Genomic DNA, 115343 nt, shown 5'->3' with positions numbered 1-115343 from the left:
TGATGCCGTGCCGCCTTCACCAGCTTCGGCATTGCCGAAGATCAGACTGCCGTTGCGGTCAAGAATATCGCCCTCCTTGACATAGCTGCTGATTTCCTGATATGTAATCTGATTTTTAGTGGCCTTGTACGTGTCATTGACATAGGGCATCACGACATATTTGCCGCCAAATACCGCACATAGCAAAAGCGGTGTGACAACACACAGCACCTGGGCACTCTGGATGCGCCGGCGGGCATTGCTGCGATGGTTTTCATGCGTCTGTTTCATCTTCGGATTCCTCCTCTTGCTCAGACAAGTGCAGAAGGGTACCTGTAAAGCAGAATACAATCGTCTGATAGGTAAAGCCGCGGGATAAGAACGGGATCGGCAGACCGGTGAACGGGATGATGTTGCACGAGCCAAGAATCACAATCAGTCCCTGCATCACCAGCATGAAGGCAGCGCCAAAGGCAACCACCGCATCCTGGCGGTGATGTTTCAGCAGACGATTGGCAGCGGCACAGCCGCGGCTGCCGATCCGGCACAGCATGAAGATGCAGTACAAAGCAAGCACCCAGCCAAACTCGGCAACCATTGCCACAAAGGCCATATCACTTTCTGCCACCGGAATGGCATTGAAGTTGACCGTGTTGCCAAACAGACCGCCCATCCACAGTGCTTTCTTGCCCTGCAGCAGCTGATAGCCGGCACCATAGGGATCATAATAGATGTTGGCTGTGACTGAGAAGCGCTCATAGACTTTTTTGCATAACGGATACAGCAGGGTGAAGGGTGCTTTCAGCGTTCCGGCCTGATAGCTTGGATCAAGCAGCTTATACAGGCCGAACAGGGCTGCTGCACTTCCAAAGAACAGGACAAACATGATGATCAGATACATCCGCTTGCGGTGGGAATGCTTCATGAAGATGAAGATCAGTCCAAGGTGCAGAAAGAACAGGATGAAGAAGGAGCCAAGTTCACGGATGAGGATCGAACCGCCCAGGTTAATGAGAAAGAAGATGGTGGACAGCAGCAGTACTTTATCTTCTTCAAAGCGCAGCTGGGAAGAGAATAAAGAGGCATAGAACAGCAGGGCACTGACTTTGGTGAAGTCAGTCATCTGGATCGTGAAGCCGGCAATGGAAATCCATGCATTGGTGCCATAGCCATTGGGGTCATAGCCTCTGACTGCCAGAAAGAGATAGATGGCAGCGGAGACGGCCATCATGACATAGACGGTTCCCTGCTTGTTCAGCAGTTTGCGGAAATAGCTGTAAAAGATCAGGAAGATCACCGCAATGACAAGTGAGATCAGATATTTAATGACACTAAAGGTGCCAATCGGGTTATACACCTGATCAATGGTCAGCTGCAGGCCGATGCCGGCCGCTGCGAGTTTTGCCACGGCCCCAAACAGTTTCATGTCGGCATTTTTCTGGTAGGCATAATTGCCGGCCAGGCCGGTGATGACAAGCATCGGTGCCAGAATATACAGATAGTTCATACCGGCTTTGGCAGACTTGAGCCACACAAAGGCCCCCATCAGCACTTCAAACAGAATGGCATACAGGATATGGCGGTCACTGCGGTCTACCCTGACTTCTTCCTGCTCATCTGTATCTGTTGCGGGCTGGCTTTCTGTTTCCTGCCGGTCATCGTTTTCTTCATCAATCCAGATTTTCATGCATTTATCCTTGATAACAATGTAATAGAATACGGTTTTTCACATGGGAATACAAGTCTGGCTCACGATTCTTAAGGGCTCTGCGGTACAATGGAGACGGAGGAACCGTATGAAACAATCATCATTTGGAATCGATACAAAAGGGCGTGAAACAACACTGTATACACTGGAAAATGAGAAAGTTTCCATCAGTGTCTGTGACTATGGCGCCACCCTGGTGCGCTTTATTGACAAAAAGAGCGGAAAGGATATCGTCAAGGGGTTTGATGATATTCATGGCTATCAGAGTCAGACATCGTATATCGGTGCCAGCATCGGCCGCACTGCCAACCGCATTGGCAAGGGCCAGTTCTCTTTAAACGGAAAAACATACCAGCTGCCGATCAATAATAATGGCAACTGCAACCATGGCGGCATCGAGGGGTTTGACAAGAAGCTCTGGCAGGTCAAAGAAGCAGGGGATGATCACATTGTGTTTTGCTATCTCAGCAAAGATGGTGAAGAAGGCTATCCGGGAAATCTGGATGTGCGTGTGACATACACACTGCTGGACCGCGGTGTTTCCATCACGGCAGAAGGAACGGCTGATCAGGATACCCTGTTTGCCTTTACCAATCATTCCTACTTCAATCTGGAACAGAGTGAGGATATCCGCCATCATCTTCTGCAGGTCAATGCGGATGGCTATGTGCCGGATGATGAAAACGGCATGGGCATGGATGAGGTGCGGCCTGTGGCAGGCACACCGTTTGATTTCCGTACGATGAAGGAAATCGGCAAGGATCTGGATCAGGATGATCCCCAGCTGCATGTGGCAAGAGGCTATGATCACTTCTATCCAGTACAGGGTGAAAGCCTGCGCACGGTGGCAAAGCTGCAGGGCGGCGGCCTGCTGTTAACAGCGCAAACAAACCAGCCTGGCGTGCATATCTATTCGGCTAACTGGCTGGAAGGAGAAACGGGCAAATATGGCATCGTGCATAAGCCGCAGAGTGCTGTCTGTCTGGAATGTGCATGGCATCCAAATGCCATCAATTACCCGGATGTCTGCGCCAAGCCGATTGTAAAAGCAGGGCAGACAAGCGTGCAGATCATTCAGTATACAGTGGAGGACGCATGAAGAAGGACGAAAGATGCCGGCTTCTGTATGAAGCAGGTGCCATCGTTCTGCTGTTTTTCGGGGCATGGGTGATTGCCTATACGTGGCTGCCATCCGCTCTGCGCTGGCCGCTGGGCATCATCTGTATTGTGCTTGAGATTGTGCTGCAGGCAGCGCTGCGGATTCTGGATAAAGAAGGCGAATGGTCTTCGATTGTCAATGTGCGCAAACGCTCATCCTTTCTGAATATCCTTTCTTTGATCAGTTTCCGGATCATGCCCATCGTGGTCATTGTGATTCTGATCCTGATGGATCTGGGAGGTATGCTATGAGTGCACAGGCAGCAGTTTTTGATATGGATGGCACACTGCTCAATACCGTGGCGGATATGGGCGGTGCTTTGAATTACGCCATGGGTGCATGCGGGCACCGCCATGACTTTACACCGGATCAGATCCGCAGCTTCTTTGGCTCGGGCGGACAGGTGGCCATCTGCCGTGCTCTGGCTGTTGAAAAGGGATATGGTTTGGATCAGCTGGAACAGGTAGGCACAGACCATGATGCCATCTCGCCGCATCTGGATCTGGCCCTGGCGAAAAAGATTGTCGGCGTGTGGGAGCCGTACTACTTTGCCCACAATGCTGAGCAGACTTCTCCATATCCCGGCATTGTTGAGATGCTGAAAAGGCTCAGAGAAAACCGGGTGTTTACGGCGGTGGTATCCAATAAGCCGGATCCGTCTGTACAGGTACTGGCAGAAAAGTACTTTCCAGGCTGCTTTGACTATGTGGTCGGCAACAGTGCAAAGATGCGCCGCAAGCCGGCGCCGGACATGGTTGTTTCCGCATTGCAGGCAGGACGTATTTCCCCGGCCAATGCGGCCTATATCGGTGATTCTGAGATCGATATTCTAACGGGCAGAAATGCCGGTACAGCCAGTATTGCCGTGGCATGGGGATTCCGCAGTGAAGCGTTTCTGCGTGCCCATCAGCCGGATCTGATTGTGCATGATGCCGCAGAGCTGTGCAAAGCCCTGCTGGAAATGTGACAATAGTCTGTACAGTCATAGTAAAATATGCAGGAAGAGATACAAAGAAATACAAATGGAGGCAAAGCGATGAAAGTTTGGTCAAGAGAAGAACGCAGCCGTACGCTGACAGCGAAGGATTATGATGAACTGGCGCATGCCCATGAGCAGATTTCTCATTCGATCTGGCGTACCCAGTACCATGTGCAGCCGGTGACAGGCCTGCTGAATGATCCCAATGGTTTCTGCTGGTACAAGGGCAAATGGCATCTGTTTTACCAGTGGTTCCCGTTTGGACCTGTGCATGGCCAGAAGCACTGGTACCATGTGCAGTCGGATGACCTTGTCCATTTTGAAAATGTCGGTCTGGGCATGAAGCCGGATACCTGGTATGACAACCATGGCTGCTATTCCGGCAGTGCACTGGTGGAAGATGATCTTGTCTATTTTGTCTACACGGGCAATAACCGGGATGAAAACTATATCCGCCATCCGTATCAGCTGCTGGCTGGCATGAATCAGGACAACCGGATTCTGAAGTATGAGGAGCCGCTGATCCAGGAAGACAAGGAGTATACGGAGCACCAGCGCGATCCGAAGATCTTCCGGCGTCACGAAGATGAAATGTATTATATCCTGATGGGTGCGCAGAATCTGAAGAAGCAGGGAAAGTTCCTGATGTACCGTTCGAATCAGATTCATACCGGCTGGCAGAAACTCGGTGAGCTGAAAGTGCGCGGCATGGATGACTTTGGCTACATGATCGAGTGCCCGGATATTGAAAAGATCGGTGACAAGTATGTACTGATCTTCTCGCCGCAGGGTCTGCCTGCTCACAAAGACAAGTTCCAAAATAAGTTCAACAATGTCTGCCTGGTTGGTGATCTGGATCTGTATCACATGGAGTTTATTCCGGATGGTGATCTGCAGATGCTGGATGCCGGCTTTGAGTTCTATGCGGCGCAGTGTGCAAACCAGTCTCTGTACAAGGATGCAGCGATTCTGGAAGGCTGGTTTGGGTGTTCTGACTATACCTATCCGGCAACGGATGAAGAGGGCTGGGATGGCCTGATCAGTCTGCCCCGTCAATTGACAATTGAAAATGGCAAACTGATGCAGAGACCTGTCAAGGATGCGGACAGTCTGAAGAAGGATCTGATCTTTGAAGTGCGCAATGGTTCCATTGTCAAAGATCAGATGCATGCCGAAATGCCGCGTGCCTGCATCATGGAAGTTAACAATGCCGGGGATAAATCGCTGACCCTGAATCTGTTTACCTGGGGCAGGGAAAGAGGCTTTGAGATTGCCTATGACGCTGACAAGAAGAAGTTAACAATTGATCGCTCTGCGATGGCGAATCAGTTCAATACAGAGTTTGGCACGTCCCGCTCTATACATCTGGACAAAGGCTTGTCAAAGATGCAGATCTTTGTGGATCATTCCGCCATTGAAATCTTTGTCAATGATGGTGAAGCGGTGATGTCTTCCCGGATCTTCCCGGAGAAGAGTGAAAATATGATCCGGATGGCTGGCAGTGATATTGATATCAAGGTGTGGCTTGCAGGAAGGAGTGTGCAGGATGAATTCAAGCTGTAAGGAGAATGACTGGCTGCAGAATGCCGTCTTCTATGAGATTTATCCACAGTCTTTCCGCGATGCAAATGGTGATGGAATCGGTGATTTCCAGGGCATCATTGAAAAGCTGGACGAGGTCCATGACACTGGCTTTAATGCCATCTGGATCAATCCCTGCTATGATTCGCCGTTTGTGGATGCCGGCTACGATGTCAGAAACTACTACAAGACAGCTGCCCGCTATGGTACCAATGCAGACCTGGTGAAGCTGTTTGAAAAGGCCCATTCTCTGGGCATGCATGTCCTGCTGGACCTGGTGCCGGGGCATACAAGTGTTGAATGTGACTGGTTCAAACAGTCCAGTCTGCCTGTGCGCAATGCGTATACGGACCGCTATATCTGGACAGATATGGTATGGAATGCACCGCAGAATGTCGGCTCGATCACAGGCTGGCTGCGGGGCGGCTTTGACCGTGACGGAGCCTGTGCCACCAATTTCTTCACTGCCCAGCCGGCTTTGAACTATGGCTTCTACCATAAAGATGAGGGCTGTGACTGGGAACAGGGCGTCAACGATGAAGGTCCGCAGTCGACCAGAAAAGAGATCGAAAAGATCATTGCCTTCTGGTGCGGTCTTGGCTGTGACGGCTTCCGTGTTGATATGGCTGGCTCTCTGGTCAAGAATGATCCGGAAAGAAAGGGAACCATTGCACTTTGGAATGAGATCTTCTCTCATGTCAGAAAGCAGTTCCCGGATGCCCGCTTTGTCTCTGAATGGGGACAGCCGGAGCAGGCATTGCAGGCCGGCTTTGATATGGATTTTCTGCTGCACTTTGGCCCCAGCCATTATCTGGATCTGTTCAGGACAAAGACGCCATTCTTTGCCAGAGAAGGCAAGGGCTCTTTGAAGGAATTCTTCCGTCTGTACATGGCTAACCGTGATTTGACAAAAGGAAAAGGTCTCATCTGCATCCCAAGCGGCAACCATGATATGGACCGTCTTGCCACAATGCTGGATACAGCTGCCCAGAAGCTTGCCTTCCTGTTCCTGTATACGATGCCGGGTGTTCCGTTTACGTATTATGGCGATGAGATCGGCATGCGGAAGCTGAATCTGCCAAGCCATGAAGGCGGCTATTTCCGCACGGGATCCCGCACGCCGATGCAGTGGAATGCCGGCACGAATGCTGGTTTCTCAGCGGGTGATCCTGCTTCTCTGTATCTGCCGATTGATGAAGAAAAGTATCAGGAGATCAATCTGGAAACGGAAAAGAAAGATCCTGCTTCTTTGTACAGTGAAGTGAAGCGTCTGCTTGCCTTCCGCAAAGAACATTCCTGCTTCCTGGCTTCCAGCGGCTTCACGCTGGTCAGTGATGATTATCCGCTGATCTATGAACGTCATGATGACAAAGAGAAGCTGACTATTGTGATCAATCCATCCCGCGAATCCTTTGGGACAAAGCTGCAGCAGAAAGATGTCATCTACAGTACCTTTGATCAGGAAATCAAAGATGGCGTTCTGCCGGGACAGAGCGGCTTCATCCTGCAGTCAAAGTAATGAAGAAAGATCTGTTTTGACAGCAGATCTTTTTTTCCTCTTGCAAAGAGGATGAAGTTGATCTATGATACTGACACATCACGAAAAGCACAGGCGATTATGGAACAGCTTTTTATCATGGCTGTTTCAGAAAGGTAGGTGCTTTTTTATGATGAAGACGATTGTTGTGACAAGTGTAAAGAAAAATGCTGGCTGTACAGAGGTTGTCTGGCAGCTCAATGGAAGTGAGCAGGTTTCTCACTTCTACCGGCATGGGGATGGCTCCATTGGGTTTGACCCTTACTTTGTGCGCCATTCCCTGACGGTGCAGGCAGTGGTCTTTGCACTGGCAAATGATTCATCCTTTCCCAGAAAGGGAAAGAAAACGGCTGTGCTCTCGGCATGAGGCACCGCCGTTTTTTTCAGATTGCCGGAATGGCTTTGGCACGTTCTTTTGCCTTGGCCATCAGATCATCCAGATAGGTATTGTCTTTGTGGTTCTTCCTGCAGGCAAGCACAACCGGAATGGAACCTTCCGGCTGTAATGGCACTGCCGCCAGCCCCTGTGCCTTGGCAACGTTCAGGGTTGAGATCGGCAGCAATGCAACCCCATGTGTACGCCTGACGGTATCGAGAATCTTATCAATGTCGGCGGTATGCACATTTTCTGTAGAGATGTGGCTTGCGATCAGCAGCTGTCTGCAGAAAGAATAGGAACCGCTGTGGGGATTGCTGAGATAGAAAGATTCATTCTTCAATTCACGCAGGGTAATGCTTTTGCGCTTTGCGGCAGGGTGGCTGCTGCAGACAATCGCTGCTACCTCGTCGGCGGCCAGCTGCACAATTTCATAATCATTTCCCAATACCTGGCTGCGGCGGGCAACAATGGCATCAAAATAGCCGCTGTTCAGTCCTTTCAGCAGGGTGGGTACTTCGCCTTCCTCCAGATGGAGCTCACATTCAGGATGCTCATCTTCAAAGTTGCGGAAGAAGCTATTCAGGCGGTACTGGCGCAGGATGGGCAGATGGCCGACATACAGGGTGCGGCGCTCTCCAGTTTTATACGGATCCATGGCTCTGACCATGGCATGATAGCGGCGCACAAAGTCAATTGCCATCGGCAGCAGTGCTTCTCCTGCTTTGGTCAGACGGCCGGAGGCCATGCCCTGGCGGTCAAACAGCACGCAGCCAAGCTCTTTTTCAAGATGCAGGATTTCTTCGGCAGCTGATGTGCTGTAGCGGTGCACACTGCCATCCGGCGTGACATAGATTTCGCTTTCTGCCGCATTGATAAAAGCTTCCAGTTCCTGAATTGTCATAATAATATCTTCCTCTGGCTTTAGTATAGCATGCCATAAGAAAAAGGACCGTGAGGTCCTTATGCATTCTGTTTGGCCAGATTCTCTTTGGCCACTGCAAGCATCAGCTTGATGCGGTTTTCCTGATTGACCTTGGTGGCACTGGGGTCATAGTCAATCGCACTGATATTTGCCTGCGGGTATTTGGCACGGATCGTATTGATCACGCCTTTGCCCATGATGTGGTTGGGCAGACAGCCAAAGGGCTGGGCACAGATGATGTTGGGATAGCCGCCCTTGATCAAAGATACCATTTCACCGGACAGCAGCCAGCCTTCACCCATCTTGGCACCAAGATGAATAATGCCTTGGGTACCCTTGATCAAATCATAGAAGCTTTCTTCGCCATAGAAGCCGCATGCCTGCATTTCTTTTGACATCGAAACACCAATGCCATCCAGCACTTTCAAGGCAGCTTTCCAGCCAAGCTCAGTGATCTTATTGCCGCCATAGAGCTGAATATCCATCTGGAAGTTTTTCACACAGTAGTTGACATATCCCATCAGTCCCGGCATGTTTACTTCACAATCCTGCTCTTCCAGGAACTTTTTAAGTTCATTATTGCCCATCGGTGAAAACTTGACATAGATTTCGCCAACCACGCCGACCTTGACTTTCTGGATGCGGGTGATCGGTACTTTGGCCGCATCGCGGGCAATCTCTTTGAAGCAGTGCTTCATCGCCGGAATCGTATAGTTCTTGTTCGCATGCATCCAGCCTGAGATTGTATGGATCCATTTATCACTCCAGGCATCGGCTGCCCCGGGTTCATTTTCATAGGGACGGATCTGATTGCGCAGGGCATCGATCATATCGCCATACTCCGCGGCAGCCAGTACCTTCTCACCCATCTTCAGGGTAAATGGCATCTGGGATCCTTTTTCAAGACCAGTCGGATTGATCGAGGCGACCGGAATATAGCCATAGCCTGCTTTGACAAGGGCTTTGCGCAGCAGCTTGATATAGTTGGACGCACGGCAGCCGCCGCCGGACTGTGAGATCAGCAGGGCAGTGTGGTGCAGATCATACTCACCGCTGTTGAGCGCATCCAGGAACTGGCCGATGACCAGCAGGGCAGGATAGCACGTATCGTTATGCACATAGCGAAGGCCAAGCTGGGATACATTTGATCCACGGTTTTTCAATACTTCCACGTGGCATCCTTCACTGTCCAGGGCTGCCTGAATCAAAGCAAATTGAATCGGTGCCATGTTGGGGATCAGGATCGTGTAATCCTTCAGCATATCCTTGGTGAAATTCGGTGTGAGATACTGCATAGTCACTCCTTTTCTTCTTTTTCCTTCTGCTCGTCCAGGGCCGCAAACAAAGAGCGGATCCGAATATTGACGGCACCAAGATTGGTGATTTCATCAATCTTGAGCTGGGTGTACAGCTTGCCGCCTTCCTGCAGAATTTCCTTGGTTTCATCGGTTGTGATGGCATCCAGGCCGCAGCCAAACGATACCAGCTGCACAAGATCCATATCTTTCTGGGTTGTGCAGTATCTGGCCGCCGCATACAGACGGCTGTGATAGGTCCACTGGTTCAATACGGCCGTAGGGAACTTATGCACGATCCAGGAAACACTGTCTTCGGTGATGACGGCAGCGCCCTGGCGCACAATGAGCTTGTCAATGCCATGGTTGACTTCCGGATCCACATGATAGGGACGGCCGGCCAGGACGATGATACGTTTGCCCTGTTTTCTGGCTTCTTCCACAATCCACTTGCCATGGCTGCGGATATCCTGCATGTGCTTTGCATATTCTGCATAGCCGGCGTCGGCCGCCTGCTCCACAAGCTTCTTTGGAATACCATGAAAATAGCGGGCCAGATACTTCGGGGCATCATGCTTGAAGCGCGCTGGATTGTCAAGATTCAGATAATCGTAGATAAACAGCTTGTCATGCAGTTCTGGCACATTGTTGGCCAGCACTTCCGGATAATAGGCAACCATCGGGCAGTTGTAGTGATTGTCGCCAAGACCTTCATCCATGTTGTAGCTCATGCATGGATAGAAGATGGCATCCACATCCGGATCCTTTGCCAGTTCCATGATGTGGCCATGGGACAGCTTGGCCGGATAGCAGGCGGTATCACTTGGAAAGGTACCCTGACCTTCCTGATACAGCTTACGGCTGGAAACAGGGGATACCTTGACACGGAAGCCAAGGGTTGTCCAGAAGGCATGCCAGAATGGCAGCAGCTCATACATGTTCAGACATAACGGAATGCCGATCGTGCCTCTATTGCCATTGCCAGGATTTTTTGCATAGGCAAGCAGAGCATTGAGCTTATAGGCATACAGGTTCAGAGTATCATCTGATGCCTTGCCGGTGACCGGCTTCTCGCAGCGGTTGCCGGAGATCAGCCGCTTGCCATCAGAGAATGTATTGATGGTCAGCTGACAGTGATTGCCGCATCCCTGACACTGTACGGAAGTAACTTTCTGACTGAAATCTGCCAGTTCCTTCTGATTCAGGATGGCAGAATGGGCATCCTTTTTACTCTTTCGCAAGCCATACAAAGCAGCACCATAGGCACCCATCAGACCGGCAATGTCAGGGCGGATGACTTCTACGCCCATCTCTTTTTCAAAGGCACGCAGCACGGCTTCATTGTAGAAGGTGCCGCCCTGTACAACGATGCGGCGGCCAAGCTGATCAGGACTGGAAGCACGGATGACCTTGTACAGGGCATTCTTGACAACCGAGATGGAAAGACCGGCAGAGATGCAGTCAAGGGTGGCACCATCTTTCTGGGCCTGCTTGACAGAAGAATTCATAAACACGGTGCACCGGGAGCCAAGATCCACCGGATGCCTGGCAAACAGGCCCTGCATGGCAAATTCTTCCACGGTAAAGTTGAGCGCTTTGGCAAAAGTCTGCAGGAAACTGCCGCAGCCGGAAGAGCAGGCTTCATTCAGGAAGATGTCACTGATCGCACCATCCTCAATCTTGAAGCACTTCATATCCTGACCGCCGATATCAATGATGAAGTCGACATCCGGCATGAAATGCTTGGCAGCCGTGAAATGAGCCACGGTTTCTACCAGGCCATAGTCACAATGGAAAGCCTGTTTCATCAGCTGTTCGCCATAGCCGGTTGCCGTAGCGGACTGGATATACAGGTTCGGGTGCTTTTCATAGAGCTCCTGCAGGGTCTCTTTGACCATCGGGATCGGGTTGCCGTTGTTGGGCTGATAGCGGGTGAACAGCAGCTCACCTTTAGTATTGATCACGGCAATCTTGATCGTCGTGGAACCGGCATCAATGCCGATATGCACCGGTCCGCATGTTTCATCAAAGGGAACACGGGGGACAGCTGCCTTTGCATGGCGGTTATGGAAGTCCCAGTATTCTTCCCGGCTTTCAAACAGGGGAGGCAGCGAGGCATACTTTGCCTTGCCGCTGTATTCGGAAAGATTCCGGATGACATTGCGTACATCCAGTTCTTCATCCGCATAATACGCAGCACCCAGGGCGACATACAGCAGGGAGTTCTTTGGGCATGTGCCTTTGACGTGCAGTGTTTTGTCAAAACTGTCCCGCAGACATCTGGAGAAGGTCAGCGGGCCGCCCAGGTACAGGATGTTACCCTGGATGGGGCGTCCCTGGGACAGGCCGGCAATCGTCTGGTTGACAACAGCCTGATAGATGGAAGCAGCGATATCACCTGTTTTGGCACCCTGATTGATCAGCGGCTGTACATCGGACTTGGCAAAGACACCGCAGCGGCTGGCAATGGTATAGGTGCGCTCTGCCTTGCAGGCTGCTTCATCCATCTGGGACGCATCCATCTTCAGCAGGGTCGCCATCTGGTCGATGAAAGCACCCGTACCGCCGGCACAGGATCCGTTCATCCGCACTTCTGTGCCGTTGGTCAGAAACAGAATCTTGGCATCTTCACCGCCGAGCTCAATGATGCAGTCAGTGCCGGGGTTGAGCCGGTTGGCTGCCACGCGCTCTGCGAACACTTCCTGTACAAAGGGTACCTGGCACGCATCGGCCAGGCCCATGCCCGCCGAGCCGGAAATGGCCAGAATGGCTTTGCCATCCGGCAGGTATTTATTCACAATATCAGTGAGCATTTCCTCACCCTTTTCCAGGATGTGGCTGTAATGGCGCTGATAATCTGAGGCAACGATTTGATTCTGATCATCCAGAACCACGCATTTGATGGTTGTCGAACCAATATCCAGACCAACTCTCATGCAGATCCTCCTAAACATATGCAAGCAAAAACAACCTTATTTTAGTAATAAAAGGCAAACAGTCAATTTATGCGCCTGCAACAATGAACAAAGAAGGCATATTGTATGCTAGCCAAGAAAGAACAAAGCAGACAGGCTGCCATCGAAAATATTGGTATTTTGCACAAGCCATGCTATTCTATTTACGCGTGTGGAAATTCACACTAAATGGGAGGAAGAGTATGGATCAGAAACATGGTTTCAGACTTGGAACCGTCGGCCTTTTTGCCGCGGCTCTGGTTCTGGGCGCAATTCCTGGCTGTGCCAAGAGCAAGGGTGTTTCCGGTGATTTTACAGGAACAGCCAAAGGCAACGGCGGCACAGTTACAGTAACAGTGACGCTGAAAGATTCTGTGATTACAGATGTCAAGGCAGATGGACCGGATGAGACACAGGGGATTGGCTCTAAGGCCATTGACAAGCTGCCTGGTGAGATGGTATCTGGCAATACACTGAATGTGGATGCAGTCTCTGGTGCTACCATTACATCTAATGCCATCAAGGAAGCAGCTGCGGCAGCTTTGAAGTCTGCCGGCCTGAATCCGGATGACTATCAGAGTGTGGCAAGTGCTGCTGCAGCTGAGGATGTGACGGAAGACGCTGATGTGGTTGTTGTCGGTGCCGGCGGTGCTGGTATGACAGCTGCAATCGTTGCGGCCAATGAGGGTAAGTCTGTTGTCATTCTGGAAAGCCAGGATGCCGCAGGCGGAAACTCCGTACGTTCTACTGGTGGCATGAACGCTGCCAAGACATCCTATCAGGATGAAAATCAGTTCAATGAGGCTGCTGGTGTTCAGAAGACTCTGGATACAGCTGCCAGCAAGTACGCTGACAACCAGGCTATTACAGACCTGGCCAAGACGGTACAGGAACAGTGGGATGCCTATCAGGCAAATCCGACTGGCTACTTCGATTCTGTAGAGCTGTTTGAGCTGGATACACTGATCGGCGGCAAGGGCATCAATGATCCTGCCCTGGTCAAGACACTGTGCGAGAATTCTGCAGATTCCATCGAGTGGCTGTCTTCGATCGGTGCTGATCTGAAGAATGTCGGCCAGTTCGGCGGTGCTTCTGTCAAGCGTATTCACCGTCCGGTCAACGCCGAAGGCAAGACAACAGCAGTTGGTGCGTATGTTGTGCCGATTCTGGAGAAGAATGTCGAAGATCTCGGCGTCAAGGTTTACTACGATACAACTGCCAATAAGATCCTGATGAAGGATGGCAAGGCTGCTGGCGTTGAGGCTGAAGGCAAGTCCGGCAACAAGGTGACTGTCAATGCCAAGGCTGTTGTTCTGGCTACCGGCGGTTTCGGTGCGAACAACGACATGGTTGCTGAACAGAATCCGGATCTCAAGGGCTACATCACAACCAATGCACCTGGTGCACAGGGACAGGGCATTACCATGGCTACGGCTGAAGGCATTGATGCTGCTACAGTTGATATGAAGCAGATTCAGCTGCATCCGACTGTTCACGTTGATGATTCCGGCAATGCACATCTGATTACGGAAGGTCTGCGTGGCGACGGTGCGATCCTGGTCAATGCAGAAGGCAAGCGTTTCACAGATGAAGTTGGTACACGTGATGTTGTCTCTGCTGCTGAGAATTCTCAGACCGGCGGTACAGCATGGCTGATCATTGACCAGAACATGGTCGATGCTTCTGCTGTCATTCAGGGCTACATTGATTCCGGCTACACAGTACAGGGTGATACGTATGAAGACCTGGCCAAGGCTATGGGTGTTGATGAGTCCACATTTGCTGAGACCATGAATACATGGAATACAGATGTTGAAAACAAGAGCGATCCTGATTTCAACCGTACAACCTTTGCCAACAAGCTGGATAAGGCTCCGTACTATGCCATCAAGGTTCAGCCGGGCGTTCATCACACCATGGGCGGTCTGAAGATCGATACTTCTGCTGAGGTCATCAATACTTCCGACGAAGTGATCCCGGGTCTGTTCGCTGCAGGTGAAGTTACCGGCGGTGTGCATGGTGCCAACCGTCTGGGCGGCAATGCTGTTGCTGACTTCGTTGTCTTCGGCAGAATTGCTGGTCAGAGTGCTGCTGACTACGCTAAGTAATGCACGTGAAAAGCTGTCTGGAGAAATCCGGACAGTTTTTTTGTATTTGTGAAGCAGACAATCTGTGATATCATACATGAGACTTTCAGGAAGAGATGGGGAAGATGAACAAGAAAAAGCTCTCAAAAATATGGCCGGTGATTGCCATCATCGGTGTGATGGTCCTGACCATCTGGCTGATCTATCATTTTTTTGGTGACTTTTTTGCAACACTGTTCACGATCCTGCGCAATGGCGATCAGGCAGAACTGACAGCCTATCTGAATTCCCAGAATGAAGCTTCCGGCTTACTTTCCATCTTCCTGTTAACAATCCTGCAGGTTGTTTCCATCTTCTTCCCCGGCATGGTCATTCATATCGTTGCCGGTGTGATTTATGGCTGGTGGAAGGCATTCCTTGCCTGTTATGCCGGCTTTGTCGCAGGCAACGTCCTGGTCTTCATCTTTGCCCGCAAGTTCGGATCTGCTCTGCAGTCTGCTTTCAATGTTGAAAAAAGAGCAGGCTGGATCACCAGCAAGATCAACAGTACCAAGCCTGCCTTCATCTTTGCTTTGGCATGCATGATTCCTGGCATTCCCAATGGCTTCATCCCGTACTTTGCGGCAAGAACCGACATCCGTGCCGGTCAGTATGCCATGGCTGTGGCAGTCTCCAGCTGGATCCAGATCCTGTGCAACTGCTTTGCCGGACATTTCCTGATCCGCGGTGAATATTTCTACATGGTTATGGCCATCATCCTGCAGATTGTGATCATCCTGATTGCGATCTGGAAACGTGACTGGTTTCTTGGCAAAGGCAGACGCAATCCCCAGAAGGCATCCTGATGATGCCTTTTCTTATGCCTGTATACGCTTTCTGGGCTACAATACAGGCAGGAGGATTGTTATGCATACAATTACAATCGGATCACAGCAGGTATCGGTCATCGGTGCCGGCTGCATGCGTATTGCCGGCCTTTCCGAAACAGAAACAGACGCATTTGTTTCAACAGCCCTGGACAATGGCATCAACTTCTTTGATGAAGCGGATATTTACGGCGGCGGCAAGAGTGAGGAAGTGCTCGGCGGCTGGATCGCAAAACACCCCGAAAAGCGGGAGAACATGTTTATCCAGAGCAAGTGTGCCATCCATGATGGCATGTATGACTTCTCAAAGGAACATATTCTCAAAAGCGTGGATGGCATCCTGTCACGCCTGCACACAGATTATCTGGACTCTCTGCTGCTGCACAGGCCGGATATCCTGATGGAGCCATCAGAAGTTGCAGAAGCCTTTGATACGCTCGAGAAGGCTGGCAAGGTGCGCCATTTCGGCGTATCCAATGAAAACCCGGCCCAGATGTCCTATCTGCAGTCTGGCCTGGCGCAGAAACTCTGGTGCAATCAGGTCCAGCTCAGCTGTGCCCATACGGTACTGATTGATGCAGGATTAAACGTGGATATGCACAATGATGCCGGCATTGACCGCGATGGCGGGACGCTGTACTGGTGTGCACAGCATCATATGGCCATTCAGGCATGGTCTCCCTTGCAGATGGGATATTTTGAAGGTGTGTTTCTGAATGCAGAGAAGTATGCTGCCCTGAACCAGAAGCTGCAGGAGATTGGCGAGCGCTATGGTGTTGGCAAAGATACGATTGCCTATGCCTGGATTCTGCGTCTGCCATTTGATTTGCAGGTGGTGCTTGGCACCAGTAAGCCTGCCCGTTTGATCAATGGCGCCAAGGCCGCGGATATTCAGCTGACCAGAACTGAATGGTACGATATTTACAAAGCAGCAGGGCATATGCTGCCGTAAGGAGAGAAACATGAACAAGAAAATTGTCTTTCTGGATGTGGATGGGACACTGATCAACTACCATGCCGAGCTGCCTGAAAGTGCAGCAAGGGCAGTGGAAGAGGCACGTGCCAATGGCCACCGTGTGTATATCTGCACGGGCTGCTCCAAAGCGGAGATTGAACAGCGCCATCTGTGTGAGCTGGATGGCATGATCGGCGGCAATGGTGCCTATGTGGAAGATCATGGCCATGTGGTCATGCACCAGGGATTGAGCAAAGAAGAGACAAAGCACATTGTCGACTGGTGCTGTGAACGCCATCTTGGCTTCTATCTGGAAGCCAATTCCGGCATGTACTGCAATGATGACATGCTTGTGCAGGGGCCCGCCGTCATGACCCGCTATGCACTGGGCAAGGGTGCGGATCTCACCGATGCCCGGAAGGGTGCAGATTCCTTTGTGAATTCGTTTATTCATCTGCCGCAGGAACAGCTGTACCGTGATGACATCAACAAGGTTTCCTTCATCCTGTCTTCCTACCAGGACCATCTTGACAGCAAAAAGGAATTCCCTGAACTGGAGGCCAATACATGGGGCGGTAAGGGTGAAGAAGCCCTGTTTGGGGATCTTGGTCCCAAAGGCATCACGAAAAAGCATGCCATTGATGTGCTGCTGAAATACCTGCATGCGGATCAGAAGGATACGATCTCCTTTGGTGATGCCAAGATTGATCTGTCTATGTTTGAGCTGTGCGCGTACAATGTTGCTATGGGCAACGGCGGCGATGAGATCAAGGCTGCTGCTGATTATGTGACCGATGATGTGGACAATGACGGCCTGTACAAGGCATTTGTGCATATCGGCCTGATAGAAGGAGACAAGTAATGAGCAAAGAAGAAATGCTGCAGAAGTATCATGACTGGATCTTTGCCATCTCGGCATACCGGATGGCACTGAATACGATTGAAATCGACAAGCAGACCGTTGCGCCAGCGGGCGGCAATGCGTACCGTGACAAGCGTTCTGCTTATCTTGCCGGCCAGCTGTTTTCTCTTGAAACAGATCCGGAAATGTATGAGATTCTGAGCGCATTGAACAAGGATGAAACACTGGATGGTGATGACAAGAGAGCTGTGCAGCTGTATCTGAAGGAAGCTGACAACAACCGCTGCATTCCGCATGATGAGTTTGTGGCATACCGCAATCTGATTGATACATCCTGGAATGTATGGCTCAAGGCAAAGCAGACCAATGACTATGATTCTTTTGCACCGGTGCTGGCAGATGTCATTGCAGCAAAAAAGAAGCTGTATGGCTACCGTCAGAGCTATCTATCTTTGTATGACCGCATGCTGGATGACTATGAGCCGGGCATGAATCAGCAGAAGTATGATGCCTTCTTTGCAAAGGTGCAGAAGGATCTTGTGCCGCTGCTGGAAGAGGTTGAAAAAGCAAAGCAGATTGATGATGGCTTCCTGTATCAGGACTATCCGGTGGAAGGCCAGAAGAAGTTCATGACCGGCCTGCTGCAATATCTTGGCTTTGATCACAGCTGGGGCTATCAGAATGAGACCGAACATCCGTTTACATCCTGGATCTGTGAAAATGACTGCCGGACAACGACAAAGTATCTGGAACACAATGTTATCAGTGCGGTGCTGTCCACTGTGCATGAAGTTGGCCATGCCTATTATGAACATGACTGCAATCCCAAGTATGACGGCATGATTCTCTCCGAAGGTATTCCATGTGCCCTGCATGAGTCACAGTCCCGCTTCTGTGAGAATTATCTTGGCAGAACAAGAGCATTCTGGACATACAACTATCCGCGTCTGCAGGAAGTCTTCCCGCAGCAGTTGCAGAATGTGTCCCTGGATGCCTTTGTCAAAGCAATCAATGTGGCAAGACCATCTCTGGTCAGAACGGAAGCGGATGAGCTGACCTATCCGCTGCATATCCTGGTGCGCTACCAGATCGAGAAGGGACTGTTTAACGGCTCCATTTCCACGGATCATCTGGATCAGACATGGAATGATATGTACCAGAAGTATCTTGGCGTACATGCCGAAAAGGCAAGTGAAGGCATTCTGCAGGATGTGCACTGGGCAGATGGAGACTTTGGCTACTTCCCGACCTATGCCCTTGGTTCTGCCTATGCGGCTCAGTTCATGCATGCCATGAAGAAGGATCTCGACGTGGATGATGCCCTGGCCAATAACCGCTACAAGGACTGCATCAGCTGGCTGAAGACACATATTCATCAGTATGGTTTCCGCTATCCGGCAGAAGAGCTGATGGTCAAAGTAACTGGTGAGCCGTTCAATCCGGACTACTACATTCAGTATCTGAGAGATAAATACGCAGCTTTGTACCAGTTATAACTAACGCATATAGCAAAGAAGGCGCCTGTGCATACAGGCGCTTTTGTTTCTGTGCTATCATCGACGCAATATGAGTTAGAAAGAGGGATGCATATGTCAGCAGAAAGTGTCAGAACGTTCTTTGAGGAAAGGGAAATCGCGGATCGGATCCAGACGCTGCATGAGTCTACAGCTACGGTGGCTCTGGCCGCAGCAGCTCTGCATATTGAAGAAGCACAGATTGCCAAGACGATGGCATTCATGGTGGAAGATCAGCCGGTGCTGGTGGTGTGTGAAGGCACAGCCCGGATTGACAATCATAAGTTCAAGGAAACTTTTCATACCAAGGCAAAGATGATGAGTGCAGAACAGCTGATGGAATATGTCGGCCATGAACCAGGCGGTGTGTGCCCGTTTGGCTTGAAGCCAGGTGTGGATGTGTATCTGGATGAGAGTCTGAAACACTGGGACAAGGTATGGCCGGCGGCCGGTGCCCACAACAATGCCATCTGTGTTTCTCTGGAAGAACTGGAGCAGTACAGCGGTGCAAAGGGATGGGTGGATGTGACCAAGGCTGCCGCCTGAGACAAACAAAGCAGAGAAATGGTATAATACTCCTGTTTTGGAGGAGCTTTATGAAGGGACGCCATTTGATTCCGCTGCTGAGCATCATGCTGGCAGTCAGTGTTCTGCCCATACGCGCAGATGATGATTATTCCGATACAACATACTGGACAAATCTCTGCACATCGGGAAATCTGACTTCAGCGGAAAAGACTTCCTGTCAGGGCTTCGTGGACTATATGTCATCCCAGTCTGATTCACTGTCTGCATCGATTGCGGATATTGACAGCCAGAAGGAGCAGATTGCGGCCAACATTGAAGAATATGCCGCTAAGATCAGCGACTATCAGACCCAGATTGATGATCTCAATGCGCAGATCAATTCCCTGCAGACACAGATTGAGGATCAGCAGGCACAGATCAATGAACAGGAAGAAAACGAAGCTTCTCTGCGTGAGAAGGTGAACCGTCAGATTGTCAATGCCCAGCCGACGATGCGGCTGTCAACGATGGTGGATATTCTGATGGGTGCCAAATCATTTGAAGATCTGATCCGGGTGGCCAATGGTCTCAGTGATATCACATCCTACAGCCATTCGCTGTTAGTACAACTGAATAATCTGATTGCGTCCCTGAATGATGCCAAGGCACAATTGCAGGCCAGCCAGGATGAGCTGAAACAGAAGCAGGATGATGTGCTTGCAAAGCAGTATGAGGCACAGGTCATTCAGCAGGAATATGAACAGCAGCAGGCAGATTTGATGGCCCAGCGAGCTTCGATTGTGTCCAATATCGAAGACATTCAGTCACAGATGAAGAATATTTCGGATGCCCTTGGCCAGGTGACAGCCAGTGACGGCTGGACATGGCCGGTGCCCGGTGTCAAGATGACACCCGGTGCAGGCACATGGTATTACGCTTCCGGCGGCAAGCACTATGGTGAAGACTTCGGCTATGGTGTTGTCTATGGCCAGTCCTATGTCGTAGCAGCGGCCAACGGTGTTGTCCTGTATGCCCATGATGCCGGCTGCGGCTATGGCCATCTTGGCGACTACTGCCCGGTGGTCGGCGGCGGCAATGAAATCCTGCTGCTGGTCAGTGTCAATGGCTCCGCCTATGGTGTCAAATACTACCATCTGTTAACCGGATCCTTCTCAGTATCCACCGGACAGGTAGTCAATGCCGGCGACCGGCTGGCCAATGTCGGTTCCTCCGGCAACTCGACCGGCCCGCATTGCCATATCTGTGTCTATTATCTTGGCGATGCTTCCAACTTCTCGTATTATGCCGAGAACTGGAATGGCGACATGGCGATGAATACCGGCTGGAATTCCAGCACGGAAAGAATCTGTGAAAATGGCGCTTCGGCACCATGCAAGGTCCGTCCGGAGACAATCTTTGGAACAGGTTGGGAATAAGGTGCATTGAAGCACCTTTTTCTTTGGGGTATGATGTGTGCAGGAGGAATCGTATGGCAGTTTATACAATGAAAAATGAGGAAGCGGCAGTCACCATTGATGAGCACGCATCCGAGATTCACAGCTTCACACTGGCAAAGACCGGCTTTGAGTACATGTGGAATGGAGATCCCAGGTACTGGTCCGGCCGCAACCCGACCCTGTTTCCGATGGTTGGCAAGACATGGGATGATACACTCCATATCAATGGCAAAGAGTATCATACCGGCAATCATGGCTTTGCCAGACACAGTGATTTCACCTGCATTCATCATGATGACAGCAATATCGTGATGCAGCTGAAAGACAGTGAAGAAACCTTGAAACAGTATCCGTTCCATTTCACGATGACCATTTCCTATCACCTGGAAGGCGCAAAGCTGTCCATCCGCTATGAAATCACCAATGACAATGAAGAAGTGATGCCGTTCAACTTCGGCCTGCATCCGGCTTTCAACTGCCCGAGTGATCCGGCAAAGAAGTATGAAGACTATCATATTGACTTCAATGCACCGGAAACGTTCACCTGGAAGGAAACGTACCTGGCCGGGGCAAAACGGATGTCCCTGCATCCGGATGCACTGAGTCAGACGATCATCATTCATCATCCTGACAGTGATGAGGTATCACTCAACGATGGCAGCCATGGTGTAAAGGTACATTTCACCGGCTTTGAATGGCTGGCGTTCTGGAGCCCGCATGCACCGTTTGTATGCATTGAGCCGTGGTATTCCCACACCGATTTTGAACAGGTCAAAGTGCCGTTTGAAAAGCGGGAAGGCACCCAGTTCCTGCAGCCGCATGATACGTTTCATGCAGGTTATGACATTACAGTGTTCTGAGATTGACACTGGAAACCCGTCCTGATATTCTTTCTCATGTAAGGCTTTTCAGAAGGGAGAATATCATTCACTATGTTCAACATTATTGTCTGCAAGAACTATGACGAAGTCAGCGAACAGGCATTCAAGCTGATGAAGGATATCATGCGCAAGGAAAAACCAGTGCTGGGTCTGGCAACCGGCAGCTCACCAGTTGGTCTTTACAAGCTGATGATTCAGGATCACAGGGAAAACGGTACATCCTATCAGAATGCTTTGACGTTCAATCTGGATGAATATGTCGGTCTCAAGCATACCGATGAGCAGAGCTACTACTATTTCATGCATGAAAACCTCTTTGACGGCATCGACTGCCCGGAAGAGAACATCCATGTACCGGATGGCAGCACCAATGATCCTGAAAAGGCAGCTGCAGACTATGAGACAGAGCTGGCAAAGCATACCGTTGATCTGCAGGTTCTTGGCATTGGCTCCGATGGCCACATTGCCTTCAATGAACCGGGTACACCGCTTGATTCTGTGACTCATGTGACTGACCTCAAGGAACAGACAATCTCTGACAATGCCAGATTCTTCGGCGGCGACAAGTCCAAGGTTCCGACCAAGGCTATTACACAGGGACTGGCATCCATCATGCGGGCAAGAAAGATTGTGCTGATTGCCACAGGTGCCAATAAGGCTGATGCCGTCTATGGCATGATCAAGGGTGAAGTTACAACAGACTGCCCGGCAAGCATCCTGCAGCGCCATGATGATGTGACGGTTGTGCTGGATGAAGCTGCCGCAAAGCGGCTTTGAGCATTTCACTTTTCTTTCCGGAAATGATTTGGCATACTGTCCCATGTAAACGGAGGAAACAACAATGAATATTATCAAGAATACAGCGGAATATGATGAGACACTGAAGAACAACAAGAGTGTATTTGTAGACTTCTATGCAGACTGGTGCGGACCGTGCAAGATGCTGGGACCGGTCGTTGAGCAGCTGGCGGGTGAAAACAGCGATGTGACTTTTATCAAGGTCAACGTGGATGACAACCCGGAAGTTGCTGAGCGCTATGGCATCATGTCTATTCCGACCCTGATTGCATTCAAGAACGGTGAGGTTGCCGGCAGCTCTGTTGGCTTCCAGCCGAAAGAAGCAGTTCAGGAACTCATCAATAAAGCAAAGTAAGAAAGCATAAGAAAATCTGCAGCGATGACTGCAGATTTTTTCTTTTGACAAAATCTAAGCTGTCTTTCTGATCTCTGGCATGGTTCCACCGAAGGATACAAGACTGCGTGTCTTACGATGCTCTTCAGCTGAAAACTGTGAGGCAGTTGAGAGAATGCTGCAGCATGCATCATCTTTGCCTAACAGGTATCCGGGCTCATGGAACCCATTTTTTTCATGCGATGGCTGGAAAATCATGCTGGAAAGCTGTAAAGAACATGTTCATTTGAAAGCATCCTGCTGGATTTTTCTGCAGCAGGTCTTTTTCTGACCCAGAAGTTTAGAGATTGCAAACAAAAAGTATTGCATAAGTGAAGCAGTCCGGTATAATAAACAAGGTTTGTTAAAAAGTCATTTTTAGTTTAGCTAAACTAAACATGAGAGGGGGGCTTGCAAGTGATAGATATTGGCAATCGAATCAGGCAGCTGCGCATCAAGAATGAGCTGACTCTGCAGGAACTGGCCAGCCGGACAGAACTGACCAAGGGCTTTCTGAGCCAGCTGGAACGGAATCTGACCGCACCGTCTTTGGCAACGCTGGATGATATCTGTGAGGCGCTGGGTACGGATCTTTCGCATTTCTTCAAGGAGGAAGGGGAAGAGAAGATTGTGTTTACACCGCAGGATGCTTTTGTGGATGAGCAGGAGGGCAGAGTGCTGCACTGGATTGTGCCCAATGCACAGAAGAATGACATGGAACCGCTGCTGATGGAGCTGCTGCCGCATGGACGCTCCCAGGTGATTGAGCCGCATGAGGGTGAAGAGTTTGGCTATGTGCTGCAGGGCAGGATTGTCATCATGCGGGACACGGACCGTAAGGGTATTGCTGCCCGGCGCGGGGATACGTTCTATCTCAAGGGTGATACAGCCCACTATCTGGAAAATCGTACGGAAAACAAAGCTGTTGTGCTGTGGATCAGCACACCGCCTGTATTTTGAAGACAAGAGGGGATAAGAGAAAATGAAGAAACTGATCGAAATCAAGAATGTTGTAAAGGCATTTGACCGCCAGGTTGTTCTCAAGGGGATCTCACTGGACATCAATGAGAATGAGTTTGTGACGCTGCTGGGACCTTCCGGCTGCGGCAAGACAACCCTGCTGCGCATGATCGGCGGCTTTCTGGAACCGGATGAAGGCCATATCCTGATTGATGGCGAAGATCAGGCAGGCGTGCCTGCCTATAAGCGGGATGTGAACACGGTATTTCAGCACTATGCTCTGTTTCCGCATCTGAATGTCTATGACAATATTGCCTTTGGCCTGAATATCCGCAAAATGCCAAAGGATATCATCGAACAAAAGGTTTCCCGCATGATCTCGCTGGTTGGTCTGGAAGGCTTTGAAAAGCGTGATGTTACCCTGATGTCCGGCGGCCAGCAGCAGCGTGTTGCCATTGCCAGAGCGCTGGTCAATGAGCCTAAGGTACTTCTGCTGGATGAGTCTTTGAGTGCACTGGATAAGAACCTGAGAAAAGAAATGCAGATGGAACTCAAGGACATCCAGAAGGAAGTCGGCATTACCTTCATCTTTGTCACGCATGATCAGGAAGAGGCTCTGACAATGTCTGACAAGATCGTCATCATGAAAGATGGTGAGATTGAACAGATCGGCACGCCAACTGATGTGTACAATGAGCCGATCAATGAATACTGTGCCCGTTTCATCGGGGATTCCAACATCATCGATGGCACGATGAAGGCAGACCGCAGAGTAGAGTTTGATGATACGGTCTATGACTGCGTGGATTATGGCTTCCATGAGAATGAGCCGGTTGATATTGTGATCCGTCCTGAGGATATTGATATCGTGACCAGAAACAGAGGCCTGCTGAATGGTGAGGTCAAGTCTGTTCTGTTCAAGGGCGTACACTATGAGGTTATTGCTGAGACATCCTCCGGTACAAGTAAGACCGTTACGATGCATGTGACCAAGGCACAGGACGTCGTCAATGAAGAAGCCCGTGAAAAGATCAGTGCTTCTTCGTTCTACATGGATCTGGAAGACGTTGCCAGCCTGTCTGATCCTGAGGTCATTGCCCGTGCCAATGCCCAGGCATGGAATGATGATAATGAAGATGTATCTTTGACAACCGTGGAATATGATGTCAAGCCGGAAGTCGGCGTTTATCCGTGCACATTTGCCACAGATGCCGGCACTTCCATCACGATCCGCATTCATGTGGTCAAGCCGCAGGTTGTTGAAGATACGGAAAATGAAGAGAAGATCCAGGCATTTGATTTCTACCGCAATGCGGATGATATCAAGGAGTCTGTTGCCCTGGATACTGATCTGATCCGCTGGGCAGATGCCTATGCATGGGATACCGAAGATAACAGCCGCGTTGAGATCTGGGACGTGAAGTATGACTTTGATGACCAGAATATCACCGAAGGCGACTATCCGATTACGTTCAGCACACAGGGCCGCGAGCTCAAGATCGAGACAACTGACAAGCATGAAGTCGGTGAGAGAATCGGTCTGCGCTGGGATCCATCTGACATCCATGTCATGAGAAAGATGAGGTAAGCACATGAAGCAGTTTAACAAACTTGTGTATCCTTACATGATCTGGGCCTTCATCATGATCGTGCTGCCCATGGTCATGATTGTCCTGTATGCTTTCACAGTCAAAGGAAACGATGTTCTGACTTTCCAGTTCACCATTTCCAACTTTACCCGTTTCTTCTCCGATTCCATCTTTCCAAGTGTGCTGTGGCGCTCTTTAAAGATGGCATTCTTCACAACCATCATCTGCATTGCCATCGGGTATCCAACTGCCTATTTCATGGCAAGAATGAAGCCGAGAAGCCAGGGGCTGACCGTATTGTTAATCACGCTGCCAATGTGGATCAACATGCTGGTGCGCACCTATGCCTGGAAGGGCATCCTGGCCAGAACCGGATGGCCCGCTGAAGTACGTGTCTATATCGGCATGGTCTATAACTTCCTGCCGTTCATGATCCTGCAGATCTACAATGCATTAAACAAGATTGACCCTGCTTTGATCATTGCCGCCAATGACCTTGGCGCCAACAGCCGCCAGACATTCCGCAGAGTCATTCTGCCCCTGTCACTCAGCGGCGTTGTCAGCGGCATCACACTCGTCTTTCTGCCGGCGGTATCTTCCTTCTTCATCCCCAAGCTGCTGGGCGGCGGAAGATATGTTCTCATTGGCAACCTGATCGAAGACTACTTCATCAGTACCGGTGACTGGAACTTCGGCTCCGCCATCAGTATGATCATGGCCATCATTATCCTGATCTCCATGTACATCACCCGCAAACTTGACAAAGAACCAGAGGAGGCATCTGACTGATGGAAAAGAAAACAGATCTCAAAGCTAAAATCTGGCTTGCACTGATCATGGTGTTCTTCTATGCACCAATTGCCTATGTTGTCTTCTTCAGCTTCAACCGTTCCAAATCTCTGACCAGATTCACCGGTTTTTCGCTGCGCTGGTATGAAGCCATGTTCCATAACAGATCCATTCTGGAAGCCATCGGCTATACCGTACTTTGTGCGGTGCTGGCAACGGCAATCTCCACGCTGGTTGGTACCATCACTGCGATCTCTTTAAGCAAAAACAAGAAAGTTATCAGAGAAGCCGTTACCCAGGTCAATAACCTGCCAATGCTCAATCCGGAGATTGTCACGGCAATTGGCTTAATGCTGTTCTATACATCTCTGCGCATCAAGACAGGCTTCATGACAATGCTGCTGGCACACATTGCCTTCTGTATTCCCTATGTCATCCTGACCATCATGCCAAGACTCAGACGGCTGGATCCCAACATTGCCGAAGCTGCCATGGACCTTGGCTGCACACCGATGCAGGCCATGTTCAAGGTCATCATCCCGCAGATCAAAGAGGGTATTGTTGCCGCAGCACTGGTCGCATTCTCCATGTCCTTTGATGACTTTATCATCTCTATGTTCACGACCGGACCAGGCGTATCCAACATTTCCATCTATGTCTATGCCAACGTCAAGCGCGTCAATCCAACCATCAATGCACTCAGCTCGATTATCGTGCTGATCATTACGATCGTATTGATCATCGTCAACGTCGTGCCGATGATCAGAAAGGGGAAAAAGAACAATGAAGCATTTGCTGAAGACCGCATTGCTTAGTGCAACCTGTCTTTCCATGGCTGCCTGTGCCGGCGGCAGCGGCAGTTATGTGCAGCAGGTGGCAGATGCCAAAACAGAATATGGCTGCAGCGTCATCAACGTCTTCAATGCCGGTGAGTACATTGGCGAAGATGTCGTTTCCAACTTCGAGAAGATGTACAATGCCCGCGTTAACTACGATACGTTTGAATCCAACGAAATGATGTACACAAAGCTCTTGGGCGGCAGCTCGTATGATGTGCTTGTCCCGAGTGACTACATGATTGAGCAATTGATGCAGGAGAACATGCTGCAGAAGATTGACATGAGTGCCATGACCAACTACAGCCTGCTCGATCCGAATGTCATTGAGAACCAGAAGTCCTTCGATCCAACCCTGGAATATTCCATTCCGTACTTCTGGGGATCCGTCGGTCTTGTTTACAACAAGACCACTGTTCCGGAGGAAAAGATCAGGAAAGAGGGATGGAATATCCTCAAGGATCCGGAATATAAGGGCAAGATCTATTTCTACGATTCCCAGCGCGATGCCTTCATGGTTGCCTTCAAAGCACTTGGCTATTCCATGAATACAGATGATGAAGAACAGATTCAAAAAGCGTATGAATGGCTCAAGGAAATGAATGACACCATGGATCCCGCCTATGTGACGGATGAAGTCATTGATGGCATGGTTAATGCCGAAGAAGACATTGCCCTGATGTATTCCGGTGACGCGGCTTATGTCCTGTCTGAAAACATGGATATGGGCTGGATTGAACCGGATCAGGGCACCAATGTCTGGATCGATGCCATGGTCATTCCATCCAATGCCAGCTGCCCGGGCCTTGCCAATGCCTTCATCAACTACATCATCTCCGAAGATGTACAGATGGAAAACAGCAGCTACGTCGGCTATACATCCGTTGACAAGAGTGTCGCGGAATACATGAGCGGCAAAGACGGTGACTACTTTGAAAACGATGCCTACATCCCAAGAACCGGTTATGCCAAAGACGAAACATTCCACTATAATCCGGTTCTCAAGCAGAAACTCTCCGACCTCTGGAACAAAGTCAAAGTAGGCTGATATGCACAAGGTCACTGATATCTCAAGATGTCAGGAAATCGCATCGGCTTGTACAGACGCATTCCTGCATGAACCGGGAACATTTCCCGCCATGCTGGATGTGCAGGAAACCATGGCTCTGATGCAGGCGGTTATCCATATGGCAGTCTTATCCGGATCACTCTATGAAAATGAAGCACGAAGTGCCTGGATGTTTGTCTATCACAAGCACAATGGTCCCAGTATACTGGCACAGGCAAGGATGGGATGGAATGTTCTGAGACATATAAAACCAGCCCACACGATGGCAATGCAGCAGGCATTGTCATCGTGGCAGCCGGCAACGGAACGCTTCCGGAAGGAACACAATTACCTGTATGTCTATCTCTTTGCCATACGTACAGAAAGCCAGCATCAGGGCATGATGCGCGCCATGCTCAGACAGCTTCAGAAACAGGCAGCTGAAGAACAGATCCCCATCATTCTCGACACGGATTCACCGATCAAAAGACAGAAATATGAGGCCTGCGGATTCAGAACTGCAGCCAGTGCAGAACTGCCCTGCGGCATCTGCCAGTATGCTATGATCTGGCGTCCTTACTGATAGTTTTGGTTGCAATTGACCTCTACTCTTGGTATTATAAGAAAGCACGAAAAGTGAACGTGGTTCCTTAGCCAAGTGGTAAGGCAACAGACTGCAACTCTGTGAGCGCCGGTTCGACTCCGGCAGGAACCTCTTAAATAACCGTATCCAACATAGGATGCGGTTTTTTATGTTCTGTTTCTGACGAAGCTGGATTTATGTGCATGTACAAGTTTATAATATAAAAAGAATTGTCTGTGAAGTATCATGGGGACGGATTGTATTATTGAAAATATATATATGTATGCGTTTTAATGTACGCGAATATCATTTGCATGGGGGAAATATGGAAATCGAATCTGATCATCCTTCTTTAGTTAATGTGCTATGGGCAAAAAAGAGTGATAGAAGTGGAAGGTTTTCCTGGCTTCCTTTGCTGGTTCATCTCCAGGATACAATGAACGTAGCTGGATTTTTGTGGAATCATTGGCTGGCGCAGGGCCAAAGAGATGCTGTCGTTGCTCAGATGGATTCAGGCAATGAAGAAACCGGTGAAAGGCTTGTCAGGTTTCTTGGAGGTGTTCATGATATCGGCAAAGCAACACCGGCTTTCCAGACACAAAAGGGGTATTCCTGCTCGGATGACCTCGATGATATTCTGATGGAAAAACTCGAATTTTGTGGTGCAACAGGCATCAGACAATGCCGGCTTCCTTCAGCCTGTTGTACGCATCATTCTCTTGCTGGGGCTGTTATCCTAAAACAGATTGGAGTTAATGACGATATTGCTTCCATCATTTCCGGACATCATGGCATGCCTGCAGATAATGCATATGTGCTTGAGGATCAGATTGATGGCTATCAGGCAAATTACTATCAGGTTGAAGATAAAAATTCTCCCGTTTACAAATTGTGGAAAGATTCGCAGGAATGGATATGCAGGTGGGCTCTTGAGCAGAGTGGTATTCTTGAAATCAGCAATCTGCCATCACTTTCTCTGCCTGCTCAGGTTATTCTTTGTGGTCTTGTAATCATGGCTGACTGGATTGCAAGCAATGAATCTTATTTCCCTCTGATTGATATTGATCAGGATACTGTTGGTGACAGCGCGCTACGCTTTCAGAATGGAGTCCGAAAATGGTTTTGTGATCAGCCTCTTGCGGTCGGAGAGCCGGACTCTGCTGATCAATTGTTTGCGGAACGATTCCATTTTGCACCTCGTGGATTTCAGAAAACAATATTTAATACAATAGCAAATACAGAGCATCCCGGTCTTGTCATCATCGAAGCACCTACCGGATGCGGAAAGACAGAGGCCGCTCTAGCAACTGCTGAACAGCTTGCAGCAAAGACGCAAAGAAGCGGATTATTCTTTGGCCTTCCTACTCAGGCTACGGCAAACAGTATCTTTGCAAGAGTGTATCCATGGCTTGACAGCGTTGTGAAAGACTATGACAACACACAGTCTTTCCGTCTGCAGCATGGCAAGTCACTGCTGAATCCTTTGATGAACCAACTGACCAGCCACCATGATGATCAAACTAGGGCAAGCAATATCGGCACTGATGAGAATGGTGAAAATTCAGTTATTGTCAATCAGTGGTTTTCAGGGCGCAAAACAGCATCACTGGATGACTTTGTGGTTGGAACAGTCGATCAGTTCCTGCTTGTCTCACTGAAGCAGAAGCATCTGATGCTGCGGCATCTGGGCTTTGATAAAAAAGTTGTCATCATTGATGAAGTACATGCCTACGATGCCTACATGCAGCAGTATCTTGACAAAGCGCTTGAGTGGATGGGGGCATATCACGTTCCTGTTATCCTGCTGTCAGCAACTCTTCCGGCTGATAAAAGAGCTGAATTTGTGCGCTGCTATCTTCGTGGATATGGAAGCAGCACACTCAGCCTTTCGCACTCAGACACCGATCTGCAGACAGAACGTTATCCGCTGCTGACATACACAGATGGTGCATCTGTGAAGCAGAACGCTGACTTTGAGGCCATGGAACAAAGAACTGTGCATATAAAGAAAATATCGGACAATTCCCTGATTGCTAACGTTTCGTCGCTGCTTGAAAAGGGAGGTGTTATTGGCGTGATCGTCAACACCGTCAGAAGGGCGCAGGATACGGCATCTATGCTTGCTGAAAAGTACGGAAAAGAGAATGTGATGCTATTACATTCCAGCTTTATTGCAGCAGATCGCGCAAAGATAGAAGATGAGCTGCTGAAACGTATTGGCAAGGGTGGGAACAGGCCAGAACGACTGATTGTTGTTGGCACCCAGGTAATAGAGCAGTCGCTTGACATTGACTTTGATGCCGTATTTACGGATCTTTGCCCGATGGATCTTTTGATTCAGAGAATTGGCAGGCTGCAGCGCCATCAGATCAGCAGACCGTCACAATACAAAGAGGCATGCATCTATGTAATGGGAGCGGACAAACCAATGGAGTTTGAATCCGGGTCAAGACATGTCTACCAGGAATATCTTCTCGCTCGCACACAGTTCTGGCTGCCTGATGAAATCAGAATTCCGCAGGATGTCTCACCGCTTGTGCAAAAGGTATACGATTTGAACCATATAGATCCTCCATACACGGAACAGCCTGAACTACTCTACCAGCATGCAAAAGAAAAATTTAAGACATATACACATAACAAAAGCAAGAAAGCTGGTGTATTCCAGATTGACCGTCCATCATTGCGGATCAATCCTGAAAAAAGAAATTTGTTTGGGTGGCTGAATAACACAGTCGGATTGGAGAAAGAGGAAGAAGCCTGTGCGCAGGTAAGAGATACGGAAGAAACGATTGAAGTGATTGCGGTAAGACAATATGGTTCATGCTATGGTTTCTTTGCCGCCAAAACTGAGCAGGAGAGGAATCTTGGGGCTAATATTGATAAACCTGCAATTGCCAGGAAGCTTGCTGAACAGACAATCCGTCTGCCGCGTGCGGCTACTTATAAGGCTGGGGCCGGAAGAATGATCGAATGGCTTGAAGAGTATAATAAAAAGAAGCTGTCAGAGTGGCAAAGCCAGATATGGCTCAAAGGCGCTCTTGGCATCATTTTCGATGAGAAAGGTAATTTTGTAATTTCTGAATTTGGCATTTGTCTTCATTATGACAATATGCTTGGACTTGAGGTGAAGAAGGAGGAAGACAATGGGGAGTTTTAATTTGCTGGATGAGCCTTGGATTTCCGTAATGTCTATGGATGGGCAGCAACTTGATGTATCTTTGAAAGAAGTGTTTTCCCATGCTCAGGAGTATCAGTGTCTGGCTGGAGAAATGGAAACACAGAATTTTGCAGTGCTTCGTTTTCTGCTTTCAGTTGTTCAGACAGTATTTTCACGTTTTGACAGTGAGGGAAGACCATATGAGGGAATTGAACTGGATCAGCAGATGAGGCAGATTAACACTCTGGACAGTGATGACTATGAAGATGCCAGGAATACCTGCTGGGACGCATTGTGGAAGAAAGGCGCTTTTCCCGAAATTGTAAATCAGTATCTGGAAAAGTGGAGAGATCATTTCTTTCTGTATGATGACAAGTTTCCTTTCTACCAGGTTACACAGAAGGAAATGAGAGCCCTTCTTCCCACTGGCAAAAAACCTACTGAGATGAAAGGAAGGAATTTCAACCGTCTCATTTCAGAAAGCAACAACAAACTTGCGTTATTTTCACCGGTTGGTGATCATGAAGAAAAGAAATTATCCCCAAAGGATGATATGACATCTGCGCAGCTGATCAGATGGCTGATCATGCTGCAGGGATATATTGGTGTTGCTGATAAAGCAAGTCTTGTAAAGGAAGGACAGAAGCCTTCCAAGGGATGGCTGTATGATATAGGTGGACTTTATGCAGAAGGAGATAATCTCTTTGAAACATTGATGCTGAACTTTATTCCTGTGCATCCTGAAGATAAATACTCACCACAATCACCTTGCTGGGAGTATTCTGGAATAGAAAATATAAATAAGCTGATCAGAGGTGAGACCGTTGAAAACCTTGCAGATCTCTATACAAATTGGAGCAGAGCAATTGCCATTGATCCGGCGTTCCAAGAAAAAGCAGAGAAAACGCTTCAGATAGTCAAGCTTCCTGGTATTGTTCATCAGGATAATTTCATTGAGCCAATGACAATATGGCATTTTAATAAAACAGGTGAATATAAAAACCACTATACCCCTCAAAAACACAGGCCTGCTCAGTCAGTGTGGAGAAATTTTGGCTTGATCGCACTGAAGAGTTCTTCAGATGACCATCAGAAGAAACCACTTATTATCGAATCACTTGACAGGCGCAGCAGATCTATTGGAAGAAGATTTATTACGATCTGTGCCGTGAGTATGCAGGATGATGGCGGGGCAACTTCCTGGGTTCCTGTTGATGAAGTGACGGATGAATTATTTGTAAATGATATGGTCATGTCTGATGAAACTGACCGCGGATGGATTGTCAGAATTAATGAGACAGTTGATATCACGAAATTGATAGCGGACCGATATTGGAGATTTCTGACAAACATTGCCAGAATCCGGGGGATGGATCCGAAAAAAGGTGGAAAGGCATTTGCGGATGCTGGTAAAGAAGATTTTTATCAGAGTCTGAATCATCCCTTTCGTGAGTGGCTTGCTTCAATTAAGCCTGAAGATTCTAAAGACCAAAGGATCAGAGAATGGCATGAAATGCTGAAGGAAATCGCCCGTGATGAAGCTCAGAAGATTGTACAGCAGGCTACAACAAGAGATTACCTGGGAATAATAGACGATAATAATAACGCGTTAAATATTGTGACAGCATATCAGATGTTTATTGGTGGGGTTAATAAGATTCTAAAGTAGGGAGGAAACATGTCAGAGACAAATACCATCAGAAAATCTGCAGGACAAGTGACAATCCGCATCATTTCGCAGCTGGAAAATGATGCACATAAAGCTGCAAACCTGGCCAGGCTGAGAAATTCTATTGGCAAACCGCTGTCAGATGCTGGAGATGTTTGGCCGATTCTGCTTGCAAACATTCCGTCGGAATTTCTCAGCAGAAACGGAAAAGAAACAAAAGAGGAGTCTGCTGTATTTACAGCATTGCAGCTGTATGCAATGTGCATGCAGGGTTCATCTTCCGTCATTTCAGACAGTTCTTATGAGCATTCGGTCGGCGCATCGCTCCGCAGTGGAAGAAAAGCTGATGATTCAGAAGCGCTTGACCGCAGATTCAATGCGCTGATTACTGCAGATACGTATGCTGAGATGACGCATCATCTGCGACAGTTGCTTAAGATTGTAAAGAGCAAATATGTGATGACCGTGAATTTTGGACGTCTTGCAAATGATTTGTATAACTGGCAGAAAGGATACCGGCGTTCGGTATGCTTCCGTTGGGCACAGGATTACTATGCAAATATTAATGATCAGCAGGAAAATAATCTGAATAAGGAGGAAAGTACAAATGACTAATCAGAGAGTTTATCTTGACATTCATGCAATTCAGACATTACCGTCTTCCAATATCAACCGTGATGATACAGGAAGTCCAAAGACAGCGCAGTATGGAGGTGTCAGAAGGGCGAGGGTCAGTTCGCAGGCGTGGAAGCGTGCAATGCGACAGTACTTTGAAGATCATAGCGCTGCAACACTGGGCGTCCGCACGAAGCATATTGTAGAATATGTCGCCGAAGCAATACAGGAACAGGACAGCACTGTCGATAGTGCAAAAGCAATGGATCTTGCTGAAAAGGCGTTAAATGATGCCGGTATTTCAACGGATAAAAAGGCCAGAATTGCAAAGGCTTTGTTTTTCCTTGGCAAAGAGCAGGCTGAGAACCTGGCAACTGCAGCTTTGCATGGAGAAAAAGACAAAAAGGTTTTACAGGCAATACTGAAAGATAATCCGGATATTGATATTGCTCTTTTTGGAAGGATGGTTGCAGATGATCCTACGCTGAATGAAGATGCCTCAGCACAGGTTGCACATGCTATTTCCACACATGCGGTTGAAACAGAATTTGATTACTACACTGCAATGGATGATTTGTCACCCGCAGATAACGCAGGTGCAGGCATGCTTGGCACGATTGAGTATAATTCGGAGACACTGTATCGCTATGCCAATGTCGCTGTTCATGAGCTGAACAGGCAGCTTGGAAATGTGGATAACACGATCAACGCATTAAAGCTGTTTGTGGAAGCATTCTCGAATTCGATGCCGACCGGAAAGATTAATACATTTGCCAACACAACACTTCCAGAGGCAATCATGATCAATGTCAGAACGGACAGACCTGTTAACCTTGTCAGTGCTTTTGAAAAACCCGTTAAATCAACAGATGGGTATGCCGAAAAATCAGTGGAAAAAATGTTTTCTGAACTGGAAAAAACTGAAAAATACGTTTCAAAGCCTGTTCTTACTTTGTATCTGACAGATACTGATCTCAGAGAAAAACCTGAAGGAAAGGAAGAGCAGAGTCTTGCAGATTTGCTGGAAGATCTGGATCAGATCCGAACTCTGCTTTAGAAAGTGAGACTTTATGAAGACCATTTTACTGAAATTTTCAGGACCCCTGCAGTCCTGGGGGTCTTCATCTCATTTTGAAACCCGTCATACAGACTTGTATCCTTCAAAAAGTGCTGTTATTGGGATGATTGCGGCAGCTTTTGGCTATCGCAGAGATTCTGATGCAAAGATCCGCAGATTGAATCAGCTTCATTTTGCTGTACGCATAGATCAGCCTGGAGCAATGAGCAAAGATTACCAGACGGCACATAAATACAAGAATAATACAGAACCAGTGGTTCTGGACAGAACTTACGTTACCCAGAGATATTATCTGGAGGATGCGCTTTTCGTTGTAGCGGTCGGACATGAAGACGATGACTGGATTGATGAGATTGCCGAAGCTTTACAGCATCCATATTTTCCGCTCTATATGGGCAGAAGATCATATCCGGTGCCTGCTGACTTTTTCATGGGATGTATCAATACTGATGTGATTACTGCCTTGCATCAGCAGCCGTGGCAGGCTTCCTCCTGGTACCAGAGAAAGCATAGAAAAACAAAGTCAGTTTCTCTTTCTCTGCACGCAGATGCTTGCCTGATTCCAGAAAGAAAAGGAAATTACCGTAGAGATTATGTTGACTCTTTTTCCTGGGAAGGACGCAGGTATCTGCTCAGGCAGGAAAGCAAGACTTTGATCAATATTGATAACCCATCATATAAAGATGAAGAGACGGAGCATGACGTGTTTGCCTGGGTGGAGGAATGATATGTATTTATCACGTGTAGAACTTGATACGAATAATCGTCAGAAAATCAGAGATCTGACTCATGTCGGAGCATATCACAGCTGGGTCGAAGATAGCTTTCCTGATGAAGAAACACAGGGTGAAAGAACAAGGAAGCTCTGGCGTCTGGACACTCTGAACGGGCATACCTATCTGCTTGTCGTCAGTAAAACAAAACCAGATCTGGTCAGACTCGAGAAATATGGCGTGCCTGGATCCGCGCAGACAAAGAACTATGATCGATTTCTGGCAGGAATAACAACCGGGAAAAGATATCGTTTCAGAGCTGTTCTGAATCCTGTTCACTCTGTATCTGATGGCACGCACACCAGAGGAAAGGTATTTCCCGAAGTGACAGTCAGTCAGCAGCTTGCGTATTTTGCAAAAAGGGCGGAACCAAATGGATTTCTTCTGGAACCAGGACAGTATACCGTCAGGGAAAGAAAATATGTGCTTCTGAAGAAATCCGGGATGAAGACAGTTCGCCTTAGTCAGGCGGCATTTGAAGGCGTTCTGCAGGTGAAAGATGCAGAATTATTCCGGCATGCCCTGATTCAGGGAATTGGCCGCAAAAAGGCATATGGTTTTGGAATGATGACGGTGATTCCAATAGAGTGATCATACTATGGAAAAAGCAACTGATAAAATAGAGTTACAGCAGTTGCCTCAAATCCGGGACAGAGTCACCTTCATTTATGTTGAACATGCAAAGATCAACAGACAGGATGGGGCTATTACGGTACTGGACAGCAGGGGAACAGTCAGAATTCCAGCAGCTATTATTGGTGTACTTTTCCTGGGACCAGGAACCGATATCAGCCATCGTGCGGTTGAACTTCTGGGCGATACAGGAACAAGTATGATTTGGGTTGGTGAACATGGTGTTCGTCAATATGCACATGGCAGATCTCTGGCACGTACAACACGCTTTCTTGAAAAACAGGCAATGCTTGTGACAAATACCAGGTCAAGAGTAGAGATTGCCCGAAAGATGTATAAAATGCGTTTTCAAGATGAAGATGTTGATGGTCTTACCATGCAGCAGCTTCGCGCCCATGAAGGCGCCAGAATCCGGCATCTTTACCGCTCTATGTCAGATAAATATGAAGTGAGATGGGACAAGAGAGAATATGACCCTGATAACTATTCGGGCAGTGATCCTATTAATCAGGCATTATCTGCAGCGAATGTAGCTCTGTATGGGGTCGTTCACAGCGTTATCTGTGCTTTGGGATTATGTCCCGGACTTGGCTTTGTCCATACGGGTCATGACCTGTCTTTTGTGTATGATGTAGCTGATCTATATAAAGCAGAGCTGACAATTCCTATTTCTTTTGAGATTGCGTCAGAATATACCAAAGACGATGATATTGGCAGGATTGCCAGGCAAAAAGTTCGTGATGAATTTTCTGATGGAAAATTGTTGACCAGAATTGTTCATGATCTTCAGAATCTGCTTGATATTGGAGAAGATGAACAGATCACGCTCGAGCCACTTAGCCTGTGGGATGACAAAGAAGGAACTGTTCCATATGGAATCAATTACAGTGGTGACGACTGATGCCAATGACTGTAATTACTCTGAAAAAAGTGCCGGCTTCCCTGCGGGGTGACCTGACAAAATGGATGCAGGAAATTGCTACTGGAGTATATGTAGGTAACTTTAGTACGCGTGTGCGTCAATATCTGTGGGAGAGAATTTGCAACAGTGTTGGAGAAGGAGAGGCAACGCTGAGCTATGCCAGCAGGAATGAAATTGGGTATGACTTTTTGACAATTAATGCTGACAGATCAGTTGTGGACTCGGATGGTATTCCTCTGGTACTAGTGCCTTTGAAAGAAAAGCCTGATGAGGAGGAGAATGTTCTGCGGAACGGATTTAGCACTGCTTCACATATACATCATGCGAGAAATTCTTCCTTTGCCAAACGCCAAGTTAGTGATCATAGCCTACGTCAAAACAAAGGTTATGTTGTCATCGATCTTGAGACTACGGGACTGCATCCGGAACGTGATAAGATTATTGAGATTGGTGCAGTAAAATGGGATGGAATAACGGAAACGTTTTATAACGCACTTGTCAATATTCATGAAACAATTCCTCCGGTTATTAGTGGACTGACCGGCATCACCGATGATATGCTCAAAGGAGGAATGGATATTCAGTCTGCGTTACAGGAATTTTGTGACTTTATCGGTAATAATATTTTGGTTGGCTATAATTTGAGTTTTGACATGGATTTTTTAAACACTGCACTGCATAAATGCGGTATGCAAGGAATTGGCAATGATATTATAGATGTGCTTAAGACAGTAAAGAGGGAAAAACTGTTTCAAGAAAACTATAAGCTACAAACAACACTGAAATCGTATGGAATCAGTGGAACGGTACCACACAGAGCACTTGAAGATGCAAAGCTGATCTTTCAGTTATCAAACAAACTAAATGTTTTTTACAAATTTGAAAACTGAAAATGCCTATTTGAAGGGATCTTTTATCTGTACTTCCCGCGTATGCGGGGGTGATCCTCCCGCATTTTCATCCAACATTCGCCAGGAACAAGTACTTCCCGCGTATGCGGGGGTGATCCCCTACCAGATTTCATTCTGTGATCGAAAGCCAAGTACTTCCCGCGTATGCGGGGGTGATCCTATGGCATCTGGTGATGATTATCATGTCACGGTGTACTTCCCGCGTATGCGGGGGTGATCCTTACATCGGCATAATTCTGCTCGAAATCCTCGTGTACTTCCCGCGTATGCGGGGGTGATCCTCTGCTTTTCGGACGCCGGTCCCATCTCCCATCGTACTTCCCGCGTATGCGGGGGTGATCCTCAGTTCATGGGCAGCAATAATACTCTTATTCAGTACTTCCCGCGTATGCGGGGGTGATCCCATGCTGAAATCCTCTGCTTTCCAGGAAGCGAAGTACTTCCCGCGTATGCGGGGGTGATCCCTATGCATCGCAATCGCAGAAGGCAGAGAGTGGGTACTTCCCGCGTATGCGGGGGTGATCCCATGTGCCACATCATCTTTGGTCAGATAGATGGGTACTTCCCGCGTATGCGGGGGTGATCCCCTCAACAATGCTGCTGGAAATCGGAACTGGAAGTACTTCCCGCGTATGCGGGGGTGATCCCTGTTTTTATGCCGCTCGTTTTGCTGATGCTTGGTACTTCCCGCGTATGCGGGGGTGATCCCGCCTGCTCGGCTTTATTCAGAAGAATGGCAAAGTACTTCCCGCGTATGCGGGGGTGATCCCATGTGCCACATCATCTTTGGTCAGATAGATGGGTACTTCCCGCGTATGCGGGGGTGATCCCCTCAACAATGCTGCTGGAAATCGGAACTGGAAGTACTTCCCGCGTATGCGGGGGTGATCCCTGTTTTTATGCCGCTCGTTTTGCTGATGCTTGGTACTTCCCGCGTATGCGGGGGTGATCCCGCCTGCTCGGCTTTATTCAGAAGAATGGCAAAGTACTTCCCGCGTATGCGGGGGTGATCCCTATGCAGCGGCCAACTCTGATAAGGCAAAGTAGTACTTCCCGCGTATGCGGGGGTGATCCTAACCTGTCCTTTTATGACGCCACCATTAAGTAGTACTTCCCGCGTATGCGGGGGTGATCCTGCGTTTCCAGATGAACGGTGATGTGGCCGGCGGTACTTCCCGCGTATGCGGGGGTGATCCTAGTTGCCGTTAGTATCTTTGGCTTTAATATACGTACTTCCCGCGTATGCGGGGGTGATCCTTGACTGCTATGCGTGAGGTACTGAAAAAGCTGGTACTTCCCGCGTATGCGGGGGTGATCCTATAAGCCATACGTGATACATCGCTAAATGAGGGTACTTCCCGCGTATGCGGGGGTGATCCTAAGGCTACGGTCACATTCACCAAGCAGATGACGTACTTCCCGCGTATGCGGGGGTGATCCCGTTCTTGGCGGTTGACACATTATCCGTATCCAGTACTTCCCGCGTATGCGGGGGTGATCCCTAATCCCTCAAATGTCATGTCGTGTTCTTTCAGTACTTCCCGCGTATGCGGGGGTGATCCCCATGAGTTTTACCTAGTGAAACAACCTGTCATGTACTTCCCGCGTATGCGGGGGTGATCCTCCACTGCTGCCGCTGTGCGTTCCTGGCCAGAAGTACTTCCCGCGTATGCGGGGGTGATCCTGCCGGAAAGTTGTGCAGACTGCCCCTTCCTTAGTACTTCCCGCGTATGCGGGGGTGATCCCTGGCACTGAATACCGGCTGAAGGATGTTGTCCCGTACTTCCCGCGTATGCGGGGGTGATCCCAGCCTTGACCGGATGATCCAGCAGTCAGTCATGTACTTCCCGCGTATGCGGGGGTGATCCCGAGTATCAGGATAGTCTGGAGAAAGTCAACAAGTACTTCCCGCGTATGCGGGGGTGATCCCACTACAAGTACAGTTACAAAGAAGCAAAGCTCGTACTTCCCGCGTATGCGGGGGTGATCCTCTCAGTCACTGTCGGATACTCGGAAACAGCAGGTACTTCCCGCGTATGCGGGGGTGATCCTGGCGCAGCAATGCGTGAAATGGGTTTTTCTGCGTACTTCCCGCGTATGCGGGGGTGATCCTGATAGGACCGTAATATCTGCCCCAGCCTACCAGTACTTCCCGCGTATGCGGGGGTGATCCCTGCCAGCTGTGAATTACATCGGCATAATTCTGGTACTTCCCGCGTATGCGGGGGTGATCCTAAGGACAAGACACACGAGTACAGATGGTATCCGTACTTCCCGCGTATGCGGGGGTGATCCCTGCCCGACAAGCTGCCGATGGATGCACCATTGGTACTTCCCGCGTATGCGGGGGTGATCCTCAGCTAGGCAATACAGCGTCGATCACTTATCAGTACTTCCCGCGTATGCGGGGGTGATCCTAACGCACAGGCTGATGTGAACAAAACGTCAAAGTACTTCCCGCGTATGCGGGGGTGATCCTACAATTCTTGCCATCTACTGGGCCATCACAGAGTGCTTCCCGCGCATGCGGGGGTGATCCTCACAAAAATGTTGTCTATTATGAGGACTATCCGTGCTTCCCGCGCATGCGGGGGTGATCCTAACATCTTTGCTGATTCGTATGATTACACAAGGTGCTTCCCGCGCATGCGGGGGTGATCCCAGGCTTGTGGCCAAGACTCCCACTGTGGAAGCGTGCTTCCCGCGCATGCGGGGGTGATCCTGGATTTTCCGCTGATTGTGTAGTTATACATGGGTGCTTCCCGCGCATGCGGGGGTGATCCTGCAAGCCGTTTCAAGTGGATTACAGATCGTGTGTGCTTCCCGCGCATGCGGGGGTGATCCTATCGGGCAGCCATCGTGGGATGCATGGACAGAGGTGCTTCCTGCGCATGCGGGGGTGATCCCTGCCCTATCCGCTTTTCTTTAATAGGAGGATGGTGCTTCCCGCGTATGCGGGGGTGATCCCGAATACAGAGTATATTTCCTCAGGATGAGGAAGTGCTTTCCGCTCATGTTAGATAGGTGGATATACATTGATGATTATCTGCAATGTATATGTTGGCGATATGTGCGTTGCTGTCAATGAGTGTCCTGTATTGCGATTTCGCTGGAAATGTAGTATAAACTACCTGCAGAAAACAAAGAAGTTGATTCATCTTTTTTGTATTGCGGGGTCATGGCGGAATCGGCAGACGCATCGGACTTAAAATCCGGTGATGGCAACATCGTGTGGGTTCAAGTCCCACTGGCCCCATCCTTGAAAAGCCCTTGAAACAGGGCTTTTTTGATGGCTCACAGCCTGAATTTCACTTGTGAGAAAATGGCAGGATTTTTATATTATTCAGGCCCATTTTGGTCTGCTTTTTCAGTTTCAAGTAGTCAGAAAAGTGGTCAGGCACTGTTAATCGTGCTGTCAGAGTGGTCAGAAAGTGGCAGCTTGTAACAACTGACTGTGAGAATAACATTCAGATTCTGAACTGCGTTTGTCTGAATTTGTCAATATAAACTTGATTGAAAGAAAGGCAGAATAAAGTATAATTGCTCGTGGCACTGCTTTTTTTCAGAAAATTGTGGGGGATTGGGAAGTATATGTGAGTTTCTGGAAAAGCAGAGGTTAAATGGAGGAAAGTGATATGAAGAGAAACATGAAAGCAACTTCTGCACTGCTGGCTGTTGTGCTGTGCGGAGGACTGGTGTTTGCTGGATGCGGCAGCAGTTCCTCTGCAGCTGCTTCAGCAAGTGCTGCAGCTTCTTCTCAGGAAGATGACTATGAAAAGGGCGTGGAACAGATGAATGAGGGGAAGTATGCCAATGCGGCGGAGTATTTCCGCTCTGCCGGCGACTATTCTGATGCGGATGCTCAGCGCCTTGAGGCTGAATATCAGTATGTTGCCAGCCAGAGAATGCTGGCTACCAGCCGTGGCAAGGAATACATGCAGGACCTTCTTGACAACAATTACAAGGATGCCCAGGATCTCGCTGCAAAGCTGGGATTTGAGGCATCATCATCTTCTTCTGCTAACTGAGTTAAAAAAGGATTCCGTGGGCTCAGCGGAATCCTTTTTTATTTATGCGTAGGAGCGCTGTTGAGCACCGAAGAGGTGCGAAACAGAAAACCTCCCGCTATGCGGGAGGAAGGCCGGTGCTTCTTATAGAAAGAAGCACCCCATCTATCTAGAATGGTGATTGTCCAAGTCACGATTCTAGAAAGATGAGGTGCCAAATACGGCTGTTATGTAAAAGCCAATGTCAAGTGTTAGTTTCAGATTGATTCAATATTTTTCCTTTGCTGTTGAAGGCATGAGGAAAGAGTCTCGGATTTTCAACAGTTCGCGGTATTTAGCCATTCTGTTATACGTGTATCAGGGACAAATGCTCTCCCACCCCACAGGCCAATGGTTTCGCCGCCAGCTCTGCTGTCTAAAATCGTGGATCACCATGGAAAGGTGCCATCATAGCCGTGCCGCAGATAGCTGAACCATCCAGTTCAAATCCGGGCTGCTCCTTCCTGATGCCTTCAATCTAATTCTTATCCTCCTCTTTGTTTTTAGGTCATTCAATGATTTCCTGATCTGAAGTGCTCAACGCAAGTCTTGACTGCCCGATAATCGATAGAATCATTTTAAGCAAGAACAGTATGAATATTGCCTGTCATCATTCCCCATATAAAGCATGCCAGCTCACGTGCTATAGCTACCGTTGCTTTGTTATGGTTCTTTCGATTGTGCAGCACAAGACGCATGTATCTCTTCCGGAGGCGTTCATTCGCTCTGTCCGCATATGCAATGACTTCAGGAGCGTTGCCTTCCTGCCGCTTCTTCAGTGCTTCACTTTTGCCAGATGATGCCCTTGAGAAAGATTGTGCACATTCGACAAGTAGTTTTCTCAAAAAGGTGTTTCCCTGTTTTGTTATTCCCGTCTGATTCTGATCATCGCTGCTGCTGAGTTCTCCTGCAACCAGGCCCAGAAATGCCGCAAAGTTCTTTGCTTTAACGAATCTGGTGAAATCTCCGATTTCCACAATCACAGCCAGAGCGGTAAGTACTTTCACTGACTTAAAGCAGATCAGCTTGTGAACTGCTTCCCGATATTTATCCGTTTCAGCAATTTCTTCAATGCGTTTGTTCATTTGCTCAATTCGATCAGAAACTGTTTCATATGACAGCAGGTAAGAATCCAGTGTTTCCTTATTGATCCCCTCCAGAGGAAGCTCCTTAAGCCATTTCAGATGTTTCTTTGTCCAGTAATTCCTGCCATCCGTAAATTTGTATCCATGCCTGGTGGTAAACGCACAGATCTGCTGTTTGATCACTCTGAGCTGCTTCTTGTGATCCTGCTGCATACGGATGAAATCACGTACTGATTCATCTTCTTCATCGGGGGTATAGACTTCGCTGTATTCATGATTCTTCAGCGATCTGGCAATCGCTTCGGCATCCCGCTTGTCTGTTTTCTTCCTGCGCCGTCTGTTTATTTCTGTTCCGGTAATCGAAGCAGGGGCAAGGATCTTTACGGTAAGACCCTTCTCCTCAAGATCACGCTTCAGTTTAAATCCAAGGCAGCCAGCTTCATATCCAACAACGATCTCTGTATCATTTCCAATCTTTTTCCTGATCCCCTTGCAGTAGTTTACGATGTTGGAAACAGAAGGGGAATAGGTATTTGTATTCACAGGTGCTGCTGATCCTTCAAGATAAGTCGAGAGAGTGTAGTTTGTAGTGTGTGCATCAATTCCAACGTATGCTATCATGTAAAGGCCTTCCTTTCTTGGATGAGGCAACTTCCCCATCTCTTTTTTAGCCAATAACAAGTTTGCGGGATGATCCTCGAACACACAAGTTAATGGAGGGCTTTTACATATTGTCTAACAAATATGATTCATTAGCTCACACGAAATATTACTGCGTATATCATGTCGTGTTCACTCCGAAGTATAGAAGAAAAGTAATTTATAATCAACTGCGCCCAGATATCCGGGATATCATAAAACTGCTGTGCAAATACAAAGGAGTGGAGATTCTGGAAGGGCATCTGATGCCCGACCACGTACATCTTCTTTTGAGTATCCCTCCAAAGTACTCTGTATCACAGATCATGGGATACATCAAAGGAAAGTCCTCGCTTGAAATATTTGATAAGCATGCGAACCTGAAATACAAATATGGGAACAGACATTTTTGGGCGGAAGGATACTATGTGAGCACAGTAGGGATCAATGAATCCACAATACGCAAATATATCCGTGAACAGGAAAGCGCAGATATCGCAAAAGATAAGTTAAGCGTAAAGGAATATGAAGATCCATTCGGAGAGGATAAAGAAAACAGAAAGCCGAATCCGAATCGGAAGACAACAGCGAAGTCATGAGTAAAAGAGCCCGTTTAACGGGCATGCGAGAGAGTTAAACTGCAATCGTGGCTTGAACATTGAAGATGCGAAAGCCAGCGCCTTAAGACGCTGGCTAGTAATAAAGCCTTATAGGCTTAGGACAAACCGCCCGTTTTACGGGCGGTCATGATTTTGTGGGCGAGAATATGCCGTATTGTTTCAGTATCGTACATTAGGAACTGTAATCTTTTTGCATCGGTAACAGTTTCTCTGCTGCCGGCATAATAACGCCGTATTTTTTTCATATAGGTATTGAGCTGTGGATTGATCTGCGCTTTTCTCTTTGTGGCAAGTTCACGGAAATACAGCAGGGACAGTGTCCACATGATTTCATAGCACGAATCTTCAATCCAGAAATCTGCTTTGTCAAAAGGCGGCTCGTACTGTTCCAGCAGTTTTGTGATTGCTTTTAAACCATCATCGGAAGACTGCCAGATATCTGTATAAATATAGTCAAACTGATCCAGATATTCTTTCTGCCAGACTTTGTATGCATCGCCCTGGATGATATGAACTGGTACGTGAGGTGGAAACTGCGGCAGCAAGTATTTGTTGAACATATCGATGACAGGCTGTGAGTACTCGATGACAGTGATGTCTTCTACCTTTGGATTTTGACAGGCCATAAACAGGAAATAGCCAATACCCAGGCCAAAAGTCAGTACTCTGCCATGTGCTTTGGCAGCACATGGATCGTTGGTGAAGGCTTCACTTGGTGCATCCATCATCCAGTCTTTATCATCCTGATACAGATACACAGCCTGAAAATCTCTGTCCATTGCCCTCAGCTTCATCCAGTCATTCAGGCATCTTTCCGGATCCTTCTGGATGCAGTCCGCATTGAACAGCTCATTGCCTGCAACCCATTCCTTTTCATAGCGGAAATGTGCATCTTTAATGCAGCTGAGTGAGACAGCCTGATGATAGGGTGTCTTCTCCCAGTCATCCGTATTCAGAAACAGGGAAGGGCATGGCTCTTTCTGAAACTCTGCAAAGCCAGCTTTCCTCAGCTTGTGGATCACATTTCTCTCATTTTTCTTTGTGACAGGCATACCGAGAAACTGATTTTTCTGGTCTGTTTCAATATTGTGCATGCATTTTGAGAGGAAAGCGTGCATTTTGTCATCGGCGATGATTTGCATGGCTTTATTGTATCAAAGTATAATGGTGCCCATGGAAAAGAAATTGAGAATACTGGTAGCCAATGATGATGGCATTGATGCACCGGGTCTGAGGGCTCTGGTGAAACGTCTGTCTTTGGATCATGATGTGTATGTGTGTGCACCGGATGGAGAACGCTCCAGCATGTCACATGCAGTGACGTACTGGCGGCTGAACAACGAAGCCCAAAGAAGAGAAGTGCCAGGTGCTAAGGAAGCCTGGGCCGTACATGGCACACCGGCAGACTGTGTCTTTTATGGTCTGAGTCTGTTCTGGAAGAACAAGATTGATGTGGTGATCTCCGGCATCAACCGGGGTGAAAACCTGAATGCGGATGTACTGTATTCCGGAACCGTCGGGGCAGCGGCGGAAGGGCTGATGCTTGGTGTGCCATCCATGGCTGTATCGCTTTGTTCGTTTACGTCGGATGACTTTGCGCCAACAGCAGATATTGCCGCAAAACTTCTGCCAAAATATATGCAGGATGAGAAACGTTTTTCCTATGTCTGCAATATCAATGTACCCGCCATCCCGTATGAAAAGATCAAGGGAATACGGGTGACACAGTTTGATCATTTCAAATCGTATACTAATAAATCGATCGATATGATCCATCAGGATGGCAGAATTCTGCTGCACTGTCAGCAGGATCCACCCACATATCCCCAGGCACCGTTGGAAGATGGCGACCGCAACGTGGTGGAGCAGGGCTATGTTTCAGTGACACCAATTGGCACCGACATGGTCACACATGACATTCTGCATGATCTGTATTTGTGGAATGACTTCTCTCTATGAGAAGGAAGATGCTATAATCTTAAGCACTTGAGGGAGTAACGGGCCCGTTTATGGGCAGCCAGGCAACATATCCGGTCTATTGACCTGTCTGGTTTTAAATCGTGAGACTCATGTATGGCTGTCATACATGGGCCGTTTGTTTGGCAAGTATGACTGCGGTCATGCTTTTTCTTTGGCATGACACAGAAGGGAAAAGGAGAAACTATGGTACTGGCACTGATTCTGTTTATCATCATGTATGTATTCTTTCTGATGCCCAAGACCCAGGAATACCGGTGGCTGACAGCACTGATCTTCGCAGCCATCTTCGTTCTGCTTGGCATCATGCCTCTGAACAAGGTCATGTCCTCTGTCAACTGGAACATTATCCTGATGCTGGCAGGAACAATGATTGTTGTGGAATTGTTTATTGAAAGCAAAATGCCAATGCGCATGGCAGAACGGCTGCTGCACAAGCTGCCAAGCGTACAGTGGGCGATTGTTGCTCTGGCAATGTTTGCCGGTGTGGTATCTGCCTTTGTCGACAATGTCGCAACGGTATTAATGGTGGCACCAATCGGCCTTGCCGTCGCAAAGAAGCTCGATATCAATCCGGTTCCGATCATCATTTCCATTGCTGTTTCCAGCAACCTGCAGGGTGCTGCTACCTTGGTCGGTGATACAACATCCATCCTGCTGGGCGGCTATGCCAACATGTCCTTCAATGACTTCTTCTGGTTTCAGGGCAGACCTGGTATCTGCCTGTCGGTAGAACTCGGTGCCCTGATGACGGTGCCGGTACTGCTCTGGCTGTTCCGCAAGAACAAGGGTGCTATTGATGTGGAAGTGGAAACAAAAGTCACGGACTATGTGCCAAGCTTCCTGATGATCGGCGTGGTTGCCGGACTGATCATTGCCTCCCAGTTTGAAAACAAACCGGAGCTGACCAATGGCTACATCTGCATGGCTTTTGCGGCTGCAGGTATGATCTATGAGTGGATTCATGGTGAAAACTTTGACTATAAATCTGTATTGGCACAGGTGGATGTCAAGACACTGCTGCTGTTGATCGGTCTGTTCATCGTCATTGGCGGCATTACCGAAGCTGGCGTCATTGATGCTATTGCTAAAGTCTTCGTCAAGATCGGCGGCCGTTCCGTCTTCGGCATGTATACGCTGATTGTGTTTGCCTCGGTTGTCATTTCTGCCTTTGTCGACAACATCCCGTATGTTGCCACGATGCTGCCGGTGGTGCAGGGCATTGCGGCCTCCATGGGCATTGCTCCATATGTGCTCTATTATGGATTGCTGATTGGTGCAACTCTTGGCGGCAACCTGACACCGGTTGGTGCCTCTGCCAATATTGCCGGCATCGGCATCCTGACCAAAGAGGGATATCATGTTTCAACAAGCGATTTCGTGAAGATCGGTGTTCCGTTTACACTGATCGCTGTGATCACGGGTTATCTTGCCAACTGGCTGATCTGGGGCGTCCTTTGAGAAATGATTCGTTTCGCCGTAATGGTGCTTTGAAAAGCACTGTTACGGTTTTTTGTTTGGAAAATGAAAGAAGTGCTTGCATTAAGACAGGGGGTTTGCTAATATAACTAAGCACTGTTTACGAGTGCTTGAAATTGCGCCGATAGCTCAACTGGATAGAGCATTTGACTACGAATCAAAAGGTTGCGGGTTCGACTCCTGTTCGGCGCACCATTTCGGGATGTAGCACAGCTTGGTAGTGCACTTGATTTGGGATCAAGGGGTCACAGGTTCAAATCCTGCCATCCCGACCATATTTCTGGCGAGGTAGCTCAGTTGGCTAGAGCAATCGGTTCATACCCGGAAGATCGTGAGTTCGAGTCTCACCCTCGCTACCATTGCATTGCCAAGGCTGATTGGCATTTGGACCTTTAGCTCAGTTGGTCAGAGCCGTCGGCCCATAACCGACTGGTCGAAGGTTCGAGCCCTTCAAGGTCCATCTTCTGGAGGAATACCCAAGTGGTTGAAGGGTCCGGTCTTGAAAACCGGTAGGTCGGGAAACCGGCGCCAGGGTTCGAATCCCTGTTCCTCCGCTTTCCCAATCAGTATTGTGTGTTGCATTCCTATTATCGCGAGGTAGAGCAGCCTGGTAGCTCGTCGGGCCCATAACCCGGAGGTCGTTGGTTCAAATCCTTCCCTCGCAACCATTGGTCCTGTAGCTCAGTCGGTAGAGCACAGCACTGAAAATGCTGGTGTCGGCAGTTCGATTCTGCCTGGGACCACCGAAAAAACTCTTCTGTCAGTAGATGGAAGAGTTTTTTATTGCTTTATTTCAGCTGCAGGCGTCTACAATATGGGTAGAAGGGTGGGCAATTCTTATGAGTACACATCATTTTGATTACCGTAACTGGATCATGGAACAGAATACGCCGTGTGGAAGGGTTTCCAGAGTGGATGACAATCATTTTGAAATTGTCACTGCGTATGCGCTTGCACAGATCCAGTTCTATCAGGTTGAAAATGAGCCTGAGATCATTGAATTCCGCATTGAGAGAGTCAAGGATGGAGAAGTTGTCTTTTTCCTTCATTTTCATGCTGATCCTGAAGAACATTCCAAAGCATTGTTTGCGGAAATGGTGGAAGTACTTAAGGAGACTGGAAAGCATCATGAAACAAGAATTCTGCTGTGCTGCACAGCTGGCCTGACGACGAGCTATTTTGCCATGGGGCTGAATGAAGCTGCCCATGCATTGAAGCTTGACTGGACGTTTGAGGCAGTCAGTGTCAGCGATGTATATGCCAGAGGCATGCAGTTTGACTGTGTGCTGGTGGCACCACAGATTGGTTTCCAGCAGAAAAAGATTGCGGATGTGCTGAAGGATATTCCGGTGCTGACGATTCCTGCCCAGGTATTCGGTGCCTATGATGCCGGTGCCTGCATTACATTTGTGCAGGAAGGAATAAAGCAGTTTCATGCATCTCTGGAAGAACGTGCCCGCAGGCATATTCTTCACCATAGTGATAATGATCATGTCATTCTTTCTATTGCGGTGCTGCCAGATGTGCGGCGCACACTGATCCGCAGCCGCCTGTATGATCACGGCAGAGTGACAGACAGCAGTGAAGCGATTAAGCCTGTCTTCTACCTTGATGATCTGTTTGATGTGATTGAAACAAGCCTGTGTGCTTCAGAAGGTATTAAGCCTGAAATGATTGGGATTGCCATACCGGGCATTATTCATGGCGGGACAATGGATCTGCCTCCGTCCAATTCTATTGATCTGACAAAGTATGGGAATCATTTTGCAATTGAGCAGTTTTTCCGGGATCGATATCATCTTCCTGTTTACATTTTTAACAATGTCAATGCGGCTGCTCTTGGCTGGTACAGCGCCCAGGATACGTATCAGAATATTGTCTTTCACTCGCAGCCTTATGGCTGGAAAATGGGCGGGGAAGGCATTATTGTCAATGGCCGTCTGCTGTCGGGAAAAAACAGTTCTGCCGGTGAGGTGAAATATATCGTACCTTTGTTTTCCGGCCTGGATGATGTAGGAAGCGCCGTGTGCACGCCGGATCAGATGGTGCGCGTGGTTGCCCGGGATATTGTCGGGGCAGTGACGTATCTGGATCCGCAGGTGATTTGCCTGCGCAGTGATATGACGCCTTATCCGGAGGAAATCAGGAAAGAATTGGAAAAGTTTCTGCCGGAGAGTCATATTCCGCAGCTGATCAAAATTGAGAATATGGATGAATTTGTGATGCTTGGCACTATGATTCTCTGTCTGCTGCAGCAGACAGAGGCATGAAGCCTTTGTGAATTGCATCAAAGGGGATATAATGAACAGCATGTCTGAACAGAAAAAATTTCCGACAAGAGGCAAGATGCTTGCCTTTTTTGCCGAAGGGTCCAAAAAGTGGTTTGTTTTAGCAGCGGTATCTGCGGTTGCCATGCAGGCAGTGTCTTTGATCAATCCAAAGATCATCAGCTTTACCGTAGACGCATTGATCGATGATACAGCTGTAAAGATGTCCGGCATCACGTCTGCTCTAGTCAATTGGGCAGGAGGACTTTCCTATCTGCGCGGCCATCTCTGGCTGGTCGGCCTTGCCGTGTGCTTTGTTGCCATTGTCAATGCGCTGATCAGTTATCTTTTCCGGGCTGCCAATGCCCATGGTGCAGAGTCCCTGGTACGCCATATGCGCAATACCCTCTATGAGCATTTGCTGAATCTGCCATTTTCCTGGTATTCCGAAAACCATACCGGAGATATCATCCAGCGCTGCACAAGTGATGTGGAAACAGTGAAGGTGTTTTTATCAGAGCAGCTGACATCTTTGCTGCGGATAATTGTCATGATCACACTGTCACTGTTCTTCATGGCATCGATTCATCTGCGCCTGATGCTTGTCTCTGCTGTCTTCATTCCCATCATCATTGGCTACAGCTATTACTTTCATGCCCGGATCGGCGGTGCCTTTCTCAATGCGGATCAGGAAGAAGGAAAGCTTTCCGATATTGCCCAGGAGAATCTGACCGGGGTAAGAGTAGTGCGGGCTTTCGGACGTGAATCGTATGAACAGCAGCGCTTTCACACCCAGAATGAGAAGTATACGAATATGTGGGTGCGCATGATGAAGCTGCTGACCCAGTTCTGGATGACTGGCGATCTGATCTCCGGTCTGCAGGTTCTGGCGGTCATGGGATTTGGATGCTATTTTACGGTATCCGGACAGATGAGCGCGGGCAATTATATTGCGTTTGTCTCTTATAATGCGATGCTTTCAAATCCGGTCAGAATGCTGGGAAGAGTCATTGCAAACATGTCAAAGGCGGGTGTTTCGATTGACCGCCTGGCCCAGATTATGAATGCGCCGGAGGAAGGGGATGATCCAGAGGATACCGATGCGGATATGAGCGGTGATATTGTCTTTGATCATGTGTCTTTTGCGTATGAAAATGCCGGTGCAGAAGTTCTGAATGATGTTTCCCTGACGATCAGAAAGGGGACAACTGTTGGCATTCTGGGTGGCACTGGCAGCGGCAAATCAACGCTTGTCTGCCTGCTAAACCGTCTGTACGATGTGCCTCAGGGATGCGGGAAGATTACTGTTTCAGGACAGGATATCCGTCATATCAGACGGCGCTCTTTGCGCAGACAGATCGGCATGGTGCTGCAGGAACCGTATCTGTTTTCGCGTTCTCTGTCAGATAATATCCGCATTGCAAGGCCGGCATCCTCCATGCAGGATGTCATGATGGCAGCCCGGGAAGCAAGTCTTGATGAGGCCGTGCAGCACTTTGACCGCGGCTATGACACGTATGTTGGTGAGCGCGGCGTGACACTGTCCGGGGGCCAGAAGCAGCGCACTGCCATTGCTCAGATGCTCATCAGAAAACCACCGCTGATGATCTTTGATGATTCGCTTTCGGCGGTGGATGCTGAAACCGACGCAAAGATCCGGGCTGCCCTGTCACGCAATACCAAAGGCAGCACCGTCATCCTTGTCGCCCACCGTATCACGACCCTGATGCAGGCCGATGACATCATCGTCATGGACCATGGCCGCATCGCGGAAGAAGGTTCCCATCAGGAACTGATCGCAAAAGATGGCATCTACAAGAAGATCTATGATCTGCAGATGCAGCAGGAGTGAATCATGGAAGAAAAGACAGAAAAGAAAACAAAGATCCTGCCATGGTTCGGACTCGTCCGTCTGTGGCCGTATATCCGCCAGTTCAAGGCGGAAATCATCGTGACAATGGTTCTGACCATTGCTGCTACGGCAATTGACGCCGCCTGGCCGTTATTCAACCGCTATGCCCTGAATCACTTCATCGGTGAAAAGACCATGGATACGCTGTGGTACTTTGTGGCAGCCTATGTCGTCTTACTGCTGTTTCAGATCCTTTTGAACTTTATTTCGATCTACCATACCGGCCGCATTGAGATGACCGTTGACCGTGATCTGCGCAATGATGCCTTCACGCATCTGCAGACACTGTCTTTCTCCTTTTTCAACCAGAACAATGTAGGCTATCTCCATGCCAGGGTAATGAGCGATACCGGCAAAATCGGTGAAATGGTAGCCTGGCGGTTGATGGATCTGGCATGGAATGGCAGCTACCTGATCTTTATCTTTGCAGTCATGTTCAGAATTCAGGCAAAACTCGCTCTGATGGTCATTGTGATCGTACCGCTGGCGGTGATTGCCATTGCCTGGTTTCAGAAACATCTGCTGGCTGGCAACCGGAAGATCCGTGAGCTCAACTCCACCATTACCAGCGACTTCAACGAAGGCATTACCGGTGCCCGTTCCATCAAGACACTGGTCATTGAAGACCTGATGAATGATGATTTCCAGAAAGATACGGATCACATGTTCACCCAGAGTGTCCATACAGCCAGATACAGTGCGGCTTTGATTTCACTGTTAACAATGATGAGCTCACTGGTGCTGGCGGTTGTACTGACCAAGGGCGGTCAGCTGACCAGCAGCGGACTGATCATGCTGGGCACATTGTCGGTATTCATGTCTTATGCGTTAAACATGGTAGAACCGGTGCAGATGATCATTGAAACCATCTCTGCTTTGATCTCCATTCAGGTCAATATTGAGCGTTTTGTCAATCTCATGGAGACAAAGTCGGATGTTGCCGACAGTCCGGAAGTCATTGCAAAGTATGGCGATACGTTTCATCCGAAGAAGGAAAACTGGGAACCGCTGTATGGCGATGTTGAATTCAAGGATGTCTCATTCCGCTATCCTGATGGTACTGAATGGATTCTGCAGCACTTCAATCTGAAGGTGCCGCAGGGAACCAATGTTGCGATTGTAGGTGAAACCGGTGCCGGCAAATCCACGCTCGTGAATCTTGTCTGCCGCTTCTATGAGCCGACTGAAGGACAGGTTCTGATTGATGGACGGGATGCCAGAGAGCGTTCTCAGCTCTGGCTGCATGCCAATATCGGTTATGTTCTCCAGCAGCCACATCTGTTCTCCGGATCTATCCGTGACAATTTGCGCTATGGAAAGCCTGACGCTTCTGATGAAGAGATCTGGAAAGCACTGGAGGCAGTGGATGCAGCAGATGTTGTCAGACGCATGGAAAAAGGACTGGACAGCGATGTCGGCGAAGGTGGAGATCTGCTTTCCGTAGGTGAAAAACAATTGCTTTCATTTGCCAGAGCATTGCTGTGCAATCCAAGAATCCTGGTGTTGGATGAAGCAACTTCCTCCATTGATACGGTCACAGAGAAAAAGATTCAGAATGCAGTATCGAAAATCATCCAGGGAAGAACATCCTTTATGATTGCACATCGTTTGTCCACAGTTGTGGATGCGGATGTCATCCTTGCCGTAAAAGATGGAAAGATTGTTGAAAGAGGCACACATAAACAGCTGATGGCAGAAAAGGGCTATTACTATGAGCTGTATACCCGGCAGTTTGCCAGCATGGCTGCAGATCTCATCTGATGCAGAAAAGTCAGAAATAAATATTACTGTCTGATCAATGAAGACGAAAAAGCTGAGGATTACTGTATCTCCTCAGCTTTTCTGATGGTTTCTTCCATCGCCGCTCTGATCACTTCGGACTGGGAAACGCAAAGCTTCTTGCAGGCGGCTTTGAACTCTTCAGTGAATTCTTTCTTGTACTGCACATTGATGCGCCCCATGTTCTTCTTTGCCTAATCGTTGATGTATTTTGACTGATTGAATTCTCCGGATGCTTTTTTAGGCATGAAAAAAAGCCCTCTTCCGAGGACTTCTTTATGGTGCGGATAACAGAATTCGAATCTGCACGAGTCTCCCCACTGACACCTGAAATCAGCGCGTCTACCAGTTCCGCCATATCCGCATTGCTTCGCTATTATACGATAGCCCTGAATCAATGTCCAGCACTTTTTTCAAATTTCTTGTCAGAGATTTGTAAATCTTACTTTTGTGTTATCGGGAAAAGGCGTTGATCCTGCAGGATCTGCCGTGCTTTTTCGTCCTGTTTTTCATCATAGCCATGCATGGAATCACAATGTACAAGATATTTGTACAGATGCGGCATGGACATATCATCCAGAATTAGAAAACCGCTGTAATCCGGATGTTCCTGCAGATACTGCAGGATGAGTTCTTCCCGGGTTTTACCAATGACATCGGATGTCATGCCGGTGACTTTGACATTCTGATCCAGGCCGCCTTTGACCAGATAATCCTGGCAATAGGCAAGACCGGAATAACGCCATGAGGAAGAAATGATCAGATTGATATCATAGTCCAGACAGAGTGAGGATAATCTTTTCAGGCAGTCTTCATCTGAAAACTGGAAGGGGACATTCTGTTTGCTTAATTGCACTAGGTGTTCATATTGGGGTGAACCAGGTGGATAAAAGACATTGATGACACCGTCAAAGTCCAGGAAGGCATAAATCTTTGATCTCCCGTTTTGTCTGTTATGGGCAGCAGTTCTTTCACACTGATGCAAGGCATGCATCAGCTTCAGGGTATCTATGCTTTCCATGTCAGTATATGCACCAGGCGCTGCTTTTGTTCCTGCCAGTCAAATTCTTCCATGACACCCTTGTTTTTGACAAAGCGCAGGGTGAGATCACGCGCAAACATGACGGCATTGCGCAGATCCGAACCACTTGCCATCGCAGCAGCAAATGCCGCCGCACATGTATCGAGCTGTTCCTGGTTCCAGGATGCCATCTCATCCTCATCCGGTGTGCGCAGCTGCTGGCTGCCATCCTCCACATACAGGCCTTCTTTTCCGGTATAGACAATCACTGGGGCATCTGTTTCTTTCTGCAGCAATTTTGCGGCTTTGGCAATATCACTGCCTGTGCCTGCCCATGCCAGAAGATCTGTTGCCGGCAGAAATACCATCGGCTTCATGCCCAGGACCGATGCCAGAATATCTTTGTCCATCTTGTCTAAGCCAGCCGAGGCATTCAAGAAGACAGGACATTCCAGCCAGCTCAGTGTTTCCAGCATGGTGTCCGCATCCGGCCCGCTTAACAGATCATCTGCCAGCACCAGACTGTTGTAATCTTTGCCATCTTCATAGGCCATCCAGTCTTCATCAAAACTGTATTCCGCCCCGGGCACATCCATTTCTGCCTGTCTGCCCTGATCATCAATCAGATGATAGGTGCAGCCCTGAATGTCATCGCTCTCATGCATCAGCGGCAGTTGTTCTTTCTCTGCCATCTGCTTTACCGCATCGCCATAGACACCGTTGCCGGCACATGCCAGCAGTTCATAGGGCAGATGCAGGCCGTTCCATACCCGGCCCATATACGTGCCTGCCCCGCCAAGATGCTGGCTTAAAGAAACAGGTTCAATATCCTCATTTCCTTTTGGCAGCTGATGAACGTGGCCGCGCAGATCACATGTCACAGCTGCCGCCGCAAGTATTTTCTTCATATGATTCCTCCGTGTTCATTATAGCAGTTTCATTCTTTCTCCAAGGTGTGCGGCTTTTCTTTCTGCGGTTTCAACGTATAATAGGACTGCAAGATCTGATGGCAAAGAGAAATCTGCGTCAGAAGAGATAGAATCCAGCAAGCAATGGCTCTTCTGCCTCTTTGGCATGCAGAAGAGCCTTTTCAGACTTGAGATGGGAGAGTAGAAATGAAACTCATGAAACGGATTTGCAGCATCGTACTGGCAGTGACGATGCTGGCTGGCTGCGGAACAGCCAGTACTGCCAAGACAACGGCAAGTGCCTCTGCCAGTGCTTCTGCTTCCGCAATTCCTGCTGAAGTAACCATCACTGACCATGCGGACCGTACGGTTACGGTGCCAACGGATCCTGAGAAAGTAGCGATCCTTGATATTTATCCGCTGCCTTCTCTGCTGACTGTGTACCTGAACAGTGCAGATTCCATTGTTGCCATGGAGCCGGTATCCATGAATGCGGCCAAGGCGGGCATTCTCAGCCAGCTGTATCCGGATATTCTCAACGTGAACACGGATATCATGAATGGTGATGATGTCAACATGGAAGCTCTTGCGGCTCTGCAGCCGGATGTTGTCTTCTACAACGCTGCCAAAAAGGATGAAGCACAGCAGCTCGAAGATGCGGGTCTGACCGCTGTAGGCATCTCTGCTACCAAGTTCAGCTATGATGCCATCAAGACCTATCAGGAATGGATGTCTCTGCTGGATCAGATTTATCCGGATTATGCCGGCAAGCGCGGCACGCAGGCAGGCGATTATGCCAGCCAGGTCTACAATGATGTCCAGGACAAGGTCAAGGATGTCACCGACAAGCAGAAAGTTCTGTTCCTGTACCAGTATGACGATACAGCCATGGTGACTTCATCTTCCAAGTTCTTCGGCCAGTGGTGGTGTGATGCCGTTGGGGCCGCCAACGTTGCCCAGGATGTACCGGCAGATAATATGAATGCCAAGATCACGATGGAACAGGTCTATGAATGGAACCCGGATGTCATCATCATCACCAACTTCACCAAGACAACACCGGATGATCTGTATAACAATGCGGTTGGTTCTGATGACTGGTCCAGTGTCAAGGCTGTCCAGGACAAGCGCGTCTACAAGATGCCGCTCGGCGTTTACCGCACCTATACGCCTGGTATTGATACACCATTGACACTGGAATGGCTTGCCCAGGCTGTCTATCCGGATCTGTTCTCTGATGTGGATGTGGCTTCTGATGTCAGGGATTACTACAACAAGCTGTTTGGCGTGACACTGACAGACGATCAGATTTCTGCCATGTACACACCGAACCGTGACGCCGGCAGCTGGAACTGATGCTGAAACAGGACGGAAGGAAAACGTATCCGTGGATCATGGCAGCTGGTATTGTGCTACTGGTGATCTGTACCTGCATCGCTCTTGGCACCGGTCAGTACCATGTTCCCATCAAGGATGTGATTTCCATTCTGATGGGACATGGTTCGCAGCTTGCCAATGCCGAAAAGGTGATCCTGAACCTGCGCCTGCCCAGAATCTTCTTCAGCATGCTGGCAGGGGCAGGCCTGGGGGCATCCGGTGCTGCCTTCCAGTCCCTGTTTGCCAATCCCCTTGCCACGCCTGATACATTAGGCACCGCGTCCGGTGCCAGCTTCGGTGCTGCCCTGGGCATTCTGCTTGGAATGAACAGCGCCGGCATCGAAATGCTGGCGATGCTGGCAGGCATTGGCGCAGTTCTACTTGTCTTCCTTGTCGGCCGCTCCAGAAACAATACCGGCAGCACCATGATCATGGTTGTTCTGGCAGGCCTGGTGATCTCCTCACTGTTCAATGCCATGGTATCCTTTGTCAAATACATCGCCGATCCAAACGATGTACTGCCATCGATTACCTTCTGGCTGATGGGCAGCTTCTCCGGGATCACGGTCCGCTCACTCAGGCTGCTTTCACCAATCCTTGCATCTGGAACAATTCTGCTGTTTCTGATGCGAAACCGCCTGAACACACTGTCTCTGCCTGAAGAAGAGGCAAGAAGCCTTGGGATCAATCTGCCATTGACAAGAGGACTTGTTATTCTGGCTTCAGCCGGTGTTACTGCCGGCATTGTGGCAGGATGCGGACTGATCGGATGGGTAGGACTTTTGATACCGCACATGTGCCGGATGCTGTTTGGCAACAACAATGCCCGCATGATTCCAGGCTCGATTGTCTTTGGTGCCTTGTTCATGTTAATCACAGATACCGTGGCACGCACACTGACTGCTGCTGAAATTCCGGTCTCGATCCTGACCAGCCTGATCGGGGCACCGCTGTTCATCTTCCTGCTGAAAAAGACAGGAGGCATTGCCTCATGAAACTGATGATCAAAGATGGCAGTTTTGCCTATGAAAAGGATCATCCGATCCTGCGGAATATTCATTTCTCTGCAGAATCAAGACAGATTGTATCGATTCTCGGCCCTAATGGCGCTGGCAAGACGACGCTGCTGAAATGCATCCTGGGATTTCTGAAATGGCAGGGAAAGGTTCTGCTGGATGACAAACCGGCAGATCAGCTGCATGCCAGGCAGTTCTGGCAGACCTTTGCCTATGTGCCGCAGGCACACAGCCAGGCGTTTCCTTATACGGTCAAAGAAACTGTTCTGCTGGGCCGCAGCATGTATCTTGGCATGTTTGCTTCACCAGGGAAAACAGATGAAGCAGAGGCAGAAAAAGCCATGGAAATGGCCGGCATTACGCATCTTGTCGGCAAATCCTGCGGACAGATCAGCGGCGGAGAACTGCAGCTGGTGCTGATTGCCAGAGCATTGGCGGCCAATCCGAAGATCCTTGTTCTGGATGAACCGGAAACCGGCCTGGATCTGAGCAACCAGCTTGTCATCATGCGGCTGCTGCAGAAGCTTGCCCATGAGAAGGGATTGCTGATCGTGTTCAATACGCACTATCCTGACCATGCTTTGTCTATCAGTGATCAGACACTGCTGCTGCATAAGGATGGCAGAGCGCTCTATGGCCCCGTGGGAGAAATCCTGACGAAGGAAAACATGGAAGAAGCTTTTGGCGTCAGGGTTGTGATCGCCCATGCATCACAGGACGGCAAAGAGTATCAGGCCATGATTCCAACTAATATCAGATGACAGTACACAGATGGGAAAAATTTCCTGTCTGTGTTTTTTTCTTCAGGGAATCTGCGTCATTGCCGCCTATAGAGAAGCAGGAGGCGAATATGAACAGAAGTGAGATCAATCAGGCGTATGTAGCCAACAAGGTAAAGGATTTCAAGCGGCAGGCGGCATCCTATGACATCTGCCGGAAGTGGGTGCAGCAGCTGGAGAAAAGATATCCGTGGCTGTGCGGGGATCAGGTGCAGGATGCAGGCTATCAGCACGGAAAAGCACAGGCTGAAATCTGGCGGCAGTATATGTATCTGCGCCGGCAGATGTCCAAGGTGGAACAGGTGCTGGATGGCATTGAGAAAAAACATGGCCTGATTGCCAGGCAGATTGTTTTTCTGCAGTATGTGGAAAGGGAAAAGCAGAAGGTGCTGTCGGAAGAATACGGCATCTGTCTGCGGACGATGCAGCGCAGTATTCATACGTGGATGGAGGATGCCTTTGCATATGAGGCAGAATGAGGCAAACAGACAGTTCCGCAAGGCAGTGCAGCGCTATCGGGATGCTGTGCAGAGAGTTCATATTCTGCAGCAGCAGAAAAAAGAAATTGCCTACCGGGCCAACGGTGTGCATGCGGTGCGGTTTGAACGCCAGGGTTCCAGAACGTATGATCCGCTGCTGTGGATTGAGAAAAATGCGGTTAATCAGCAGAAGATTTCGGAATGCATGCGGCAGATGGATACCTTTGAAAGCATGATGTCCATGATTGATGCATCCGCTGCCTGTCTGCTGTGGCAGGTATACATCGATCACAGGACATGGAAACAGGCCGCTGAAAATCTGGGCATGAGCAGGGATGCGGCCTTCCGCCGCTGTTACCGCAGCATTGTTTACCTGTTTGAACAGGGCATGCTGAAAGCAGAAGAACTGCCAGTTGGCATTGACAGTTAAAAAGAGTAAACTTCTTTGTATCAGCACTGCTGAAATTAGAGAGGAGATCTGTTTCGTGGAAGGAAACAGGAATCATGTCAATGAAATCAATCAGTGAAAGTGCACTTGCATCCATGCGTCATGCGTACACAGAAAACGATAAGGCAAGAGTTGTCAGAAATGCCCTTGTCAAGAATGATGTCAGCACCATCAGCCGCGTTTTTGAGGCTGAAAATGCCAATCCCAATATCTTTTCCGTCGATCTGAAGACCATGCCGGTAACCAACCAGCTGCAGTCCGGACGCTGCTGGATTTTCTCGGCAATGAATGTTCTGCGTGAAAAGATCGGCCATAAGTATGACATCAAGGAGTTTGAACTGTCCCAGAACTTCATCGCTTTCTATGACAAGCTGGAAAAAGCCAACTGGTTCATGGGCTGCGTGGAGAATGAACTGGACAGTGATCTCAACAGTCCGGAACTTCGTTATCTTCTGGATTTTGCCGTGGGTGACGGCGGTCAGTGGAACATGCTTGTGTCCATTGTCAGAAAGTATGGACTCTGCCCGAAGGAGGCGATGAAGGAGACGTATTCTTCTTCCCATACAAGAAATGTGAATGGCATTCTCAACCAGCGTCTGCGCAGATTTGCGGCTGATGCCAGAAGGGCAGCCGCAGACGGTGACAGGGACAAGGTGAATGCCCTGCATGAACAGGCACTTTCTGAGATCTATGGCCTGCTGGCAGACTGCTTTGGCTTACCGCCGAAGGAATTCACGTTTGCCTATCGTGACAGCAAGGATGAATATCATGTCAGCTACCATGTCACGCCGCTTCAGTTCTATCAGAAGTATCTCAGCGAAGATCTGGAAGACTTCATCAGTGTGATCAATGGACCGACTGCTGACAAGCCATACCATCATGTCTATACTGTCAAGTATCTTGGCAACGTCGCAGACGGCAGCCCGGTCAGACTGCTGAATGTGCCGATGGATGAACTCAAGCAGGGCATCATCGATATGCTGGAAGACGGCCAGCCGGTATGGTTTGGCTGTGACTGCGGTAAAGATGGCGACCGTGAAAGCGGCCTCTGGGATGACAGGCAGTATGACTATGCCAATACTTTTGACATGAACCTCGATATGAGCAAGGAAGATATGCTGGACTACAGACAGAGTGCCATGAACCATGCCATGGTCATCACCGGTGTCAATCTGGATGAAAACGGCCAGCCGGACAGATGGAAGATTGAAAACTCCTGGGGTGATAAGACAGCCAACAAAGGATACTTCATTGCCAGTGATTCCTGGTTTGACAAGTATGTTTATGTGGCAGCCATTGAAAAGAAATACCTCTCCAAGGAAAATCAGGAAGCACTGAAGGAAGAACCTGTGGTTCTTTCCCCATGGGATCCATTTGGAACACTCGCTGATTAACAGCGAACCCTGCACAAAGCAGGGTTTTCTTTTTCTCTTTCTGCAGATAAAATGAGATACCGCGAGGATTATGATATGAAAATTGGAGTTATTTCACTTGGCTGTGCCAAGAATCTGGTGGATACAGAGAATCTGCTGGGCATGCTGAAGTTTTCTCATCAGGAGATTACGACAAGCTATGAAGAGGCAGATGCCATCATCATCAATACATGCGGCTTTATTGAAAGTGCCAAGACAGAAGCCATTGATACCATTCTGGAAATGGCCGATCTCAAGCAGAGACATCTGCAGAAACTGATCGTGATGGGATGCCTTGCCAAACGCTACAAGCCGCAGTTGGAGAAGGAGCTGCCGGAAGTGGATCGTGTCATCTCCATCGATGAATATCCATCTCTGGGCTCGATTCTGACCCAGACACTCGGTGTTCCGATTGCCAATAATTACGGCCTGGTGCCCCGGGTACTGTCAGGCAAGCCATGGATGGCCTACCTGCAGATTGCGGATGGCTGTGACAACCAGTGTGCCTTCTGTGCCATTCCCGGCATCCGCGGCAGACTGCACAGCCGCCCCATGGAAGACATCCTTTCCGAGGCAGAGAGGCTTGCTGCCAATGGCGTCAAGGAGATCACCCTGGTTGCCCAGGATTGTTCCCGCTATGGCTATGACTTTGACCATCAGCTCCATCTGCCTGAGCTGTTGCAGCAGCTGGATGCCATTGAAGGCATTCACTGGATCCGCATGCTGTATCTCTACCCGGATGAAATCCCAGATCATCTGATTGATGTCATGAAGCAGTGCCGTCACATCGTGCCATACTTCGATATTCCCAGCCAGTCCGGCTCAGACCATGTCCTGCACGCTATGCGCCGCAAGACAAGCAGACAGAAGATTCTGGATCTGACCCATAATCTGCGGGAAGCATTCCCGCATGCCATTCTGCGCACAACGCTGATCTCCGGCTTCCCGGGTGAAACCGAAGCAGATCACCAGGAGACACTGGACATGATCCGGCAGGTGCGTTTTGACCGCCTTGGCGTCTTTACGTTCTCGCAGGAAGAAAATACACCGGCTGCCCTGATGGTGGATGATGTGCCCCAGGAGGAAAAGATGCGCCGCCGCCAGGAGATTCTGGATGCACAGGAAGAAATCGGCAGGGCACTGCTGACGGAACGGATTGGCCGTACTGTAGAAGTGCTGGTGGAAAGAAAAGATCCTTTAACTGGCATGTACCTGGGACGCAGTGAAGAATTTGCCCCGGACAATGTGGATGGCACGATTCGTTTCCGCTCTGCGAAAGAATATGTGCCAGGTGCATTTGTTATGGTAAAATTAACAAGAGTAAGCGGACAGAATCTCATTGGAGAAGAAGCCGCATAATACGGGAGGAAATATCATGAAAACCTATATCGGTATTGATCTTGGCGGAACCAATGTCAGAGTTGCCAGGGTTGATGAAACTGGCAAGGTGCTGGCTCAGGTAAAGGGACCGTCCTATGGTCAGGAAGGTCCGGCCAAGGTTATGGCAAATCTGGAAGAAATGGTTCGTGAAATTCCGGACTGGAATGAAGCAGAAGGCATTGGCGTCGGTGTACCAGGCCCGGTAGATACAAAAGCCGGATCCATGGTGCTGTCCACCAACCTGCCTGGCTTTGCCGGCTATCCATTCGCAAGTGAAATGCAGAAACAGTTCGGCATGCCTGCATTCCTTGACAACGATGCCAACGTTGCCGGTCTTGCTGAAGCACTTGTGGGTGCCGGCAAAGGCTACTCGACGGTCTTCTATCTGACCATGTCCACCGGCATTGGCGGTGCCTTGATCGTCAATGGCAGGACTGTCTCTGGCAAGCATGGCTTTGGCGGTGAAGTTGCCAACATCATCATTGACCGCGACCGTGAGAAGGTGAACTACCTCAATGCCGGTGCGGTTGAAAATGAATGCTCCGGCACAGCCATCACGCGCAAAGGCAGAGCTGTCTTTGGCAGCGATGCCATTCCGCATGCTGGTGCTGTGTTTGATCTGGCTGCCAGCGGCAATGAGAAGGCACAGGATATTGTGAAGACCATGGAAGAAGACATGGGCCAGTTCTTTGCAACGGTCGGCTGTGTCTGTGACCCGGATATCTATGTCCTGGGCGGCGGCATGATGAAGAGTGCTGACAAGTTCCTGCCGGGCATCATTGAGAACTACAAGAAGTTCTCTCATGAAGCACTGCGTGATACACCGTTTGTGATTTCCAAGCTGGATGAGCCTGGCATCATCGGTGCTGCGATGCTGCCAAAATCCGCAGGTTTATAATTCTCGATCCGATGATTGATGCAGCAGTCCCGTGTGGGTCTGCTGTTTTCATTTTTGTGGCATATACATCTGTGTGCTACAATAGCCGACGGGATTGACATGAATATTTACCATATTTCTGATGTGTTAAGATTTTTTGAAAATGTCCCATCTTGTTATAAAACTTTGATGCATCACAATCATTTAGTTTTTTCTTCCGCCATCTCATTGAGAACTTTCTGAAGTTCTTTCTCGTTATTAACTGAATAGATTCTGTCGCGCTTCCGCTCCCCAACCTTCATGCATGTGTAATGCTTTCCATATCTTTCAATGTAGATCTCTTCAGTGATCGCATCTTCATATACTGTAATACTCTGCTTCTGATTGAAGCGGACTACCTCTCCATCGCTTGTTACTGCTGTATACAGACTGTTTCCCATTGAGAATACGTTGTTCCTGATCTGCCTCGGATACTCAGCTCTGAAGATTTTCGAAGAGTTGAAGTCAGCGGGTATTGGACGGAACAGATCGTTCGGATCCTTCACCGGATATGAGAATTTCATATTCAGATAGAGCCGATATTTCCTGTTGAACCAGTCATTCAGAAGGTCATAGTTATGAGGAATCTTCCACCGAATCAAATCATTCGGGAGCCTCATCTGCGCGGTGCCGTTGTAGCGTTCCACACGTCCCTTTGCCTGGGAAGAATTGGCAAAGATCATCGTTACTCCCAGCTTATCCATCATTCTGGCAAACTGTGTCGGTGTACCTGCCTTAACGCTGCGAAACACTGAGAATTTATCCGAATACAGCGCTTCCGGAATACCGTAATTCTCCAGAACAAGCTTCATCATACGGGCATATCCGCGTGCACATTCTTCAGGCATGAAGTATCCTGCAAGCACTCTGGTACTGGCATCATCCACTGCAAGATGCAGTACATAGTCTCTTCCGTCATTGAACCAGTCGTAAGGAGTTCCATCAATCTGGACCAGTTCTCCCATATGTGCTCTTGGAGGCCTCGTTGAATGTGTGACGCGGGAGCCGTCCATTCTGATCGGTTTATCTGCAGGGGACTTCCATCCTTCTCTGACAAACAGTTCACGGAACCAGGATTTGCTGCGTTCCTTCAGTCCATACTTCACCACGTCAGCTTCCATATCCTTGTTTCTGATGACGTCTTCCAGATAGATATCCCTGAATTGTGCTATGGTGATAGACGGATACGTCTTCTTAAGTCCCTCAAGGTACCTGATCTCTTGGTCGGAGGCAGTGGTTGCCGGCTTTCTTCCGGTATTGCCGTGAGTTAGGATAGCAGACGTATCCTTTTCCTTTCTTTCGGCAGACAATCGTTCAATCTGCTTCCTGCTGTAACCGCATTGATCAGCTATCCACTGGCATGTAATCTTTGGGTTTGAATCCCTCTGCTGCAGTAATTCCAGAGCCTTGACTTTGTCTTTGATCTTCTTCATCTGGATCACCTCCAGATGAATGCATTAGTTCGGAAGAAACATGAAATCAATGGGACATTTTCATTTGATCACGTGTGGGACATTTTCATTTAACTATGACATACCATATTTCTGATGTAAAAAAATATGCCCGCTGTCCGCACCTCTTCCTGCGTGACCGGCAGGAAAGAAATCAGTCAGGTGCTGCGAAGACGGCATTCATTCCTTTTGTGCGCCTGGATATGCAGGTCAGCGATATCGCTGCCAGAAAACTCGGCATCCATGAAGAGAAAGCTTTTATCGGACAGAAGGGAGATGATCCATCTCTGGCACTTGCGGCCATGAAAGACCATGACTGGCTGATCAAGGCAAGATTTGTCTATGACCGTCTGCGGGTCAAAGCACCATTTCTGCACCGGAATGGGGATGGCTGGGATCTGTACTTTGTATACACGGGCCTGTATCCCATGGCAGATGATATGCTGTTCTATACAGCCATGGTCTGGGTATTGGAACATAACAACATTTCACTCAGGCAGATGTATGTCATCCATCTGAATCCTGACTATGTCCGCCATGGAGATCTGGATCCTGACAAACTGTTTATCATCAGTGACTGCTTTTATAATATCAGCCACAATCCAACCAAACCGGTTAAAGAACAGATTTATGCCCATGCGCGGGATCTGAAACCATTGCTGGACGGCATGGATGCCTGCACCTTTCAAACAGCGGGCGCTCCGGTACATACTTCCAAATGCAATGGCAGAACAAAGTGCCGCTACTATGACATCTGCTTTCCGCATGAAAAAGAAATTCCTGATCATTCCATCCTGACTTTGTCAGCTGCCAGGTATAAATACGACATGGAAAAAGAAGGCCGGATAAGGCTGCGGGATGCGGATGTGGAACGGATTGAAGGCACCCGTATGCAGTATGCCCAGATTCTTGCCGACAAGAACGGTGGTCTGTTTGTTGACAAGGCAGCCCTTTCCACATGGCTGTCACGCATCCATACACCTATTACATACCTTGACTTTGAATGGGAGCGTTTTGCCATTCCGCCCTATGAAGGCATGCGTCCTTATGATGTGCTGCCCTTTGAATACAGTGTCCATGTGCAGGATACCGATGGCAGCATCCGCCACAATGTCTTTCTTGGCATCCATGATGACAGAAAAGCGATGGTGGAGGGACTGCTGCAGGATATTCCACAGGAGGGAACCGTGCTTGCCTACAATGCGGATGCCGCCGAAAAGATCCGCCTGCAGGAACTTGCCCATGACTTTCCGCAATACGCAGATAGACTGCTGGACATTGCCGCAAGACTGGAAGATCTGCAGCTGCCATTTGTGACGGGAACGGTCTATGATGTGCGCATGGGCGGCCAGTGGTCTTTGAAAAAGATCATGGCTATGATGAACGATAAGAGCTACAACGATCTGGCAATCAATCAGGGCATGGAAGCTGTATCCCAATGGCGCCATCTGGATCATGAGGAACATGGTGCCAATGACCAGGACATCATTGACGGCCTGAAGAAATACTGCGGCATGGATTCCTATGCCATGATTGTGGTCTATCACTGGCTGAAAAAAATCGTGAAAGATGGATAGACAATTTCTGAAAATTGACGGCGGCAATGCAGGCATACTCTTTCCAAGAAAAGGCATGGCGGCTATAATAAAAGCAGAGAGGGAAATATCAAGATCATCATTAAAAGCCATGCGCACCGCTATACGTCAATAGACAGGAGGTGTCATATATGCGGTTTGAAATTATTGGTAAGAATGTTTCGGTAACCCCGGCGATGAGGGAACAGATCGAGAAGAAGCTTTCGACACTCGATAAGTATCTTCTGATTGATCCCAACACAATTGCAAGAGTCGTTGCAAGGGTGTATCCGAAGGGACAGAAAGTTGAGGTAACCATCCCGACAAAGGTTGGTATTCTGCGTACAGAAGTTGTGGATGATGACTTCTATGCAGCGGTTGACAGAGCGATTGACAAGCTGGAAGATCAGATCAGAAGGCAGAAGACGCGCCTGTCCAGACGCCACAAGGAAAACCTTGCTGTTGCGTTTGCCCAGGAGGATGAACAGAACGAAGAACAGCAGGAAGTACTCGTCAAGACAAAGGCTATCACAGCGGATGAAATGGATCTGGATGATGCTATTCTGCAGATGGAACTGTCCAACCATGATTTCTACATCTACACAGATGAGGAAACCGGCAAGATTTCCGTTGCCTACCGCCGCAATGATGGCAAGTATGGCCTCATTGAGGTAGATAACAGCAAATGAGTTTCTTCAGGAAGACGCATGCGTCTTCCTTTTTCTATGTCTTCTGGAAGTGGCGAAAGATGCTGCTCCAGAGATGGCGGAAGCCCTTTCTCTTTGCAAAAGCACGCTGATATCATCCCCTCAGGAGGTTATCAATGATGAATAGGAAAAACAATGGGGCATATCAAAACGGAGACGGCCATGGGTGAGAAAAAGCGGAAACCGGAGGCGGAAATCATGATGGCGTATCTTGCCCGCAATTACCGCCGTTCTTTGATGCGGCTTGATCTTTGCCGCATGGAAGGCATCAGTGAAAGCAGGCTGATCTATGAAGCGGATCATTCCTATGTCTGTCTGATTGAGCGTGCCCTGGCAGACTGCTCACCATCCACCCGGCAGATCATCAACGAGGAGTTTCTGCACAAGAAGGATAAAGACTGGTATCTTGGCTACTGGAGCAGAACGACATTCTACCGGAAACGGAAGGAGGCAATCGGCGAATTCCTGCATTGCCTTCATATTTGACGAGTGTTAATATTCTTGTATGGTATGGTCCATGTCACAACAGGCCGCATTGACAGAATTACTGATGCCATACAATCAGACAGACACTGCTGTTCATCCCGATACTACGTTTGCAGAACTGGGGATGGATAACTGCGATATGGTTGATTTCCTGCTTGATACAGAGGCAGAGTATGACATTATCATTCCGAATGGGGCGATGTTTTCCTGCACATGCGTGCAGGATGTGATGGATCTGATTGACCGATGCCTGAAGGAGGAGAAATCAAATGCTTAAAGGAATTGCTGCGTCGCAGGGAATTGCCGTTGCAAAAGCCTACAAATTGGTACAGCCGGTGCTGGGTATTCAGAAGAAGGATGCAGATCCGGAAGAAGAACTGAAGAAACTGGATGCGGCCTTCAAGAAGACCGTTGCAGACATTGAGCATATCAAGGAAGTTGCCAGCAAGCATCTCAAGGAAGAGGAACTGGCCATCTTTGATGCCCATCTGATGATGGCAAACGATCCGGATTTCCGTTCCATGATTGAAGACGAAATCAAGAACAACAAGGAAAATGCCGAGTTTGCTGCAAAGACGGTTTCCGATAACATGGTTGCCATGTTTGAAGCCATGGATGATGAGTACATGAAGGGCAGAGCTGCTGATATCAAGGATGTTTCCTTCCGTCTGCAGTGCAACCTGGCCGGCAAGGAGATCCCGAACCTGTCTACACTGGATCAGCCGGTCATCATCGTTGCGGAAGATCTGACCCCGAGTGATACCGGTTCTTTGAACAAGGAATTTGCCAAGGGCTTCGCTACTGAAGTGGGCGGCCGTACAAGCCACTCTGCCATCATGGCAAGATCTCTGGAAATTCCGGCAGTTGTCGGTGTCAAGGGCATTCTGGATTCCGTTCAGGATGGCGACACGATCATCCTGGATGCGTTAAAGGGTGAAGTCATTGTCAATCCGAGTGAGGATGTCATCGCTGCTTACAAGCAGAAGGCTGAAGATTTCCGCAGGGAAAAGGAAGCTCTGAAAGCCATGAAGGACAAGCCGTCTGTTTCCACCGATGGCCGCAAGGTTCTGCTGGTTGGCAACATTGGCTCACCGGCTGATGTAGAAGGTGTTCTCAACAATGGCGGCGAAGGCGTCGGTCTGTTCAGAACAGAATTCCTCTATATGAAGAGTGAAAACGACTTCCCGGATGAAGATACACAGTTTGCTGCATACAAGCAGGTTCTGGAAGGCATGAACGGCAAGCCGGTTGTGATCCGTACACTGGATATCGGCGGCGATAAGAAGCTGAAGTATTATACATTCCCGGCTGAAATGAATCCGTTCCTCGGTGTGCGTGCCATTCGTTTCTGCCTGCAGAGAAAGGTCATCTTCCGCACCCAGCTGCGCGCACTGCTCAGAGCCAGTGCCTTCGGTCATCTGTGCATCATGTTCCCGATGATTGCGACTGTCAATGAATTCAAGGAAGCAAGAGCACTCTATGACGAAGAAAGAGCAAAGCTCATCAATGAAGGCGTCAAGGTCGGCGATGATGTTGAAGTCGGCTGCATGATCGAGATCCCGGCTGCTGCTGTTCTGGCTGACCAGTTGGCCAAGTATGCTGATTTCTTCTCCATCGGCACAAACGACCTGATCCAGTACTCCATGGCTGCTGATCGTATGAGCCAGGCTGTCTCCTATCTGTACCAGCCGCTCAACCCGTCCATCCTGCGTCTTGTCAAGAACACCATCGACGGTGCCCACAAGCATGGCAAGTGGTGCGGTATGTGCGGTGAGATGGCAGGCGATGAGATCGCTGCACCGGTACTGCTCGGCCTTGGCCTGGATGAGTTCTCTATGAGTGCTACATCTATCCTGCGGGCAAGAAAGATGATCAACGCTCTCAGCTATGAAGAAATGAAGAAGATGGCTGCCCAGGCAGTAGAGCTGGATACCGCAGAAGAAGTAGAAGCACTTGTCAAAAAGACAATTGGAGCATAATTAAACAATGTGTTCAAAGACCACACTGGAAACGGTGTGGTTTTTTGATGTTAGAAAAGAAAAAGTTTCTGAAACTGTATTGACACATTGTCGTACAGTGTTACAATCTTTCAAAACTGAATACTGCAACAGCAGGATAGAGGCGCAGTCGGAAAAAGTAGGCTGGCACAAAGCGGTATGCGCAGTACCGGGTGTCTGACTGAAAGGAAAGACTGCCGAAGACAGAGCGGCGCACTCTGATCTGGGCATGCAGAGAACATCTGCATGACTGTCGCGTAAGCGGAGAACTATCGGATTATTGTAGTCCCTTCAAGTGGGAGAATGCGATGAATACCGGCTTGCGTTACTGCAAACCGGCATTTTTTATCCTCATTTGCAGCTTCGGCCAAAGGAGGATATCACGCATGAAAGAAACAGTATTCCGCGGTGCAGCCACCGCCATGATCACCCCGATGAGGGAAGACAGAAGTGTCGACTATGAAGCTATGGGCAGACTGATTGACTGGCAGATTGATCAGGGGATTGATGCACTGTTAATTGCCGGTACAAGTGGTGAAGGCTCCACGCTTTCCGATGAAGAACACAGAGAAGTACTCCAGTTTGCGGTAAATCAGGCAAGAGGCAGAGTTCCGATGATTGCCGGTACAGGTTCCAATGACACCGCCTATGCCTGCGATCTGACAAAGTATGCCTGCCAGATTGGCTATGATGCCTGCCTGGTGGTGACACCTTATTACAACAAGACAACCCAGCGGGGCCTCATCAGGATGTACAAGACCATCGCCGATGCCTCTACAAAGCCATTGATTCTCTACAATGTGCCAAGCCGCACCGGTATTTCTCTTGCCCCGGCAACCGTTGCTGAGCTATCCAGCTATCCGCACATTGATGCCATCAAGGAAGCTTCCGGCAATATCTCAGCCATTGCAGATATCGCTGCCTCCGTTACAGAAGGTTTCACGATCTACTCCGGCAATGATGACCAGATCATCCCGATCCTGAGCCTGGGCGGCCAGGGCGTCATTTCTGTCCTGTCCAACCTGCTGCCAAAGGAAACTTCTGCCATGGTGCATGCCTATCTGGAAGGCAATATCGAACAGGCAAGAAAGATGCAACTGCAGTATCTGCCGCTCATCCATGCCCTGTTCTGCGAGACCAATCCGATCCCCGTCAAGGCTGCTATGGCACTGCTTGGCTATGGCACCAATACCCTGCGCCTGCCGCTTGTAACAATGGAGACAGAACACGAAGCCCAGCTGAGAGCAAGAATGCAGGAGGTGGGCCTGTTATGAGAATCATTGTCAGCGGTGCAGCTGGCAGGATGGGACAGATTCTCATACAGCAGCTTGCACAGGAAGGGGAAGAACTTGCGGCAGCCGTATCACGAAGCTATCCGGATGATGTCAGCGCGCATCAATATGCCAGCTTTGCCGGCATGAAAGAAACTGGCGATGTTGTGATTGACTTTTCCCATCATTCCACTGTACAGGATTTTCTGCCCTGGTGCATTGCCCATCACGTACCGGCAGTGATTGCCACAACCGGCCATACGGCAATAGAAAAAGCAATGATTGCGGATGCAGCCAGGCAGATTCCCATCTTCTTTACTGGCAATACAAGTGTTGGGATCGCATTGTTAGCCAATATGGTCCGTGATGCCGTGAAGATGTTTCCGGATGCGGATGTAGAAATCGTGGAAATTCACCACCATGACAAGCAGGATGTACCATCCGGCACTGCCCTGATGCTGGCGGATGCCGTCAAAGAAGTACGGCCGGATGCCTGGTACAACATTGGCAGGCATGAAAATGGAAAGCGCGATCCCCATGAGATCGGCATTCACAGTCTGCGGATTGGCAATGAAACCGGCACCCATGAAGTACATATCCGCAATGGAGAAGAAGAACTTGTGTTATGCCATCATGCCTATGACCGCCGTCTGTTTGCCAAAGGCGCCCTGCAGGCTGCCAGATTCCTGGTTTCACAAAATGCCGGCCTGTATACGATGAAGGAGATGTTAGCAGGATGAATACAGAAGAAGTGATCCGCTTCATATCAGAAGCGAAGAAGAAAACACCGGTGCAGCTCTTTGTGAAAGAGAAAAATCCGATCGATTATGGCAATGCCAGAGTATATGGTGATACAGACAAGGTTGTTTTTGGCGACTGGGAAGAGCTGAAACCAATCCTGGAAGCGAACAAAGACAATATCCTTTCTCTGGAAGTGCTGGAAGACCGCCGGAATTCCGCGGTGCCATTACTGCAGGTCAGAGATCTGCATGCCCGGATTGAACCGGGGGCATTGATCCGTGATCATGTGGAAATCGGTGAAAATGCGGTCATCATGATGGGGGCAGTCATCAATATCGGGGCTGTTATCGGGTCTGGCACCATGATCGATATGAATGCCGTAGTCGGGGGCAGAGCCATTGTTGGCAGACAGTGCCATATTGGAGCCGGCGCCGTACTGGCAGGGGTGATTGAACCAGCCAGTGCCAAGCCGGTTACCATCCATGACCATGTGCTGGTTGGTGCCAATGCAGTTGTCATTGAAGGTGTGGAAGTCGGAGAAAATGCGGTTGTAGCAGCTGGTGCGGTTGTGATTGATGATGTACCGGCCAATGCCGTTGTGGCAGGCTGCCCGGCAAAGATCGTCAAGATGCGCGATGCCAAAACAGACAGTGCCACTGCACTGCAGGAAAGCCTGCGCAATCTATGAGCCTGACCTTCAATGCGAGACTCCATGATGTCGGCACCAGCCGCATCCGTGCCTTCAATACCCTGGCAAAACAGACACCGGGCTGTATCTCACTGACCATTGGAGAACCGGACTTTGATACACCAGAACCCATTTGTGATGCAGTGATTCATTCACTGCAAAACAAGGAGACACACTACTGTCCCAATGCCGGCAGTGATGAGCTTCGTGCAAAAGCGGCATCTTTTGAAAACGGCCGCCGCCATACCGCATACACAAAGGAAAATGTATGCATCACCATCGGTGCCTCCGAAGCCCTGTTTTCCTCTTTGTATACAATTCTGAACCCTGGTGATGAAGTCATCATTCCGCTGCCTGCCTATCCAGCCTATGTCAATATGGTCCATCTGTGCGGGGCAGTGCCAGTCTTTCTGGATCTGTCCACAGCAGATTTCCAGATGCGCAAAGAAATGCTTGAAAACGTCATCAGTGACAAAACAAAAGCAATCATCCTCAACTCACCCAACAATCCAACCGGCACCATCCTGAATGCAGAAAGCATCCAGGCAGTGCATGATGTGATGAAGACGCATCCCATGTATGCCTTGATCGATGCTGTCTATGAGCAGCTCAGTTTCCTTGACGAAGTGCCTTGCTTATTGTCATATCCTGACATTCTGGATCAGTGCATCCTTGTACAGAGCTTCTCCAAGCCCTATGCCATGACCGGCTGGCGGATGGGGTATGTCTGTGCCAGTGAAGACTTCATCAATGCATTCATGAAAGTGCATATCTATGCCATCAGCTGCCCGCCATCCCTGTTCCAGAAGGCTTGTATGACGGCACTGGACTATGATCCTGCACAAATGAAGGAAGCATATCACAGAAGAAGCATGTTTCTGTACAAGTCACTGCTTGATATGCAGCTGCCGGTACCGGAACCTCAGGGAGCCTTTTACGTCTTTCCATGTATCCGTGAATTTGGCATGGATGATGAAACTTTCTGCCGAGAAATGATTCAAAAGGCAGGCGTAGCAGCCGTGCCGGGCAGTGCCTTTGGCATGCCTGGCAGTATCCGTCTGTCCAGCTGCGTCAATGAAGAAAAGCTTCAGGAAGCCATGCGCCGCATGAAGCTCTTTGTAACACAGTTGCGGGAGAATACACATGCATGACTGGAAGAAAGAAGCAGAAGACCTGCTGCCAATGATGATCGATCTGCGCCGGCAGTTCCATGCCCATCCAGAACTTGGCAATCACGAACAGGAAACGGATCGAAGAATCGAACATGTTCTGGATGATCTGGACATTCCTCACACAAGAATCTGCGGTACCGGCATCACTGGCACCATTGGCGCCGGCAAGCCATGTGTACTGCTGCGTGCAGACATTGATGCACTGCCCATCAAGGAAGAAACACAGCTTCCCTATGCCTCATGTCATGAGGGCATCATGCATGCCTGCGGCCATGATCTGCATATGGCAGCTCTGCTTGGCGCACTGGCTATCCTGAAGAAACATGAAGACTGGTATACAGGCTCTGTGCGTTTTGTGTTTCAGCCGGATGAAGAGGGTGACGGCGGTGCCCAAAGGATGATCCAGGCAGGTGTGCTGGATGGTGTATCTGCGGTGTTTGGACTGCATTGTGATCCAACGCTGCCGGCAGGCACAATCGGTTATAAACCAGGCGGCTTTTATGCCGCTGCGGCTACCTTTGATGTCACCGTCAATGGACAGGGATGCCATGGTGCCCAGCCGGAAAAGGGCACGGACAGCCTGTATGCGGCTGCCAGAATGTGCTGTGCTCTCAAGGAGATGACACAAGGCGAAGGAGAAAACCGCCAGGTCGTCACCATTGGCAGCCTGCATGGCGGCAATGTGCGCAATGTCATTCCTTCCTCCACGTCTTTTGCCGGCATCATCCGTGTCTGCAGCACGGCAAAAAGAAAACAGCTCATGCAGGAAGCACAGCAGAAGATCCAGAATATCGCCAGTGCATTATCCGTGCAGGCAGAGATTCATATGCATGAAGGATATCCCGGCGTGGTTAACACTCTCAAAGAAACACAGCTTGTTCAAAAGATTGCTGAAACACTGCTTGGCAAAGAGCACTGCATCCAGGAAGAAGCGGTCATGACAACGGAAGACTTTGGCTATTATCTGCTAGAAAGACCGGGCTCCTTCTATCATCTTGGCACCGGCATCGGACCGGGGCTGCACAGTCCGCTGTTCTGCCCGGATGAAAACAGTCTTGCCATCGGGGCAATGATGCACGCTGCCATTGTGGAAGCGTATGGAAAGGAGCAGAAACAATGATTGTATGTAAATTCGGCGGCACTTCCTGCTGCTCGGGAAGCCAGCTGAAAAAAGTAAAGGACATTCTGCTTGCCAATCCGGAAAGAAGATATGTGATTGTCTCTGCTCCTGGCAAACGGTTTGATGGCGATCAGAAAGTCACAGATCTTCTCTATCAGCTGGACAAAGACCGCCACACTGCCTCAATTCTGGCAAAGATCCAGCAGCGGTACGCCGACATCATCCGTGATGCCGGCATCACCTTCGATCTGGATCATGAGTTTGAAGTGATCCAGAACCGGCTGGATACCGGCAGCACCGCCTGGCTTGTCAGCCGGGGTGAATACCTGAATGCAAAGATCTTTGCGTCCTACATGAACTGGCCATTTCTGGAAGCTGCGGACATGATCTTCTTTGATGAGCATCATCATCTGATTGAGCCGCTGACATACCGTTTCATGAAGAAGGAGATGCTCGCCTATGCCAATGGTGTGATCCCGGGCTTCTATGGCAGTGATGAAGCGGGAAATATTGCTGTATTTCCACGGGGTGGATCAGATGTCAGCGGTGCCCTGGCTGCCAGGGCTGTACAGGCAGATGCCTATGAGAACTGGACGGATGTGGATGGCATTCTGACAGCCGATCCCCATCTTGTGCCAGAAGCAAAGCCCATCAATACGATTTCCTATCAGGAACTGCGTGAGCTTTCCTATATGGGTGCAGGCATGCTGCAGGAAGAAGCTGTCTTTCCATGCCGCAATGCCGGCATTCCGATTAACCTGCGCAATACCAACCATCCAAACGTACAGCGAACATGGATTGTCTCAGAGACGAAACGGTGGACCCAAGCCCATCAGCCGATTACTGGCATTGCTGGTAAAAAAGGCTTCTCGAACATCCAGATCGAGAAAGCCATGATGAATACACAGATTGGTTTTGGTGCCAAAGCTCTGTCAATCCTGGCAGAACATGGTGTTTCCTTTGAACATAACCCGACATCAATTGATACGATGTCCATTATGGTACCAACGGCAGATCTGAAAGACTGCCGCAAAGCACTGCTGGCTGATCTGCAGGCACAGCTGTCACCAGACAATCTCTTCATTGAAGATGGCATTGCCCTGATTGCTGTGGTTGGCGAAGGCATCATCCGGCATGTCGGCTTTGCCGCAAGGCTGTTTGGCCTGGTGGCAGAGGCAGGCATCAATGTCCGCATGATTGATGTTGGGTTCAGTGAAATGAATGTGATCATCGGCGTCAATGAAGAAGACTTTGAAAAGACGATCAGGGTCATTCATCAAGGTTTGGCGGCAAGATAAACAATTACTTCGGCCAGCAAAGGGTGGCAAAGTAATCCTCGGGTGTTTCTGCACGGCGGATCTCAATGACAGATCCGTCTTTTTTTAACAACAGTTCGGCGCTGCGCAGCCTGCCATTGTAGTTGTAGCCCATCGAAAAACCATGGGCACCGGTATCATGAATGATCAAGAGATCTCCAACATCAGTCTCCGGCAGTTTTCTCTGCACAGCCAGCTTGTCATTGTTCTCGCACAGATTGCCCGTGACGTCATAGACATGTGTGCAGGGTTCATTTTCCTTGCCCACAACCGTGATGTGGTGGTAGGCGCCATACATCGCCGGCCGCATCAGATTGCATGAATTGGCATCCACGCCAAGATATTCCCGGTACGTTTTCTTCTTGTGCAGCACACGGGTGACCAGACAGCCATGGGGACCGGTCATGTAACGCCCCATTTCGGTAAAGATGGCCACATCCTTCATGCCCGCGGGCACAAGTATTTCTTCATAGGCCTTTTTCACACCTGCACCAATGGCAAGAATATCATTTTCTTTGTCTTCAGGCCGGTAGGGGATGCCAACGCCGCCAGACAGATTGACAAAGGCAATATGCACACCTAACTGCCTGTGCAGATCGACGGCCAGCTGGAAAATGATTTTGGCAAGGGAAGGATAGTAGTCATTCGATAATGTATTGGAAGCAAGGAAAGCATGCAGGCCGAAATGCTTCACGCCTTTTTTCTGCAGAATCTGAAAAGAAGAGAAAATCTGTTCACGCGTCATGCCAAACTTGGACTCGCCTGGTGTATCCATGACCTGGAAGCCTTCCTTGCTTTTGCCAAGCGTGAATACACCGCCCTGGTTGTACCGGCAGCACACGGTCTCTGGCAGAGAACCTGCACATTTCTCGAAGAAAGCAATATGACCGATATCATCAAAATTCACCAGAACATTCATCTCTTTAGCAAGCGCAAAGTCCTGGGCAGGGGTGTCATTGGAGGAAAACATGATGTCATGGCCTGAAAAACCAAGCCGCTTTGCCATGAGCAATTCCGTGTAGGAAGAACAGTCCAGCCCATTGCCAAGATCCTGCATAATTTTCAGAATATACGGGTTTGGCGTTGCCTTGACGGCAAAGTATTCCCGGTATCCCGGATTCCAGGCAAAGGCCTGCTTGACCAGCGCGTCTGTATTCCGGATACCCTGTTCATCATATAAATAAAAGGGCGTAGGATACTGACTCGCAATCTCACGGATCTTCTCATCCGAAACAAACGGTTTCTTCATGGACAAATCTCCTTTTTGTCATCATGTTTATCACAATTTAAATCATATATGCAACAAAGATGGAAGAATCTGAGGCAGTATGACCTGAGATTCTTCCATCCTTTATCATCTATCTTTTGCTGTCTTTCTGATGATGCACTGCCTTTTCCGTATACATCTGTGCATCCGAAGCTTCGATCCACTGCTTTTCAGTATGGATTTCATCAGAAAGCCTTGCTGCACCAATACTGACCTGCAGAGTATACGGCGTATGATGCAGATCACTTTGATGCGCACAAGAAATGCCTTTTTCATGCAGACAAAAGCAGACGAGCTTGCCAATGAGGTAACACTTGTCAACAATGCCATCGCGGCGCAGAAAGAAAAGGCAGATCTGATGCTGAAGAATCAGGAAGAACTGCGCCGGCAGCGCCATGATCTACGCCATCATGTCACCGTCATGCAGCAGATGATGCAGGTGAAGGATTATGATGCTTTGGAAAACTATCTGCAGAAAATCTCTAATGAGCTTCCTTCTCCTCAGATTTCACATTATTGCGACAACTATGCTGTTAGTGCACTGCTGCTGCATTATGACCCTCTGTGTCAGCTGGAAGGTATCGCGTTGGATATTCAGGGAAATATTCCTGCATCTTGCGGTGTGATTGCGGATTCTGATCTGATTGTCGTTGTTGGCAACATGCTGGAAAATGCCGCTGAGGCCTGCCGCCATGTAAAAGGAAAGAAAGAGATTTCCCTGCATGCTGGCATTCATGGCAGTATGTTAATGATGAAATGCACCAATACTTACAATCAGTCACTTGTCCATCTGCGCAACGGGCAGTTCCTTTCCAGCAAGCATGCGTCCTACGGCATCGGCACACGCTCCATCCGTTCAATGGCAGAGAAGTACCATGGCGATGTGGACTTTTCACCTGCGCAGAAATTCTCTGTTCGTATCTATCTGGATATGGAACAGAATTAAAAAGCAGCTTTCGCTGCTCATGCGTGCGGTTCAATACCGCATTCCTTCAGATAACTGTCAGGATAATACTGCAGATACGGGTAACTGCTAGGCACATAGAACTCTTTCATATCATCCAGGCGGAGGCATCCCAAGGTCCTGCCGTAGACACAGCCGCAGTCAATGTGGATGGTGCGGTTATCATCACTGTGGATGATTTTGCCATCATATTTAGGATGATACATGAAGGTTGGCACATGGCCCAGTATCATGGTGCAGTCCGGGAATGGATTGGCATCAATCTCTGCATGGGTCCAGACCAGGATCTGCGCAGGAACTTCTGAGAGTCTTGTGTCCGGGTGCATGTATTCTTCCGAAAGACCGGCATGCAGCAGCAGAAACTTTCTGCCATGAACATCAAGATACTTGTACAGCAGTCTGTCTTCCAGATACAGCTTGATGTCATAGCATTCTGGAAAAGACAGATCCATGAATTCATCTGCCGTGCGGTAGCCGCCATTATAGTGCAGCCAGCACAGAAGATCATTGGTCATATCTACGGATGCCGAATCCTTTTTGGCATCAATGAGCTCCTGGGTGTAGCGTGCCAGCCATACATCGTGGTTGCCAAAAATCATGTGCATGTTGTCATGATGCATGATTTCCTGCAGCAGGGCAATGGAATGCCTGCCGCGGTCACATACATCGCCATCAATCCACAGCTCATCATATTCTGTGAAGTCAATGATCTTCAGCATCTGATCAAATTCATCCTTACAGCCATGAAGATCACTCATTACATATACTGACATACAATTCGTGTCCTCTATGTCTGTATTGTAGCACAAAGGAATCAGGAAGCCGGGTTGATGACTGCAATGACGGTCAGCTCACCATCTGTATACGTACACAGCAGCACATCGTTCATTTGGATCTGGGAAGGCGGGATGGTGTCATCATTTTCATAAATCACAACAGAACTGTCCAGAGAGACTGTGAAGTCCTGTCCGTTCTGCGTGTTCTGCAGGGTCAGGTCATTGCCGCTGATAGATGTCACCGTGCCATAGACACTTTTGGTCGTATAGCGTTCCTGTACATCAGCCGCCTGTGCACAGGCACAGCCCGTAAGCAGAATCACTGCCAGGGCGGCAGACAGTTTATATGACATACGCTTCTCCTTTCCAGGTAACTGTTACTATGATAGAAGAAAAGATGAGAAGATATGTGGATACAGGCTGAACATTGGGTGAACAAGCAATTATACTTCCCATATAAAAAGTGCGTGATATAATGGTTCGGTAAAAAATAACAGGAGGAAAGTATACATGGGAAGAGCACATGAAGTACGCGCTGCCTCAATGGCTAAAACGGCAGCGATCAAGTCCAAGCTGTATTCCAGGTTTGGCAAAGAGCTGTATATCGCAGCTAAGAGTGGTGTTCCTGACCCGGATATGAACCTCACACTGAAAAGAAAGATTGCTGAAGCAAAGTCCAATCAGGTTCCGGCTGACGTTATCAAGAGAGCCATTGAAAAGGCAAAGGGCGGCAGTGATGAGAACTATGATGAGGCACGCTATGAAGGATTTGGCCCTGGTGGAAGCACGGTGATCATTGATTGCCTGACTGACAACACAAACCGTTCCTACACCAACGTCAAGACATGTTTCAACAGATGCCGCGGTGCCAAGCTTGTCAATGCCGGCGGCGTATCTTACAACTATGAGAACGACGGTATCTTCGAGTTTCCTTATACCGATGAGGATAAGATGCTGGAAGCACTGATGGAAGCAGATGTTGATGTTCAGGATGTGAGCGTAAATGACGGCGTCATGACAGTCAAGACAACATTCGCAGATTTCGGCAAAGCACAGGATGCAATTGAAAAGCTGATTCCGGGTGTGGAATTCTCCAGATGCGAGACAGCAATGCTGCCGAATGAGTATGTGGATCTGACTGATCCGGAAGACATTGAGTCTTATCATAAGCTGATGGATATGCTCAATGATGTTGAGGATGTCAACAAGGTTTATTCCAACGTCAGAATTCCAAGTGAGGAAGAGTAAGCAGGGTGAAAGCTCTGCTTTTTCTTATGTTAAGAAATGTAAACGCTTAAATGTAAGAAATGTAAATAGTTTCTGAAGATGGTGAAAAAGAATTCGAAAAGTTACTGAAAATTAGTTGACTTAAATGACTTGCAAAGCTAATATCTTCGCATAGGAAATGAGATGCAGTGATCAGAACATACTGCAGACTCAACGAGTACCTACAGCGAGCTGCCAGATGGTGGAAGGGCAGCAGGGAAAGCGTCTGTCAGCCTCATCTGTGAGCAGCCCCCTGAAAGCGAAAGTGAGTAGGCAAGGGTCGGCACCCGCCGTTATCCGGGGGTCCAATGGTAGTTGGACACGAAGAGCAGCCGCACAAGTGCGGAACGCAAAGTGGTACCGCGGAAGTTCAGACTTTCGTCTTTGCTTAATATGCTGAGGCGAAAGTCTTTTTTGCGCCTTCTCATTTTCTAGTGCAGAAAGGGGAGATCCGTAACACACACGGATCACGTAGAGGGTATGAACAGTTTATTCATTTTGTTGTTTGCAGTTGTCGTACTTGCCTGTGGCTATTTGGTTTATGGCCGATGGCTTGCCAAAACATGGGGTGTCGATCCCAAAGCGGACACACCTGCCGTTGTTCATAATGATGGTGAAGACTATGTCCCATCCAGCAGACTGACAGTATTTGCGCATCAGTTCTCATCTATTGCCGGTGCAGGACCGGTACAGGGACCCATTCTGGCAGCCGTCTTCGGCTGGGTTCCAGTACTGCTGTGGCTGTTGATCGGCGGCGTCTTCTTTGGCGCAGTACAGGACTTTGGTGCCTTGTATGCCTCCGTCAAGAATGATGGCAAATCCATTGGCATGGTCATTGAAAAGTACATTGGACGCAAAGGCCGTCAGTTCTTCACACTGTTCTGCTGGCTGTTCAGCTGCCTTGTCATTGCTGCCTTCACTTCTATGACATCGTCAACCTTCAATGGCTACGTGACAGGATCTGACGGCGCTGTGACAAAGAACTTCAACGGTGCTGCTGCCGCTACCATCTCCATTCTGTTCGTTGTCTGCGCAATTGTCTTCGGCCTGATTGAAAAAGCAGCCGGAAGCAGGATGAAGGAATGGCACAGATTCGTACTTGCGATTGCCCTTATTGTCTTCATGTTTGCAGCAGGCATGAAAATGCCAGCTTATCTCACTGCACATCAGTGGAATCTTGTGATCATGGTCTATCTGTTCATTGCAGCTGTCATGCCGATGTGGATCCTCATGCAGCCGCGTGATTATATGACAACCTTCATGCTGCTGGGTATGATCCTTGGCGGTGTCCTTGGTGTCATCGTCGGCCATCCGACCATGAAGCTCAATGCCTTCAATGGTTTTGTCCTCACATCATCCACCGGTGCAAAGTCCTATATGTTCCCGACTCTGTTTGTCACCATTGCCTGCGGCGCTGTCTCTGGATTCCATTCCCTGGTTTCCTCCGGAACAAGCTCCAAGACCATCAGTAATGAAAAGGATATGCTTGGTGTCGGTTATGGCGCCATGGTCACAGAAACACTGCTTGGTGTTGTTTCCCTGATCATTGTTGGTGCTGTTGCTGTCAACGGCACTGTACCTGCTGACATGACACCATTCCAGATCTTCTCTGCCGGTGTTGCCGGATTCCTAGAAAAGTTCGGTATCCCGACAAGCGTTGCCAACGTCTTCATGACTATGTGCATCTCGGCACTGGCTCTGTCTACATTGGACTCCGTCGGCAGAATCGGCCGTCTCAGCTTCCAGGAACTCTTCTCTGGCGATGAAGAAAAGATGCCGGCATGGCGCAAACTGCTTACCAACCGCTATGTTGCCACAACAATCACACTTGTCCTTGGCTACGTTCTCTGCCTGGGCGGCTATCAGAATATCTGGGCACTGTTCGGTGCTGCCAACCAGATGCTCGCTGCACTTGTGCTGATCGGTATCGCTGTCTTCCTGAAGGCAACCAACCGCAAAGGCTGGATGCTCTATGCACCGATGGCAACGATGCTTGCTGTTACATTTACTGCGATCGTTCTTAACGTCATCAACAACGTCAAGGCATACATGGCTGGCACCGCTGTATTCCTTGTCAATGGCATGCAGCTGATCATGGCCGTATTCCTGATTGTACTTGGCCTTGTTGTCGCGGTAACATGTATCAAGACGCTTGTTGAAACAGGCCGCAGACCTGCAGAGCGTAAATATCCTGACAGCAATAAAGAGGCTGCCTGATAGAAAGAAGGAATATGCATGGCAAAGAAAGATCTTGACTGGAAAAACATTGGTTTCAATTACCGGGTGACAGATGCCCGCTATGTATCCAACTGGAAAGATGGCAAATGGGATGATGGCGCTCTGACAAGCGACCCCAATGTTGTCCTGAATGAATCCGCTGGCATGCTGCAGTACTGCCAGCAGGTATTCGAAGGACTGAAGGCATACACATGGAAAGATGGATCCGTCGTATGCTTCCGTCCGGATCTCAATGCCGAGCGTATTTACAACTCGGCAAAGCGGATTGAAATGCCGCCGTTCCCCAAGGACAGATTCCTGGATGCTATTGATCAGGTTGTAAAGGCAAATGCTGACTGGGTACCGCCTTATGGCTCCGGCGCATCTCTGTATATCCGTCCTTATGAATTCGCTACTGGTGTTGTCATTGGTGTCAAACCTGCTGATACCTATCAATTCAGAATCTTTACCACACCAGTAGGACCGTACTATAAAGGCGGTGCAACACCGATTGCCCTGCAGGTATCTGACTTTGACAGAGCTGCGCCAAGAGGCACCGGCGCTGTCAAGGCAGGCCTGAACTACGCCATGAGTCTGCATGCAAGCGTCATGGCACACGCAGCCGGCTTTGCTGAGAACCTCTACCTGGATCCGGCAACCCGCACCTATGTTGAAGAAACCGGCGGCTCCAACGTGATCTTCGTTGACAAAGACGGCAAGCTTGTCGTACCAAAGTCTGACTCCATCCTGCCTTCCATCACCAGAAGATCTGTTGTCTATATCGCAGAGCATTATCTGCATATGCAGGTCGATGAAAGACCGGTCAAATTCGAGGAAGTCAAGGGCTTTGCTGAATGCGGCCTGTGCGGCACAGCAGCCGTCATCTCTCCGGTCGGCAGAATCGTCGATCATGATGACGTCATTGAATTCCCGTCTGGCATGGAACATGCAGGCAAGCATATCGCAGCTCTGTATGACACCATCACCGGCATCCAGAATGGTACCGTTGAAGCACCTGAGGGATGGATTCACAAAGTCATGTAGGCAAACAAAGACCAACTTCATTGAAGCTGGTCTTTTTTATGCGCTGGTTTTCACATAATGCGCACCACGGATCTCATTGTCCAGAATTTCTTTCCGTTTTTCCTTGGAAAGCACACTGGTATACAGCAGGGAGGTGCGGTATTCAATCACCCGCCATGGATATGGCACATCCGCAAAGCGGGATGCCACACGCACATCTTTTTTGCGCATATCATGCAGCCACTGCCTGCCATTGTCATTAAAGCCAAGAATGCGTAGGGTATCCATCTTTGGCAGTCTCTTTACTTCCTCTTTGGTTACCTGATTCACAGCCTGTAAGCAAGTTCTTCTGATTCGGCCGCTTGTATACCGATAATTTGTGCACGCATCCAGGAAGTCATCGTAACTGTCACAATCCTTGGCATGGCTGACAAGATGATTCTCAATGCCTTCGGAAAACAGAAACAGCCGTTCCATATCTTCTTTGTGGCTGGTCAAAAGGAATGTACGCAGATAAGGATAATAGTTCTCAGGCCAGGGGATCTCTGCGTCCAGAAGCGTTTGTTCCATCGGCGTGGAATCGGAAAGATCTTTATGATCATGCAGGGCTTTGCGGATTGCATAAGCACTGGCGATGTGTCCCATGGCATCATCCAGATAACCGGTTGTGCGCTGTACAGGAATCGGTTTGATGCCAGTATCTTTCAATGCTTTCAGATAGGAAACAGCAAGAATATCATTGGGTGCCATGGAACTGGTTAACAAAGAATATGCCCGCGGGAAGGAGAGACCATTTCCCATAGCTGCATGAAGATGGTCCGGATTGACAGGGGTATCGGCTATTTCCTGCAGATTTTCCAGATTGCCGCACTCACTGCCAAAGCAGATGGCATCTGCACCTGCCAGCTTCAGCAGTTCTACGGCACCGCTGGCAAAGTGAGAAGCACTCTGGGTGGCATATATATAGGGCAGCTCGATGACAACATCCACACCATTGCGCAGTGCGCATTCTGCCCGCTTCCACTTATCCAGTACCGCCGGTTCTCCACGCTGCACAAAGTTGCCGCTCATCACGGCAATGATCAGATCTGCCCCAGACAACTTCCTTGCCTGTTCAATCTGCCACTTGTGGCCATAATGAAACGGATTGTACTCCGCCACGATCCCGCATGTTTTCATCTTCGCTGCTCCTTTTTGTAGAATTTGATCCTGATGTGATGATACCGTCTTTTGACAATTGTGCAACTGGTTCCCGATTCAGACAAACATGCCTGAATGACAATTGTAACCGGTTACATCATTACTACAATAATATCTAAGAAGTGATTTCTGAGGTGAAAAATAATGGCACAAGAATTGGATTCAACAATGTACCGGCCGCAGGGACCGGTGAAAGGAACCGTGCTGGTAGTGCATGGCATGCAGGAACATCACGGCCGCTACGATGGCTTTGCCCGTTATCTGCAGCAGGGCGGCTATGCCGTACTGACCTATGACCTGCCGGGCCATGGCCCAAAGGCACGTCAGAATGGAGCATATGGCTACTTTGGTGATAATCATGGCTGGGACACGCTGATCAACAGCAGTGTGGAAGGCATCCGCAGGCTGAAACAGGAATATCCGGATGTACCGATGTATTACTTTGGCCATTCCATGGGAACAATGATCGGCAGATGCTTTCTGATGGATCATGATGACATGATTGATGGGATGGTGCTGACCGGTGTGCCTAACTATAACAGTGCAGTCGGTGTGGCAAAGGCCATTGGTGCGATCATCCGGCTGAACAAAGGAAAGAAGGGCCATTCGAAGACCTTGGATAAACTGATGACCGGCGGCTTTAACAAAGGCATTGAAAATTCAAAGACACCAGTGGACTGGCTCAGTTGGAACCAGGACAATGTACAGGCATATGTCAATGATCCTGACTGCGGCAAACCGTTTACTATCCAGGGCTATATGGACCTGATGGATGGCATGCAGCGGATGGGCGATGCGAAAAACTATCATGTCAGGAATCAGGATCTGCCGATTTTCCTGTTTGCAGGTGAGGATGACCCGTGCATTGGCGGCAAACAGGGATTTGCATCTACGGTAAGCACATTGAAGCAGGCGGGTTACACGCAGATCAGCACAAAGCTCTATCCGCATATGCGCCATGAAATTCTGCGCGAAACAGATGCCGGAAAAGTCTATGCAGATATTCTTGCGGCACTGGATTCCATGCATTCCAAGGGCATTTCTGGTGTCAAGTAAATTCCGTTGACATTGAAAAACGCTTTGCTATAATGGATGAGCGTTAACGATAGAGGAGAACTGCCGTGAAGTGGACAAGGGAAGAACTGGAACGGAATGATAGTCCTGTTTCGTTTGATGAAGATGTAGAAATAGATGATTCTGCATTTGCTGAGAACAAGCTGATCAATGCCGTCCGCAATGTTCACATTGGCGGGACTGGCTGGCTGGATGATGAAACAGGATTGTTTGAATGCGATATTCATCTGACTGGCGAAATGCTTCTGCCGGATGCCATTACCGGTGCACAGATTGCGGTTCCCCTGGAGACAGACAGTCATGAAGTCTACTCCTTCGAGGAGACTGATGAAGAAGATGTCCGTGTCGTTACGGATGAAGTCATAGATCTTCTTCCGGCAGTGATTGATGCAATCATGCTGGAAGTGCCGATTTCTGTGACGGAAGTGGAAGAGGATGCCTACCCATCTGGTGATGGCTGGCGGGTAATCTCGGAAGCCGAGTATCAGGAAAGCCGGAAGAATCGGATCGATCCGCGTCTGGCCAAACTGAAAGAATTCAAGAGTGAATAAACAGGAGGTAACGGACGATGGCTGTACAGCAGAGAAGAAATTCCAAGACAAGAAAAAATAAGAGAAGAACTCACTATGTACTGAACAGACCGACACTGGTAAAGTGCCCGGTATGCGGTGCCATGAAGCGTCCTCATCATGCCTGCCCGTCCTGCGGCAAGGTTGGCAAGGATGAAGAGACAGCTTCTGCTGCTGAGTAAATCATTCTGAAAACAGGAAGAGCAATCTTCCTTTTTTGTGCTCTGTACAGGGCACGATTTTTTTCTTTCCTGAGCAGATGCGTTGACAATTTTCAGATAAAACCGTGTGAAATTTTCCTGTCTGTCTTGTTGCGAAAGGTAAAAGTGGTATACTGGTGTCAGAAAGTGGAGCGAAGTGGATGAAAGTGGGGAGAAAGGCATCGTTCCTCGGTGAATACAGGCACTGTCTCGATGCCAAAAACAGATTGATTATTCCCGCAAAGTTCAGGGATTCACTAAGCGACACTTTTTATGTTACGAAGGGATTAGATGGCTGTCTGGCGGTTTATACGCAGGAAAGCTGGGACGATCAGATCGCCCAGCTTTCAAAGCTTCCCCGGACAAACCTGAAAGCCCGCCGCTACATCCGGAGTATTACCTCCCAGGCGATTGAAGGCAGTCTTGACAGTCAGGGAAGACTGCAGCTGCCGCAGTATCTGATCGACGGTGCAGGCATTGAAAAGGCCTGCGTCATCGTTGGCGTTTCAGACTACTTTGAGATCTGGTCTGAAGAAAACTGGGACAAGCAGAATGCTGAGGCATCCGCTTCCTTCGAGGAAGATGCCGAAGAACTGACCCAGTTCCTGGAGAAAGACGCATGAAACACGTATCCGTACTTCTTCATGAGACCGTTGATCTTCTCAATGTGAAACCAGATGGCATCTATGTTGACGGCACATTGGGAAGGGGCGGCCATGCCGGTCTTCTGATCTCAAAACTGACAACCGGACACCTGTATGCATTTGACAAGGATGAGCAGGCCATTGCTGAATCCAGAGAAAACCTGAAAGATTCTCTGGATAAAGTGACATTCATCCACAATGATTTCCGCTATATGCAGGAAGAACTTTCCAGATATGGCGTTGAACATGTGGACGGGGTCATGATGGATCTTGGTGTCAGCTCACCGCAGTTCGATGATCCCAAGCGTGGATTCAGCTACCGCTATGATGCAAGGCTGGATATGCGGATGGACCAGGAACAGTCCAAAGATGCATGGCAGGTTGTCAACACATATCCATACCAGGATCTTGTCCGTATTCTGCGTGAATATGGTGAGGAACGGTATGCCGTACAGATTGCCCGTGCGATTGAGCATCGCCGGCAGGAAGGCCCGATTGATACAACCTTCCAGCTGGTGGATGTCATCCGCAGTGCACTTCCTGAAAAAGAACTGCACAAGAAGGGCCATCCCGCCAAGCAGACATTCCAGGCGCTGCGGATTGAAGTCAATGACGAACTGGATTCCCTGGAAAGGGGCCTGCGCGAAGCATGCGGTCTGCTGGACCTGCATGGCCGCTGCGCTGTCATTACCTTCCACTCCCTGGAAGACCGGCTGGTGAAAACGACCTTTAAAGATTTGTCCTCTGCTCCATTTGTGGCGCCGAAAATTCCACTGAAGGCTGATCAAATGGAGCAGGCCTCCTTCCTTCTGGTAAACAAAAAACCAGTGATGGCAGATGAACAGGAACTAGCAGAAAATCATCGCAGCCACAGTGCAAAGCTGCGGGTGATTGAAAGAATACGAGGTGTTTGAGAGATGCAGAAGATCAGAAAGACAAGAAAAACTGCAAGACGCAGAAGAAAGCTGAACCTGTTCAACTTTTCAATGGTACTATTGGTGGCGGCCGGTCTTGCATATCTGTGTTCCTCTCTGTTTCTGCGTTCATATAACAACGAACTGAGCACGCGAATCCAGCAGCGGAATTCTGAAACTGCTGTTCTGCAGACACAGAATGATGCCGTGGCAGTAGATATCCAGACACTGGAAAAGAAAGAGCGGGTCGATCAGATCGCGTCCAGCGATGGCATGACCAGCGATTCCAACAGTGTCATTACCATTTCTGCCAGCACGGATCAGGCAGCGTCTGGAGATTAGTTGTACATGGCAAGAAGGAAAAGAAACAGACATAACAGAAGAATCCCCAATACGATCGGGCATATTGCCGCAGTGACATCGGTAGCATTTGCAGTGCTTGTTTCCGATGTTTTTTTGGTATCTGTGCGCAAAGTCCATTTTCGTTCCGGCACCGACCTTTCTGTATACTCTGATACAAGCAACGTCGTCACAGAGACCGTCATGGCCACCCGCGGCGATATCTATGACAAGGACGGTGTTACGCTGGCAGAAGACAACCATACCTACAACATCGTCTGTATTCTTGACTCATCCCGTCCATCCACAGACGAGGATCATCCCGCCTATGTCAAAGACAAAGAAGGCACGGCAAAGCAGCTCTCTGAAATTCTTGGCATAGATTATGACAAGGTAATGGGGTATCTGAGCCAGGATGGTGTCTATCAGACAGAACTTGGCAATGATGGCAGAAACCTGTCCAAGGATACAAAGGATGCTATTGAAGCATTGAATCTTCCCGGCATTGAATTTACCGACTCCATCCAGCGTGTTTATCCGATGGGGGCGTTTGCACCATATATCATCGGCTATGTCACGCAGGATGATGACGGCACCTACAGCGGCAAGATGGGCTTTGAGCAGATTCTCAATTCTTACCTCGCCGGCCATGATGGATCCCGCACCTATCAGACTGACCAGTATGGCTATGTTCTGCCGGGTATGAAAGAAAGCATTGTTTCCGCAACCAATGGTGATAATGTCACGCTGACACTTGATGCAGATATCCAGCAGACCTTGGAACAATCCTTCCAGATCACCAAGAGTGAATTCAATCCGGACCAGATCTGGGGTGCGGTCATGGAAGCAGATACCGGCCGTATCGTGGCGTGGGGACAGTATCCGGAATTTGATCCCAATACACTGGATATCACCGAATATCAGAACTACGGTTCCCAGGTTGCCTATGAACCAGGTTCTACTTTAAAGACATTCACATGGGCAGCCGCCGTCAATGAAGGTACCTACAACAGTGACAATACTGCCGAGGGCTATAAGTACTGCTATGTCTCCAATGAGAACAACGATCCGGTGCGCACCTATGATGAAGCCAGTGCCAAAGCCGCAGGATACAGCTGCGTCATGAACTATCATGATGAAAGCTACTCCAATCCAACACTGGATGACGGCCTGAAATATTCATTGAACACAGTTGCGGCAACCCTTCAGAATGAGTACATTACACCGGAAATACATCTGCAGTACCTCAAGAACTTCGGCTTCTTTGATAACGTGAATACAGATGGTATTCCGGAAGTCTCCGGAACTCTGAACTTCACGTGGCCGGCGGACAAGATCAACCTGTCATTCGGACAGGGTTCTACCGTGACCATGCTGCAGCTGTTACAGGCTTACAGTGCGATCATGACCGATGGCACCATGAAGAAACCATACTTCATTGACTCGATCCGTGATCCCTATGATGCAAGCAAGGTTCTGTATCAAGGAGAAACAACCGTGACCGGCACACCGATTACTGCCGATACGGCTGCCAAAGTCAGAAGTATCCTCTATAAGGTCGTCAACGAAGAAGGCGGTACGGGTTATTACTATCAGATCCCGGAATGCAAGGTCATTGGCAAAACCGGTACAACCGAAGTTGCAAAGAACAATTCCTACGATACCGACTATGTGATTTCTTCCATCATGCTTGGCCTGCCGGCTGACAATCCCAAGTACATCATCTACTATGCCTTTGCGATGGATTTCCAGACGATTGGTACCAAGACCGAAGCTGTGACAAATCTGGAGCGCAAGGTTGCCCAGGTATATGGACTGTCAGATAACAGTGACAGCAGTGATACCACCCAGGAGAGTACATCTGCTGCTGTGGCCAGCAGTGATCAGATTGTTACCAGCAGTATGCCATCGCTGATCAATCATTCTCTGGATTATGCAAACAATGCACTGTCATCTCTTGGCGTGGATACCATTGTGCTTGGCAGCGGCGATACGGTCATTGACCAATATCCAAGTGCCGCCAGCAGTGTTGATACCGGCCAGCGGGTATTCCTGCTGACCGATACGCAGAGCTTTACCATGCCGGATCTGACCGGATGGACAAGAAAGGATGTGGCTGCCTTGTGGGCAGTAACCGGCTTTGGCTTCCAGCTGAGTGGTGATGGGGTTGTCACCTCACAGTCGGTGCCGGCTGGTACAACCGTCAGTAAGGGGACCGAAATCCAGGTTGTCTTCGGATAGGGCGGCCCATATAATAAAAAGAACAAAAGCATTGTGAAAAAGGAGATTTCATCATGATGAAACTGATATTGTGCTATTTGATCAGCCTGATTGCCGTGCTGATCCTGATGCCATGGTTTATCGATTTTATGAAGAAACAAAGTATCAGGCAGAGTATATCCCAATACAGCACAAAGGAAGATCAGGCCAAGGCTGGCACACCAATCATGGGAGGCATTCTGTTCATTGCTGTACCGATTGTCATGACATTGCTTTCTTCAGGACAGGCATTGAAAGACATGGACACATGGATTGCCATTCTTGCCTTTGCCGGCTATGGACTGATCGGTTTCATCGATGATTTTCTGATTGCTGTGAAAAAGAACAACGACGGTTTGAAGCCGTGGCAGAAGCTGCTGATGCAGCTGGTGCTGGCCATTGCGTTCTATCTGCTGTACCGCTCCCATGCAAGACTGGAAATCATCTGGCCGTTCACACATCATGTATGGTATCTGGGCTGGGGATATTTCATTCTGATTCTGCTGATGTTTACCGGCAGCTCAAATGCAGTCAACCTGACCGACGGCATGGATGGCCTCGCTGCAGGCTGCTCCATCATTGCATTATGCGCATTCCTGGTGGTTGCCCTTGTTCAACACAGAATCGGCCTGTCAGTTTTGATCTGCTCACTGCTTGGCGCCCTGTGCGGGTATCTGTATTACAACAAAAAACCTGCAAGAGTCTTTATGGGAGATACCGGCTCCCTGGCTTTGGGCGGCATCATGGCAGCCATGGCGATGACCATGAAGATCGAAGTGGCGTTTATTGTCATCGCCGGCATCTTTGTCATGGATACACTCAGTGTCATCATTCAGATCACATCAGTCAAAACACGCCACAAGAAAGTCTTCGTCTATACACCGATCCACTTTGCTTTCCGGATCAAGGGCATGCCTGAAAATTCAGTTGTCCATATGTTCTGGCTCATTGAAGCCTGCTTTGCAGCACTTGGATTGTTCATTGCCCTGCATTGATATAACAGAATCCATGGGATGTTCTTGCATTGCACAGTTTGAATCGCTACACTTTTCTCGTGCATTGGAAGGAGAAGTTCCATGTTGTTTGAAAAAGTAAAAAAGCTGACGGAGAAACGTGATGGCAGGCCAGGCACAGTATCTTTGTATCTGCAGGATGCCTCACAGAAACAATTGCGGAAATGGAGCCTGTCACTGCTTTCCAGAAGAGATCCGAAAAATCTGCTGGAAATCGGACTGGGTGCCGGTGCTTCGCTGCAGGCGATGATGAAAGAATGGCCCACAAGCCATGCCATTGCCATTGATCACACATCGCAGACTGTTACCATGGCTGCCCGCAGCAATGCGGATGCCATCAAGCAGGGCAGGTGTATTGTCATGGAAGGCGAGGCATGTCATCTGCCATTCCCGGATGATACATTTGATCTGATCGTTGCCTTTGATTCCATCTCTTCCTGGAAAAACCTGAATGACAGTGTCCTGGATATCTATGCAGAACTTGTTACGGGCGGCTGTTTTGCCATCATCAATGCAGATGACAAAGGACCTGGATTTGATGAGAGCAGCCTGCGTCCCCTGTTGTATGATGCCGGCTTTTCCAGAGTCAAGGCATACCGTCATGAAGCAGATCCATGGCTGATGCTGGTTGCCGAGAAAGAAAGATAATTGAGAAATATGATTGCTGAACAGGCCTGGCTGACAGACCTGTTTTTTCTTTTTTTGTACCTGTATACGATTCTGGTTTCATCTGTATGCCATGTTTTGGTATAATACTTTAATCGTCGGGAGGAAAGTTCATGCATCAGGAGACTTTTGATGTGCATAATACATCGGTGCAGATGCTGATGGTTGTGCATATTCAGCAGCTGCAGCGGACCAGTCTTTCCAGCCTTACTTATACAGACCTTGAGGACTACCTCAATGATTTTCTCTGGAAGAGAGACTGTCCGCATACACTGCATGAAGCGGCTGACGATGTACTTCATGTAACAGCCAATGATCTGGTTCGCTTTATGTCAAAGCAGGCTGTAACGCAGGGGGCAAGTGGAAATCTTGCTGACTTTGCAGATTTGATAGGAGGATTGAAATAAACCAATGGAAAAGACTAAAAAGGTAAGAAAAGGGCCACTGGCGGCCATCGTCGTGGTGATTGTTCTTCTGGGGGTGCTGGTTGCCTCTACCTTCAGTCTGATCAAGAGCCATCTGAATCTTGGCCTTGATCTGAAAGGAGGTTTTGAAATCCTGTATCAGGTCGACCCTCTGAATGATGGCGATACGGTTGATATGAATGCGGTTGTCAACAGCATCTCCAAGCGTGTCAATGTACTTGGCGTATCAGAACCTTCCATTACGGTTGAAGGCAATGACCGCATCCGTGTACAGCTGGCAGGCGTAACGGATCAGGAAAGTGCCCGTGAGATGCTGGGTACAACTGCCAACCTGACATTCCGCGATGTGGATGACAATGAACTGGCAGATGCCAGCATTCTGACCCAGGGCGGTGCATCGCTTGGCTATCAGGATGGCAAGCCGGTTGTATCCCTCAAGATTGCGGACACAAGTAAGTTTGCTGAGATTACAAGCACGATTGCAGCCAAGAGCAGCGGTGAAAATATTCTGGTCATTTGGCTGGATTATGAAGATGGTGATTCCTACAAGACCGAAGCTGCCAAGGAAGCCAAAGGGGAAGAGCCGAAGTATATCAGTGCTGCCACTGTTTCTTCATCCATCAGCGGTGACTGCATCATTTCTGGCAATTTCACTGAAACACAGGCTAAGACACTGGCCAATCTGATCAACTCCGGTTCTCTGCCAGTCAAGCTGACGGAGATTTCCTCCAATGTTGTCTCCGCCCAGTATGGTGAAGATGCGCTGCATGTCACAGCTATTGCCGGAGCTGTCGGCATTGCCCTGGTCATGCTGTTCATGATCATCGCTTACCGTCTGCCTGGTATTCTTTCCAGCATCATGCTGGTGCTCTATATCTGGGCAGTATTCGGTATCTATGCGCTGATGGGGGCAACCTTCACACTTTCCGGCATCGGTGCACTGGTGCTTGGTGTTGGTATGACCGTCGATGTCAATATCATCAACTATGAACGCATTCGTCAGGAACTGTATAAAGGCCACAGTATCCGCAACTCGATTGCCAGAGGCCAGCAGCTTTCCTTCAGTGCTATCTTTGACTCTCAGTTCACAACGCTGATCTCTGCATTGATCATGTATATCTGGGGCAATGGTGCCGTTAAGGGATTTGCAACAATGCTGATCATTACCGTCATCATGACCCTGGCGATCAACGTCGGCTTCTCCAAGTGGCTGCTGGATTCCGTATCAAAGAGCGGTATCGCAGATGGCCATCCGGAATGGTTCCATGTCAAAAAGAACCAGATTCCCGATGTATCCAAGGGGGAAAAACAGTTCTATACAGGTGTTAAGAAATTCGATTATGTCGGCAAAGGCAAGTATGTCATCCGCACAGCGATTGTGCTGCTGCTGATCGGTCTGTGCTTCGGCATTGGCCATACGGCAAAAGGTGATGGCTTCATGAACCTCGGTATTGACTTCTCTTCCGGAACAAAGCTGACCGTTACGAGTGACAATCCGATCACTGTCGATGAAGTTTCCAGTGCTATGGAAAAGCTTGGCTATACAGACTTCAGCTATCAGGCAGCAGGTGATACAACCGTCTATGCCACAACCAAGCAGTCCATTGCTTCCGATGAACTGATCACCCTGAAAGAGAATCTGGCAGATGAATTCGGCCAGGAACCGGGCGACAACGTCGTCACGCCGGTCGTCGGCAGAGAACTTGTGCGCAATGCTGTCATTCTGACTGTGGTCGCCTGGATTGCCATGATGGCATACATCACCATCCGCTATGAATGGGAATACGCGCTTGGCTGTATCATTGCCCTGATGCACGATGTATGCATGGTGCTGGCAGTATTTGCTGTCTTCCGAATGGAAGTCAATACAGAAGTCATTTCTGTGCTGCTGACCATCATCGGTTATTCCATCAATAACTCCATCATCGTCTTCGACCGGATCCGTGAACATGTGCGTGATCTCAAGACAAAGCCGGATCAGGATACGCTGACAAAGATTGTCAATGAGTCTGAAAGCGAAACAATCAAGATGTCTCTATATGGTTCCATTACAACCATCATTCCGGTTGTCGTGATCATCGGCTTTGGTGCAAAGTCCATCTTCACCTTCATGTTTGCCATGCTGGTTGGTCTGATTGCCGGTACATTCTCTTCGATCTTCATTGCACCTGCGGTCTGGAAGCACTTCTATATTAAGTTCGGAGGCCGTCATAAGAAGGCAAAAAAGAAGAAGGAATACAAAGAAGAGCTGGATGAGTATACATTCAAAGGCATAAACGCATAAAATAAAAGCGGCTCAGCAGAGCCGCTTTTTCTCACAAAACGGAAAGGACATACTTCATGCAATACGAAGAACTGAGACAGAAATATACAGACTTTTACTATCACAGCTTTTCCATCGAAGAAGATGAAAAGCAACTGAGGGTGACATACGATTTTGAGATCAACAATCTATCCCATTTCCATCCAACCTTTACACTTGCAAAACCGGATGCGGAATCGATTGCTCATGATCCCCTCATCCGCGGCTGTGCGTTTTCACTCGGCATGGTGGAATTGATCAGCTATTGGAAAATCTCCTGCCCGCCGCATGTGCATGTGTGCTGTGCCCTTGAGGAAGATCAGGTCAGATGGTGGAAGAAATTGTACTTCAATGGCCTTGGTGAGTTTTTCTATAAAAACGGCATTCATACCGATGAAGATACATTTATGGATCTGCAGTCTGGTGAGCAGAAACTGGCAGTTATCACTTCAACAGCAGAGAACCATGGCAATCTGATTGCCGTTGGCGGCGGCAAGGATTCCTTTGTAACGATGGATCTGTTAAAAGAAGAGAAAGCGCACAACCATGCCTTTGTCATCAATAAAGTCATGAGTGCCATTCACTCTGCCCAGGCAGCAGGCTATACCGGTGAAAGATTGATCAATCCGACAAGAACCCTGGATCCAGCGATGCTTGCTTTAAACAAGCAGGGCTATCTCAACGGCCATACACCGTTCTCTGCCATGGCGGCTTTCGCCGGGTACCTGACTGCGGCTGTCTGGCACAAGAAATACATTGTGCTTTCCAATGAGAGCAGTGCCAATGAGAGCACCGTTAAAGGTTCCAAAGTCAACCACCAGTATTCCAAGACATTTGAATTCGAGCAGGATTTTAATGCCTATGTAAAGAAGTATCTGCCGGCAGATATCCATTACTTCTCCATGCTGCGGCCGCTGTCAGAACTGCAGATTGCCGGCATCTTTGCAACATTGAAGCCATATCATTCCGTTTTTCGTTCCTGTAATGTCGGCCAGAAAGAAGAAAAGTGGTGCGGGCACTGTGCCAAGTGTCTGTTTGTATGCATCATGATGACTGCCTTCCTGGATGAGGAAGAAGTTGTTTCCATCTTTGGCAGAAATATGCTGGCAGATCCGGAAATGAAGGAACTGTTTGAGGAGTTGACCGGCATGCAGGATAATAAGCCGTTTGAGTGTGTTGGTACCCGTGATGAGGTAAACATTGCCGTTGCCATGGGCATCCGCAGATACAGCAGAAACGGAAAACAGCTGCCGGCATTATATGACTTCTATACAAAGACACCGTACTATCATTTCTATCAGAGCAGAAGTGTTGACTGGCACAGCTATAACGAGCAGAATTTACTGCCAGAGCATTTTGCCGCAATTGTGAAAACAAAACTGAAGGAGATGTCAGATGAGTCTGGAAAACTGGAAGACTGAATTTGAAAATAAGAAGATCGTGATCTGGGGTTTTGGCATGGAAGGCCGCTCTACGCTTGCTTTCATCCGTCGTTTACTGCCGGATCAGGATATTGTCATTGCCGAAAGCAGAAAAGCAGACCTGAAAAAGATCATGGCAGAAAACCCGCATGTCAAAGCCGTCTATGATGATGAGACAGACTTTACAAAGTTTGATCTTGTCATGAAGTCACCCGGAATCGTTGCCCCCAAATCGATTCCTTCTGACAACTTCACCGGCCAGACAGAACTGTTTTTAAAGCATTACCGCAGTCAGGTGATCGGCATTACCGGCACCAAAGGCAAAAGTACAACAACATCACTGCTGTATGCCTTACTCAAAGAGAAGAGGGCAGTCAACCTGGTCGGCAATATCGGCATTCCGGCTTTTTCTGCCATTGACCACATGGAACAGGGAGAACTGGCTGCCTATGAGCTCAGCTGTCATCAGCTGGAATACTGCCACCAGTCACCGCATATGGCTGCTTTCCTCAACCTGTATGAAGAGCATCTGGATCACTATGGCACTTTTGAAGCCTATGGTGCTGCCAAAGCCAATATTTTCCGCCATCAGAAACCAGGCGATATCATCGTCATGGATGAGAATCTGACTGCTTTTATCAAAGAAAGCATCAATACATCGGTACTGATTGGCAAAGATATCAATGCAAAGGGACATACACTGATCATCCCCGGCCATACACTGACAATTGAAAAATGTGCCCTGATCGGAGAACACAATTACCGCAATCTTGCTGTGGCATGGTATCTGGCAAGACAGTATGGCGTTACAGATGAAATGGTGCAGGATGCCATGGCAAAGTTTCAGCCGCTGCATCACCGCCTGGAAGATCTGGGCGAGTTTGATGGCATCCGCTATGTCAACGACTCGATCAGCACGATCGGACCTGCGGCTATTCAGGCATTGAAGGCACTGCAGAATGTGGATACGGTATTAATCGGCGGAAATGACCGCGGCATTGAATATGATGAGCTGGAAGACTACCTCCATGAGCGCACTGATGTCAAAGTGATTTTCATGTACGCAACCGGTAAACGTGTTCATAAGGAAATGAAAGAAAAAGGACTGAACCGTGAGGGACTGTATGATACCGAAGATCTGGCACAGGCAGTTGCCCTGGCAAAGAAGCTGACCCGGCCGCATCATATCTGCCTGCTTTCTCCGGCAGCTTCGTCCTATGATCATTTCCGCAATTTTGAAGAAAGGGGAGACGTCTTTGCAAAACTGGCGTCGGGCAGAGAATGAACTGCCGGCTTGTTGAAGTAGATGGCTCAGCCTATGCCAGTGCCTATGGCTTAGGCCCGCTTGCGGCAAAGCTTTGTGCCCACAGCCAGCTGGATGATGCCCAGATGAAGGATCTGCTTGGAGATGATGCACTTACAACATCAAAGGCAGAATGTGTCAAAGCCGCATGTGACCGCCTGCTGAAAGCAAAAGACCAGAATGAAAAGGTATTTGTCGGTGGTGATTATGATGCCGACGGCATCTGTGCCACCACGATCATGAAAAAGACACTGGATCTTCTTGGCATCACCAACGGCTACTACATCCCAGACCGTCTCAAGGAAGGCTATGGCCTGTCTGCCCATACCGTGCAGCTTGCTAAGCAAAAGGGCTATTCCCTGATTATCACAGTTGATAATGGTGTCAAGGCACATGAAGCCATCCAGGCAGCCCATGATCTTGGCATGGAGATCATTATCACCGATCATCATACGATTGATGAAGAGGTTGGGGCGGATATCCTTGTCCATCCGACATTGATGGAAGAACAGTACAAGACACTTTCCGGTGCCGGAGTTGCCCTGGAAATTTCCAGAAATCTCATCGGTAATGATGAAATGCTCAACAGCATTGCCTGTGTGGCTGCCATTGGCGATGTCATGCCGTTATGGCATGAGACAAGACGCATCGTCAAGCGTGGAATTCACAATCTGTCCCAAGGCATTCCAGCCTCTGTCTGTGCTTTGTTCAATGGCAGGGGCAGGGTGGATGAAACCGCCATTGCGTTTCAGATTGTACCTAAGCTCAATGCCGTCGGCCGTATGAATGATGATTCCAATGTCAATACGGTAGTGCCGTTTCTGCTCAGTGAAAACAGGGCAGTGATTGCGGACTATGCCAGACAGCTCAATGATGTCAACCGGGCCAGACAGAACATCTCGGCTAGAATGCTGACAAAGGCAAAGACGATCCTGCAGGATGATGATTTCCTGCTGGTCTATGATCCCACCTTTGAAACAGGAATCAGCGGCCTTGTTGCAGGAAGGCTGGCTCATGAATACCATAAGCCGGCCCTGGTCATGGCAGACCATAACGATCTGATCACGGGCAGTGCCCGCAGCGTGGAAGGCTTCAATATCTACGATTTCTTTTCTCAGTTTGACGGACTGAAAGCCTTTGGCGGCCATCCGATGGCAGCCGGTCTTTCCATTGCAAAGGAAGACTATGATGCCTTCTGCCATCAGCTGAAAGATCATATGGCAGCCTCTCACTTTGTCTATCATGAGCAAATCCAGGATGCCATCATTGTCAACAGTCAGGATATCGAGATTTCTGCCATTCAGGACCAGGAACGGCTGTTCCCATGGCCAAAGCAGCTCAAGGATCCACTGTTTGCCATCCGAAACCCGCAGGTTGTCAATGTCATGCACAGACCCAAGGTTGTCCGCTACCATCTTGCCAATCAGATGGAAGGTTATGATGCCATCTCATTTGATATGAATAATGAGTATCCGGATGCACCGCAGCTGCTGATCGGCACAATCGGACTCAATGAATTCCGCTCTCACATCAGTGCGCAGATGATGCTGCAGGAGATTAAGTAATCGTCCCTGCAGCGCCGAAAGCAGTTATTGTGTTTGCGTCTTGGCTTTGCAACAAGTTTTATGATCAAGGTAAGGTTTTCTTCAATGCCTTATCTTTTTTCTTTTTTGGATCAATTCCCGCGACGATCCGTGCTCCTGTATCGTATTATTATTGAAGAATTCTTCGGGTAAAACAATGAGAGAAAAATTGGAAATGCTGGCTTCGAAATACCATAAAGATCTATTCCGTGCCGCTTTTGGTATCACACACCATATCAGTGATGCTGAGGATGCAGTACAGAATACGTATATCAAGTACCTGGAAGATCAGACGGATTTTCAAAATGAGAGACATTTGAAAGCATGGCTGTTAAGAACCGTGATGAATCAGGCAAAAGACATGGTGAAAACATTCTGGCACCGGAATCGTGTGTCTCTGGAAGATTACATGCAGTATTTTGAATTTTCAAGCAAAGAGGAATGCAATCTGGCCGAAGAGGTCCTGACGCTGCCTTCCCGATATCGTATTGCCATTTCTCTGTATTATTATGAGGATTTCAGTGTCGCGGAAATTGCGAATGCTCTGCATTTGTCAGAAAGCGCTGTGAAAAGTCGTTTATCCAGAGGAAGAGGATTATTGAAGAAAAAGCTCGATATCAGAAACCGTTCCCAAAGCAGGAAACGTTTCGAATATACATGAAAAACACAAGAAAAAAAGGAGATGAAGATGAAAAAAATTATTACTTGCTTTCTTGCATTGACGATGCTGGTATCGATCAGCACCACAAAGATTCAGGCAAAAGAAAATCCGCAGCAGGATAGTGCAATGACAGAAACAGAAAATGATGGATTCGTTACTGGTGCGGTTACAGCAGCCTTGATTTTCTTTATGACATATTACCCCACGATATATCCACAAATAGCACGCTGGATCAGTACATATGGCAGCCATCTTACCTTTTCCCAAATCATCCAGACTGTTAAAAAAATGATCAGCGAAGGAAAGTTTGGGGTGTCAATGGCATAATAAACAATGAAGCTTATATTATTTACAGCAGCACTTATTCTGGACTTTTTCATGAGTGTTATTCTCTATTCAGGATATAAATTAAAATCAAAGACTGTTTTTATCCTGTTTGTTATTGTAAATGCTTCGATATTCCTTGCAATCATATTCATGATTCTTACGAAGGAAGTTTGAAATTCTGACGGTTTCAGTAGTTCGAAGCATTTGCTGTTTTGCTTGTTTGCACAATATTATTGGCGGGATACCAATATGTTCCTTAAGAGATCGGATTTTTCTTGTCTGATCTTTTTGTGGTGAATTTCTAAGATGAGGTGCTATGTCTGCAGATTGCATCAAAATGAATTTAATCGTGTATAATAAATCTGTATTTTTTCAATTCGGAGGAAAGTAAATATGGCACTTAATCTGGAAGATTATATTGCATCAATCCGTGATTTCCCGACCAAGGGAATTCTGTTCCGTGATGTGACGCCGCTTGTACAGGATGGTCAGGCATTCCATGAGGCAATTGACCGTCTGGCTGACTTTGCCCGCTCTGTTCATACGGATGTGGTTGTGGGGCCGGAGAGCAGAGGCTTCATCTTCGGTGCACCGGTTGCCTATGCACTGGGCATTGGCTTTGTACCGGTACGCAAGCCGGGCAAGCTGCCCCGTGAAACAGTCTCTGTCAAATATGATCTGGAATATGGATCCAATGAGCTGTTCATGCACAAGGATTCCATCAAGAAGGGACAGAGAGTTCTGATCGTGGATGATCTGCTGGCTACCGGCGGGACAGCCGTTGCCACAGCCCGCATGATCGAGCAGCTTGGCGGTGTGGTTGCCGGAGTTGCCTTTGTCATCAATCTGACTGGCATCAAACAGGACGAAGCTCTGAAACAGTACGATGTCTTCAAACTGATGGATCTCAGCGATCAATAATCATACGAATCGAAGAGCTTCTCTTCGATTTTTTGCAAAAAAGGGGAGGTGGACGATATGGCTGAACATCAGAATGTTGGTGTTGAGGATGTCATGAACAATGCAAAGACCTACATTACCAATCCGCAGGATCTTGCTTTGATTGCGCATGCAGCAAACTATGCCACGGAACATCATGCCGGACAGTTCCGCAAATCCGGCGAGCCGTATATTATCCATCTGATTAACGTTGCCTATATTCTGACGACACTGCATGCTGGTCCTCAGACCATCGCTGCCGGCTTTCTGCACGATACGATCGAGGATACCGGTGTCACAAAGGAAGAACTTGCAAAGGAATTTGATGAAGAAATTGCCGACCTTGTGGAAGCTGTTACCAAGGTTGGCACCCTGAAATACAAGGGAAAGGATGATCCGGAATATCAGGCAAGCAATCACCGCAAGATCTTTATTGCGATGGCAAAGGACATCCGGGTAATTATTATCAAGCTGGCTGACCGCCTTCATAATATGCGTACTCTGCAGTATCAGCCGGAGGCAGCCCAGAAGCGGATTGCGGCTGAAACGCTGGATGTCTATGCCCCGATTGCCCACCGTCTTGGCATCAGTGCCATCAAGAATGAGCTGGAGGATCTCTCGTTCTACTATCTGAACCGGGAAGAGTACTACCGAATTGCAAAGCTCGTTGAGGTGAAGAAGGCAGAGCGTGATCAGGCAGTCCATCATATGATTGAAGAAATCTCGGCCATGCTGAAGGAAAAGAACCTGGAATTCCGTATTTTTGGCCGTTCGAAACACCTGTACTCCATCTATAACAAGATGATTAAGAAGCACAAGCGCTTCGACGAGATTTTAGATCTGCTGGCAATCCGTATTGTGACCAAGACCGAGCTCAACTGCTATGAGATTCTTGGCTACATCCATGCAAAATACAAGCCGATTCCCGGCCGTCTGAAAGATTATATTGCGGTTCCGAAGACCAACATGTACCAGTCTCTGCATACAACCATCATTGGCGATGACGGCAAGATCTTTGAAGTGCAGATCCGCACGGAAGAGATGGATGAAGTGGCAGAGCGTGGTATTGCGGCACACTGGCGCTATAAGGAAGGCACCAAGTACGATGCCAAGAAGGAACAGAAGGAGATTGAGGAAAAGCTCTCCTGGTTCAAGAACTTTGCGACATATTCCGAAGAGGAAAGCAATGCGGATGCCTCAGAGTACATGGCAACTCTTCAGCATGATGTCTTTGAAGCCAGTGTTTATGTCATGACGCCAAAGGGCAGGGTCATCGATCTGCCCAATGGGGCAACGCCGATTGATTTTGCTTACCGCATTCACACAGATGTCGGCCATACAGCCGTTGGTGCCATTGTCAATGATGTCATGGTGCCGCTGAATACGCCGCTGCATACCGGTGATGTTGTACAGATCAAAACGCTCAAGGGAACTGGTCCAAGTGAGGACTGGCTGAAGTTTGTCAAAACCAATCAGGCGAAAAACAAGATTCGTGCCTATCTGACCCGTAAGGAGAGTGAGCGCAAGCAGGAGAAGGTGCCGGATGGTGAGAAACTCCTGTCTGAAGAACTGCGCAAACGCGGTTTTGATACAAAGGAATACATGGACCGCAAGAAGATTGAGGCTATCGTCAAGAGCTTCAATGTCTCCAACTATGCGGACCTGATGTATGGCATTGCCGTTCACTCCATCAATGTGACCGATGTCTGTCAGAAGCTGACCAACCAGAAACGGCCGATGATGACGGATGAAGCCATCTCCCACATGATGAACCGGGAACCTTCCAGGGAGAAGACTTCCAGCCGCACCGGTGTCTTGATTCCAGGCATTGAGTCGATGAAGATGTCACTGGCTGGATGCTGTCAGCCGGTCTATGGCGATCCGATCATCGGCTATATCACCAAAGGTGCCGGTGTCAAAGTACATCGGGCTGACTGTCCCAACATTGCCAATCTGAAGGAACGCAAGATCGATGTCCAGTGGGCCGCAAAAGATCCCGAGCGCACCTATATCTCAGATCTGCTCATTCAGGCCTATGACCGCTCCTTCCTTTTGACAGATATTGTCACGGCTGTATCTTCCTGCAAGACGCCCATGAACTCGATTAATGCGGTGGTCAACCGGGAAACGCTGATTTCTACCGTCAAGCTGCAGATTCAGGTCCATGATCTGGATCAGCTCAATCTGGTCATTGCCAATCTGCGTAAAGTTGAATCCGTGATTTCGGTGGAAAGACATACACACTGAAGTGATTTCTGCTATAATGGCCCCGTAAATTCGCTGAAAGAGAAAGAATCTGTTGTTTGGCAGACCAGAGAGGGCGGCATGGTGAAAACGCCTCTGCAGGAAAACAGAAAAGACACTCTGGAGAATTCCTTCTGAATCAAGTAGGGAGGAACGTATGCCGCGTTAAGGCAAGAGCGCAGGACAGCATTTGTCCTGAACTGAGGTGGTACCGCGCATCAAGCGTCCTTGGAACAGGACGCTTTTTATGTATCAGGAGGAGAGAGATGAAATATCAGACACCCCGCGGCACATATGACATTCTGCCGGATGAGATCGGCAAATGGCATGATGTGGAACGTGTAATCCGCGAAAAGACAGAATTGTACAGATACCGGGAGATCCGGACGCCATTCTTTGAGAGCACATCGGTGTTTTCCAGAGAGAATGACAGCTCTGACATGGTCAACAAAGAGATGTATACCTTTTCGGTCGGCGGTGATTCCTACACACTGCGTCCGGAAGGCACAGCCGGTGTGATCCGTGCTTTTGACCAGCACAAGCTGTATGGCTCCATGGAACTGCCGGCCAAGTTCTATTACATGGGCGCGATGTTCCGGCATGAACGTCCCCAGAAAAACAGACAGAGACAGTTCCACCAGTTCGGCGTTGAAAACATTGGTGTGAAATCACCGGAGATTGATGCTGAGACGATTGCCCTTGGCTATGACATCGTTAAAGCCATGGATATCAGCTCTGTCAAAGTATGCATCAACACACTTGGCGATGATGAAAGCCGGGCCGCATACCGCAAGGCACTGAAGGAATACTTCACACCGCATCTGGATGAGCTGTGCTCTGACTGCCACCGCCGTCTGGAACAGAATCCGCTGCGGATTCTGGACTGCAAAGTGGATCATGATGCACCATTCATGAAGGATGCACCAAGGCTTTCTGACTACCTTAATGAAGAAAGCAAGGCGTATTTCCAGCGTGTATTGAAGGCACTGGACTGCCTTGGCATTCCATATGAGATCGATGAGCGCCTGGTCAGAGGCCTGGATTACTATACGCATACCGTCTTTGAAGTCATGTCCACAAGACCGGATTCCGGTGCCCAGGCAACGATCTTCGGCGGCGGCCGTTATGATCACTTTGTCGAGTACTATGGCGGCCCGCAGATGAGCGGCATCGGCTTTGCGATCGGTCTGGAACGGCTGATCTCTCTTGCTGAGGAAGAAGGCCATGACTTTGGAAAAGAGCGCGGCTGTGATGTGTATGTCATTGGTCTGGGCGATGTGCAGGATCAGGTGCTGCAGGTATTGAGCGATTTGCGCCATAGTGGTTTCAGTGCGGATGGCAGCCTGTATGGACGCAGCCTCAAGGCACAGTTCAAGAGTGCTGACCGTGCCCAGGCAAAGTATGTTGTGATCCTTGGCGAGGATGAAGTACGCCAGGGTACGGTAAATCTGAAACGCAGTGGTGAGAAAGACCAGATTTCTGTGAAGAGGGAAGAACTTGGCAGCAGACTGCGTGACATGGAAGGAAGCGAAAGGTAAGAATGAAGAGAACATGTGGATGTGGAACCCTGCGGGCAGAAAATGCCGGCAGTGAAGTGACCCTGATCGGTTGGGTCAACAAACGCCGCAATTTTGGCTCACTGGTGTTTATTGACCTGCGTGACCGCAGCGGTCTGGCCCAGATTGTCTTTGATGAAAAGATCAGTGAAAAGATCAAAGACGTACGTAATGAGTACATTCTGCAGGTGACTGGTAAAGTACAGATGCGCCAGGAAGCCAATCCGAAAATGGCAACTGGTGAGGTGGAAGTGGCTGCCAGTGATGTCAATATCGTCAACAGTGCTGAGACACTGCCGATTGATATCAGTGATGATACCCGCACCAATGAGGATACCCGCCTGAAGTACCGCTATCTGGATCTGCGCCGTCCGGTTCTGCAGAAGAATCTGATGCTGAGGCACAAGATCTGCATGATTGCCCGCAACTATCTGGATGAAAACGGCTTTGTGGAAGTGGAAACACCAATTCTGGCCCGTTCTACACCAGAGGGTGCCCGTGACTATCTGGTGCCGTCCAGAATCTACAAGGGAAACTTCTGGGCTCTGCCGCAGTCTCCGCAGATTTTCAAGCAGCTGCTGATGATTGCCGGTATGGAGAAGTATTTCCAGATTGCCAGATGTTTCCGTGATGAGGATCTGCGAGCTGATCGTCAGCCGGAATTCACACAGATCGATATTGAGATGTCCTTCGGTGATGAAGAGACAATCTTCAAGACGGTTGAGGAACTCATGCAGAGAATCTTCAAGGGTGTTAAGAATGTGGATCTTGAGGATCATTTCATCCGGATCCCGTGGCAGGAGTGCATGCGCCGCTTTGGTTCTGATAAACCGGATCTGCGCTTTGGCAATGAAATTGTCTGCCTCAATGACCTGTTTGCCAATACATCCTTTGGCGTCTTTGCCAATGTGCTGAAAGACGGCGGTGAGATTGATGGCATCAAGTTTGAACATGCGGCGGATCAGTACAGCCGCAAGCATCTCGATCAGCTGCAGGAATTTGTCCGCCATGGCTTTGGCGCCAAGGCACTTGCCTATCTCAAGATGGGCAGGGATGGCCTGAGCGGATCGATCGTCAAGCCGCTGTCTGACGAGGAAAAGCAGGCTTTAATCAAGAAGTTTGATCTTAAGGAAGATGACCTTGTCTTGATTGTCGCGGATAAGCCGCTGACAGCTGAGACATCATTAGGTGCACTGCGTGTGCGTCTTGCTCACGAGCTTGGCCTGATTCCAGCAGAACCGGTATACCGTTTCCTGTGGGTAACAGACTTCCCGATGTTTGAATACAGTGAAGAAGAGCACCGCTGGGTCGCAGCTCACCATCCTTTCACAGCCCCGAAGGAAGAGGATGTTGACAAACTGTTCTCTGATCCGGCACATGTTTCCAGCCGTGCGTATGATCTTGTCCTGAATGGCTATGAGCTGCTGTCCGGATCGATCCGTATCCACGATCAGGATCTGCAGGAAAAGGTCTTTGAAGCGATCGGATTGAGCATGGAAGAGGCAAGAAAGAAGTTTGGCTTCTTCCTGGATGCCTTCAAATATGGCACGCCGCCGCACGGAGGTGTCGGCATTGGTCTGGAAAGACTGACGATGGTACTGGCAGGCACTGACAATATCCGTGATGTTGTCGCGTTCCCGACAACCAACAGTTCCATGGATCTGATGAGTGAATCACCGAACCAGGTTGATCCGGCTCAGCTGGAAGTACTCGGCATTGAAGTCTCTGACAAAACCAAAGAGGGCTAAAGATTCAGAGTGTCAAGACTGCATTTGCAAAAAGACACTGCTATAATGAAGTTGGCTGGAGGAATTCGTATTTTTCCTACATTTTGATATCAGGGAGTTCTGACTGGAGAGTTCTGTGTTGAATACCCGATGCGTTCGGGGATCCTGATGGATGACCAAGGACACCCACCTCTACATAAGAGGGAACATATCACCCCTTCAGCCCGTATCGTAAATTTGCTGTCCTGTTTGGGACAGCTTTTTATATACTTTAGGTATGGAAAAAACAATTGGGGAACAATTCCGCAGCTATCTGCTGAAACAGGAGGATCCGTCCTACACGATCCGTGAAGCCAGTGATGAAGAAGGCCGCCATATCTTCTTTGAAACACAGGAAGCCAGTGCCTCTGTGACCATGCATACAATCAATGGCACGGAGATCTGTGAACTGCGCATTGTCAGCACAAAGACAGGACGCACGCCGTTTTATCTTCACTTTGAACTCAACGATCTGTCCCATGCGATTGACCTGTTTCATGAGATGACGGCGTCTTTGAAAAAGCAGTCTGAAACAAGGGTTATCCATGTGCTGCTGTGCTGTACCAGCGGCATCACGACATCATACTTCACAGCCAGAATGAAAGATGCTGCCAGGATGATGGAACTGCCATATGCATTTGAAGCAGTATCCTATGACCATCTGTTTCAAAAGGGGACAGGCGCAGATGTGATTCTGCTGGCACCGCAGATTTCATGGCGTCTGCAGCAGGTGCAGGAAGCCTTTGGCGACAAGCCGGTGGCAGCAATTCCGGTATCTGTTTTTGCAGCATATGATGTCAATGGCATGTTCCGGCTGATTGAGGCATCACTGCCTTCCATTCATTCCGATACGGGTGCGCTGCAGGGAAATGACGAGTGGCATGGATTGAATCATGCACTGTGTGTCTGCGTCCTGATTGAATCTCATGCCGTAAGAATTGCCTGGCGGCTGTATGAGCAAGGCAGGCTGGCTGATTTCGGACAGACCCGCAAAGATCTGTACCGTCTGCGTGATCTTGAGGATATGCTGGATTTTGTCACGGCAAGACATCCGGATATTGCCCGTGTCATGGTTGTGACACCCGGCATCATTGATCATGGCCGTCTGACATTCCGGCAGCCCGGTATCTACAACGAAGAAGTCAGCTGCCGGTTTTCATCACGCTATCAGTGCGAAGTGCTGTTTCTCAACGATGCCAATGCCATGGCTCTTGGCTATCATTACCGCCATCCGTCCCTGCATGATTTCTGTTTCTATTTCCAGCCGATGGCAGGAAGATCAGCCGGCGTCGGCATGATTGTCCATGATCATCTGATGGCTGGGACGCACAGCATCGCAGGTGAAATGCAGTTTGTCATCAAGACTGTACTTTGCGGCAGCCAGATGGAGAGCCTGGCAAAAACCGTGAGCGGCAATCTGGAAATTGCGTCTGAAATGCTGGTGAATGTTATTGCCTGCGTGGATCCGGAGGCAGTAGTGATCGCCGCCGGCATGATCAGTGATCTGTCTGCTTTGAAGCAGCAGCTGTCCACGTATATTCCGGCCCAGTATCTGCCCAGATTGATCAAGGCAGACGGGAGTCTGAACTATATGTTTGACGGCGGGCTGCTGTATCTGTCCGCACGCTGAGACAGCTTGCAAAGAAGACGTACAGCAGGTAAAATGAGCAGGTATATTGATTGCAAAAGTAAGGTGGTGTCAAATATGTCAGTATTCTGGTCAAGTTTGTTGTGGTTTCTTGCCGGCGGTATCGTCGGTGCAGCGATTTCTTTTTACTTCACAAAGAGATCGTTTGAGAAACAGCTGCGTGACAATCCTCCGATCAATGAAAAGATGATCCGGGCAATGTACATGCAGATGGGAAGAAAGCCAACCGAAGCGCAGATCAATCAGGTTATGCGGGCAATGAATGCAGCGGCTGGTCCTTCCGGAAAATCCAAGTCCAAGAAATAAGCGGCAGAAATGCCGCTTTTTTGAAGGCTTTGCCGATACTGGCGAAATAATACCAGAATTGGCAGAAAAGCATGAGAAATGCCTGTCTTCTGCAGTTATTCAATGGTGATATAGCAAATGAAAATTGAATGCATTTACATGTAAGCAGACAAGCGCTTTCATTTTCTCCCTGAACTCGTATTTTTTGCAAAAATATTACCAAATATAGATTTTTGGAAAGTGGAAATGCAAAAAAGCATGGAGTATAATGACTTAGAGTTTAGGAGGATATATGAGTACAGAAAACAAAAAGGTTTTCGAAGCTATGGATGGCAATACTGCTACCGCTTACAGCGCATATGCGTTTACAGAAGTAGCTGGTATCTATCCGATTACACCATCATCTCCGATGGCGGAACACATTGACGACTGGGCTACAGCCGGCAAGAAGAACATTTTCGGAGACAAGGTAAAGGTTGTTGAAATGCAGGCTGAGGGCGGCGCCGCTGGTGCTGTTCATGGTGCTCTGCAGGCTGGTGCTCTGGCTGCAACATTTACTGCTTCACAGGGTCTGCTGCTGATGATCCCGAACCTGTACAAGTGGAAGGGTGAAATGCTGCCGGCAGTCATTCATGTTGCTGCAAGATCTCTTGCTACACATACTCTGTCTATCTTCGGTGATCACCAGGATGTTTATGCCTGCCGTCAGACAGGTGTCGTCATGATGTGCTCTCATTCCGTTCAGGACTGCATGGATCTGGCTGGCGTTGCCCACCTGATCGCGATTGATGGTTCTGTTCCGGTGATGCACTTCTTCGATGGTTTCCGTACTTCTCATGAAATCGACAAGATCGAAGTCATGGACTATGACTTCCTGAAGAGTCTGTTGCCGAAGGACAAGCTGGAAGCATTCCGCGCTCATGCTCTGAATCCGCATGGAAATGCAGTGACAAGAGGCGGTTCTCAGAATGATGATATCTACTTCCAGGCTGCCGAAGCTCAGAATCTGCATTATGATGCTGTGGCTGATATCGCTGCCAAGTACTTCAAGGCTGTCAGCGAGCATACAGGCCGCAACTATGCACCGTTCACATATGTTGGTGCTCCGGATGCTGAGAGAGTCATCGTTGCCATGGGTTCTGTGACAGATACAATCACAGAGACAATCAATACTCTGGTCAAGAGAGGCGAGAAGGTCGGCCTGATCAAGGTTTATCTGTATCGTCCGTTCTCCCAGAAGTATCTGGAAGCTGTTCTGCCTAAGACAGTTAAGAAGATTGCTGTTCTTGACAGAGCCAAGGAAGTCGGCACACGTGAGCCGCTGTTCCTGGATGTTGAGTATGCTCTGCGCAATCACAAGGACATCAAGCTGATCGGCGGCCGTTATGGTCTGTCCTCCAAGGATACCAACCCGTCTGATATCAACGCTGTTTATGAGGAACTCAAGAAGGATGATCCGAAGGAAGAGTTCACAATCGGTATCGTCGATGATGTCACACATCTGTCCCTGGATCCGGTTGACATCCATGTTGATGCAGATTATACATCCTGCCTGTTCTATGGTCTTGGTTCTGATGGTACTGTCGGTGCTAACAAGTCTACCGTTAAGATCATTGGCAACAACACAGATCTGTATTCTCAGGCATACTTCGCATACGACTCCAAGAAGTCCGGCGGTGTTACAAGATCTCATCTGCGTTTTGGCAAGAGCCCGATTCATTCTCCGTACTACATTGATAAGGCAGACTTCATTTCCTGCTCTCTGGAATCCTATGCATTCAAGTTTGATATGGTCCGTGATCTGAAGGATGGCGGCACATTCCTGCTGAATACAACAATGGATGCCAGCGAGGTTGAAGACAGACTGCCTAACAGAATGCTGAAGGGTCTGGCTGATCATCATGCCAAGTTCTACATCATCAATGCTAACAAGCTGGCTATGGAGACTCATATGGGCCGTCATACCAACACAATCCTGCAGTCTGCATTCTTCAAGCTCAATGAGCAGATCATGCCGTTCAGCAAGTCTCTCGAGCTCATGAAGGATTCTGCCCGCAAGACATATGCAAAGAAGGGCCAGGATGTTGTTAACAACAACTGTGCAGCTATTGATAAGGGTGCTTCCGGACTGGTTGAAGTCGAGGTTAAGCCTGAGTGGAGCAATCTGCCTGTCAAGAAGCAGCTGTTTGAGCTGACTGGCGATGAGCATTTCGATACAAATGTTCAGGTCATCAACGCTCTGGGCGGCTATGATATGCCGGTATCTGAATTCACAAAGCCGGATGTCATCGATGGTTCCATCCCTGAAAATGTTGCCTTCCGTGAGAAGAGAAACATTGCAGCAATGGTTCCGGTATGGGATGCACAGAAGTGCATCGAGTGCGGCCAGTGTGCATTCTCCTGCCCGCATGCTACAATCCGTCCGTTCCTGCTGACAAAGGATGAGGCTGCCAAGGCTGCTGAAATCTCTGAGAAGTGCGGCTTCAAGTTTGATACAAAGGAGCCGAGTGCTGCTTACAAGAACGCTAAGGCTGACGGCCTGGTATACAGAATCGAAGTTTCTCCGATGAACTGCGTAGGCTGCGGCGTATGTATCAATGTCTGCCCGACCAAGGCTCTGTCTGCTGTTGACATTGTTGAGGCTGAGGGTGAAGAGCCTGTTTCTGACTACCTGTACAAGGAGACAGAATACAAGCCTCAGTATGGCAACCCGAACACTGTAACAGGTGTATCTCTGATGATGCCTTACTTCGAGGTTTCCGGTTCCTGCCCTGGCTGCGGCGAGGCTCCGTACTACAGACTCGCTTCCCAGCTGTTTGGCAAGGATATGCTGGTTGCCAATGCAACAGGCTGCTCTATGATTTACTGCTCCGCTACTCCTTCTACACCGTTCGTTGTTGATAACGATGGCAATGGTGTTGCATGGGCTAACTCCCTGTTTGAGGATAACGCTGAGTATGGCTTCGGTATGGCTGTTGCACAGTCCTACAGATCTGCCAAGATCCTGAAGATCATGGAAGACAACCTGGATAAGGTTGAACCTGCTCTGAAGGCTGACTTTGACGCTTACATGGCTGCTGGTGATGACCGTGACAAGCAGAGAGCTGTTGTGGATTCTCTGGTGAAGAATGTTGAAGCTTCTGCTAACCAGGATGTCAAGGCTCTGCTTGAGATGAAGAGAGATCTTGTTTCCAAGTCTGTCTGGATCGTCGGCGGCGATGGCTGGGCATACGATATCGGTTACGGTGGACTTGATCATGTCATGGCCAACGATCTGAATGTCAATGTCCTTGTTCTGGATACTGAGGTTTACTCCAACACTGGTGGACAGTCCTCCAAGTCTTCTCAGGCTGCATCTATTGCGAAGTTCGCAGCAGGCGGCAAGAAGATGGCTAAGAAGGATCTGGGCCAGATCATCATGGAATATGGTCATGTCTATGTTGCATCCGTTGCTATGGGTGCTAATCAGGCACAGTGCATCAAGGCCTTCAAGGAAGCTGAATCCTATAATGGACCTTCTCTGATCATTGCTTACTGCCCGTGCATTGAGCAGGGTATCAAGGGCGGCCTTGGCCATATGCCTCAGGTTGAAAAGGATGCTGTAGATTGCGGCTATGTCGCTCTGTACCGCTATGATCCTAGACTTGAGAAGCCGCTGCAGCTTGACTCCAAGGAGCCGAACTGGGATAAGTTCCATGACTTCCTGATGAGTGAGGCTCGTTACTTCAACCTGCCGAAGCTGAGGGGCCAGGAAGCTGCTGAAGCTGCTTTTGCCAAGACAAAGCATGACGCTCAGGTTCGTTATGAGAAGCTGGTCAAGAAGGTTAACGATCAGAACTGATCATCAATCTTAAGCGTTTGTAAAAGACGATGGGTTTCCATCGTCTTTTTTTGCGTTATGGGCAGATGTATAATATGCATGGTGATTGCATGAAGATTTTACTGTATTTCGAGAATCAGAATATGATCAAGATCTCAGGCATGGGACGGGCTTTCGAGCACCAGAAGCTTGCTCTGACATCACAGCATATTGCTTATACAACGGATCCATGGGATACGGATTACGATATTCTGCATATCAATACCTATATGGCTAACAGTGATGCCATCATCCGCAGTGCAAGGGAAAACGGCAAATGTGTCATCTACCATGCCCATTCGACAGAAGAAGATTTCAAAAACAGTTTTCTCTTCAGCAATCAGATTGCACCATATTACAAGACATGGCTTGTCAACCGGTACAGCCAGGCAGATGCCATCATCACACCGACACCATACTCACGTTCTCTGCTGATAAAGTATGGGATCACACTGCCGATTTATGCTGTGTCTAATGGTATCGTGCTGGAGCGCTATGCCTATGACTATGAGAAGGTGAAGGCATTCCGGAAATATTTTTCACTGGCTGATGATGCCAAAACGGTGATTGGTGTAGGACTGCTGTTTCAGCGCAAGGGGCTGCTTGATTTTATTGAAGTCGCAAAAATGCTGCCACAGTATCAGTTCATCTGGTTTGGTGATATCAATAAACTGATTATTCCACGTGAGATTACGGAGGCGATGGAAAATGCACCGGAGAATGTAATATTCCCGGGATATGTCAAAGGTGCAATCATAGAAGGGGCCTATGCGAGCGCCAATTGTTTCTTCTTCCCATCTTATGAGGAGACAGAGGGGATTGTTGTATTGGAGGCACTGGCGGCCAGATGTCCGATGCTTGTGCGTGATATCGGTGCCTATGATCCGTGGCTGCAGAATGGTAAAAATTGCTGGATGGGACATAACAATGCCGAGTTTGCAGATCTGATTGCCAAAATCGTGGAACATCAGGTTCCTGATCTGACAGATGCAGGCTATGAAACGGCAAAGGAACGCAGTATTGACCGCATTGGTGTTCAGCTGAAGCAGGTCTATACCAAGGTTCTGCAGGCGGCTGGCAAACCAGTACACTGAAAGGTTAGCAGATAAGACATATGAAAACTAACTTGAAAAAGGTTCTCAAAAGTCCTGTTTTCAATTTTGCATTAATCATCGGCCTGACTGTCCTTGTCCTGTGGTTTTCTCTGAAAGACAACGGCCGTGAAATTCTCAGCATGATCCGCGGTGCCAATAAATGGCTGCTGATTTTCATGCTTGTTCTGATGGTCCTGGAACGCTGGATTGATGGCTGGGGCCTGTCTCTTGAAGCAAGAATTTTCAAGAAGGACTACAAGGTCAGGCAGGGCTTCGTGGATGCCTATACAGCATCTTTGTTCAATAACATTACGCCAAGTGCATCCGGCGGTCAGTTTGCCCAGATCTATATCTTCCGCAAGCAGGGGCTCGATGTCTCCAGTGCCATCAGTGTGCTCTGGATGGATTTCATCAATTACCAGACAACCATGAGCGTGTTTGTCCTGGCTCTGATACTGCTGCGGTTTCCATACTTCTATGGACACTATTCCCAGTTCTTCCTTATTGTCATCTTTGGCTTTATTGTGAACAGTGCATTGATCTTTGCTCTGTGGGCATCCGTCAAATTTCCACGGTTTTACCGCTGGCTGACAACCACAGGGTTTAACATCGGCATACGCATGCATCTGATCAAAAATCGCGATAAAGCAAAGCAGAAACTGGATGAACAGCTGGAACGGTTTGAAAAGCAGATTGACATGATCAGCTGTGACAAGAAGATGATCTTTCTTGTTGCACTGAGCAATCTGATCCGTCTGCTCATGTATTACAGCATTGCTTTTATTGCGGCCAGAGCACTGCATTTCCAGCTCAGCTGGAAGCTGTATATTGATACGATTGCACTGAGTTCCTTTGTTGCCATGGTCAACGCCTTCATGCCTATGCCGGGCTCTGCCGGCGGTACTGAGGCAACCTTTGTCCTGATGTTTTCCACGATTTTCGGCACTACCAAGGCAAAGGCAATCATGATTCTCTGGCGTGTAATTACCTATTACTTTCAGACACTGGTTGGGGCTGGTATTTACCTGTGGGCAAGGATGCAGCCGGTCGTGATTCATGATAATATGCAGGAAATACCGGCGGAAACTGAAACCAATGGTAAAATAGAGCAGAAATC

100 protein-coding genes, 10 tRNA genes, 1 CRISPR repeat array, 1 riboswitch and 1 other annotated feature (2 of these 113 running past the window's edge) are annotated in these 115343 nt (G+C 48.8%); of the genes, 94 read left to right on the top strand and 16 right to left on the bottom strand.

What is annotated here, in order from left to right; genetic code table 11:
- Together DHU66_RS01700 and DHU66_RS01695 are read right to left on the bottom strand one after the other, a co-directional pair.
- Positions 1-270: the 5' portion of a penicillin-binding transpeptidase domain-containing protein gene (locus DHU66_RS01700; RefSeq protein ID WP_108774162.1), read on the bottom strand. Its footprint begins 1131 nt before the window's first position; only the first 270 of its 1401 coding nucleotides appear in the window; the start codon lies at positions 268-270; the stop codon falls past the left edge of the window.
- Positions 254-1666 carry an FtsW/RodA/SpoVE family cell cycle protein gene (locus DHU66_RS01695; protein WP_108774161.1) on the bottom strand — a complete coding sequence of 471 codons (1413 nt, stop codon included), beginning with the start codon at positions 1664-1666 and terminating at the stop codon, positions 254-256. Before DHU66_RS01695 ends, DHU66_RS01700 begins: the two co-directional genes overlap by 17 nt.
- Before the next feature lie 109 nt (positions 1667-1775).
- Here DHU66_RS01695 and DHU66_RS01690 point away from each other — a divergent pair, with 109 nt between their 5' ends.
- From DHU66_RS01690 to DHU66_RS01665, 6 genes are all read left to right on the top strand, one after another.
- Entirely contained in the window at positions 1776-2786 is a 1011-nt protein-coding gene (locus DHU66_RS01690) for an aldose epimerase family protein (protein WP_167836205.1), read from the top strand.
- Positions 2783-3097 (top strand): hypothetical protein, encoded by a 315-nt coding sequence (locus tag DHU66_RS01685; RefSeq protein ID WP_108774159.1) that lies wholly within the window; start codon positions 2783-2785, stop codon positions 3095-3097. Before DHU66_RS01690 ends, DHU66_RS01685 begins: the two co-directional genes overlap by 4 nt.
- Positions 3094-3813, top strand: a complete 720-nt coding sequence (locus DHU66_RS01680) for an HAD family hydrolase (RefSeq protein WP_108774158.1) — start codon at positions 3094-3096, stop codon at positions 3811-3813. The genes DHU66_RS01685 and DHU66_RS01680 overlap by 4 nt, the downstream gene beginning before the upstream one ends.
- Positions 3814-3882: 69 nt before the next feature.
- The gene (locus DHU66_RS01675) at positions 3883-5388 is read left to right on the top strand and encodes a sucrose-6-phosphate hydrolase (protein ID WP_167836204.1); all 1506 of its coding nucleotides are present in this window, start codon (positions 3883-3885) and stop codon (positions 5386-5388) included.
- Positions 5372-6925, top strand: a complete 1554-nt coding sequence (locus DHU66_RS01670; RefSeq protein ID WP_108774156.1) for an alpha-amylase family glycosyl hydrolase — start codon at positions 5372-5374, stop codon at positions 6923-6925. Before DHU66_RS01675 ends, DHU66_RS01670 begins: the two co-directional genes overlap by 17 nt.
- A 148-nt stretch (positions 6926-7073) precedes the next feature.
- On the top strand, positions 7074-7310 hold the full coding sequence (locus DHU66_RS01665) for a hypothetical protein (RefSeq protein WP_108774155.1): 237 nt from the start codon (positions 7074-7076) through the stop codon (positions 7308-7310).
- 16 nt (positions 7311-7326) lie between these two features.
- On the opposite strand, the gene DHU66_RS01660 is transcribed toward DHU66_RS01665, so the two are convergent.
- The 3 genes from DHU66_RS01660 to DHU66_RS01650 are packed head-to-tail and all read right to left on the bottom strand — an operon-like array spanning position 7327 to position 12475.
- Positions 7327-8223: a LysR family transcriptional regulator gene (locus tag DHU66_RS01660; protein ID WP_108774154.1), complete on the bottom strand. Its 897-nt coding sequence runs from the start codon at positions 8221-8223 to the stop codon at positions 7327-7329.
- Positions 8224-8282: 59 nt separating this feature from the next.
- Positions 8283-9539 carry a 2-hydroxyacyl-CoA dehydratase gene (locus DHU66_RS12500; RefSeq protein ID WP_108774153.1) on the bottom strand — a complete coding sequence of 419 codons (1257 nt, stop codon included), beginning with the start codon at positions 9537-9539 and terminating at the stop codon, positions 8283-8285.
- A gap of 2 nt (positions 9540-9541) precedes the next feature.
- A complete protein-coding gene (locus tag DHU66_RS01650) occupies positions 9542-12475 on the bottom strand; it encodes an acyl-CoA dehydratase activase-related protein (RefSeq protein WP_108774152.1) in 2934 nt (977 codons plus the stop codon).
- Positions 12476-12696: 221 nt separating this feature from the next.
- Here DHU66_RS01650 and DHU66_RS01645 point away from each other — a divergent pair, with 221 nt between their 5' ends.
- The 27 genes from DHU66_RS01645 to DHU66_RS01515 all read left to right on the top strand — a co-directional run bounded on the left by DHU66_RS01645 (position 12697) and on the right by DHU66_RS01515 (position 42387).
- Positions 12697-14601, top strand: coding sequence for a flavocytochrome c (locus DHU66_RS01645; protein WP_108774151.1), 1905 nt, complete (start codon positions 12697-12699; stop codon positions 14599-14601).
- A 104-nt stretch (positions 14602-14705) separates the two neighbouring features.
- Positions 14706-15425 carry a TVP38/TMEM64 family protein gene (locus tag DHU66_RS01640; protein ID WP_167836203.1) on the top strand — a complete coding sequence of 240 codons (720 nt, stop codon included), beginning with the start codon at positions 14706-14708 and terminating at the stop codon, positions 15423-15425.
- A gap of 61 nt (positions 15426-15486) precedes the next feature.
- Complete coding sequence (locus tag DHU66_RS01635; protein WP_108774149.1) at positions 15487-16398, top strand: aldo/keto reductase; 912 nt, start codon at positions 15487-15489, stop codon at positions 16396-16398.
- 10 nt (positions 16399-16408) lie between these two features.
- Positions 16409-17263 (top strand): HAD family hydrolase, encoded by an 855-nt coding sequence (locus DHU66_RS01630; RefSeq protein WP_108774148.1) that lies wholly within the window; start codon positions 16409-16411, stop codon positions 17261-17263.
- The gene (locus DHU66_RS01625; protein ID WP_108774147.1) at positions 17263-18759 is read left to right on the top strand and encodes a carboxypeptidase M32; all 1497 of its coding nucleotides are present in this window, start codon (positions 17263-17265) and stop codon (positions 18757-18759) included. Before DHU66_RS01630 ends, DHU66_RS01625 begins: the two co-directional genes overlap by 1 nt.
- 93 nt (positions 18760-18852) lie before the next feature.
- Complete coding sequence (locus tag DHU66_RS01620) at positions 18853-19323, top strand: YbaK/EbsC family protein (protein ID WP_108774146.1); 471 nt, start codon at positions 18853-18855, stop codon at positions 19321-19323.
- Between the two features lie 50 nt (positions 19324-19373).
- A complete protein-coding gene (locus tag DHU66_RS01615) occupies positions 19374-20720 on the top strand; it encodes a murein hydrolase activator EnvC family protein (RefSeq protein ID WP_167836202.1) in 1347 nt (448 codons plus the stop codon).
- 53 nt (positions 20721-20773) lie between these two features.
- On the top strand, positions 20774-21601 hold the full coding sequence (locus tag DHU66_RS01610; RefSeq protein WP_108774144.1) for an aldose 1-epimerase family protein: 828 nt from the start codon (positions 20774-20776) through the stop codon (positions 21599-21601).
- A gap of 72 nt (positions 21602-21673) precedes the next feature.
- Positions 21674-22399 (top strand): glucosamine-6-phosphate deaminase, encoded by a 726-nt coding sequence (gene nagB, locus DHU66_RS01605; RefSeq protein ID WP_108774143.1) that lies wholly within the window; start codon positions 21674-21676, stop codon positions 22397-22399.
- A 64-nt stretch (positions 22400-22463) separates the two neighbouring features.
- Complete coding sequence (trxA, locus tag DHU66_RS01600) at positions 22464-22775, top strand: thioredoxin (RefSeq protein WP_108774142.1); 312 nt, start codon at positions 22464-22466, stop codon at positions 22773-22775.
- A 438-nt stretch (positions 22776-23213) separates the two neighbouring features.
- Positions 23214-23753 (top strand): helix-turn-helix domain-containing protein, encoded by a 540-nt coding sequence (locus tag DHU66_RS01595; protein ID WP_108774483.1) that lies wholly within the window; start codon positions 23214-23216, stop codon positions 23751-23753.
- 22 nt (positions 23754-23775) lie between these two features.
- The gene (locus tag DHU66_RS01590; protein ID WP_108774141.1) at positions 23776-25341 is read left to right on the top strand and encodes an ABC transporter ATP-binding protein; all 1566 of its coding nucleotides are present in this window, start codon (positions 23776-23778) and stop codon (positions 25339-25341) included.
- A 4-nt stretch (positions 25342-25345) separates the two neighbouring features.
- Positions 25346-26131, top strand: a complete 786-nt coding sequence (locus tag DHU66_RS01585; protein ID WP_108774140.1) for an ABC transporter permease — start codon at positions 25346-25348, stop codon at positions 26129-26131.
- On the top strand, positions 26131-26946 hold the full coding sequence (locus DHU66_RS01580) for an ABC transporter permease (protein ID WP_108774139.1): 816 nt from the start codon (positions 26131-26133) through the stop codon (positions 26944-26946). Before DHU66_RS01585 ends, DHU66_RS01580 begins: the two co-directional genes overlap by 1 nt.
- Positions 26915-28015: an ABC transporter substrate-binding protein gene (locus tag DHU66_RS01575; protein WP_108774138.1), complete on the top strand. Its 1101-nt coding sequence runs from the start codon at positions 26915-26917 to the stop codon at positions 28013-28015. The genes DHU66_RS01580 and DHU66_RS01575 overlap by 32 nt, the downstream gene beginning before the upstream one ends.
- A 1-nt stretch (position 28016) precedes the next feature.
- The gene (locus tag DHU66_RS01570; RefSeq protein WP_108774137.1) at positions 28017-28598 is read left to right on the top strand and encodes a GNAT family N-acetyltransferase; all 582 of its coding nucleotides are present in this window, start codon (positions 28017-28019) and stop codon (positions 28596-28598) included.
- A gap of 61 nt (positions 28599-28659) precedes the next feature.
- Positions 28660-28730, top strand: a tRNA-Cys gene (locus DHU66_RS01565).
- Between the two features lie 151 nt (positions 28731-28881).
- Positions 28882-31758, top strand: coding sequence for a CRISPR-associated helicase Cas3' (gene cas3, locus DHU66_RS01560; RefSeq protein ID WP_342587726.1), 2877 nt, complete (start codon positions 28882-28884; stop codon positions 31756-31758).
- Positions 31745-33427: a type I-E CRISPR-associated protein Cse1/CasA gene (locus DHU66_RS01555; protein ID WP_108774135.1), complete on the top strand. Its 1683-nt coding sequence runs from the start codon at positions 31745-31747 to the stop codon at positions 33425-33427. The genes cas3 and DHU66_RS01555 overlap by 14 nt, the downstream gene beginning before the upstream one ends.
- 9 nt (positions 33428-33436) lie before the next feature.
- Positions 33437-34042: a type I-E CRISPR-associated protein Cse2/CasB gene (casB, locus tag DHU66_RS01550; protein ID WP_108774134.1), complete on the top strand. Its 606-nt coding sequence runs from the start codon at positions 33437-33439 to the stop codon at positions 34040-34042.
- A complete protein-coding gene (gene cas7e / locus DHU66_RS01545; protein ID WP_108774133.1) occupies positions 34035-35099 on the top strand; it encodes a type I-E CRISPR-associated protein Cas7/Cse4/CasC in 1065 nt (354 codons plus the stop codon). Before casB ends, cas7e begins: the two co-directional genes overlap by 8 nt.
- 13 nt (positions 35100-35112) lie before the next feature.
- Positions 35113-35847 (top strand): type I-E CRISPR-associated protein Cas5/CasD, encoded by a 735-nt coding sequence (cas5e, locus tag DHU66_RS01540; protein WP_108774132.1) that lies wholly within the window; start codon positions 35113-35115, stop codon positions 35845-35847.
- 1 nt (position 35848) lies between these two features.
- Positions 35849-36484 carry a type I-E CRISPR-associated protein Cas6/Cse3/CasE gene (cas6e, locus tag DHU66_RS01535; protein WP_108774131.1) on the top strand — a complete coding sequence of 212 codons (636 nt, stop codon included), beginning with the start codon at positions 35849-35851 and terminating at the stop codon, positions 36482-36484.
- 7 nt (positions 36485-36491) lie between these two features.
- Complete coding sequence (gene cas1e / locus DHU66_RS01530; protein WP_108774130.1) at positions 36492-37427, top strand: type I-E CRISPR-associated endonuclease Cas1e; 936 nt, start codon at positions 36492-36494, stop codon at positions 37425-37427.
- A gap of 5 nt (positions 37428-37432) precedes the next feature.
- The gene (gene cas2e / locus DHU66_RS01525; RefSeq protein WP_209451712.1) at positions 37433-38338 is read left to right on the top strand and encodes a type I-E CRISPR-associated endoribonuclease Cas2e; all 906 of its coding nucleotides are present in this window, start codon (positions 37433-37435) and stop codon (positions 38336-38338) included.
- Positions 38339-38367: 29 nt separating this feature from the next.
- Positions 38368-41327: direct repeats of the CRISPR family, unit length 29 nt; unit sequence GTACTTCCCGCGTATGCGGGGGTGATCCC.
- Positions 41328-41531: 204 nt separating this feature from the next.
- Positions 41532-41615 (top strand) — tRNA-Leu (locus tag DHU66_RS01520).
- A 379-nt stretch (positions 41616-41994) separates the two neighbouring features.
- Positions 41995-42387 carry an outer membrane protein assembly factor BamD gene (locus DHU66_RS01515; protein ID WP_135358280.1) on the top strand — a complete coding sequence of 131 codons (393 nt, stop codon included), beginning with the start codon at positions 41995-41997 and terminating at the stop codon, positions 42385-42387.
- 596 nt (positions 42388-42983) lie between these two features.
- Here DHU66_RS01515 and DHU66_RS01510 read toward each other — a convergent pair.
- A complete protein-coding gene (locus tag DHU66_RS01510; RefSeq protein ID WP_108774127.1) occupies positions 42984-44111 on the bottom strand; it encodes an IS110 family RNA-guided transposase in 1128 nt (375 codons plus the stop codon).
- A gap of 92 nt (positions 44112-44203) precedes the next feature.
- Between DHU66_RS01510 and tnpA the strand changes: the two genes are divergently transcribed.
- Positions 44204-44728, top strand: coding sequence for an IS200/IS605 family transposase (gene tnpA, locus DHU66_RS01505; protein WP_209451711.1), 525 nt, complete (start codon positions 44204-44206; stop codon positions 44726-44728).
- A gap of 116 nt (positions 44729-44844) precedes the next feature.
- On the opposite strand, the gene DHU66_RS01500 is transcribed toward tnpA, so the two are convergent.
- Positions 44845-45843 carry a polyamine aminopropyltransferase gene (locus DHU66_RS01500; protein ID WP_245309315.1) on the bottom strand — a complete coding sequence of 333 codons (999 nt, stop codon included), beginning with the start codon at positions 45841-45843 and terminating at the stop codon, positions 44845-44847.
- 79 nt (positions 45844-45922) lie between these two features.
- On the opposite strand from DHU66_RS01500, the gene surE reads away from it, so the two are divergent.
- The 12 genes from surE (at position 45923) to DHU66_RS01440 (ending at position 54145) form a co-directional block, all read left to right on the top strand.
- Positions 45923-46708 (top strand): 5'/3'-nucleotidase SurE, encoded by a 786-nt coding sequence (gene surE / locus DHU66_RS01495; RefSeq protein ID WP_167836201.1) that lies wholly within the window; start codon positions 45923-45925, stop codon positions 46706-46708.
- Positions 46709-46885: 177 nt separating this feature from the next.
- Positions 46886-48187, top strand: coding sequence for an ArsB/NhaD family transporter (locus tag DHU66_RS01490; RefSeq protein WP_245309313.1), 1302 nt, complete (start codon positions 46886-46888; stop codon positions 48185-48187).
- Between the two features lie 136 nt (positions 48188-48323).
- Positions 48324-48400: transfer RNA gene (locus DHU66_RS01485), tRNA-Arg, on the top strand.
- A 3-nt stretch (positions 48401-48403) separates the two neighbouring features.
- A tRNA-Pro gene (locus DHU66_RS01480) sits at positions 48404-48480 on the top strand.
- A gap of 7 nt (positions 48481-48487) precedes the next feature.
- Positions 48488-48564, top strand: a tRNA-Met gene (locus DHU66_RS01475).
- 27 nt (positions 48565-48591) lie between these two features.
- Positions 48592-48665 (top strand) — tRNA-Ile (locus tag DHU66_RS01470).
- A 6-nt stretch (positions 48666-48671) separates the two neighbouring features.
- A tRNA-Ser gene (locus DHU66_RS01465) sits at positions 48672-48759 on the top strand.
- A gap of 37 nt (positions 48760-48796) precedes the next feature.
- A tRNA-Met gene (locus tag DHU66_RS01460) sits at positions 48797-48873 on the top strand.
- Positions 48874-48875: 2 nt separating this feature from the next.
- Positions 48876-48948 (top strand) — tRNA-Phe (locus DHU66_RS01455).
- A 96-nt stretch (positions 48949-49044) separates the two neighbouring features.
- Positions 49045-50475 (top strand): ROK family protein, encoded by a 1431-nt coding sequence (locus DHU66_RS01450; RefSeq protein WP_167836200.1) that lies wholly within the window; start codon positions 49045-49047, stop codon positions 50473-50475.
- 40 nt (positions 50476-50515) lie between these two features.
- Positions 50516-52324, top strand: coding sequence for an ABC transporter ATP-binding protein (locus DHU66_RS01445; RefSeq protein ID WP_108774480.1), 1809 nt, complete (start codon positions 50516-50518; stop codon positions 52322-52324).
- 3 nt (positions 52325-52327) lie between these two features.
- Complete coding sequence (locus tag DHU66_RS01440) at positions 52328-54145, top strand: ABC transporter ATP-binding protein (RefSeq protein WP_108774123.1); 1818 nt, start codon at positions 52328-52330, stop codon at positions 54143-54145.
- A 59-nt stretch (positions 54146-54204) separates the two neighbouring features.
- Here the strand turns inward: DHU66_RS01440 and DHU66_RS12100 are convergent, their stop codons facing one another.
- From DHU66_RS12100 to DHU66_RS01425, 4 genes are all read right to left on the bottom strand, one after another.
- On the bottom strand, positions 54205-54345 hold the full coding sequence (locus tag DHU66_RS12100; protein ID WP_167836199.1) for a hypothetical protein: 141 nt from the start codon (positions 54343-54345) through the stop codon (positions 54205-54207).
- A 97-nt stretch (positions 54346-54442) separates the two neighbouring features.
- Positions 54443-54527 (bottom strand) — tRNA-Leu (locus tag DHU66_RS01435).
- Positions 54528-54605: 78 nt separating this feature from the next.
- The gene (locus DHU66_RS01430) at positions 54606-55184 is read right to left on the bottom strand and encodes an HAD domain-containing protein (RefSeq protein ID WP_108774122.1); all 579 of its coding nucleotides are present in this window, start codon (positions 55182-55184) and stop codon (positions 54606-54608) included.
- Positions 55172-56092: a PfkB family carbohydrate kinase gene (locus DHU66_RS01425; RefSeq protein WP_108774121.1), complete on the bottom strand. Its 921-nt coding sequence runs from the start codon at positions 56090-56092 to the stop codon at positions 55172-55174. Before DHU66_RS01425 ends, DHU66_RS01430 begins: the two co-directional genes overlap by 13 nt.
- A gap of 207 nt (positions 56093-56299) precedes the next feature.
- On the opposite strand from DHU66_RS01425, the gene DHU66_RS01420 reads away from it, so the two are divergent.
- The 8 genes from DHU66_RS01420 to DHU66_RS01385 all read left to right on the top strand — a co-directional run bounded on the left by DHU66_RS01420 (position 56300) and on the right by DHU66_RS01385 (position 63881).
- Positions 56300-57448 carry an ABC transporter substrate-binding protein gene (locus DHU66_RS01420; RefSeq protein ID WP_209451710.1) on the top strand — a complete coding sequence of 383 codons (1149 nt, stop codon included), beginning with the start codon at positions 56300-56302 and terminating at the stop codon, positions 57446-57448.
- On the top strand, positions 57448-58464 hold the full coding sequence (locus tag DHU66_RS01415; protein ID WP_108774120.1) for a FecCD family ABC transporter permease: 1017 nt from the start codon (positions 57448-57450) through the stop codon (positions 58462-58464). The genes DHU66_RS01420 and DHU66_RS01415 overlap by 1 nt, the downstream gene beginning before the upstream one ends.
- Positions 58461-59246, top strand: coding sequence for an ABC transporter ATP-binding protein (locus DHU66_RS01410; RefSeq protein WP_108774119.1), 786 nt, complete (start codon positions 58461-58463; stop codon positions 59244-59246). Before DHU66_RS01415 ends, DHU66_RS01410 begins: the two co-directional genes overlap by 4 nt.
- 89 nt (positions 59247-59335) lie before the next feature.
- Positions 59336-59743: a hypothetical protein gene (locus tag DHU66_RS01405; protein ID WP_108774118.1), complete on the top strand. Its 408-nt coding sequence runs from the start codon at positions 59336-59338 to the stop codon at positions 59741-59743.
- Positions 59730-60173 carry a hypothetical protein gene (locus tag DHU66_RS01400; RefSeq protein ID WP_108774117.1) on the top strand — a complete coding sequence of 148 codons (444 nt, stop codon included), beginning with the start codon at positions 59730-59732 and terminating at the stop codon, positions 60171-60173. The genes DHU66_RS01405 and DHU66_RS01400 overlap by 14 nt, the downstream gene beginning before the upstream one ends.
- 74 nt (positions 60174-60247) lie before the next feature.
- Positions 60248-61585, top strand: coding sequence for a C1 family peptidase (locus DHU66_RS01395; RefSeq protein ID WP_209451709.1), 1338 nt, complete (start codon positions 60248-60250; stop codon positions 61583-61585).
- Between the two features lie 75 nt (positions 61586-61660).
- The gene (rimO, locus tag DHU66_RS01390; protein ID WP_108774478.1) at positions 61661-62962 is read left to right on the top strand and encodes a 30S ribosomal protein S12 methylthiotransferase RimO; all 1302 of its coding nucleotides are present in this window, start codon (positions 61661-61663) and stop codon (positions 62960-62962) included.
- A 16-nt stretch (positions 62963-62978) separates the two neighbouring features.
- Positions 62979-63881, top strand: a complete 903-nt coding sequence (locus tag DHU66_RS01385; RefSeq protein ID WP_108774115.1) for an ROK family protein — start codon at positions 62979-62981, stop codon at positions 63879-63881.
- Between the two features lie 179 nt (positions 63882-64060).
- Here the strand turns inward: DHU66_RS01385 and DHU66_RS01380 are convergent, their stop codons facing one another.
- A complete protein-coding gene (locus DHU66_RS01380; protein ID WP_108774114.1) occupies positions 64061-65332 on the bottom strand; it encodes a DDE-type integrase/transposase/recombinase in 1272 nt (423 codons plus the stop codon).
- A gap of 95 nt (positions 65333-65427) precedes the next feature.
- On the opposite strand from DHU66_RS01380, the gene DHU66_RS01375 reads away from it, so the two are divergent.
- The 11 genes from DHU66_RS01375 (at position 65428) to DHU66_RS01325 (ending at position 76404) form a co-directional block, all read left to right on the top strand.
- Positions 65428-66927: a DUF2779 domain-containing protein gene (locus DHU66_RS01375; RefSeq protein ID WP_108774113.1), complete on the top strand. Its 1500-nt coding sequence runs from the start codon at positions 65428-65430 to the stop codon at positions 66925-66927.
- A gap of 149 nt (positions 66928-67076) precedes the next feature.
- Complete coding sequence (gene hpf, locus DHU66_RS01370) at positions 67077-67613, top strand: ribosome hibernation-promoting factor, HPF/YfiA family (protein ID WP_108774112.1); 537 nt, start codon at positions 67077-67079, stop codon at positions 67611-67613.
- 153 nt (positions 67614-67766) lie between these two features.
- Entirely contained in the window at positions 67767-68117 is a 351-nt protein-coding gene (locus DHU66_RS01365) for an MG284/MPN403 family protein (protein WP_108774111.1), read from the top strand.
- Positions 68118-68148: 31 nt separating this feature from the next.
- A complete protein-coding gene (locus DHU66_RS01360; protein ID WP_167836198.1) occupies positions 68149-68394 on the top strand; it encodes an acyl carrier protein in 246 nt (81 codons plus the stop codon).
- On the top strand, positions 68387-70096 hold the full coding sequence (gene ptsP, locus DHU66_RS01355) for a phosphoenolpyruvate--protein phosphotransferase (RefSeq protein WP_108774109.1): 1710 nt from the start codon (positions 68387-68389) through the stop codon (positions 70094-70096). The genes DHU66_RS01360 and ptsP overlap by 8 nt, the downstream gene beginning before the upstream one ends.
- 129 nt (positions 70097-70225) lie before the next feature.
- Positions 70226-70394, top strand: a riboswitch (Lysine riboswitch).
- 106 nt (positions 70395-70500) lie between these two features.
- Positions 70501-71388: a 4-hydroxy-tetrahydrodipicolinate synthase gene (gene dapA, locus DHU66_RS01350; protein ID WP_108774108.1), complete on the top strand. Its 888-nt coding sequence runs from the start codon at positions 70501-70503 to the stop codon at positions 71386-71388.
- Positions 71385-72125 carry a 4-hydroxy-tetrahydrodipicolinate reductase gene (gene dapB, locus DHU66_RS01345; protein WP_108774107.1) on the top strand — a complete coding sequence of 247 codons (741 nt, stop codon included), beginning with the start codon at positions 71385-71387 and terminating at the stop codon, positions 72123-72125. The genes dapA and dapB overlap by 4 nt, the downstream gene beginning before the upstream one ends.
- Positions 72122-72814: a 2,3,4,5-tetrahydropyridine-2,6-dicarboxylate N-acetyltransferase gene (gene dapD / locus DHU66_RS01340; protein WP_108774106.1), complete on the top strand. Its 693-nt coding sequence runs from the start codon at positions 72122-72124 to the stop codon at positions 72812-72814. Before dapB ends, dapD begins: the two co-directional genes overlap by 4 nt.
- On the top strand, positions 72811-73965 hold the full coding sequence (locus tag DHU66_RS01335) for a pyridoxal phosphate-dependent aminotransferase (protein WP_108774105.1): 1155 nt from the start codon (positions 72811-72813) through the stop codon (positions 73963-73965). The genes dapD and DHU66_RS01335 overlap by 4 nt, the downstream gene beginning before the upstream one ends.
- The gene (locus DHU66_RS01330) at positions 73958-75106 is read left to right on the top strand and encodes a M20 metallopeptidase family protein (protein ID WP_108774104.1); all 1149 of its coding nucleotides are present in this window, start codon (positions 73958-73960) and stop codon (positions 75104-75106) included. Before DHU66_RS01335 ends, DHU66_RS01330 begins: the two co-directional genes overlap by 8 nt.
- Positions 75103-76404 carry an aspartate kinase gene (locus tag DHU66_RS01325; protein ID WP_108774103.1) on the top strand — a complete coding sequence of 434 codons (1302 nt, stop codon included), beginning with the start codon at positions 75103-75105 and terminating at the stop codon, positions 76402-76404. Before DHU66_RS01330 ends, DHU66_RS01325 begins: the two co-directional genes overlap by 4 nt.
- Before the next feature lie 4 nt (positions 76405-76408).
- Here the strand turns inward: DHU66_RS01325 and DHU66_RS01320 are convergent, their stop codons facing one another.
- On the bottom strand, positions 76409-77671 hold the full coding sequence (locus DHU66_RS01320) for a diaminopimelate decarboxylase (RefSeq protein ID WP_108774102.1): 1263 nt from the start codon (positions 77669-77671) through the stop codon (positions 76409-76411).
- A gap of 250 nt (positions 77672-77921) precedes the next feature.
- Here DHU66_RS01320 and DHU66_RS01315 point away from each other — a divergent pair, with 250 nt between their 5' ends.
- Complete coding sequence (locus tag DHU66_RS01315) at positions 77922-78635, top strand: sensor histidine kinase (protein WP_167836197.1); 714 nt, start codon at positions 77922-77924, stop codon at positions 78633-78635.
- 17 nt (positions 78636-78652) lie between these two features.
- Here DHU66_RS01315 and DHU66_RS01310 read toward each other — a convergent pair whose 3' ends face one another.
- Both DHU66_RS01310 and DHU66_RS01305 read right to left on the bottom strand, forming a co-directional pair.
- Positions 78653-79426: a metallophosphoesterase gene (locus DHU66_RS01310; protein WP_108774100.1), complete on the bottom strand. Its 774-nt coding sequence runs from the start codon at positions 79424-79426 to the stop codon at positions 78653-78655.
- A gap of 41 nt (positions 79427-79467) precedes the next feature.
- The gene (locus DHU66_RS01305) at positions 79468-79782 is read right to left on the bottom strand and encodes a hypothetical protein (RefSeq protein WP_108774099.1); all 315 of its coding nucleotides are present in this window, start codon (positions 79780-79782) and stop codon (positions 79468-79470) included.
- A 157-nt stretch (positions 79783-79939) separates the two neighbouring features.
- Between DHU66_RS01305 and DHU66_RS01300 the strand changes: the two genes are divergently transcribed.
- From DHU66_RS01300 to DHU66_RS01290, 3 genes are all read left to right on the top strand, one after another.
- Positions 79940-80677, top strand: a complete 738-nt coding sequence (locus DHU66_RS01300) for a YebC/PmpR family DNA-binding transcriptional regulator (RefSeq protein ID WP_108774098.1) — start codon at positions 79940-79942, stop codon at positions 80675-80677.
- Between the two features lie 498 nt (positions 80678-81175).
- Positions 81176-82912: a carbon starvation CstA family protein gene (locus tag DHU66_RS01295; RefSeq protein WP_108774097.1), complete on the top strand. Its 1737-nt coding sequence runs from the start codon at positions 81176-81178 to the stop codon at positions 82910-82912.
- Positions 82913-82930: 18 nt separating this feature from the next.
- Positions 82931-83956: a branched-chain amino acid aminotransferase gene (locus tag DHU66_RS01290; RefSeq protein WP_108774096.1), complete on the top strand. Its 1026-nt coding sequence runs from the start codon at positions 82931-82933 to the stop codon at positions 83954-83956.
- Positions 83957-83992: 36 nt separating this feature from the next.
- Here the strand turns inward: DHU66_RS01290 and DHU66_RS01285 are convergent, their stop codons facing one another.
- Positions 83993-85114 carry a tRNA(Met) cytidine acetate ligase gene (locus DHU66_RS01285; protein ID WP_108774095.1) on the bottom strand — a complete coding sequence of 374 codons (1122 nt, stop codon included), beginning with the start codon at positions 85112-85114 and terminating at the stop codon, positions 83993-83995.
- 165 nt (positions 85115-85279) lie between these two features.
- Here DHU66_RS01285 and DHU66_RS01280 point away from each other — a divergent pair, with 165 nt between their 5' ends.
- From DHU66_RS01280 to DHU66_RS01160, 25 genes are all read left to right on the top strand, one after another.
- Positions 85280-86191 carry an alpha/beta fold hydrolase gene (locus DHU66_RS01280; protein WP_108774094.1) on the top strand — a complete coding sequence of 304 codons (912 nt, stop codon included), beginning with the start codon at positions 85280-85282 and terminating at the stop codon, positions 86189-86191.
- Positions 86192-86256: 65 nt separating this feature from the next.
- A complete protein-coding gene (locus DHU66_RS01275) occupies positions 86257-86760 on the top strand; it encodes a YceD family protein (RefSeq protein ID WP_108774093.1) in 504 nt (167 codons plus the stop codon).
- A 17-nt stretch (positions 86761-86777) separates the two neighbouring features.
- Positions 86778-86960: a 50S ribosomal protein L32 gene (gene rpmF / locus DHU66_RS01270; RefSeq protein WP_108774092.1), complete on the top strand. Its 183-nt coding sequence runs from the start codon at positions 86778-86780 to the stop codon at positions 86958-86960.
- A 179-nt stretch (positions 86961-87139) separates the two neighbouring features.
- On the top strand, positions 87140-87601 hold the full coding sequence (gene mraZ, locus DHU66_RS01265) for a division/cell wall cluster transcriptional repressor MraZ (RefSeq protein ID WP_108774091.1): 462 nt from the start codon (positions 87140-87142) through the stop codon (positions 87599-87601).
- The gene (gene rsmH, locus DHU66_RS01260; RefSeq protein WP_108774090.1) at positions 87598-88536 is read left to right on the top strand and encodes a 16S rRNA (cytosine(1402)-N(4))-methyltransferase RsmH; all 939 of its coding nucleotides are present in this window, start codon (positions 87598-87600) and stop codon (positions 88534-88536) included. The genes mraZ and rsmH overlap by 4 nt, the downstream gene beginning before the upstream one ends.
- Positions 88537-88539: 3 nt before the next feature.
- On the top strand, positions 88540-88878 hold the full coding sequence (locus DHU66_RS01255) for a hypothetical protein (RefSeq protein ID WP_108774089.1): 339 nt from the start codon (positions 88540-88542) through the stop codon (positions 88876-88878).
- Positions 88879-88884: 6 nt separating this feature from the next.
- Entirely contained in the window at positions 88885-91116 is a 2232-nt protein-coding gene (locus tag DHU66_RS01250) for a penicillin-binding protein (protein ID WP_108774088.1), read from the top strand.
- A 53-nt stretch (positions 91117-91169) separates the two neighbouring features.
- The gene (gene mraY / locus DHU66_RS01245) at positions 91170-92129 is read left to right on the top strand and encodes a phospho-N-acetylmuramoyl-pentapeptide-transferase (RefSeq protein WP_245309312.1); all 960 of its coding nucleotides are present in this window, start codon (positions 91170-91172) and stop codon (positions 92127-92129) included.
- Between the two features lie 81 nt (positions 92130-92210).
- A complete protein-coding gene (locus DHU66_RS01240; protein ID WP_108774086.1) occupies positions 92211-92795 on the top strand; it encodes a class I SAM-dependent methyltransferase in 585 nt (194 codons plus the stop codon).
- A gap of 131 nt (positions 92796-92926) precedes the next feature.
- The gene (locus DHU66_RS01235) at positions 92927-93220 is read left to right on the top strand and encodes a post-transcriptional regulator (protein WP_108774085.1); all 294 of its coding nucleotides are present in this window, start codon (positions 92927-92929) and stop codon (positions 93218-93220) included.
- A 4-nt stretch (positions 93221-93224) separates the two neighbouring features.
- Complete coding sequence (gene secD, locus DHU66_RS01230) at positions 93225-95522, top strand: protein translocase subunit SecD (protein ID WP_108774084.1); 2298 nt, start codon at positions 93225-93227, stop codon at positions 95520-95522.
- A 56-nt stretch (positions 95523-95578) separates the two neighbouring features.
- Positions 95579-96961 carry a MurL-like N-terminal domain-containing gene (locus DHU66_RS01225; RefSeq protein WP_108774083.1) on the top strand — a complete coding sequence of 461 codons (1383 nt, stop codon included), beginning with the start codon at positions 95579-95581 and terminating at the stop codon, positions 96959-96961.
- Positions 96936-98246, top strand: a complete 1311-nt coding sequence (gene murD, locus DHU66_RS01220; protein ID WP_108774082.1) for a UDP-N-acetylmuramoyl-L-alanine--D-glutamate ligase — start codon at positions 96936-96938, stop codon at positions 98244-98246. Before DHU66_RS01225 ends, murD begins: the two co-directional genes overlap by 26 nt.
- On the top strand, positions 98243-99829 hold the full coding sequence (locus DHU66_RS01215; RefSeq protein WP_108774081.1) for a single-stranded-DNA-specific exonuclease RecJ: 1587 nt from the start codon (positions 98243-98245) through the stop codon (positions 99827-99829). Before murD ends, DHU66_RS01215 begins: the two co-directional genes overlap by 4 nt.
- Before the next feature lie 175 nt (positions 99830-100004).
- Positions 100005-100508 carry an RNA polymerase sigma factor gene (locus DHU66_RS01210; protein ID WP_108774080.1) on the top strand — a complete coding sequence of 168 codons (504 nt, stop codon included), beginning with the start codon at positions 100005-100007 and terminating at the stop codon, positions 100506-100508.
- Positions 100509-100535: 27 nt separating this feature from the next.
- The gene (locus tag DHU66_RS01205) at positions 100536-100835 is read left to right on the top strand and encodes a hypothetical protein (protein WP_108774079.1); all 300 of its coding nucleotides are present in this window, start codon (positions 100536-100538) and stop codon (positions 100833-100835) included.
- A 393-nt stretch (positions 100836-101228) separates the two neighbouring features.
- On the top strand, positions 101229-101756 hold the full coding sequence (locus tag DHU66_RS01200) for an adenine phosphoribosyltransferase (RefSeq protein WP_108774078.1): 528 nt from the start codon (positions 101229-101231) through the stop codon (positions 101754-101756).
- A gap of 57 nt (positions 101757-101813) precedes the next feature.
- Positions 101814-104021: a RelA/SpoT family protein gene (locus tag DHU66_RS01195; protein WP_108774077.1), complete on the top strand. Its 2208-nt coding sequence runs from the start codon at positions 101814-101816 to the stop codon at positions 104019-104021.
- A 24-nt stretch (positions 104022-104045) separates the two neighbouring features.
- Positions 104046-104251, top strand: a binding site (T-box leader).
- A 33-nt stretch (positions 104252-104284) separates the two neighbouring features.
- Positions 104285-105556 carry a histidine--tRNA ligase gene (gene hisS, locus DHU66_RS01190; protein WP_108774076.1) on the top strand — a complete coding sequence of 424 codons (1272 nt, stop codon included), beginning with the start codon at positions 104285-104287 and terminating at the stop codon, positions 105554-105556.
- A 2-nt stretch (positions 105557-105558) separates the two neighbouring features.
- Entirely contained in the window at positions 105559-107322 is a 1764-nt protein-coding gene (gene aspS / locus DHU66_RS01185; RefSeq protein ID WP_108774075.1) for an aspartate--tRNA ligase, read from the top strand.
- A 256-nt stretch (positions 107323-107578) separates the two neighbouring features.
- Complete coding sequence (locus DHU66_RS01180; RefSeq protein WP_108774074.1) at positions 107579-108970, top strand: ROK family protein; 1392 nt, start codon at positions 107579-107581, stop codon at positions 108968-108970.
- A 75-nt stretch (positions 108971-109045) separates the two neighbouring features.
- A complete protein-coding gene (locus DHU66_RS01175; protein ID WP_108774477.1) occupies positions 109046-109294 on the top strand; it encodes a YneF family protein in 249 nt (82 codons plus the stop codon).
- A gap of 271 nt (positions 109295-109565) precedes the next feature.
- Positions 109566-113114, top strand: coding sequence for a pyruvate:ferredoxin (flavodoxin) oxidoreductase (nifJ, locus tag DHU66_RS01170; protein ID WP_108774073.1), 3549 nt, complete (start codon positions 109566-109568; stop codon positions 113112-113114).
- Positions 113115-113203: 89 nt separating this feature from the next.
- A complete protein-coding gene (locus tag DHU66_RS01165) occupies positions 113204-114226 on the top strand; it encodes an LTA glycolipid anchor biosynthesis glycosyltransferase, IagA/BgsA family (protein ID WP_108774476.1) in 1023 nt (340 codons plus the stop codon).
- 20 nt (positions 114227-114246) lie between these two features.
- Positions 114247-115343 carry the 5' portion of a lysylphosphatidylglycerol synthase transmembrane domain-containing protein gene (locus DHU66_RS01160; protein WP_108774072.1) on the top strand. The gene runs 19 nt beyond the window's last position, so only the first 1097 of its 1116 coding nucleotides appear in the window; its start codon is at positions 114247-114249; the stop codon falls past the right edge of the window.

Source organism: Lactimicrobium massiliense (assembly GCF_900343155.1).
GTDB lineage: Bacteria > Bacillota_I > Bacilli_A > Erysipelotrichales > Erysipelotrichaceae > Bulleidia > Bulleidia massiliensis.
The sequence above is the reverse complement of the archived record's forward strand: the minus strand, read 5'-3'. Positions and strand labels throughout refer to the sequence as shown.

What these genes read in the sequence shown, in the direction of transcription:
- DHU66_RS01695 (WP_108774161.1), bottom strand. Translation starts at nt 1,666, where the DNA reads ATGAAAATCTGGATTGATGAAGAAAACGATGACCGGCAGGAAACAGAA.
- DHU66_RS01690 (WP_167836205.1), top strand. Translation starts at nt 1,776, where the DNA reads ATGAAACAATCATCATTTGGAATCGATACAAAAGGGCGTGAAACAACA.
- DHU66_RS01685 (WP_108774159.1), top strand. Translation starts at nt 2,783, where the DNA reads ATGAAGAAGGACGAAAGATGCCGGCTTCTGTATGAAGCAGGTGCCATC.
- DHU66_RS01680 (WP_108774158.1), top strand. Translation starts at nt 3,094, where the DNA reads ATGAGTGCACAGGCAGCAGTTTTTGATATGGATGGCACACTGCTCAAT.
- DHU66_RS01675 (WP_167836204.1), top strand. Translation starts at nt 3,883, where the DNA reads ATGAAAGTTTGGTCAAGAGAAGAACGCAGCCGTACGCTGACAGCGAAG.
- DHU66_RS01670 (WP_108774156.1), top strand. Translation starts at nt 5,372, where the DNA reads ATGAATTCAAGCTGTAAGGAGAATGACTGGCTGCAGAATGCCGTCTTC.
- DHU66_RS01665 (WP_108774155.1), top strand. Translation starts at nt 7,074, where the DNA reads ATGATGAAGACGATTGTTGTGACAAGTGTAAAGAAAAATGCTGGCTGT.
- DHU66_RS01660 (WP_108774154.1), bottom strand. Translation starts at nt 8,223, where the DNA reads ATGACAATTCAGGAACTGGAAGCTTTTATCAATGCGGCAGAAAGCGAA.
- DHU66_RS12500 (WP_108774153.1), bottom strand. Translation starts at nt 9,539, where the DNA reads ATGCAGTATCTCACACCGAATTTCACCAAGGATATGCTGAAGGATTAC.
- DHU66_RS01650 (WP_108774152.1), bottom strand. Translation starts at nt 12,475, where the DNA reads ATGAGAGTTGGTCTGGATATTGGTTCGACAACCATCAAATGCGTGGTT.
- DHU66_RS01645 (WP_108774151.1), top strand. Translation starts at nt 12,697, where the DNA reads ATGGATCAGAAACATGGTTTCAGACTTGGAACCGTCGGCCTTTTTGCC.
- DHU66_RS01640 (WP_167836203.1), top strand. Translation starts at nt 14,706, where the DNA reads ATGAACAAGAAAAAGCTCTCAAAAATATGGCCGGTGATTGCCATCATC.
- DHU66_RS01635 (WP_108774149.1), top strand. Translation starts at nt 15,487, where the DNA reads ATGCATACAATTACAATCGGATCACAGCAGGTATCGGTCATCGGTGCC.
- DHU66_RS01630 (WP_108774148.1), top strand. Translation starts at nt 16,409, where the DNA reads ATGAACAAGAAAATTGTCTTTCTGGATGTGGATGGGACACTGATCAAC.
- DHU66_RS01625 (WP_108774147.1), top strand. Translation starts at nt 17,263, where the DNA reads ATGAGCAAAGAAGAAATGCTGCAGAAGTATCATGACTGGATCTTTGCC.
- DHU66_RS01620 (WP_108774146.1), top strand. Translation starts at nt 18,853, where the DNA reads ATGTCAGCAGAAAGTGTCAGAACGTTCTTTGAGGAAAGGGAAATCGCG.
- DHU66_RS01615 (WP_167836202.1), top strand. Translation starts at nt 19,374, where the DNA reads ATGAAGGGACGCCATTTGATTCCGCTGCTGAGCATCATGCTGGCAGTC.
- DHU66_RS01610 (WP_108774144.1), top strand. Translation starts at nt 20,774, where the DNA reads ATGGCAGTTTATACAATGAAAAATGAGGAAGCGGCAGTCACCATTGAT.
- nagB (WP_108774143.1), top strand. Translation starts at nt 21,674, where the DNA reads ATGTTCAACATTATTGTCTGCAAGAACTATGACGAAGTCAGCGAACAG.
- trxA (WP_108774142.1), top strand. Translation starts at nt 22,464, where the DNA reads ATGAATATTATCAAGAATACAGCGGAATATGATGAGACACTGAAGAAC.
- DHU66_RS01590 (WP_108774141.1), top strand. Translation starts at nt 23,776, where the DNA reads ATGAAGAAACTGATCGAAATCAAGAATGTTGTAAAGGCATTTGACCGC.
- DHU66_RS01585 (WP_108774140.1), top strand. Translation starts at nt 25,346, where the DNA reads ATGAAGCAGTTTAACAAACTTGTGTATCCTTACATGATCTGGGCCTTC.
- DHU66_RS01580 (WP_108774139.1), top strand. Translation starts at nt 26,131, where the DNA reads ATGGAAAAGAAAACAGATCTCAAAGCTAAAATCTGGCTTGCACTGATC.
- DHU66_RS01575 (WP_108774138.1), top strand. Translation starts at nt 26,915, where the DNA reads ATGAAGCATTTGCTGAAGACCGCATTGCTTAGTGCAACCTGTCTTTCC.
- DHU66_RS01570 (WP_108774137.1), top strand. Translation starts at nt 28,017, where the DNA reads ATGCACAAGGTCACTGATATCTCAAGATGTCAGGAAATCGCATCGGCT.
- cas3 (WP_342587726.1), top strand. Translation starts at nt 28,882, where the DNA reads ATGCGTTTTAATGTACGCGAATATCATTTGCATGGGGGAAATATGGAA.
- DHU66_RS01555 (WP_108774135.1), top strand. Translation starts at nt 31,745, where the DNA reads ATGGGGAGTTTTAATTTGCTGGATGAGCCTTGGATTTCCGTAATGTCT.
- casB (WP_108774134.1), top strand. Translation starts at nt 33,437, where the DNA reads ATGTCAGAGACAAATACCATCAGAAAATCTGCAGGACAAGTGACAATC.
- cas7e (WP_108774133.1), top strand. Translation starts at nt 34,035, where the DNA reads ATGACTAATCAGAGAGTTTATCTTGACATTCATGCAATTCAGACATTA.
- cas5e (WP_108774132.1), top strand. Translation starts at nt 35,113, where the DNA reads ATGAAGACCATTTTACTGAAATTTTCAGGACCCCTGCAGTCCTGGGGG.
- cas6e (WP_108774131.1), top strand. Translation starts at nt 35,849, where the DNA reads ATGTATTTATCACGTGTAGAACTTGATACGAATAATCGTCAGAAAATC.
- cas1e (WP_108774130.1), top strand. Translation starts at nt 36,492, where the DNA reads ATGGAAAAAGCAACTGATAAAATAGAGTTACAGCAGTTGCCTCAAATC.
- cas2e (WP_209451712.1), top strand. Translation starts at nt 37,433, where the DNA reads ATGACTGTAATTACTCTGAAAAAAGTGCCGGCTTCCCTGCGGGGTGAC.
- DHU66_RS01515 (WP_135358280.1), top strand. Translation starts at nt 41,995, where the DNA reads ATGAAGAGAAACATGAAAGCAACTTCTGCACTGCTGGCTGTTGTGCTG.
- DHU66_RS01510 (WP_108774127.1), bottom strand. Translation starts at nt 44,111, where the DNA reads ATGATAGCATACGTTGGAATTGATGCACACACTACAAACTACACTCTC.
- tnpA (WP_209451711.1), top strand. Translation starts at nt 44,204, where the DNA reads ATGGAGGGCTTTTACATATTGTCTAACAAATATGATTCATTAGCTCAC.
- DHU66_RS01500 (WP_245309315.1), bottom strand. Translation starts at nt 45,843, where the DNA reads ATGCACAATATTGAAACAGACCAGAAAAATCAGTTTCTCGGTATGCCT.
- surE (WP_167836201.1), top strand. Translation starts at nt 45,923, where the DNA reads ATGGAAAAGAAATTGAGAATACTGGTAGCCAATGATGATGGCATTGAT.
- DHU66_RS01490 (WP_245309313.1), top strand. Translation starts at nt 46,886, where the DNA reads ATGACACAGAAGGGAAAAGGAGAAACTATGGTACTGGCACTGATTCTG.
- DHU66_RS01450 (WP_167836200.1), top strand. Translation starts at nt 49,045, where the DNA reads ATGAGTACACATCATTTTGATTACCGTAACTGGATCATGGAACAGAAT.
- DHU66_RS01445 (WP_108774480.1), top strand. Translation starts at nt 50,516, where the DNA reads ATGTCTGAACAGAAAAAATTTCCGACAAGAGGCAAGATGCTTGCCTTT.
- DHU66_RS01440 (WP_108774123.1), top strand. Translation starts at nt 52,328, where the DNA reads ATGGAAGAAAAGACAGAAAAGAAAACAAAGATCCTGCCATGGTTCGGA.
- DHU66_RS12100 (WP_167836199.1), bottom strand. Translation starts at nt 54,345, where the DNA reads ATGGGGCGCATCAATGTGCAGTACAAGAAAGAATTCACTGAAGAGTTC.
- DHU66_RS01430 (WP_108774122.1), bottom strand. Translation starts at nt 55,184, where the DNA reads ATGGAAAGCATAGATACCCTGAAGCTGATGCATGCCTTGCATCAGTGT.
- DHU66_RS01425 (WP_108774121.1), bottom strand. Translation starts at nt 56,092, where the DNA reads ATGAAGAAAATACTTGCGGCGGCAGCTGTGACATGTGATCTGCGCGGC.
- DHU66_RS01420 (WP_209451710.1), top strand. Translation starts at nt 56,300, where the DNA reads ATGAAACTCATGAAACGGATTTGCAGCATCGTACTGGCAGTGACGATG.
- DHU66_RS01415 (WP_108774120.1), top strand. Translation starts at nt 57,448, where the DNA reads ATGCTGAAACAGGACGGAAGGAAAACGTATCCGTGGATCATGGCAGCT.
- DHU66_RS01410 (WP_108774119.1), top strand. Translation starts at nt 58,461, where the DNA reads ATGAAACTGATGATCAAAGATGGCAGTTTTGCCTATGAAAAGGATCAT.
- DHU66_RS01405 (WP_108774118.1), top strand. Translation starts at nt 59,336, where the DNA reads ATGAACAGAAGTGAGATCAATCAGGCGTATGTAGCCAACAAGGTAAAG.
- DHU66_RS01400 (WP_108774117.1), top strand. Translation starts at nt 59,730, where the DNA reads ATGAGGCAGAATGAGGCAAACAGACAGTTCCGCAAGGCAGTGCAGCGC.
- DHU66_RS01395 (WP_209451709.1), top strand. Translation starts at nt 60,248, where the DNA reads ATGTCAATGAAATCAATCAGTGAAAGTGCACTTGCATCCATGCGTCAT.
- rimO (WP_108774478.1), top strand. Translation starts at nt 61,661, where the DNA reads ATGAAAATTGGAGTTATTTCACTTGGCTGTGCCAAGAATCTGGTGGAT.
- DHU66_RS01385 (WP_108774115.1), top strand. Translation starts at nt 62,979, where the DNA reads ATGAAAACCTATATCGGTATTGATCTTGGCGGAACCAATGTCAGAGTT.
- DHU66_RS01380 (WP_108774114.1), bottom strand. Translation starts at nt 65,332, where the DNA reads ATGAAGAAGATCAAAGACAAAGTCAAGGCTCTGGAATTACTGCAGCAG.
- DHU66_RS01375 (WP_108774113.1), top strand. Translation starts at nt 65,428, where the DNA reads ATGACATACCATATTTCTGATGTAAAAAAATATGCCCGCTGTCCGCAC.
- hpf (WP_108774112.1), top strand. Translation starts at nt 67,077, where the DNA reads ATGCGGTTTGAAATTATTGGTAAGAATGTTTCGGTAACCCCGGCGATG.
- DHU66_RS01365 (WP_108774111.1), top strand. Translation starts at nt 67,767, where the DNA reads ATGGGGCATATCAAAACGGAGACGGCCATGGGTGAGAAAAAGCGGAAA.
- DHU66_RS01360 (WP_167836198.1), top strand. Translation starts at nt 68,149, where the DNA reads ATGTCACAACAGGCCGCATTGACAGAATTACTGATGCCATACAATCAG.
- ptsP (WP_108774109.1), top strand. Translation starts at nt 68,387, where the DNA reads ATGCTTAAAGGAATTGCTGCGTCGCAGGGAATTGCCGTTGCAAAAGCC.
- dapA (WP_108774108.1), top strand. Translation starts at nt 70,501, where the DNA reads ATGAAAGAAACAGTATTCCGCGGTGCAGCCACCGCCATGATCACCCCG.
- dapB (WP_108774107.1), top strand. Translation starts at nt 71,385, where the DNA reads ATGAGAATCATTGTCAGCGGTGCAGCTGGCAGGATGGGACAGATTCTC.
- dapD (WP_108774106.1), top strand. Translation starts at nt 72,122, where the DNA reads ATGAATACAGAAGAAGTGATCCGCTTCATATCAGAAGCGAAGAAGAAA.
- DHU66_RS01335 (WP_108774105.1), top strand. Translation starts at nt 72,811, where the DNA reads ATGAGCCTGACCTTCAATGCGAGACTCCATGATGTCGGCACCAGCCGC.
- DHU66_RS01330 (WP_108774104.1), top strand. Translation starts at nt 73,958, where the DNA reads ATGCATGACTGGAAGAAAGAAGCAGAAGACCTGCTGCCAATGATGATC.
- DHU66_RS01325 (WP_108774103.1), top strand. Translation starts at nt 75,103, where the DNA reads ATGATTGTATGTAAATTCGGCGGCACTTCCTGCTGCTCGGGAAGCCAG.
- DHU66_RS01320 (WP_108774102.1), bottom strand. Translation starts at nt 77,671, where the DNA reads ATGAAGAAACCGTTTGTTTCGGATGAGAAGATCCGTGAGATTGCGAGT.
- DHU66_RS01315 (WP_167836197.1), top strand. Translation starts at nt 77,922, where the DNA reads ATGATGCAGATCACTTTGATGCGCACAAGAAATGCCTTTTTCATGCAG.
- DHU66_RS01310 (WP_108774100.1), bottom strand. Translation starts at nt 79,426, where the DNA reads ATGTCAGTATATGTAATGAGTGATCTTCATGGCTGTAAGGATGAATTT.
- DHU66_RS01305 (WP_108774099.1), bottom strand. Translation starts at nt 79,782, where the DNA reads ATGTCATATAAACTGTCTGCCGCCCTGGCAGTGATTCTGCTTACGGGC.
- DHU66_RS01300 (WP_108774098.1), top strand. Translation starts at nt 79,940, where the DNA reads ATGGGAAGAGCACATGAAGTACGCGCTGCCTCAATGGCTAAAACGGCA.
- DHU66_RS01295 (WP_108774097.1), top strand. Translation starts at nt 81,176, where the DNA reads ATGAACAGTTTATTCATTTTGTTGTTTGCAGTTGTCGTACTTGCCTGT.
- DHU66_RS01290 (WP_108774096.1), top strand. Translation starts at nt 82,931, where the DNA reads ATGGCAAAGAAAGATCTTGACTGGAAAAACATTGGTTTCAATTACCGG.
- DHU66_RS01285 (WP_108774095.1), bottom strand. Translation starts at nt 85,114, where the DNA reads ATGAAAACATGCGGGATCGTGGCGGAGTACAATCCGTTTCATTATGGC.
- DHU66_RS01280 (WP_108774094.1), top strand. Translation starts at nt 85,280, where the DNA reads ATGGCACAAGAATTGGATTCAACAATGTACCGGCCGCAGGGACCGGTG.
- rpmF (WP_108774092.1), top strand. Translation starts at nt 86,778, where the DNA reads ATGGCTGTACAGCAGAGAAGAAATTCCAAGACAAGAAAAAATAAGAGA.
- mraZ (WP_108774091.1), top strand. Translation starts at nt 87,140, where the DNA reads ATGAAAGTGGGGAGAAAGGCATCGTTCCTCGGTGAATACAGGCACTGT.
- rsmH (WP_108774090.1), top strand. Translation starts at nt 87,598, where the DNA reads ATGAAACACGTATCCGTACTTCTTCATGAGACCGTTGATCTTCTCAAT.
- DHU66_RS01255 (WP_108774089.1), top strand. Translation starts at nt 88,540, where the DNA reads ATGCAGAAGATCAGAAAGACAAGAAAAACTGCAAGACGCAGAAGAAAG.
- DHU66_RS01250 (WP_108774088.1), top strand. Translation starts at nt 88,885, where the DNA reads ATGGCAAGAAGGAAAAGAAACAGACATAACAGAAGAATCCCCAATACG.
- mraY (WP_245309312.1), top strand. Translation starts at nt 91,170, where the DNA reads ATGATGAAACTGATATTGTGCTATTTGATCAGCCTGATTGCCGTGCTG.
- DHU66_RS01240 (WP_108774086.1), top strand. Translation starts at nt 92,211, where the DNA reads ATGTTGTTTGAAAAAGTAAAAAAGCTGACGGAGAAACGTGATGGCAGG.
- DHU66_RS01235 (WP_108774085.1), top strand. Translation starts at nt 92,927, where the DNA reads ATGCATCAGGAGACTTTTGATGTGCATAATACATCGGTGCAGATGCTG.
- secD (WP_108774084.1), top strand. Translation starts at nt 93,225, where the DNA reads ATGGAAAAGACTAAAAAGGTAAGAAAAGGGCCACTGGCGGCCATCGTC.
- DHU66_RS01225 (WP_108774083.1), top strand. Translation starts at nt 95,579, where the DNA reads ATGCAATACGAAGAACTGAGACAGAAATATACAGACTTTTACTATCAC.
- murD (WP_108774082.1), top strand. Translation starts at nt 96,936, where the DNA reads ATGAGTCTGGAAAACTGGAAGACTGAATTTGAAAATAAGAAGATCGTG.
- DHU66_RS01215 (WP_108774081.1), top strand. Translation starts at nt 98,243, where the DNA reads ATGAACTGCCGGCTTGTTGAAGTAGATGGCTCAGCCTATGCCAGTGCC.
- DHU66_RS01210 (WP_108774080.1), top strand. Translation starts at nt 100,005, where the DNA reads ATGAGAGAAAAATTGGAAATGCTGGCTTCGAAATACCATAAAGATCTA.
- DHU66_RS01205 (WP_108774079.1), top strand. Translation starts at nt 100,536, where the DNA reads ATGAAAAAAATTATTACTTGCTTTCTTGCATTGACGATGCTGGTATCG.
- DHU66_RS01200 (WP_108774078.1), top strand. Translation starts at nt 101,229, where the DNA reads ATGGCACTTAATCTGGAAGATTATATTGCATCAATCCGTGATTTCCCG.
- DHU66_RS01195 (WP_108774077.1), top strand. Translation starts at nt 101,814, where the DNA reads ATGGCTGAACATCAGAATGTTGGTGTTGAGGATGTCATGAACAATGCA.
- hisS (WP_108774076.1), top strand. Translation starts at nt 104,285, where the DNA reads ATGAAATATCAGACACCCCGCGGCACATATGACATTCTGCCGGATGAG.
- aspS (WP_108774075.1), top strand. Translation starts at nt 105,559, where the DNA reads ATGAAGAGAACATGTGGATGTGGAACCCTGCGGGCAGAAAATGCCGGC.
- DHU66_RS01180 (WP_108774074.1), top strand. Translation starts at nt 107,579, where the DNA reads ATGGAAAAAACAATTGGGGAACAATTCCGCAGCTATCTGCTGAAACAG.
- DHU66_RS01175 (WP_108774477.1), top strand. Translation starts at nt 109,046, where the DNA reads ATGTCAGTATTCTGGTCAAGTTTGTTGTGGTTTCTTGCCGGCGGTATC.
- nifJ (WP_108774073.1), top strand. Translation starts at nt 109,566, where the DNA reads ATGAGTACAGAAAACAAAAAGGTTTTCGAAGCTATGGATGGCAATACT.
- DHU66_RS01165 (WP_108774476.1), top strand. Translation starts at nt 113,204, where the DNA reads ATGAAGATTTTACTGTATTTCGAGAATCAGAATATGATCAAGATCTCA.